The sequence below is a fragment of the Citrobacter sp. S-77 genome, assembly GCF_963864895.1.
GTDB classification, from domain to species: Bacteria; Pseudomonadota; Gammaproteobacteria; order Enterobacterales; family Enterobacteriaceae; genus Citrobacter; species Citrobacter murliniae.
Genome location: NZ_CAWLWU010000002.1, coordinates 4132215 through 4245423 on the forward strand (window position 1 = coordinate 4132215; position 113209 = coordinate 4245423).

Annotated in this window: 119 protein-coding genes, 1 tRNA gene, 1 other RNA gene and 1 riboswitch (1 of these 122 running past the window's edge); of the genes, 60 read left to right on the top strand and 61 right to left on the bottom strand. The window is 50.6% G+C overall.

Annotated features, from left to right (window positions below; all coding sequences use genetic code 11):
• Positions 1–41: 41 nt before the first annotated feature.
• A complete protein-coding gene (gene ribB, locus AACS05_RS20190) occupies positions 42–695 on the bottom strand; it encodes a 3,4-dihydroxy-2-butanone-4-phosphate synthase (RefSeq protein WP_003828424.1) in 654 nt (217 codons plus the stop codon).
• A gap of 106 nt (positions 696–801) precedes the next feature.
• A riboswitch (FMN riboswitch) is annotated at positions 802–951 on the bottom strand.
• 132 nt (positions 952–1083) lie between these two features.
• On the opposite strand from ribB, the gene ubiK reads away from it, so the two are divergent.
• Positions 1084–1380, top strand: a complete 297-nt coding sequence (ubiK, locus tag AACS05_RS20195; protein WP_045447655.1) for a ubiquinone biosynthesis accessory factor UbiK — start codon at positions 1084–1086, stop codon at positions 1378–1380.
• Between the two features lie 33 nt (positions 1381–1413).
• Here ubiK and glgS read toward each other — a convergent pair whose 3' ends face one another.
• The gene (gene glgS / locus AACS05_RS20200; protein WP_136345237.1) at positions 1414–1620 is read right to left on the bottom strand and encodes a cell surface composition regulator GlgS; all 207 of its coding nucleotides are present in this window, start codon (positions 1618–1620) and stop codon (positions 1414–1416) included.
• 319 nt (positions 1621–1939) lie between these two features.
• Between glgS and AACS05_RS25035 the strand changes: the two genes are divergently transcribed.
• On the top strand, positions 1940–1999 hold the full coding sequence (locus AACS05_RS25035) for a type I toxin-antitoxin system Ibs family toxin (protein WP_404842383.1): 60 nt from the start codon (positions 1940–1942) through the stop codon (positions 1997–1999).
• 122 nt (positions 2000–2121) lie between these two features.
• Here the strand turns inward: AACS05_RS25035 and hldE are convergent, their stop codons facing one another.
• The 3 genes from hldE to AACS05_RS20215 all read right to left on the bottom strand — a co-directional run bounded on the left by hldE (position 2122) and on the right by AACS05_RS20215 (position 7883).
• On the bottom strand, positions 2122–3555 hold the full coding sequence (gene hldE / locus AACS05_RS20205; RefSeq protein ID WP_045447661.1) for a bifunctional D-glycero-beta-D-manno-heptose-7-phosphate kinase/D-glycero-beta-D-manno-heptose 1-phosphate adenylyltransferase HldE: 1434 nt from the start codon (positions 3553–3555) through the stop codon (positions 2122–2124).
• Between the two features lie 59 nt (positions 3556–3614).
• Positions 3615–6455, bottom strand: a complete 2841-nt coding sequence (glnE, locus tag AACS05_RS20210; RefSeq protein ID WP_045447664.1) for a bifunctional [glutamate--ammonia ligase]-adenylyl-L-tyrosine phosphorylase/[glutamate--ammonia-ligase] adenylyltransferase — start codon at positions 6453–6455, stop codon at positions 3615–3617.
• A 126-nt stretch (positions 6456–6581) separates the two neighbouring features.
• Positions 6582–7883: a CYTH domain-containing protein gene (locus tag AACS05_RS20215; protein ID WP_045447667.1), complete on the bottom strand. Its 1302-nt coding sequence runs from the start codon at positions 7881–7883 to the stop codon at positions 6582–6584.
• A gap of 241 nt (positions 7884–8124) precedes the next feature.
• Between AACS05_RS20215 and AACS05_RS20220 the strand changes: the two genes are divergently transcribed.
• Entirely contained in the window at positions 8125–8745 is a 621-nt protein-coding gene (locus tag AACS05_RS20220; RefSeq protein WP_045447669.1) for a TIGR04211 family SH3 domain-containing protein, read from the top strand.
• Positions 8746–8807: 62 nt separating this feature from the next.
• Entirely contained in the window at positions 8808–10043 is a 1236-nt protein-coding gene (locus AACS05_RS20225; RefSeq protein WP_045447671.1) for a multifunctional CCA addition/repair protein, read from the top strand.
• Between the two features lie 83 nt (positions 10044–10126).
• Here the strand turns inward: AACS05_RS20225 and bacA are convergent, their stop codons facing one another.
• Positions 10127–10945 carry an undecaprenyl-diphosphate phosphatase gene (gene bacA / locus AACS05_RS20230; RefSeq protein ID WP_045447674.1) on the bottom strand — a complete coding sequence of 273 codons (819 nt, stop codon included), beginning with the start codon at positions 10943–10945 and terminating at the stop codon, positions 10127–10129.
• A 90-nt stretch (positions 10946–11035) separates the two neighbouring features.
• A complete protein-coding gene (gene folB / locus AACS05_RS20235) occupies positions 11036–11404 on the bottom strand; it encodes a bifunctional dihydroneopterin aldolase/7,8-dihydroneopterin epimerase (protein WP_045447677.1) in 369 nt (122 codons plus the stop codon).
• Between the two features lie 106 nt (positions 11405–11510).
• Between folB and plsY the strand changes: the two genes are divergently transcribed.
• Complete coding sequence (gene plsY, locus AACS05_RS20240; protein ID WP_045449781.1) at positions 11511–12128, top strand: glycerol-3-phosphate 1-O-acyltransferase PlsY; 618 nt, start codon at positions 11511–11513, stop codon at positions 12126–12128.
• Between the two features lie 38 nt (positions 12129–12166).
• Here the strand turns inward: plsY and ttdR are convergent, their stop codons facing one another.
• The gene (ttdR, locus tag AACS05_RS20245) at positions 12167–13099 is read right to left on the bottom strand and encodes an L-tartrate utilization transcriptional activator TtdR (RefSeq protein WP_045447680.1); all 933 of its coding nucleotides are present in this window, start codon (positions 13097–13099) and stop codon (positions 12167–12169) included.
• A gap of 211 nt (positions 13100–13310) precedes the next feature.
• Here ttdR and ttdA point away from each other — a divergent pair, with 211 nt between their 5' ends.
• From ttdA to ureG, 10 genes are all read left to right on the top strand, one after another.
• Positions 13311–14222, top strand: coding sequence for a L(+)-tartrate dehydratase subunit alpha (gene ttdA / locus AACS05_RS20250; protein ID WP_370637214.1), 912 nt, complete (start codon positions 13311–13313; stop codon positions 14220–14222).
• Positions 14219–14824, top strand: coding sequence for a L(+)-tartrate dehydratase subunit beta (gene ttdB, locus AACS05_RS20255; protein WP_045447683.1), 606 nt, complete (start codon positions 14219–14221; stop codon positions 14822–14824). Before ttdA ends, ttdB begins: the two co-directional genes overlap by 4 nt.
• 49 nt (positions 14825–14873) lie before the next feature.
• Complete coding sequence (locus tag AACS05_RS20260; protein ID WP_045447686.1) at positions 14874–16337, top strand: anion permease; 1464 nt, start codon at positions 14874–14876, stop codon at positions 16335–16337.
• A gap of 83 nt (positions 16338–16420) precedes the next feature.
• Complete coding sequence (locus AACS05_RS20265) at positions 16421–17284, top strand: urease accessory protein UreD (RefSeq protein ID WP_223307014.1); 864 nt, start codon at positions 16421–16423, stop codon at positions 17282–17284.
• 10 nt (positions 17285–17294) lie between these two features.
• Positions 17295–17597 (top strand): urease subunit gamma, encoded by a 303-nt coding sequence (locus AACS05_RS20270; RefSeq protein WP_045447688.1) that lies wholly within the window; start codon positions 17295–17297, stop codon positions 17595–17597.
• Between the two features lie 9 nt (positions 17598–17606).
• Positions 17607–17927: an urease subunit beta gene (locus AACS05_RS20275; RefSeq protein ID WP_045447692.1), complete on the top strand. Its 321-nt coding sequence runs from the start codon at positions 17607–17609 to the stop codon at positions 17925–17927.
• Positions 17920–19623: an urease subunit alpha gene (gene ureC / locus AACS05_RS20280; protein ID WP_045447695.1), complete on the top strand. Its 1704-nt coding sequence runs from the start codon at positions 17920–17922 to the stop codon at positions 19621–19623. Before AACS05_RS20275 ends, ureC begins: the two co-directional genes overlap by 8 nt.
• Positions 19624–19632: 9 nt before the next feature.
• The gene (gene ureE, locus AACS05_RS20285) at positions 19633–20091 is read left to right on the top strand and encodes an urease accessory protein UreE (protein WP_045447708.1); all 459 of its coding nucleotides are present in this window, start codon (positions 19633–19635) and stop codon (positions 20089–20091) included.
• A complete protein-coding gene (locus AACS05_RS20290) occupies positions 20091–20762 on the top strand; it encodes an urease accessory protein UreF (protein ID WP_045447711.1) in 672 nt (223 codons plus the stop codon). The genes ureE and AACS05_RS20290 overlap by 1 nt, the downstream gene beginning before the upstream one ends.
• Before the next feature lie 9 nt (positions 20763–20771).
• Positions 20772–21389: an urease accessory protein UreG gene (gene ureG, locus AACS05_RS20295; RefSeq protein WP_045447714.1), complete on the top strand. Its 618-nt coding sequence runs from the start codon at positions 20772–20774 to the stop codon at positions 21387–21389.
• A gap of 78 nt (positions 21390–21467) precedes the next feature.
• Here the strand turns inward: ureG and tsaD are convergent, their stop codons facing one another.
• Positions 21468–22481, bottom strand: coding sequence for a tRNA (adenosine(37)-N6)-threonylcarbamoyltransferase complex transferase subunit TsaD (gene tsaD / locus AACS05_RS20300; protein ID WP_045447717.1), 1014 nt, complete (start codon positions 22479–22481; stop codon positions 21468–21470).
• Between the two features lie 236 nt (positions 22482–22717).
• Between tsaD and rpsU the strand changes: the two genes are divergently transcribed.
• The 3 genes from rpsU to rpoD all read left to right on the top strand — a co-directional run bounded on the left by rpsU (position 22718) and on the right by rpoD (position 26909).
• Positions 22718–22933, top strand: coding sequence for a 30S ribosomal protein S21 (rpsU, locus tag AACS05_RS20305; protein ID WP_001144069.1), 216 nt, complete (start codon positions 22718–22720; stop codon positions 22931–22933).
• Positions 22934–23046: 113 nt separating this feature from the next.
• Positions 23047–24792 (top strand): DNA primase, encoded by a 1746-nt coding sequence (gene dnaG, locus AACS05_RS20310; RefSeq protein ID WP_045447725.1) that lies wholly within the window; start codon positions 23047–23049, stop codon positions 24790–24792.
• A gap of 272 nt (positions 24793–25064) precedes the next feature.
• Complete coding sequence (gene rpoD, locus AACS05_RS20315) at positions 25065–26909, top strand: RNA polymerase sigma factor RpoD (RefSeq protein WP_045447727.1); 1845 nt, start codon at positions 25065–25067, stop codon at positions 26907–26909.
• Positions 26910–26954: 45 nt separating this feature from the next.
• Here rpoD and mug read toward each other — a convergent pair whose 3' ends face one another.
• Entirely contained in the window at positions 26955–27461 is a 507-nt protein-coding gene (gene mug / locus AACS05_RS20320; protein ID WP_045447729.1) for a G/U mismatch-specific DNA glycosylase, read from the bottom strand.
• Between the two features lie 124 nt (positions 27462–27585).
• Here mug and AACS05_RS20325 point away from each other — a divergent pair.
• Both AACS05_RS20325 and AACS05_RS20330 read left to right on the top strand, forming a co-directional pair.
• A tRNA-Ile gene (locus AACS05_RS20325) sits at positions 27586–27661 on the top strand.
• 352 nt (positions 27662–28013) lie between these two features.
• Positions 28014–28262, top strand: a complete 249-nt coding sequence (locus AACS05_RS20330; RefSeq protein WP_045447731.1) for a hypothetical protein — start codon at positions 28014–28016, stop codon at positions 28260–28262.
• Positions 28263–28398: 136 nt separating this feature from the next.
• Here AACS05_RS20330 and AACS05_RS20335 read toward each other — a convergent pair whose 3' ends face one another.
• From AACS05_RS20335 to AACS05_RS20420, 18 genes are all read right to left on the bottom strand, one after another.
• The gene (locus tag AACS05_RS20335) at positions 28399–28659 is read right to left on the bottom strand and encodes a hypothetical protein (protein WP_045447734.1); all 261 of its coding nucleotides are present in this window, start codon (positions 28657–28659) and stop codon (positions 28399–28401) included.
• 15 nt (positions 28660–28674) lie between these two features.
• Positions 28675–29136, bottom strand: a complete 462-nt coding sequence (locus AACS05_RS20340; RefSeq protein ID WP_045447737.1) for a hypothetical protein — start codon at positions 29134–29136, stop codon at positions 28675–28677.
• A 355-nt stretch (positions 29137–29491) separates the two neighbouring features.
• The gene (locus tag AACS05_RS20345; protein WP_045447740.1) at positions 29492–30016 is read right to left on the bottom strand and encodes a hypothetical protein; all 525 of its coding nucleotides are present in this window, start codon (positions 30014–30016) and stop codon (positions 29492–29494) included.
• A gap of 9 nt (positions 30017–30025) precedes the next feature.
• The gene (locus tag AACS05_RS20350; RefSeq protein ID WP_045447743.1) at positions 30026–31063 is read right to left on the bottom strand and encodes a hypothetical protein; all 1038 of its coding nucleotides are present in this window, start codon (positions 31061–31063) and stop codon (positions 30026–30028) included.
• Positions 31063–31329, bottom strand: a complete 267-nt coding sequence (locus AACS05_RS20355; protein ID WP_045447746.1) for a hypothetical protein — start codon at positions 31327–31329, stop codon at positions 31063–31065. Before AACS05_RS20355 ends, AACS05_RS20350 begins: the two co-directional genes overlap by 1 nt.
• A gap of 72 nt (positions 31330–31401) precedes the next feature.
• Positions 31402–32076: a cell envelope integrity/translocation protein TolA gene (locus AACS05_RS20360; RefSeq protein ID WP_045447749.1), complete on the bottom strand. Its 675-nt coding sequence runs from the start codon at positions 32074–32076 to the stop codon at positions 31402–31404.
• A 64-nt stretch (positions 32077–32140) separates the two neighbouring features.
• The gene (locus AACS05_RS20365; RefSeq protein WP_045447752.1) at positions 32141–32725 is read right to left on the bottom strand and encodes a hypothetical protein; all 585 of its coding nucleotides are present in this window, start codon (positions 32723–32725) and stop codon (positions 32141–32143) included.
• A 39-nt stretch (positions 32726–32764) separates the two neighbouring features.
• Positions 32765–32938, bottom strand: coding sequence for a hypothetical protein (locus tag AACS05_RS20370; RefSeq protein ID WP_045447754.1), 174 nt, complete (start codon positions 32936–32938; stop codon positions 32765–32767).
• 203 nt (positions 32939–33141) lie between these two features.
• Positions 33142–33429 (bottom strand): PerC family transcriptional regulator, encoded by a 288-nt coding sequence (locus AACS05_RS20375; RefSeq protein WP_045447756.1) that lies wholly within the window; start codon positions 33427–33429, stop codon positions 33142–33144.
• On the bottom strand, positions 33426–33953 hold the full coding sequence (locus AACS05_RS20380; protein ID WP_045447759.1) for a ProQ/FINO family protein: 528 nt from the start codon (positions 33951–33953) through the stop codon (positions 33426–33428). Before AACS05_RS20380 ends, AACS05_RS20375 begins: the two co-directional genes overlap by 4 nt.
• 101 nt (positions 33954–34054) lie before the next feature.
• Positions 34055–34378: a hypothetical protein gene (locus AACS05_RS20385; protein ID WP_045447762.1), complete on the bottom strand. Its 324-nt coding sequence runs from the start codon at positions 34376–34378 to the stop codon at positions 34055–34057.
• Positions 34379–34429: 51 nt separating this feature from the next.
• On the bottom strand, positions 34430–34852 hold the full coding sequence (locus AACS05_RS20390) for a single-stranded DNA-binding protein (protein WP_045447765.1): 423 nt from the start codon (positions 34850–34852) through the stop codon (positions 34430–34432).
• The gene (locus AACS05_RS20395; RefSeq protein ID WP_045447769.1) at positions 34849–35166 is read right to left on the bottom strand and encodes a hypothetical protein; all 318 of its coding nucleotides are present in this window, start codon (positions 35164–35166) and stop codon (positions 34849–34851) included. The genes AACS05_RS20390 and AACS05_RS20395 overlap by 4 nt, the downstream gene beginning before the upstream one ends.
• A 484-nt stretch (positions 35167–35650) precedes the next feature.
• Positions 35651–37399 (bottom strand): DNA primase family protein, encoded by a 1749-nt coding sequence (locus tag AACS05_RS20400; protein ID WP_045447772.1) that lies wholly within the window; start codon positions 37397–37399, stop codon positions 35651–35653.
• On the bottom strand, positions 37396–37710 hold the full coding sequence (locus AACS05_RS20405) for a DUF4222 domain-containing protein (RefSeq protein WP_045447775.1): 315 nt from the start codon (positions 37708–37710) through the stop codon (positions 37396–37398). Before AACS05_RS20405 ends, AACS05_RS20400 begins: the two co-directional genes overlap by 4 nt.
• A 5-nt stretch (positions 37711–37715) precedes the next feature.
• On the bottom strand, positions 37716–37916 hold the full coding sequence (locus tag AACS05_RS20410; RefSeq protein ID WP_045447778.1) for a hypothetical protein: 201 nt from the start codon (positions 37914–37916) through the stop codon (positions 37716–37718).
• On the bottom strand, positions 37909–38136 hold the full coding sequence (locus tag AACS05_RS20415) for a hypothetical protein (protein ID WP_045447781.1): 228 nt from the start codon (positions 38134–38136) through the stop codon (positions 37909–37911). The genes AACS05_RS20410 and AACS05_RS20415 overlap by 8 nt, the downstream gene beginning before the upstream one ends.
• Entirely contained in the window at positions 38129–38485 is a 357-nt protein-coding gene (locus tag AACS05_RS20420; protein WP_307137223.1) for a host cell division inhibitor Icd-like protein, read from the bottom strand. Before AACS05_RS20420 ends, AACS05_RS20415 begins: the two co-directional genes overlap by 8 nt.
• Between AACS05_RS20420 and AACS05_RS20425 the strand changes: the two genes are divergently transcribed.
• The 3 genes from AACS05_RS20425 to AACS05_RS20435 are packed head-to-tail and all read left to right on the top strand — an operon-like array spanning position 38475 to position 39026.
• Complete coding sequence (locus tag AACS05_RS20425) at positions 38475–38666, top strand: toxin-antitoxin system HicB family antitoxin (protein ID WP_071829038.1); 192 nt, start codon at positions 38475–38477, stop codon at positions 38664–38666. The genes AACS05_RS20420 and AACS05_RS20425 overlap by 11 nt on opposite strands.
• Positions 38667–38669: 3 nt before the next feature.
• A complete protein-coding gene (locus tag AACS05_RS20430) occupies positions 38670–38798 on the top strand; it encodes a hypothetical protein (protein ID WP_255351277.1) in 129 nt (42 codons plus the stop codon).
• A 60-nt stretch (positions 38799–38858) separates the two neighbouring features.
• Positions 38859–39026, top strand: a complete 168-nt coding sequence (locus AACS05_RS20435) for a hypothetical protein (protein ID WP_223307015.1) — start codon at positions 38859–38861, stop codon at positions 39024–39026.
• A gap of 275 nt (positions 39027–39301) precedes the next feature.
• Here the strand turns inward: AACS05_RS20435 and AACS05_RS20440 are convergent, their stop codons facing one another.
• The 8 genes from AACS05_RS20440 to AACS05_RS20475 form a co-directional block, all read right to left on the bottom strand.
• Complete coding sequence (locus AACS05_RS20440) at positions 39302–39511, bottom strand: helix-turn-helix domain-containing protein (protein ID WP_071829040.1); 210 nt, start codon at positions 39509–39511, stop codon at positions 39302–39304.
• Between the two features lie 141 nt (positions 39512–39652).
• Positions 39653–40423, bottom strand: a complete 771-nt coding sequence (locus AACS05_RS20445; protein WP_223307016.1) for a hypothetical protein — start codon at positions 40421–40423, stop codon at positions 39653–39655.
• Positions 40416–41837, bottom strand: coding sequence for a tyrosine-type recombinase/integrase (locus AACS05_RS20450; protein WP_045447784.1), 1422 nt, complete (start codon positions 41835–41837; stop codon positions 40416–40418). The genes AACS05_RS20445 and AACS05_RS20450 overlap by 8 nt, the downstream gene beginning before the upstream one ends.
• 498 nt (positions 41838–42335) lie before the next feature.
• Positions 42336–42635 carry a DUF1889 family protein gene (locus AACS05_RS20455; protein WP_045449790.1) on the bottom strand — a complete coding sequence of 100 codons (300 nt, stop codon included), beginning with the start codon at positions 42633–42635 and terminating at the stop codon, positions 42336–42338.
• A gap of 140 nt (positions 42636–42775) precedes the next feature.
• Positions 42776–44584 (bottom strand): diol dehydratase reactivase subunit alpha, encoded by a 1809-nt coding sequence (locus AACS05_RS20460; protein ID WP_045447787.1) that lies wholly within the window; start codon positions 44582–44584, stop codon positions 42776–42778.
• A 10-nt stretch (positions 44585–44594) separates the two neighbouring features.
• A complete protein-coding gene (locus tag AACS05_RS20465) occupies positions 44595–45023 on the bottom strand; it encodes a glycerol dehydratase small subunit DhaB3 (RefSeq protein WP_045447790.1) in 429 nt (142 codons plus the stop codon).
• Between the two features lie 2 nt (positions 45024–45025).
• Complete coding sequence (locus tag AACS05_RS20470; RefSeq protein ID WP_045447793.1) at positions 45026–45619, bottom strand: propanediol/glycerol family dehydratase medium subunit; 594 nt, start codon at positions 45617–45619, stop codon at positions 45026–45028.
• 12 nt (positions 45620–45631) lie between these two features.
• Positions 45632–47299, bottom strand: coding sequence for a propanediol/glycerol family dehydratase large subunit (locus AACS05_RS20475; protein WP_045447796.1), 1668 nt, complete (start codon positions 47297–47299; stop codon positions 45632–45634).
• 392 nt (positions 47300–47691) lie between these two features.
• On the opposite strand from AACS05_RS20475, the gene AACS05_RS20480 reads away from it, so the two are divergent.
• From AACS05_RS20480 to AACS05_RS20495, 4 genes are read left to right on the top strand one after another with little or no spacing between them, the layout of a single operon-like run.
• Positions 47692–48120, top strand: a complete 429-nt coding sequence (locus tag AACS05_RS20480) for a GlcG/HbpS family heme-binding protein (RefSeq protein WP_045447799.1) — start codon at positions 47692–47694, stop codon at positions 48118–48120.
• Between the two features lie 22 nt (positions 48121–48142).
• Complete coding sequence (gene dhaT / locus AACS05_RS20485; RefSeq protein ID WP_045447806.1) at positions 48143–49306, top strand: 1,3-propanediol dehydrogenase; 1164 nt, start codon at positions 48143–48145, stop codon at positions 49304–49306.
• Between the two features lie 19 nt (positions 49307–49325).
• On the top strand, positions 49326–49679 hold the full coding sequence (locus tag AACS05_RS20490) for a glycerol dehydratase reactivase beta/small subunit family protein (protein WP_045447809.1): 354 nt from the start codon (positions 49326–49328) through the stop codon (positions 49677–49679).
• Positions 49680–50210 carry a cob(I)yrinic acid a,c-diamide adenosyltransferase gene (locus tag AACS05_RS20495; protein WP_045447812.1) on the top strand — a complete coding sequence of 177 codons (531 nt, stop codon included), beginning with the start codon at positions 49680–49682 and terminating at the stop codon, positions 50208–50210.
• Here the strand turns inward: AACS05_RS20495 and dhaR are convergent.
• The 3 genes from dhaR to AACS05_RS20510 all read right to left on the bottom strand — a co-directional run bounded on the left by dhaR (position 50188) and on the right by AACS05_RS20510 (position 53587).
• A complete protein-coding gene (gene dhaR / locus AACS05_RS20500) occupies positions 50188–52113 on the bottom strand; it encodes a dihydroxyacetone kinase operon transcriptional regulator DhaR (protein ID WP_045449791.1) in 1926 nt (641 codons plus the stop codon). The genes AACS05_RS20495 and dhaR overlap by 23 nt on opposite strands.
• A gap of 92 nt (positions 52114–52205) precedes the next feature.
• Entirely contained in the window at positions 52206–53303 is a 1098-nt protein-coding gene (locus AACS05_RS20505) for a glycerol dehydrogenase (protein ID WP_045447815.1), read from the bottom strand.
• Between the two features lie 50 nt (positions 53304–53353).
• The gene (locus tag AACS05_RS20510; protein WP_045449793.1) at positions 53354–53587 is read right to left on the bottom strand and encodes a hypothetical protein; all 234 of its coding nucleotides are present in this window, start codon (positions 53585–53587) and stop codon (positions 53354–53356) included.
• 277 nt (positions 53588–53864) lie between these two features.
• On the opposite strand from AACS05_RS20510, the gene AACS05_RS20515 reads away from it, so the two are divergent.
• Positions 53865–55523 carry a glycerone kinase gene (locus AACS05_RS20515; protein ID WP_045447818.1) on the top strand — a complete coding sequence of 553 codons (1659 nt, stop codon included), beginning with the start codon at positions 53865–53867 and terminating at the stop codon, positions 55521–55523.
• 201 nt (positions 55524–55724) lie between these two features.
• Here the strand turns inward: AACS05_RS20515 and cfa are convergent, their stop codons facing one another.
• A complete protein-coding gene (gene cfa, locus AACS05_RS20520; RefSeq protein ID WP_045447821.1) occupies positions 55725–56879 on the bottom strand; it encodes a cyclopropane fatty acyl phospholipid synthase in 1155 nt (384 codons plus the stop codon).
• 67 nt (positions 56880–56946) lie between these two features.
• Between cfa and AACS05_RS20525 the strand changes: the two genes are divergently transcribed.
• A complete protein-coding gene (locus AACS05_RS20525) occupies positions 56947–57795 on the top strand; it encodes a helix-turn-helix domain-containing protein (RefSeq protein ID WP_045447824.1) in 849 nt (282 codons plus the stop codon).
• Here the strand turns inward: AACS05_RS20525 and AACS05_RS20530 are convergent.
• The gene (locus tag AACS05_RS20530; protein WP_045447828.1) at positions 57789–58574 is read right to left on the bottom strand and encodes a siderophore-interacting protein; all 786 of its coding nucleotides are present in this window, start codon (positions 58572–58574) and stop codon (positions 57789–57791) included. The two genes, AACS05_RS20525 and AACS05_RS20530, sit on opposite strands and share 7 nt — an antisense overlap.
• Positions 58575–58811: 237 nt before the next feature.
• Here AACS05_RS20530 and AACS05_RS20535 point away from each other — a divergent pair, with 237 nt between their 5' ends.
• Complete coding sequence (locus AACS05_RS20535; protein WP_190284570.1) at positions 58812–59492, top strand: PadR family transcriptional regulator; 681 nt, start codon at positions 58812–58814, stop codon at positions 59490–59492.
• A 50-nt stretch (positions 59493–59542) separates the two neighbouring features.
• On the opposite strand, the gene AACS05_RS20540 is transcribed toward AACS05_RS20535, so the two are convergent.
• Positions 59543–61063, bottom strand: a complete 1521-nt coding sequence (locus AACS05_RS20540; RefSeq protein ID WP_045447835.1) for a methyl-accepting chemotaxis protein — start codon at positions 61061–61063, stop codon at positions 59543–59545.
• 430 nt (positions 61064–61493) lie between these two features.
• On the opposite strand from AACS05_RS20540, the gene ygjG reads away from it, so the two are divergent.
• Complete coding sequence (gene ygjG / locus AACS05_RS20545) at positions 61494–62873, top strand: putrescine aminotransferase (RefSeq protein ID WP_167493934.1); 1380 nt, start codon at positions 61494–61496, stop codon at positions 62871–62873.
• A gap of 225 nt (positions 62874–63098) precedes the next feature.
• Positions 63099–65117 (top strand): oxidoreductase, encoded by a 2019-nt coding sequence (locus AACS05_RS20550; protein WP_045447838.1) that lies wholly within the window; start codon positions 63099–63101, stop codon positions 65115–65117.
• Positions 65118–65166: 49 nt separating this feature from the next.
• Here AACS05_RS20550 and rlmG read toward each other — a convergent pair whose 3' ends face one another.
• Positions 65167–66303, bottom strand: a complete 1137-nt coding sequence (rlmG, locus tag AACS05_RS20555; protein WP_045447841.1) for a 23S rRNA (guanine(1835)-N(2))-methyltransferase RlmG — start codon at positions 66301–66303, stop codon at positions 65167–65169.
• Between the two features lie 82 nt (positions 66304–66385).
• On the opposite strand from rlmG, the gene AACS05_RS20560 reads away from it, so the two are divergent.
• From AACS05_RS20560 to sstT, 4 genes are all read left to right on the top strand, one after another.
• A complete protein-coding gene (locus AACS05_RS20560; RefSeq protein ID WP_045447843.1) occupies positions 66386–66886 on the top strand; it encodes a M48 metallopeptidase family protein in 501 nt (166 codons plus the stop codon).
• A 72-nt stretch (positions 66887–66958) separates the two neighbouring features.
• On the top strand, positions 66959–67957 hold the full coding sequence (locus AACS05_RS20565) for a Gfo/Idh/MocA family protein (protein WP_045447846.1): 999 nt from the start codon (positions 66959–66961) through the stop codon (positions 67955–67957).
• Between the two features lie 270 nt (positions 67958–68227).
• Positions 68228–69196, top strand: a complete 969-nt coding sequence (locus AACS05_RS20570) for a TerC family protein (RefSeq protein ID WP_045447852.1) — start codon at positions 68228–68230, stop codon at positions 69194–69196.
• A 243-nt stretch (positions 69197–69439) separates the two neighbouring features.
• Positions 69440–70684 carry a serine/threonine transporter SstT gene (gene sstT / locus AACS05_RS20575; RefSeq protein ID WP_045447855.1) on the top strand — a complete coding sequence of 415 codons (1245 nt, stop codon included), beginning with the start codon at positions 69440–69442 and terminating at the stop codon, positions 70682–70684.
• Positions 70685–70700: 16 nt separating this feature from the next.
• Here sstT and AACS05_RS20580 read toward each other — a convergent pair whose 3' ends face one another.
• From AACS05_RS20580 to uxaC, 3 genes are all read right to left on the bottom strand, one after another.
• Positions 70701–71255, bottom strand: a complete 555-nt coding sequence (locus AACS05_RS20580) for a YgjV family protein (protein ID WP_045447858.1) — start codon at positions 71253–71255, stop codon at positions 70701–70703.
• Positions 71256–71461: 206 nt separating this feature from the next.
• Positions 71462–72949, bottom strand: coding sequence for a UxaA family hydrolase (locus AACS05_RS20585; protein WP_045447862.1), 1488 nt, complete (start codon positions 72947–72949; stop codon positions 71462–71464).
• Positions 72950–72963: 14 nt separating this feature from the next.
• Positions 72964–74376 carry a glucuronate isomerase gene (gene uxaC, locus AACS05_RS20590; protein WP_045447866.1) on the bottom strand — a complete coding sequence of 471 codons (1413 nt, stop codon included), beginning with the start codon at positions 74374–74376 and terminating at the stop codon, positions 72964–72966.
• Positions 74377–74849: 473 nt separating this feature from the next.
• Between uxaC and AACS05_RS20595 the strand changes: the two genes are divergently transcribed.
• The 11 genes from AACS05_RS20595 to AACS05_RS20645 all read left to right on the top strand — a co-directional run bounded on the left by AACS05_RS20595 (position 74850) and on the right by AACS05_RS20645 (position 82280).
• Entirely contained in the window at positions 74850–76151 is a 1302-nt protein-coding gene (locus AACS05_RS20595; RefSeq protein WP_045449797.1) for an MFS transporter, read from the top strand.
• Positions 76152–76285: 134 nt separating this feature from the next.
• Positions 76286–77062 (top strand): transcriptional regulator ExuR, encoded by a 777-nt coding sequence (gene exuR / locus AACS05_RS20600; RefSeq protein ID WP_045447868.1) that lies wholly within the window; start codon positions 76286–76288, stop codon positions 77060–77062.
• A gap of 350 nt (positions 77063–77412) precedes the next feature.
• Positions 77413–78075, top strand: coding sequence for a DedA family general envelope maintenance protein YqjA (gene yqjA, locus AACS05_RS20605; RefSeq protein WP_045447871.1), 663 nt, complete (start codon positions 77413–77415; stop codon positions 78073–78075).
• A 3-nt stretch (positions 78076–78078) separates the two neighbouring features.
• Positions 78079–78462, top strand: a complete 384-nt coding sequence (mzrA, locus tag AACS05_RS20610) for an EnvZ/OmpR regulon moderator MzrA (RefSeq protein WP_045447874.1) — start codon at positions 78079–78081, stop codon at positions 78460–78462.
• A gap of 147 nt (positions 78463–78609) precedes the next feature.
• Positions 78610–78978, top strand: a complete 369-nt coding sequence (locus AACS05_RS20615) for a DUF1090 domain-containing protein (RefSeq protein ID WP_045447878.1) — start codon at positions 78610–78612, stop codon at positions 78976–78978.
• A 33-nt stretch (positions 78979–79011) separates the two neighbouring features.
• Positions 79012–79317: a DUF883 family protein gene (locus tag AACS05_RS20620; RefSeq protein ID WP_045447881.1), complete on the top strand. Its 306-nt coding sequence runs from the start codon at positions 79012–79014 to the stop codon at positions 79315–79317.
• Between the two features lie 2 nt (positions 79318–79319).
• Positions 79320–79715: a phage holin family protein gene (locus AACS05_RS20625; protein ID WP_045447884.1), complete on the top strand. Its 396-nt coding sequence runs from the start codon at positions 79320–79322 to the stop codon at positions 79713–79715.
• Complete coding sequence (locus AACS05_RS20630) at positions 79715–80014, top strand: YqjK-like family protein (protein WP_045447887.1); 300 nt, start codon at positions 79715–79717, stop codon at positions 80012–80014. The genes AACS05_RS20625 and AACS05_RS20630 overlap by 1 nt, the downstream gene beginning before the upstream one ends.
• A 216-nt stretch (positions 80015–80230) precedes the next feature.
• Entirely contained in the window at positions 80231–80623 is a 393-nt protein-coding gene (locus AACS05_RS20635; protein ID WP_045447890.1) for a DoxX family protein, read from the top strand.
• Positions 80624–80801: 178 nt separating this feature from the next.
• The gene (yqjG, locus tag AACS05_RS20640) at positions 80802–81788 is read left to right on the top strand and encodes a glutathionyl-hydroquinone reductase YqjG (RefSeq protein WP_045447893.1); all 987 of its coding nucleotides are present in this window, start codon (positions 80802–80804) and stop codon (positions 81786–81788) included.
• Positions 81789–81914: 126 nt separating this feature from the next.
• Complete coding sequence (locus AACS05_RS20645) at positions 81915–82280, top strand: DUF805 domain-containing protein (protein ID WP_045449799.1); 366 nt, start codon at positions 81915–81917, stop codon at positions 82278–82280.
• A gap of 83 nt (positions 82281–82363) precedes the next feature.
• Here the strand turns inward: AACS05_RS20645 and yhaJ are convergent, their stop codons facing one another.
• Positions 82364–83260 (bottom strand): DNA-binding transcriptional regulator YhaJ, encoded by an 897-nt coding sequence (gene yhaJ / locus AACS05_RS20650; RefSeq protein WP_045447896.1) that lies wholly within the window; start codon positions 83258–83260, stop codon positions 82364–82366.
• A 104-nt stretch (positions 83261–83364) separates the two neighbouring features.
• Between yhaJ and AACS05_RS20655 the strand changes: the two genes are divergently transcribed.
• The gene (locus AACS05_RS20655) at positions 83365–84066 is read left to right on the top strand and encodes a pirin family protein (RefSeq protein WP_045447899.1); all 702 of its coding nucleotides are present in this window, start codon (positions 83365–83367) and stop codon (positions 84064–84066) included.
• Between the two features lie 25 nt (positions 84067–84091).
• Entirely contained in the window at positions 84092–84241 is a 150-nt protein-coding gene (locus AACS05_RS20660) for a hypothetical protein (RefSeq protein ID WP_136345234.1), read from the top strand.
• A 69-nt stretch (positions 84242–84310) separates the two neighbouring features.
• Here the strand turns inward: AACS05_RS20660 and AACS05_RS20665 are convergent, their stop codons facing one another.
• From AACS05_RS20665 to garP, 14 genes are all read right to left on the bottom strand, one after another.
• Positions 84311–85621 carry an L-cysteine desulfidase family protein gene (locus tag AACS05_RS20665; protein ID WP_045447902.1) on the bottom strand — a complete coding sequence of 437 codons (1311 nt, stop codon included), beginning with the start codon at positions 85619–85621 and terminating at the stop codon, positions 84311–84313.
• Between the two features lie 24 nt (positions 85622–85645).
• A complete protein-coding gene (locus AACS05_RS20670) occupies positions 85646–86977 on the bottom strand; it encodes an amino acid permease (RefSeq protein ID WP_045447905.1) in 1332 nt (443 codons plus the stop codon).
• A gap of 381 nt (positions 86978–87358) precedes the next feature.
• On the bottom strand, positions 87359–88723 hold the full coding sequence (tdcG, locus tag AACS05_RS20675) for an L-serine ammonia-lyase (RefSeq protein WP_045447908.1): 1365 nt from the start codon (positions 88721–88723) through the stop codon (positions 87359–87361).
• A gap of 91 nt (positions 88724–88814) precedes the next feature.
• On the bottom strand, positions 88815–89210 hold the full coding sequence (locus AACS05_RS20680; protein ID WP_045447911.1) for an enamine/imine deaminase: 396 nt from the start codon (positions 89208–89210) through the stop codon (positions 88815–88817).
• Between the two features lie 13 nt (positions 89211–89223).
• Positions 89224–91518 carry a formate C-acetyltransferase gene (gene pflB / locus AACS05_RS20685; protein WP_045447914.1) on the bottom strand — a complete coding sequence of 765 codons (2295 nt, stop codon included), beginning with the start codon at positions 91516–91518 and terminating at the stop codon, positions 89224–89226.
• 28 nt (positions 91519–91546) lie between these two features.
• Entirely contained in the window at positions 91547–92755 is a 1209-nt protein-coding gene (tdcD, locus tag AACS05_RS20690; protein ID WP_045447917.1) for a propionate kinase, read from the bottom strand.
• Between the two features lie 31 nt (positions 92756–92786).
• Positions 92787–94118: a threonine/serine transporter TdcC gene (gene tdcC, locus AACS05_RS20695; RefSeq protein WP_045447919.1), complete on the bottom strand. Its 1332-nt coding sequence runs from the start codon at positions 94116–94118 to the stop codon at positions 92787–92789.
• A 21-nt stretch (positions 94119–94139) separates the two neighbouring features.
• Positions 94140–95129 (bottom strand): bifunctional threonine ammonia-lyase/L-serine ammonia-lyase TdcB, encoded by a 990-nt coding sequence (tdcB, locus tag AACS05_RS20700; RefSeq protein ID WP_045447921.1) that lies wholly within the window; start codon positions 95127–95129, stop codon positions 94140–94142.
• 97 nt (positions 95130–95226) lie between these two features.
• Complete coding sequence (gene tdcA / locus AACS05_RS20705) at positions 95227–96165, bottom strand: transcriptional regulator TdcA (protein ID WP_045447923.1); 939 nt, start codon at positions 96163–96165, stop codon at positions 95227–95229.
• 784 nt (positions 96166–96949) lie between these two features.
• Positions 96950–97326: RNase P RNA component class A (gene rnpB / locus AACS05_RS20710), an RNA gene on the bottom strand.
• Between the two features lie 32 nt (positions 97327–97358).
• Positions 97359–98504, bottom strand: a complete 1146-nt coding sequence (gene garK / locus AACS05_RS20715) for a glycerate 2-kinase (RefSeq protein WP_045447926.1) — start codon at positions 98502–98504, stop codon at positions 97359–97361.
• Between the two features lie 65 nt (positions 98505–98569).
• The gene (gene garR / locus AACS05_RS20720) at positions 98570–99460 is read right to left on the bottom strand and encodes a 2-hydroxy-3-oxopropionate reductase (RefSeq protein WP_045447929.1); all 891 of its coding nucleotides are present in this window, start codon (positions 99458–99460) and stop codon (positions 98570–98572) included.
• Positions 99461–99490: 30 nt separating this feature from the next.
• A complete protein-coding gene (garL, locus tag AACS05_RS20725; protein ID WP_045447932.1) occupies positions 99491–100261 on the bottom strand; it encodes a 2-dehydro-3-deoxyglucarate aldolase in 771 nt (256 codons plus the stop codon).
• A 15-nt stretch (positions 100262–100276) separates the two neighbouring features.
• Positions 100277–101611, bottom strand: coding sequence for a galactarate/glucarate/glycerate transporter GarP (garP, locus tag AACS05_RS20730; RefSeq protein ID WP_045447935.1), 1335 nt, complete (start codon positions 101609–101611; stop codon positions 100277–100279).
• A gap of 402 nt (positions 101612–102013) precedes the next feature.
• On the opposite strand from garP, the gene garD reads away from it, so the two are divergent.
• The 11 genes from garD to AACS05_RS20785 all read left to right on the top strand — a co-directional run.
• Complete coding sequence (gene garD, locus AACS05_RS20735) at positions 102014–103585, top strand: galactarate dehydratase (RefSeq protein WP_045447938.1); 1572 nt, start codon at positions 102014–102016, stop codon at positions 103583–103585.
• Positions 103586–103761: 176 nt separating this feature from the next.
• Positions 103762–104616, top strand: coding sequence for a tagatose bisphosphate family class II aldolase (locus AACS05_RS20740; RefSeq protein ID WP_045447941.1), 855 nt, complete (start codon positions 103762–103764; stop codon positions 104614–104616).
• A 133-nt stretch (positions 104617–104749) separates the two neighbouring features.
• Positions 104750–106021 (top strand): tagatose-bisphosphate aldolase subunit GatZ, encoded by a 1272-nt coding sequence (gene gatZ / locus AACS05_RS20745; protein WP_045447944.1) that lies wholly within the window; start codon positions 104750–104752, stop codon positions 106019–106021.
• Positions 106022–106035: 14 nt separating this feature from the next.
• The gene (gene gatA / locus AACS05_RS20750; RefSeq protein ID WP_045447947.1) at positions 106036–106500 is read left to right on the top strand and encodes a PTS galactitol transporter subunit IIA; all 465 of its coding nucleotides are present in this window, start codon (positions 106036–106038) and stop codon (positions 106498–106500) included.
• 29 nt (positions 106501–106529) lie between these two features.
• Positions 106530–106814, top strand: a complete 285-nt coding sequence (gene gatB, locus AACS05_RS20755; RefSeq protein ID WP_003828616.1) for a PTS galactitol transporter subunit IIB — start codon at positions 106530–106532, stop codon at positions 106812–106814.
• A gap of 4 nt (positions 106815–106818) precedes the next feature.
• On the top strand, positions 106819–108192 hold the full coding sequence (locus AACS05_RS20760; RefSeq protein ID WP_045447951.1) for a galactitol-specific PTS transporter subunit IIC: 1374 nt from the start codon (positions 106819–106821) through the stop codon (positions 108190–108192).
• A gap of 44 nt (positions 108193–108236) precedes the next feature.
• Positions 108237–109280, top strand: coding sequence for a galactitol-1-phosphate 5-dehydrogenase (gene gatD, locus AACS05_RS20765; RefSeq protein WP_045447954.1), 1044 nt, complete (start codon positions 108237–108239; stop codon positions 109278–109280).
• A 111-nt stretch (positions 109281–109391) separates the two neighbouring features.
• Positions 109392–110165: a DeoR/GlpR family DNA-binding transcription regulator gene (locus AACS05_RS20770; RefSeq protein ID WP_045447957.1), complete on the top strand. Its 774-nt coding sequence runs from the start codon at positions 109392–109394 to the stop codon at positions 110163–110165.
• 456 nt (positions 110166–110621) lie between these two features.
• The gene (locus tag AACS05_RS20775) at positions 110622–111194 is read left to right on the top strand and encodes a fimbrial protein (protein ID WP_045447960.1); all 573 of its coding nucleotides are present in this window, start codon (positions 110622–110624) and stop codon (positions 111192–111194) included.
• 76 nt (positions 111195–111270) lie between these two features.
• Positions 111271–111969 carry a fimbrial biogenesis chaperone gene (locus tag AACS05_RS20780; RefSeq protein WP_045447962.1) on the top strand — a complete coding sequence of 233 codons (699 nt, stop codon included), beginning with the start codon at positions 111271–111273 and terminating at the stop codon, positions 111967–111969.
• Positions 111970–112004: 35 nt separating this feature from the next.
• Positions 112005–113209 carry the beginning of a fimbria/pilus outer membrane usher protein gene (locus tag AACS05_RS20785; RefSeq protein WP_045447965.1) on the top strand. It continues 1315 nt past the right edge of the window, so 1205 of the gene's 2520 nt are visible here — the first part of the coding sequence; it begins with the start codon at positions 112005–112007; its stop codon lies beyond the right edge, outside the window.

Sequence of the window (113209 nt, forward strand, 5' to 3'; positions counted from 1 at the left end):
GTGTTTTTTTATGCATCGCCACGACAGGCATGGCCAAAAACTCAGCTGGCTTTACGCTCGTGCGCCTGACGGTAAGCCACTAAATCTTCGATAGTGACAACTGCCATATTGTGCTTGCCTGCAAATTCGATGCACTCTGGCGCACGCGCCATGGTGCCATCATCATTGGTCAATTCACACAACACACCAGCCGGTTTAAAACCTGCCAGCGTCATCAGATCAATGGTGGCTTCAGTATGACCACCACGCGTTAACACACCGCCTGCCTGAGCGCGCAGCGGGAAAACGTGTCCCGGACGGTTCAGATCAGAAGGTTTCGCACCATCCTTAATCGCAGCGCGAACCGTGGTGACACGGTCAGCAGCGGAAACACCGGTAGTTACGCCTTCTGCAGCTTCGATAGTCACAGTAAAACCAGTACCGTAAGCACTGGTGTTATTTTCCACCATCATAGGCAGATCGAGCTGTTTACGGCGGTCTTCAGTGATGCACAGGCAGACAATACCACTGCCGTGACGGATGGTCAGCGCCATCTGTTCAACGGTCATGGTTTCTGCCGGGAAAATCATATCGCCTTCGTTTTCACGGTCTTCATCGTCAAGCACCATTACACCGCGTCCTTCACGCAGCGCAGACAGCGCATGTTCAACACGTTCGAAAGGCGTACCAAAAGAGGAAAGTAGCGTCTGATTCATGGTAAAAAAACCTCACTAAAATTATGGTTACCAGAATCAGGGCAGTCTTAGGAGTACCGTTTAAGCGGCAAAAAAATAACGTGAGCGGGTCCATGCCCGGCTGGATCGTTACTCTCTCCCATCCGGACTCTAACCGTCGGCCCCGGAATTACACCGGATCTGCTGACCTTTGAGTTTGCACTCAAAGCGCTCGCGGGCTTTCAACATCAGTTGATTTACCGCCGGTGGGGAATTTCGCCCCGCCCTGAGAATAAGCGGGTTAACTATAACGCTATTGATTACTGTCATCAACGCCTTTACTCGACTTAGCTTCACACAATTCTGGTTTATGCCTGTGCCATATCGCACTACAATAGGCAGCAACACGTACCAGTTCAGGGAAACCACCATGATTGACCCGAAAAAAATTGAGCAGATTGCTCGTCAGGTTCACGAGTCGATGCCGAAAGGGATCCGCGAGTTTGGGGAAGACGTCGAGAAGAAAATCCGCCAAACACTGCAGTCACAGCTGACGCGTCTGGATCTGGTTAGCCGCGAAGAATTTGACGTACAAACCCAGGTTTTATTACGCACCCGTGAAAAGCTGGCGCTGCTTGAGCAACGTCTTACTGAGCTGGAAGCACGTGAAAAACCGGCCGAAGTTAAGCCTGCTCCGGCGATCCCGCCAGTCGATCCACAAGAGTAAAAATGGCAACGGGCCGCAAGGCCCGTTGATCTGTTAGTGTTCCAGCTCTAATTTCTTCGCCTCTCTGGCCTGCTGGCAATAAAGTGCGTAGCGTTTGCAAAACCAGCTGCGATGTTCCTCATCCATGTTTCCAGTCACAGCCTGGATATCAACAGCGTGGCCCTCAGCCTGCATCCTGGCAAAACTCCGGGCCAGGAAATCAAAATTGTTCAGTGAATACATATTGCTGTTCATGAGCATACCCTCCAGTTATTGAATATCTGTTAAGGCTATATGCTTTTTCTGATCTCAGTATTTACCTATATGCGAAGCTGTTCTGTGCATTAAGTGCGCACATTAAAGGCCTTGCTTCACACTTTTCTACAAAATCTGTGAGGGGATAATCGTTGAGCCAATGAAGTCCAACGACGGTATTAAGATCACGAACAGTTCTCCAGGAAAATCTCTGTTTTGCGTAACCGATCCAGCAATAGAAAAGTGAGACGAGGAAGCCCTTGCGCCGCATAGACGCACACCAACAATCGCCTTGTCAGCAAGGGGCTTTAATAGGGAAAGGGTTATGATGAAGCGAGCCATCATACTGGTTGTGCTGTTACTGATAAGTTTCCAGGCTCATTAACAGTCAATCAGAGGGGGAAAAATCCCCTCTCACCCTTATTCCTGCACTCAGGTTGAAAAAACAGCAGCGTCAACAGGAGGAAGCGCACCGCAACGAAAAGTTCGGCGCATTTCCGGCATTCATCACTTATCGCTGTCTTTCTGGATCTTTTTGATAATATTTGTTGTTGAGCAACCGTCTTCGAAGTTCAGCACCAGAACTTCACCACCGTTAGCCCACACCTCTTCACTGCCCGCAATCTCGTCTGGCTTATAATCACCGCCTTTCACCAGCAGATCCGGCAGAATGCCAGCAATCAGGCGTTGCGGAGTATCTTCTTCAAAAGAGACCACCCAGTCGACGGATTCCAGCGCACCCAGCACGATCATTCGCTGTTCGAGCGGGTTGACCGGACGGGTTTCGCCTTTCAGACGTTTGGTGGAAGCATCGCTGTTCACCGCAACGATCAGACGATCGCCAAGCTTACGCGCATTCGCCAGATAAGAGACATGGCCTGCGTGCAGGATGTCAAACACACCGTTGGTCATCACCACTTTCTCACCACGCTTACGGGCGCTGGCTACGGCTTGTTTCAATTCTGTTTCACTCATCACGCCAAAACCGGTCTCCGCCCGACCACGCACGGCGTTTTCCAGCTCAATCGGTGAAACGGTTGATGTCCCAAGCTTACCAACGACAACACCCGCTGCGGCATTAGCAAAATAGCATGCTTCCTCCAGCGTGTTACCTGCTGCAAGCGTTGCCGCCAGCACGCCGATAACCGTATCCCCCGCACCGGTAACGTCATACACTTCCTGTGCCTGGGTTGGCATATGCAGCGGTGCTTTACCCGGCTGCAACAAGGTCATGCCCTGCTCAGAGCGCGTTATCAGCAGTGCGGAAAGGTCGAAATCAGCAATCACCTTCATACCACGTTCAACGAGGTCGTCTTCGCTTTTGCACTTACCGGCAACAGCTTCAAACTCAGACAGGTTCGGCGTCAGCAGCGTCGCACCACGATAGCGCTCAAAATCAGTGCCTTTCGGATCAATAAGCACCGGAACGCCAGCATTACGCGCCAGTGCAATCATCTGCTGTACGCTGGCCAGAGCGCCTTTGGCGTAATCAGAAAGTACCAGAGCACCAATTGAACCCAGAGCCTGGTTAATACGTTCATGCAGCGGCTGCGGATCCACACCTTCAAAGCCTTCCTCAAAGTCCAGGCGAATCAGCTGTTGGTTGCGGGAAAGTACGCGTAGTTTAGTGATTGTCGGATGCGTCGGCACGGAAACAAAGTCACATTTCACGTTCACATCAGCCAGCGTTTTACTCAGCGCACGAGCCGCATCATCAATACCGGTCAGCCCAACCAGACGAGAATTCGCTCCCAGAGAGGCAATGTTCATCGCCACGTTTGCCGCGCCGCCTGGACGTTCTTCAATGGTATCCACTTTGACCACCGGCACCGGCGCTTCTGGCGAAATACGGCTGGTAGGCCCGTACCAGTAGCGATCCAGCATCACATCACCGACAACCATGACTCCTGCACGTTCAAACTCTGGCAGCGTTACTTTCATTCCTGTCTCCTGAGAGATTCTCTGAGGGTCTTAAAATTTGCGCGCGATAATAGCACACTTCACTCAGCAACCAGCCACTTCTGCCAGCTACTCCGAACCAGTGAGCGCTCTGCACTAAAGCACTCCAGCGCGACATGTCCCGGAAGCTCCTGCAGAGCAAGGTGGTGAAGCTCATCACGCAACGTCGTGTAGGCGCGGGTAAGCGCCAGTGCTTCCTGCTCATCCATAATGTCGTTCTGCGCCAGTAATTCCAGAATGCGCACATTATCCGACCAGCGCGTCAACTTCGGTTTTTCATGGGCATAGCGCAACACCAGATATTGCGTAATAAACTCAATATCGGTGATCCCACCTTCATCGGCTTTGATATCAAAACGATCGCGATGTTTATTGCCCAAATGTGCACGCATTTTCTCACGCATTTCGCGCACGTCAGTCTGTAAAGTTTTCCCGTCGCGAGCGAGTGTCATGATATCGCGGCGCACCGCGTCAAACTGAGAGGTCAATTGCGGGTCGCCATAAACCACACGAGCGCGTACCAGTGCCTGATGCTCCCACGTCCAGGCTTCGTTGCGCTGATAATCGGCGAAGGCTTCGGTGGATGTTACCAGCATTCCTGCAGCACCGGATGGGCGCAGCCGAGCATCCACTTCATACAAAATGCCGGAAGAAGTACGGGTGCTGAAAAGATGCATAATGCGCTGCGACAAACGCAGATAAAACTGCCGACCGTCAATCTCACGTTCACCGTCAGTCATCACATCCATCGGGCAATCATGCAGGAAGATCAAATCCAGATCGGAGCTGTAACCCAGCTCCCAGCCACCCAGCTTGCCATAACCGACAACGGCAAAACCACGACCATCGCGATCGCCAAGATGGGTTGGTTGCCCATAACGGGCGACCATTTGCATCCAGGCCTGCTGCACCACGGCATCAATAATGGCTTCCGCCAGCCAGGTCAGATGGTCACTCACTTTCATCACCGGTAGCGTACCAGCGATATCAGCCGCTGCGATACGCAGCAGTTGCGTTTGCTTAAACTGACGCAGCGCTTCCAGTTGCTGTTCTTCATCATCTTCCGGCACACGCAGTAAATACTGGCGTAACTCGTCACGATAAGCGTCGGTTGCGGTTGGTTGGTACAAGGTATTAGGGTCAAGCAGCTCGTCAAGCAGCAACGGATACCGCGCCAGCTGGCTGGCCACCATCGGCGAGGCGGCACATAACGAAATCAAATGCTTCAGCGCGCCAGGGAATTCACTCAGCAGCTCCAGATAGGTGGTGCGGGTGACAATGCCCACCAGTAGCGGGGTAATACGCGACAACGGTACGGAAGCATCATCGCGGGAACAGACATCGCTCAGCAGGTGCGGCATCAAATGATCCAACACCTGTCGCCCCCGTGGGCCAATCGTACGTTTATCCAGCTCTTTGCGAAAATCCGCAATAAGAGCCAGCACGCGGCGACGATCGTCATCCGCCAGATGCGTCAGCACTGGTGTGGTGTCATCTTCCTGCAACGCGTCCTGCCAAAGTTCACGCCACTGTTCCGACAGCGACTCTTCCTGTGTATCAGTTTCATCATCGCCAATTAATTCGTTAAATACCCGACGCACGTTGCCCATATGTATTGCCAACGTATCGGTTAACTGCTGCCAGTCATCCGCCCCCATACCCCATGCCAGGCGGGCCCTATTTAGCTCATCACCCGGCAGCGTCTGGGTCTGTTCGTCATTGATGCTCTGCAGCAGATTTTCCAGACGACGTAAAAAGAGATAGGCGGTTCGCAGGTGTTCCGCATCATTATTAGACAGCAGATGCAGTGCATTGATCGCACTAAGCGTAGGGAGTAACGAGCGGGATTGCAGCGAGGGTTCGCGCCCGCCGCGAATGAGCTGGAATACCTGAACGATAAATTCGATTTCACGAATGCCGCCCGCCCCCAGCTTTATGTTGTCCTTCAGGCCGCGCCGGCGGACTTCACGGGCAATCATCCCTTTCATGTTACGCAGAGATTGAATCACGCTGAAATCGATGTAGCGACGGAAAACAAAAGGCCGCAGCATAGCGCGAAGCTCGCTGACGTAGGTGCCGTCAGCATCCCCCATAATACGCGCTTTAACCATCGCGTAACGTTCCCAGTCACGCCCCTGCTCCTGGTAGTAATCTTCCAGCGCAGAGAAACTCAGTACCAGCGGACCACTGTCGCCAAACGGACGTAAACGCATGTCCACCCGATAGACAAAACCATCCATCGTTGGTTGATCCAACACTTTGATGAGGCGCTGTCCCATACGGGTGAAAAACTGCGCGTTATCCAGTTCACGCCGCCCGCCCTGCGTAGATCCATGTTCCGGCCAGGCAAAAATCAGGTCGATATCAGAGGAAAAATTCAGCTCGCCCCCGCCCAGTTTCCCCATGCCTAAAATCAACAGCGGTTGCGCAACGCCGTCCGAATTACAGGGTGTTCCCCACTCTCGACAGCAGGCGTCATACAGCCAGTCACGCGCTGCGATAATCAACGTCTCCGCCAGATGACTTAACTGTTGCAAAATACTCTCTTCAGCCACCAGCGACAGCGTCTGTGCCCAGGCAATACGCACCATGATGCGACGACGGAACAGTCGAAGCTCGCGCATTAACGCCGTTTCATCGTGTACGTCTGACAGCGCGCGCTGTAACCAGGCGGCATAGTGCTGCCATTCATCAGCCTGGACTGGCGCGCTTTCCAGCTCCTTTAGCCACTCAGGATGAGCAATAATGCTATCGCGGACAAAATCGCTGAATGTAAGTACTGACTTCGCCTGAATACTCAGCGATGCCTCAGGAAGTGCTGTTGGCAAACGCTCAACAACGGTCGGCCAGTACTGCTGTAATGGTGAAGAGAGCTGCTTCATTTAAGGCTTATCCTTTCAATGATGCCGGATGGCTATGTTTCGCCTTATCCGGACTACATGATACATGCACCTATCGCGTAGGCCGAATAAGTAGAGCGCCACCAGGCATCCCTGCTTCGGCTCTGATTAACGTTTTCCGCTATGCAGCCAGAACGGTTCCTGAGAGATCGCTTCATTGCGGAAGTGTTCAATTTCAATATGTTGACGGGTTTTGATGGCATGAAGTAAACCCTGCCAGTTGGCAATCCATTCCGACGCGACATGTTCGTCGTAGTATCCCGCCAGCATCAGAACGCTATCAATGTTGCGGCTCAGACGCGGGATCTGATCGGTATATTGATCGCCCAACGGCTGACCAAAAACAGTTTTCAACTCAGCCGCATGACGTGAAAGATGGGTATCGGAAAAACGCTTGAAGGAATCGGTAATTTTGCCCTGCGCCTTAGCATCCAGAAACGGTTGCCACGCTTTGGTCACTAACCATTCGGTAAGCGCCAGTTTTGCCATCGCCGTTTGCGTACTATACACCGCTGAAACAGCAGAAACTTCCGAGGCAATGGTCGCTTCCGACTGGGTCAGTAAATCACGTAAGTGAGCGCTCGCTTTACGCGGAACATTACCGCCAAACAGCATCAGGATGTGACGAACCAACCCCATAGCCGCCAGCACCTCGGCTTTCGCCCCTTTGACACCGCGAACCCACAACTCTTCATGGTACTGCCATTGTGACAGCGCCAGCTCCAGCGCAGCTTCCAACCCTTGTTCAATGCTCGCCTTCGCAGGCACTTTCAGAATGCTCGTGGGTTTGAGTTCGCGTGGCGCATTTCCTTGAGCCAAATGATAACCGCGTGCCGCCTTACTCAGGCTGCCCTGGCGTAAACCCGTTTGCGAAACCAGTTGGTTCGCCAGCTTCAGCACTGCACGGGTATCGCCGCTTAAGAGCTCAAGTTCCAGCTCACAGATAGGCTCAGCGAACTCTCCCGCCTTCACGTCCCCAAGGTCAAGGGCGATTTCAATCTGGCTACCGTCAACATCAAGGCGCCATTTCTCACGGTAAAAATCGGTGCTAAACAGCGGTTGTACCTGGGAAGCGAGATCGGCTGGCAGCTCGCCATTGGGCCAGACTTCCACAGGAAACTGTGCGAGATCCAGCACTGGCTCACTCAGCGCAATGTTATATTCCGGTCGCTGATGCAGGCCGCCCGTCACTCTTCCGGCAATTTTCATGGTCATTTCATAACAACCATTCTCACCGCGAATACGCAGCCCCATATCGTGAGCACGCAGCCACGCATCCGGTGTTTCGTAATAAATATTCAGTAACTGGCTGGGCGCATGGTGCTCTCCCCCCAGCGTATTCAGATGTTCACGTAGCGCATCTACGGCATCACTATTGACGATAAACTTTAATTCGATTTCCTGGGCCATGATCTTGTACTTATGGGTTATGTCACAGTTGAGAAGACAGACTGCGAACTAAGTGCTTTCTTAATTGTCAGTAGATAGTATTTTGCGCCAAATTGCCATGCAACGGACAATTTGACGGGCGTAAAAGTTTCGAGTGGTGGCAAAAAGGACACAGATGATTCCGATTGATGTCTAATGCTTTGCGTAGAGACACTGTTGCCACTACTATCGTTCCACTTTCTATGACAACAACGACAGCCTGATGCCAAAATTACGCCTGATTGGATTAACTTTACTCGCACTTAGCGCCACTGCCGTCTCCCATGCCGAAGAAAAGCGCTATGTTTCTGACGAACTGAACACCTGGGTCCGCAGTGGTCCAGGAGATAACTATCGCCTCGTGGGTACGGTTAACGCCGGCGAGGAAGTTACGCTATTACAGACCGACGCCAGCACCAACTACGCGCAGGTCAAAGACAGTACCGGGCGTACCGCCTGGATCCCACTGAAAGAGCTGAACAGTACGCCAAGCCTGCGCACCCGCGTCCCGGACTTAGAAAATCAGGTTAAAGTTCTGACCGATAAGCTCACTAATATCGATACCACCTGGAATCAGCGCACCGCCGATATGCAACAAAAAGTGGCGCAAAGCGACAGCGTGATCGATGGATTGAAAGCAGAAAACCAGAAGCTGAAGAACGAGCTTATTGTGGCACAAAAGAAAGTCAGCGCAGCCAACCTTCAGCTTGATGACAAGCAGCGTACCATCATCATGCAGTGGTTTATGTATGGCGGCGGCGTGCTAGGACTCGGTCTGCTGCTCGGTCTGGTGCTGCCACATATGATCCCAACACGTAAACGCAAAGATCGCTGGATGAACTGAATCGCCTTCTCTGCCACACTGACATATTATTAAGGGATTAACTTTTTCAAAAGGAAAGTGGCGTGAAGATTTATCTGGTCGGTGGTGCTGTTCGGGATGCGTTATTAGGGCTACCGATTAAAGATAAAGACTGGGTTGTTGTCGGTACCACGCCACAAGAGATGCTTGACGCGGGCTACCAGCAGGTAGGCCGCGATTTTCCTGTTTTTCTCCATCCGAAAACTCGTGAAGAGTATGCGCTGGCGCGTACCGAAAGAAAATCAGGCTCAGGCTATACCGGGTTTACCTGTTATGCCGCTTCAGACGTGACGCTGGAAGCTGATCTCCAACGACGAGACCTGACGATAAACGCCCTGGCTCGCGACGATGACGGGGAAATTATCGACCCGTATAACGGACGTAGCGATCTCGAAAACCGCCTGTTGCGCCATGTTTCTCCAGCCTTTAGCGAAGATCCGCTGCGTGTGCTGCGTGTGGCGCGCTTTGCTGCCCGCTATGCGCATCTTAGTTTTCGTATCGCCGACGAAACGATGGCGCTGATGCGGGAGATGACCCACGCAGGGGAACTGGAGCACCTTACGCCAGAACGTGTGTGGAAAGAAACTGAGAGTGCCTTAACCACCCGCAATCCGCAGGTCTTTTTCCAGGTGCTTCGCGATTGCGGTGCCTTACGCGTACTGTTTCCTGAAATAGACGCTCTGTTTGGCGTACCGGCACCGGCAAAATGGCATCCAGAAATCGATACCGGAATACACACCCTAATGACACTGTCGATGGCCGCCATGCTGAGCCAGGAAGTTGACGTGCGTTTCGCCACACTTTGTCATGATCTTGGTAAATCACTCACACCGCCCTCACTCTGGCCTCGCCATCACGGCCATGGCCCGGCAGGTGTTAAGCTGGTAGAGCAATTGTGCCAGCGTTTGCGCGTACCAAATGACATTCGTGATTTAGCCAAACTGGTGGCCGAGTTTCACGATCTTATTCATACCTTCCCGATACTGCAGCCGAAAACCATCGTTAAGCTATTCGATTCCATCGATGCCTGGCGTAAACCACATCGTGTGGAACAAATCGCTCTGACCAGTGAGGCCGATGTGCGTGGTCGAACCGGTTTCGAAGCGGTAGATTACCCGCAAGGCCGCTGGCTGCGCGAAGCCTGGCTGACAGCGCAGGCAGTTCCTACAAAAGATGTCGTCGAAGCAGGATTTAAAGGACCGGCAATTCGCGAGGAGTTGACCCGACGTCGCATTGCCGCAGTAGCGGCCTGGAAAGAGCAACGTTGCCCGAAAACGTAATAACTGACGCAGCGTTCAGCGCTTACCCAGCAGGCGTGGCCGGATAAGACGCGTAAGCGTCACCATCCGGCACCATGGCAAACTCAGAAGAACACAACGTAAACAGCGGCAGCCACAATAAAGCGGTAAATCGCAAACGGAATGAACGAAATACGTTTAATCAATTGCAGGAAGGTTTTGATCGCCACCAGCGCCACGACAAAAGCCGTCACGAAACCCACAGCAAACATAGGAATATCAGCTGTCGTCAGGAACGACCAGCTTTTGTAGAGATCCAGCGCCGTTGCGCCCATCATCATCGGTACTGCCAGCAGGAACGAAAATTCAGATGCGGCATAACGACTCACCCCCATCAGCATCCCACCAGAGATAGTCGCACCAGAACGCGAAAAGCCCGGCCACAGAGCCAGACACTGGAAACAACCGATCATAAATGCCTGACGATAAGTCATATCATCCAACCCCGGTGCTCGCGGTTCCTTGGGTTTCAGGCATTCTGCAGCAATCAACAACAAACCGCCGACCACCAGTGCGTACATAACGTTAATTGGGTTAAACAGCGACTTAATCATGTCGTGGAACACTAATCCCAACACGACTGCCGGAATCATCCCCAGCAAAATATGTCCCAACGTCAGACGTCCTTTGCCAGTGCCTTCATGCGGGGTTTTGCCGAAATGGATGCCAATCAGGCCAAACAAACGCCGCCAGAACATCACCACAACTGCCAGAATAGATCCCAGTTGGATCACCACCTCAAATGTTTTTGCGGTATCACCTTCAAACCCCAGCAGATGACCAACAATAATCATATGGCCTGTACTGGAGACAGGTAAAAACTCCGTCAGCCCCTCAACCACACCCAAAATGGCCGCCACCAGCAGCGAGTGCATATCGCTCATCAATAAACCCCTAAATAAAAAAAAACGGACAATAAAAAAAGAGCCTGCTTTAAGACCCTTTTATACACGTTTGGTTTATATATTATTAAGTTAATTATTTTCTTTCAGAGTATTGCCACGCTCAATGATCACCCCAACGTTTGCCGCGCGTGCCACCGCCCCAGGTTTACTGAGTTTGATACGCACCCATGGAGAATTAAAACGACTCAATAGCAACTCCGCCACTTCTTCTGCCACACGTTCGACCAGCGCAAATCGCCCGCCTTCCACGTGGCTGACAACGGTTTGAGCTATATCAGCATAGCTTAGACAATCAGCAACATCGTCGCTTTTGGCCGATTTGCGGTTATCCCACGCCATTTCGATATCGAACACCAGTTTTTGTTCGATGGTTTGTTCCCAGTCGTAAACACCGATAGTGGTGATTACCGAAAGTTGCTCTATAAATACAATATCCATCACGACCTGCCTGCTTTTTGGCTAACCCGGATACCACTTCCGGCGAAATATGCGTATTATCCACAGAAGTAGCGTTTTACACGACATTTTCAAAACGGAACAGCTTATGAGTGCAATCGCGCCTGGAATGATCATCTTCGCGTACCTCTGCGGCTCAATTTCCAGTGCCATTCTGGTCTGCCGCCTCGCGGGTTTACCCGACCCACGCGACAGCGGCTCCGGTAACCCCGGCGCAACAAACGTGTTGCGTATAGGTGGCAAGGGAGCAGCCGTAGCCGTGCTGATTTTCGACGTCCTGAAGGGTATGTTACCCGTGTGGGGCGCATATGCGCTAGGCGTCAGTCCCTTCTGGTTGGGATTGATCGCTATCGCCGCCTGTCTGGGCCACATTTGGCCGGTATTCTTTGGCTTTAAAGGCGGTAAAGGCGTAGCCACTGCGTTTGGTGCGATAGCGCCAATAGGCTGGGACCTTACTGGCGTAATGGCGGGAACGTGGCTGCTAACCGTATTATTGAGCGGCTATTCTTCGTTAGGGGCTATCGTCAGCGCCCTGATTGCCCCGTTTTATGTCTGGTGGTTCAAACCCCAGTTCACTTTCCCGGTCTCTATGTTGTCGTGCTTAATTCTGCTGCGCCATCATGACAATATCCAGCGTCTGTGGCGTCGTCAGGAACCGAAAATCTGGACCAAGTTAAAGAAAAAACGCGAAAAAGATCCCGAGTAATTGCTGCCGGATGGCGAGGCTAGCGCGTCTTATCCGGCCTAAGGAACCTGATATCCTTCACCAGGTTTACCCAATCGGTGCTGACACCATGTCGCCAGAAACTCCACACACACTCTTAGCTTGGTGCTACGGTATAACGGCTCCCGATATACCGCCCAAATATTGGCGCTTTGCGCATAATCCGGTAGCACACGTACCAGCTCGCCGCTTTTCAGGAATGGCAGAACATCCCACTCGGAGCGCAACATAATTCCCTTTCCTTGCAGCGCCCACTGCAACACAATCTCACCGCTGTTAGAAGACAGATGCCCTGCGACCTTAACCGATTTTTTCTCCTGCCCATTATTAAGTTCCCATATCCCATGCGTCATATCGCGTTCTTTAGTCACCAGGCAATCATGGTGGCTTAATTCCTGTAGCGTCATCGGCTGACCGTATTTATGTAAATACATCGGTGCTGCACACAATATTCTTTTATTTTTCGTTAACAAATGCGCAATATAATAGTCTGGGATTTCATCATTAATACGAATATCCAGATCGATATTATCCTGAGCTAAATCAATTTGCCGATCGTAAAGCTCAAAATGTACCTGTAATTCGGGATAACTGTGCATTAATTCGGTAATAGCCGGGGCGATATAACTACGCCCAAACCCAAAACTACAGCCGATACGGATCATCCCTTCCGGGCGTGTTTTGATTCGTGTGACGTCATCCACCAGGTGCTGATAACGGGCGAGGATCTCCAGCGCATGTTCATAACATCGCTGCCCACTTTCCGTTAGTGCCACACCCCGAGCAGAGCGGCTCAGCAGTGTAGTCCCCAACGTTTGCTCAAGGATCTGAATGCGTTTCGTCACAAACGCAGGTGTTTGCCCCAGCGTCGCGGCGGCAGCGCTAAAGCTTCCAGTATGAACAATGTCCACCAGTACCTGCAGGTCTTTGGCTAAGGGATAAGTGTTCAGCATGTTCTGAATATCCGTGGATAGTGTTAGTCGCAGTGTAATTCCCCGCAACAAATTAAACCCTGCCCTTGCGCAATTTTCAGCGCCTTATTTTGACATCATTCACGAACTGTTAATTAGATATTCACAGCAGCAAAAAATATAAAACCACATTTTTAGTGGTAGTTTGTGGCGGAGAATTTATTTCCAGATAAATAAAAGAACTGGAGTTGACATGATGAGCAATCAAAATAACCAAAATGCGATAAAGACGTTGACTAACATTGTCGCTGATTTTACCGCCATGATTTCTACCCGGATGCCCGATGACGTTGTGGATAAATTAAAACAGCTACGGGAAGGCGAAACCTCGCCCATGGGCAAAATTATCTATCACACCATGTTCGATAACATGCAAAAAGCTATCGACCTGAATCGCCCGGCGTGTCAGGACACCGGTGAGATCATGTTCTTTGTGAAGGTCGGTTCACGTTTTCCTCTCCTGGGTGAACTGCAAAGCATTCTTAAGCAGGCCGTTGAAGATGCCACGGTAAAAGCACCGCTGCGCCATAACGCAGTAGAGATTTTTGACGAAGTAAATACCGGGAAAAATACCGGTACCGGCGTGCCGTGGGTGACCTGGGACATCATCCCTGACGGTGATGATGCTGAAATCGAAGTCTATATGGCAGGTGGAGGCTGTACGTTACCAGGACGTTCCAAAGTGTTAATGCCCTCCGAAGGTTATGAAGGCGTGGTGAAATTTGTCTTCGAAAACATTTCAACACTGGCGGTAAACGCCTGCCCGCCAGTGCTGGTAGGCGTTGGTATCGCCACTTCCGTGGAAACCGCTGCCGTGCTCTCACGTAAGGCCGTTCTGCGTCCTATTGGAACACGCCACCCAAATCCAAAAGCCGCTGAGCTGGAACTGCGTCTGGAAGAGGGACTTAACCGTCTGGGGATTGGTCCACAGGGGCTAACCGGCAATAGTTCCGTCATGGGTGTACATATTGAATCCGCTGCACGTCATCCATCGACGATTGGTGTCGCCGTTTCTACCGGCTGCTGGGCGCATCGTCGCGGCACGCTGCTGGTTCATGCCGATCTCTCCTTCGAAAATCTGTCTCACACCCGGAGCGCGTTATGAAAAAGATCCTGACAACCCCGATCAAAGCCGAAGACCTGGAAGATATTCGCGTTGGCGATGTGATTTACCTTACCGGTACGCTGGTCACCTGCCGTGACGTATGTCATCGCCGCCTGATCGAGCTTAAACGTCCTATTCCTTTCGACCTCAACGGTAAAGCGATCTTCCACGCCGGGCCTATCGTGCGTAAGAACGGGGAAAAATGGGAGATGGTCTCCGTCGGTCCAACCACCAGCATGCGTATGGAGGCCTTTGAGAAAGAGTTCATTGAGCAAACTGGCGTGAAACTGGTCGTCGGTAAAGGTGGCATGGGGCCGTTGACTGAAGAAGGATGTAAGCAGTTTAAAGCGCTGCATGTGATCTTCCCCGCAGGGTGTGCGGTAGTTGCCGCAACGCAGGTTGAAGAGATCGAAGAAGTGCACTGGACAGAGCTTGGGATGCCGGAATCGCTATGGGTTTGTCGGGTAAAAGAATTCGGTCCGCTGATTGTCTCCATCGATACCCACGGTAACAACCTGATCGCTGAAAACAAAAAGCTGTTCGCTGAACGTCGCGACCCTATCGTGGACGAGATCTGCGAGCACGTGCACTACATCAAATAACCCTCCCGGAGAGGCGTGATGCCTCTCCTCTTTTCGCAGGGATACAACAATGGCACCTTTAGCTGGTTGGTGGCGATACCTGGCTCCGCTGGTGGTCATCGCCATTATTGCTGTTCTGCCCGTTCCCACTGGTCTTGAGAGTCATACCTGGCTCTATTTTGCCGTCTTTACCGGTGTGATTGTGGGACTCATTCTGGAACCTGTACCAGGCGCTGTGGTGGCAATGATCGGGATCTCGATCATCGCTGTACTTTCGCCATGGCTGTTATTTAGCCCTGAACAACTTGCCCAGGACGGTTTTAAATTTACCGCCAAATCATTGTCGTGGGCAGTTTCTGGTTTTTCAAACTCGGTTATCTGGCTGATTTTCGCCGCATTTATGTTCGGTACCGGTTATGAGAAAACTGGTCTGGGTCGGCGTATTGCGCTATGGCTGGTGAAAAGGATGGGACATCGCACGCTGTTTCTCGGCTATGCGGTGATGTTTTCTGAGCTGATCCTCGCCCCCGTCACCCCTTCCAACTCTGCGCGTGGTGCAGGAATTATCTATCCGATTATTCGTAACCTGCCGCCGCTGTATAATTCACAGCCGAATGATTCTAGTTCTCGCTCTATTGGCTCCTATATTATGTGGATGGGAATCGTCGCTGACTGCGTCACCAGCGCCATTTTCTTAACGGCAATGGCGCCAAACCTGCTGCTGATTGGCCTGATGAAAGGCGCTTCTCATACCGCACTAAGCTGGGGCGACTGGTTCTTAGGTATGCTGCCGCTGAGCATTTTACTGGTGTTGTTAGTGCCATGGCTGGCGTATGTGCTGTACCCACCGGTGCTAAAATCAGGCAATCAGGTTCCTCTCTGGGCAGAGTCGGAACTTAACGCGATGGGCCCCCTCTGCTCGCGAGAAAAGAAAATGCTGGTACTGATGGTCGGGGCACTGGTGCTGTGGATCTTTGGCGGCGATTATATCGATGCCGCAATGGTCGGTTACAGCGTCGTCGCACTGATGCTGGTGCTACGTATCATATCCTGGGATGACATTGTCAGTAATAAAGCAGCATGGAACGTCTTTTTCTGGCTGGCCTCACTGATTACCCTGGCGACCGGGCTAAATAACACCGGCTTTATTACCTGGTTTGGTAAATTACTGGCGAACGGACTAAGCGGTTACTCGCCCATCATGGTAATGGTGGCACTGATCGTGGTGTTTTACCTGCTGCGCTACTTCTTTGCCAGTGCCACAGCTTATACCTCCGCACTGGCTCCAATGATGATTGCTGCCGCACTGGCAATGCCGGCAATCCCGCTGCCGGTATTCTGCCTGATGGTAGGGGCTGCAATTGGTCTGGGCAGTATTCTTACACCATACGCAACAGGTCCAAGCCCGATCTATTACGGCAGCGGCTATTTACCAACGGTTGATTACTGGCGGCTGGGCGCAATTTTCGGCCTGATCTTCCTGGTTCTGTTGGTGATAACCGGTCTGGTCTGGATGCCTCTCGTTTTGCTGTAAACCTCGTTGGGGCGACATGATGCCGCCCCTTTTTTCCATAAGCTTCTTGTATGACCGTTTACCTGTGCGCTGAGGCATACTTTTTGGTATGCACACATCCTCACGTTGATAAGGGAAACGCTCTGGACACCGCGGCGCACGAGACACTCACACGGGGCTGGCAGGCTGAACTGGACCTGCGGTTCACCCGTTCCGCGCACAAAACAGTGCTCGCTTCAGCTCGCCATGTTGGTCCACTAACGGTACAACGCCCGTTCTACCCGGAAGAAGACGTGTGCCACCTCTATTTACTTCATCCGCCCGGCGGGATTGTCGGAGGCGATGAGTTACATATCTCCGTCGCTCTGGATAACAAAAGCCACGCGTTAATCACCATGCCCGGTGCAGGGAAGTTTTATCGCAGTTCGGGTCCACTGGCTGTACTGCGCCAGGATTTTACACTCGCTCCGCAAAGCACGCTGGAATGGCTCCCGCAGGATACGATCCTCTTTCCCGGCGCACACGCGAACCTTCAGTCCGCGTTTCATCTTGCCAGTAACAGCCGTCTGCTGGCCTGGGATCTCTACTGTCTGGGGCGACCGGTGATGCAGGAAGCCTTCAACCACGGCTCGCTACACAGCCGTCTGGAGGTGTGGCGAGAGGGTTTGCCGTTGCTGATAGAACGGCTACATATTCAAAACGGTGAACTGAATGCCCTTGCCTGTCAGCCCTGGGTTGGCACGCTGCTGTGCTATCCGGCCACAGAAAACATGTTGGATGGCATTCGCGAACGGCTTGCGCCTCTCGGTGATTATACCGGGGCAACGGTGGTCGACTCATTGTTGACGGTACGCGTTCTCGCCAATGACAACCTGGTCGTTCAGCGCGTAATGCGCAACCTCTGGCAGTTTCTGCGCCCGCTGCTGACTCAAAAACCCCCTGTACTACCCCGAATCTGGCAAACATAAGAGAACCACTATGGAACTGACTCCCAGAGAAAAAGACAAGTTGTTGCTCTTTACTGCTGCGCTGGTGGCGGAGCGCCGCCTGGCCCGCGGACTGAAGCTCAATTACCCGGAATCGGTAGCGTTGATTAGCGCCTTCATCATGGAAGGTGCGCGTGACGGCAAAACCGTTGCATCACTGATGGAAGACGGTCGCCACGTTCTGACCCGCGATCAGGTGATGGAGGGGGTGCCGGAAATGATCCCGGACATTCAGGTTGAAGCCACCTTCCCGGACGGTTCGAAGCTGGTCACCGTTCACAACCCGATCATATAAGGAGCGGTCATGATCCCTGGTGAATATAAAATTCTGGCGGGAAATATCGTCATCAACGCAGGAAGAGAAACCCGCACGATCGTGGTGGAGAACCATGGCGATCGCCCCGTTCAGGTCGGATCGCATTATCACTTTTATGAGGTCAATCCGGCGCTGCGTTTTGATCGTCCAAAAGCATTAGGTTTTCGTCTGAATATTCCTGCAGGTACAGCAGTACGTTTCGAGCCTGGTCAAAAGCGGGAAGTCGAACTGGTTCGCGTGGCGGGTGCACAGCGGATCTTTGGTTTTCGCGGCGACGTGATGGGCGCGCTGGAGGCAGGCAATGAGTGATCTATCCCGGCAGGCCTACGCCGACATGTTTGGCCCCACCACTGGTGACAAAGTCCGTCTGGCAGATACCGAACTGTGGATCGAAGTAGAAAACGATCTCACCACTTACGGTGAGGAGGTCAAATTCGGCGGTGGAAAGGTGATCCGCGATGGTATGGGCCAGGGGCAAATGAACGCTCAGGCGTGCGTGGACCTGGTGATCACTAACGCGTTGATCATCGATCACTGGGGGATCGTCAAAGCAGATATCGGCATAAAAGAGGGCAGGATCGTCGCTATAGGCAAAGCGGGCAACCCGGATATACAGCCCGATGTCACGATCCCGATCGGTGTAGGGACGGAAGCGATAGCCGGTGAAGGAAAGATCGTCACCGCAGGCGGCGTGGATACCCATATTCACTGGATCTGCCCACAACAGGCAGAAGAGGCGCTGGTCTCCGGCGTGACAACAATGATCGGTGGCGGCACAGGTCCTGCTGCCGGGACCCATGCGACAACCTGCACGCCAGGTCCGTGGTATATCGCCCGAATGTTACAGGCGGCAGACACGCTACCGGTCAATATTGGTCTTCTGGGCAAAGGCAACGGCTCGAGTCCTGATGCTCTACGCGAACAGGTAATGGCAGGTGCGATCGGTCTGAAGATCCATGAGGACTGGGGTGCAACACCTGCAGCGATCGACTGTGCGTTAAGCGTGGCCGAAGAGATGGACATTCAGGTCGCGCTACACAGCGATACGTTGAATGAGTCCGGCTTCGTCGAAGATACACTGGCAGCGATCGGCGATCGCACTATTCATACCTTCCACACTGAAGGTGCTGGCGGCGGGCATGCACCGGATATCATCACTGCTTGCGCATATGCCAATATTTTACCCTCTTCCACCAACCCGACGCTGCCTTATACCGTCAATACGATCGATGAACATCTGGACATGTTGATGGTCTGCCATCACCTCGACCCGGATATTGCCGAAGACGTGGCGTTTGCCGAGTCACGCATTCGCCGGGAAACGATCGCTGCCGAAGACGTCCTGCATGACATTGGCGCGTTTTCTCTGACGTCATCAGATTCCCAGGCGATGGGACGTGTCGGGGAAGTGATCCTGCGAACCTGGCAGGTAGCCCACCGGATGAAGATCCAGCGCGGCGCGCTGGCGGAAGAGACCAGCAACAACGATAACCAGCGTGTTAAACGTTATATCGCCAAATACACCATCAACCCGGCGCTGACACACGGCATCGCCCATGAGGTTGGCTCGATAGCGGTCGGAAAACTGGCGGATCTGGTGCTCTGGTCACCCGCATTTTTTGGCGTGAAGCCCGCCACGATCATTAAGGGGGGCATGATTGCCTGCGCGCCGATGGGCGATATCAACGCCTCGATTCCCACTCCACAGCCGGTGCATTACCGCATGATGTTCGGGGCACTCGGCGCAGCACGCCATCACAGCCGCCTGACGTTTATTTCGCAAGCTGCTGCTACACATAACATCCCACAGCAGCTCAATTTGCAAAGCGCTATCGCGGTGGCAAAAGGCTGCCGGACGGTAAAAAAAGCCGACATGATCCACAACTGTCTGCAACCCAATATTACCGTCGATGCCCAGACCTATGAGGTACGCATCGACGGTGAATTAATTACCAGCGAACCGGCAGACGTGCTGCCGATGGCGCAACGTTACTTTTTATTTTAAGGAGTCGAGATGCTGTTTCTGACGCAACGTATTGAAACCTCTGCCGCTGTAACCGCCACGCTGACGCTGCCCATCGATGTTCGCGTCAAAAGCCGCGCGAAAGTGCGGCTGAACGACGGGCGTGAGGCGGGTTTACTGCTGCCACGTGGTCTGTTGTTACGCGGGGGTGATCGTCTGAGCACGGCAGAAGGTACAGAAGTGGTAGAAATTATCGCAGCAAACGAAGCAGTCTCCGTCGTGCACTGCGCCAATCCGTTCCTGCTCGCTAAAGCCTGTTATCACCTGGGAAACCGTCACGTACCGCTGCAAATTCTGCCCGATGAACTGCGCTATCACCACGATCATGTGCTGGATGACATGCTGCGCCAGTTCGATCTACAGGTCACGTTTGCCCACCTGCCCTTTGAGCCGGAAGCGGGCGCGTATGCCAGCGAGTCCCACGGGCACCATCACAGTCATGCACACTGATGCGTGAAACCCAACAGCTGCGCCTGATGCAGCTCGCCAGCAGTAGCTTACCGGTGGGATCGTTTACCTGGTCCCAGGGTCTGGAGTGGGCGGTGGAAATCGGCTGGGTAACAGATACCGAAACCTTCGCGCAGTGGCAAATCCAACAGATGGAACAGAACTTTTTTTCCGTCGATTTACCACTGCTGGCCCGCCTTTACCATGCCTGTGAGCTGGATGATATCAGTACTGCCCGCCGCTGGACGGCATATCTGCAGGCCTGTCGGGAAACCCGAGAACTGCGTGAGGAAGAACGCAGCAGAGGTGCAGCCTTCGCACGCCTGGTGGTCGACTGGGAACCGGATTGCGCCCAGGAATGGCGCGCGATCTTCGCCGACAGCCAGCTTTGCGGTTTGGCCTGGCTGGGCGTGCGCTGGAAAATCCCTCTGATCAGTCTCGCTCTGAGTTTCGGCTACAGCTGGATCGAGAGCGCCGTCATGGCCGGGGTCAAACTGGTTCCCTTTGGGCAACAGGCGGCGCAGCGATTGATTCTTTTGCTTTGCGATCGATATGCGCAGGGCCTGGATCAGGCACTGACATGTCCTGATGACGGACTGGGATCCGCAACACCGCTGGCCGCTATCGCCTCTGCCCGACATGAAAACCAATATTGCCGATTATTCCGCTCCTGAGGAGAAAAAATGAGTGAATACAAACATCCCCTGCGCGTTGGCGTGGGTGGTCCGGTCGGTTCCGGTAAAACGGCGTTGCTGGAGGCATTATGCAAAGCCATGCGCAACACATACCAACTGGCTGTGGTGACCAACGATATTTACACCAAAGAAGATCAGCGCATTCTCACCGAAGCGGGGGCGCTGGAGCCGGAAAGAATTGTGGGAGTGGAAACCGGCGGCTGTCCACATACGGCGATCCGTGAAGATGCTTCGATGAATCTGGCTGCGGTGGAAGCGCTGAGCAAAAAGTTTGGCAATCTGGAGCTGATCTTTGTGGAAAGCGGCGGCGACAACCTGAGCGCAACCTTCAGCCCGGAATTAGCGGATCTGACGATCTACGTGATCGACGTCGCCGAAGGCGAAAAGATCCCACGTAAAGGCGGGCCAGGGATCACTAAATCTGATTTTCTGGTGATCAACAAAACCGATCTCGCCCCTTACGTCGGAGCCTCACTGGCAGTTATGGAGCGCGACACTATGCGCATGCGCGGCGAGCGTCCGTGGACGTTTACTAATTTAAAAACGGGCGCGGGTCTGGAAAAAATAATCACATTTCTGGAAGAAAAAGGGATGCTGCGGGAGTAGTTTTCTTGCCCGGTAACCTGTGCTTACCGGGCCTACGGAATCTGTAGGCCGGATACTGCTATCCGGCACTATATCAACTTATGCTGCCGGTAATTCCGCCAGCGGCCAGCGTGGGCGCACCGTTACGCCAAGGTCTGCCGTAGCACCGGCTTTAAAACGCACCATGCCGGCATAGGCGATCATCGCCCCGTTATCAGTACAAAATTCCGGGCGCGCATAGAACACTTCACCACGGCGTTTTTGCATCATCTCCGCCAGTTTCGCACGCAGAGTACGGTTCGCACTCACTCCACCCGCCATCACCAGACGTTTAAAACCGGTTTGATCCAACGCGCGTTTGCACTTGATCATCAGCGTATCGACTACTGCATCTTCAAAGGCACGAGCGATATCCGCGCGAGTCTGATCGTCATTTTCGTTATTACGGATGGTGTTCGCGGCAAAGGTCTTCAGACCGGAGAAGCTGAAATCCAGTCCCGGACGATCGGTCATCGGGCGCGGGAAGACAAAGCGCTTTTCCACGCCTTGCGATGCCAGCTTAGAGAGCATCGGGCCGCCAGGATAATCCAGCCCCAACAGCTTGGCCGTTTTATCGAACGCTTCGCCTGCGGCATCATCAATCGATTCGCCCAGCAGTTCATACTGGCCAATACCAGTAACGCTAATCAGTTGTGTGTGTCCACCGGAAACCAGCAGTGCTACAAAAGGGAATTCCGGCGGATTATCTTCCAGCATCGGTGCCAGCAGATGGCCTTCCATATGGTGAACAGGAATTGCAGGCACGTTCCATGCGAACGCCAGCGAGCGCCCAACCGTTGCCCCAACCAGCAGCGCGCCAACCAGACCTGGGCCTGCAGTATAGGCCACCGCATCAATATCTTTTGCCGTCAGGTTCGCTTCTTTTAACGCAGCCTGAATCAGCGGCACAGTTTTACGCACGTGATCGCGCGAGGCCAGTTCAGGCACAACACCACCGTAGTCAGCGTGCAATTTCACCTGACTATACAATTGGTTGGCTAAAAGACCTTTTTCATCGTCGTAAATGGCGATGCCGGTTTCATCACAGGATGTTTCAATTCCCAGTACACGCATGTCTTGTTTTACCTCGCTCTAATACCGCGCAGTGTAGGTCGAATGCGGGTTGATGTAAAACTTTGTTCGCCCCAGGAAGAAGCGTCGTGTATACTCCTCACCCTTATAAAAGTCCCTTTCAATATCGTGTCGGTGCTTTACAAAGCAGCAGCAATTGCAGTAAAATTCCGCACCATTTTGAAATAAGCTGGCGTTGATGCCAGCGGCAAACCGAATTTATTAAAGGTGAGAGTTACATGCCGGTAATTAAAGTACGTGAAAACGAGCCGTTCGACGTAGCACTGCGTCGCTTCAAGCGTTCCTGCGAGAAAGCAGGTGTTCTGGCGGAAGTTCGTCGTCGTGAGTTCTATGAAAAACCGACTACCGAACGTAAGCGCGCTAAAGCTTCTGCTGTGAAACGTCACGCGAAGAAACTGGCTCGCGAAAACGCACGCCGCACTCGTCTGTACTAAGTCTTCTGAGAGCTAAGTCTCTCAATTCAGACCGAGTTGTAGTTGTAAGGCCGTGCTTCCGAAAGGAATGCGCGGCTTATTTTCGTTTATAGTCATCAGAAATAACGGGGCTTATGGCTGGACGAATTCCACGTGTTTTTATTAATGATCTGCTAGCAAGAACCGACATTGTCGATCTGATCGATGCGCGGGTGAAGCTGAAAAAGCAGGGCAAAAATTATCATGCGTGCTGTCCGTTCCATAACGAAAAAACCCCCTCTTTCACCGTAAACGGTGAAAAACAGTTTTATCACTGCTTTGGATGTGGCGCGCATGGCAACGCCGTCGATTTTCTCATGAACTACGACAAGCTCGAGTTTGTGGAAACCGTCGAAGAACTTGCCGCAATGCACAACCTCGAAGTGCCTTATGAAGCAGGCAGTGGCCCCAGTCAGATAGAGCGCCATCAACGGCAAAGTCTTTATCAATTGATGGATGGCCTGAACACGTTTTATCAACAGTCTCTGATGCAACCCGCCGCTACACCTGCGCGCCAGTATCTGGAAAAGCGAGGACTCAGTAGCGACGTGATCACCCGTTTTGCTATTGGTTTTGCGCCCCCCGGCTGGGACAACGTCCTGAAACGGTTTGGCGGTAATCCTGAAAATCGCAAATCGCTGATCGACGCGGGTATGTTGGTCACCAACGATCAGGGACGCAGTTACGATCGTTTCCGTGAACGGGTTATGTTCCCCATCCGCGACAAACGTGGTCGGGTGATTGGTTTTGGTGGACGCGTGCTGGGCGATGCCCTGCCGAAGTACCTGAACTCCCCGGAAACCGATATTTTCCATAAAGGTCGCCAGTTGTATGGCCTTTATGAAGCCCAACAGGATAACGCCGATCCACAGCGCCTGTTAGTGGTTGAAGGCTATATGGATGTGGTCGCGCTGGCACAATTCGGCATTAACTACGCCGTGGCATCCCTTGGGACGTCAACCACCGCCGATCACATTCAACTGCTGTTCCGTGCGACGAACAACGTCATTTGCTGTTACGACGGAGACCGTGCCGGACGCGATGCTGCCTGGCGCGCGCTGGAAACCGCACTGCCTTATATGACAGACGGACGTCAGCTGCGCTTTATGTTTTTACCTGATGGCGAAGATCCCGATACGCTGGTGCGTAAAGAAGGGAAAGAGGCATTTGAAACCCGGATGGAGCAGGCCTTACCGCTCTCCGCGTTTTTATTTAACAGCCTGCTGCCCCAGGTGGATTTGAGTACTCCGGATGGACGTGCACAGCTAAGCACTTTAGCACTGCCGCTGATCACTCAGGTTCCAGGCGAAACGCTGCGTATTTATCTGCGGCAGGAGTTAGGGAACAAGCTCGGCATTCTGGATGACAGCCAGCTTGAACGTTTAATGCCAAAACTGGCAGAAAATGGGGCTTCCCGCCCTGTTCCACAGCTAAAACGCACTACCATGCGTATACTGATAGGGTTACTGGTGCAAAACCCGGACTTAGCACCGCTGGTTCCGCCGTTAGGCGCCCTGGACCAAAATAAGCTACCCGGACTTGGCTTATTTAGAGAACTGGTCAACACTTGTCTGTCTCAGCCAGGTCTGACCACCGGACAACTTTTAGAGCACTATCGCGGCACAAATGATGCTGCAACCCTTGAAAAACTGTCGATGTGGGACGATATAGCAGATAAAGATATCGCAGAAAAAACCTTCACCGACTCACTCAACCATATGTTTGATTCGATGCTTGAACTGCGCCAGGAAGAGTTGATAGCTCGTGAGCGCACACACGGTTTAAGCAGCGAAGAACGCCGGGAACTCTGGACACTGAACCAGGAGCTGGCTAAAAAATAAGCGAAAGACAAAATCATTCGCGTTGTATCAAGGCAGTAAGTGAACGAACTCCAGGGAGTGTACATCAGTACATGACCAGGATGAGTGAACGCAGCTAACGCAGAGACAACGTGAAGGATGAAGTATTTAACGGCTTAACTGCCGAATATCGTTCGGGAAGACCCCGACAGCCGCACGGAGAGGCAGCGGCAAATATAAGTATGCCCTCGTTTTGCCGTTGGCGGTTTTACCGCCCAACACCAATCAAACGAATTAAGTGTGGATACCGTCTTATGGAGCAAAACCCGCAGTCACAGCTGAAGCTTCTTGTCCAACGTGGTAAGGAGCAAGGCTATCTGACCTATGCCGAGGTCAATGACCATCTGCCGGAAGATATCGTCGATTCAGATCAAATCGAAGACATCATCCAAATGATCAATGACATGGGTATTCAGGTGATGGAAGAAGCACCGGATGCCGATGATCTGCTGCTTGCCGAAACCTCCAACAGCACCGATGAAGACGCGGAAGAAGCGGCTGCCCAGGTTCTGTCCAGCGTTGAGTCCGAAATCGGCCGTACAACTGACCCGGTACGCATGTATATGCGTGAAATGGGTACCGTTGAACTGTTAACCCGTGAAGGCGAAATCGACATCGCTAAACGTATTGAAGACGGGATTAACCAGGTTCAATGCTCCGTTGCCGAATACCCGGAAGCCATCACCTACCTGCTTGAACAATACGATCGCGTTGAAGCTGAAGAAGCGCGTCTTTCCGATCTGATCACCGGCTTTGTTGATCCGAACGCGGAAGAAGACCTGGCACCAACAGCGACGCACGTTGGCTCTGAACTCTCTCAGGAAGAGATGGATGACGACGAAGACGAAGATGAAGAAGAAGACGACGACAGCAGCGATGACGACAACAGCATCGATCCTGAATTAGCGCGTGAGAAATTCGGTGAGCTGCGTACTCAGTACGAAATCACCCGTGACACGATCAAAGCGAAAGGCCGCAGCCATGCAGCCGCGCAGGAAGAAATTCAGAAGCTGTCTGAAGTGTTCAAACAGTTCCGCCTGGTGCCGAAGCAGTTCGACTACCTGGTAAACAGCATGCGCGTCATGATGGACCGTGTGCGTACTCAGGAACGTCTGATCATGAAGCTCTGCGTTGAGCAGTGCAAAATGCCGAAGAAAAACTTCATTACTCTGTTCACCGGCAACGAAACCAGCGAAACCTGGTTCAACGCAGCAATCGCAATGAACAAGCCGTGGTCTGAAAAACTGCACGACGTTGCAGATGATGTTCACCGCGGCCTGCAGAAACTGCAGCAGATCGAAGAAGAAACCGGACTGACCATTGAGCAGGTCAAAGATATCAACCGTCGTATGTCAATCGGTGAAGCGAAAGCCCGCCGTGCGAAAAAAGAGATGGTTGAAGCAAACTTGCGTCTGGTTATCTCTATCGCCAAAAAATACACCAACCGTGGTCTGCAGTTCCTGGATCTGATTCAGGAAGGCAACATCGGTCTGATGAAAGCGGTAGATAAGTTTGAATACCGTCGTGGTTACAAGTTCTCCACCTATGCAACCTGGTGGATCCGTCAGGCGATCACCCGTTCGATCGCGGATCAGGCACGTACCATCCGTATCCCGGTACATATGATTGAGACTATCAACAAGCTCAACCGTATCTCCCGCCAGATGCTGCAAGAGATGGGTCGCGAGCCGACGCCGGAAGAACTGGCTGAACGCATGCTGATGCCGGAAGACAAAATCCGTAAAGTGCTGAAGATCGCCAAAGAGCCTATCTCCATGGAAACGCCAATCGGCGACGACGAAGATTCGCATCTGGGTGATTTCATCGAGGATACCACCCTCGAGCTGCCGCTGGACTCTGCCACTACTGAGAGCCTGCGTGCCGCTACGCACGACGTACTGGCTGGCCTGACCGCACGTGAAGCGAAAGTCCTGCGTATGCGCTTCGGTATTGATATGAACACCGACCACACGCTGGAAGAAGTGGGTAAACAGTTCGACGTTACCCGCGAACGTATCCGTCAGATCGAAGCGAAGGCGCTGCGTAAACTGCGCCACCCGAGCCGTTCTGAAGTGCTGCGTAGCTTCCTCGACGATTAATCTCGCCGTATAAGCACAAACGCCACCGCAAGGTGGCGTTTTTCTTTACAGCCCGCGAACAACCAGGGCGTCATCTAATTCCCGATACGCTTGCACCAGCTTTTCCAGCGAAATCCGGCTCAACCCGCTGGGGTTTGGCAACACCCAGATCTGCGTACCACCAATCGTGAACGTCTGTTTTCCCCACTGCGCCCCACGCTGGCTGAAACCTTGTTCAAACGCCTGTTTACCCAGAATAGCTAACGCCGAAGGCTGATAGTCTTCAATTTTCTCAATGAGTTTACGGCCACCGCTACGCATTTCCTGTAGCTTCACTTCATTGGCCTGTACCGTCGGTCTGTCGACAAATTTGGTAACACCACAGCGGAAATCCAGCAAATGTTCCGCCTCTTCCGGCTTTAGCTGGCGATCGGTAAATCCCGCCTGATGGATGACTTTCCAGAAGCGGTTTGCAGGATGTGCAAATGGAAACCCTGTCCCCGCCGAAGATAGCCCCGGATTGATGCCGCAAAAAATTACTCGCAGCCCCGGCGCCAGTATGTCCTTAACCATAATCACTCCCAGCAATACATCAATGGACAAGTATAACGGACTGAAAATACATTGTTTATAAAAACAGCATCCGTACGCTTATGGCTGGATTGCAGCACAGAGTTACTTTATAATCCACCGCCACGGCCCCTTAGCTCAGTGGTTAGAGCAGGCGACTCATAATCGCTTGGTCGCTGGTTCAAGTCCAGCAGGGGCCACCAAATTTATCAAGGGGTTACGTTAACAGCGTGACCCCTTCGTTTTTTCTAGGATACCTATAGGATACCGTGGCGAAGTATCAGTAAGTATAAAAACAAAAGATCCCCCTACGTTTACCTACCATAAAGGTTTAACTATCCACTCTCATTTGTCGGCGACTAACCTTCCTTCAATCGTAGAGTTAACCTTCAACCCTATGCCAACTAACGCTCACTACCACGCAAATTACAAAACAAAATAACAAATAATTTTTTATTTCGATTTATTATAAAACAACCAACAAGTGACTTTCGTTAACATCCTCAAAGAACAGCATGATGCTGTTTTACACATTGAAGAAACAAGAGGTACTAGATGAAAGCGACAAAAAATGCTGAGCTAAGAAGAGCGATTCTCTCAATCCCCTACAACATTTCTGAGGTTCCGGAATCGATCACAATGCAAGATGTGGTAAAACAGTGGCCTCTTTTATCAGAATCAGGCTGCAGCCCTATTGCCATCCTGACAATGGCTAATAGTAACGATGAATCAGTACTATCTGACTACTGGATGCGAGAATTCATGCGCGTACTCAACTGGAATAACGGATATCATACTTCCTGAACATAATTAACCAGCCTAAACACAAGAAGTGCTAAGGCTGGTTGATGATCACAGATAGTCGATATGGGGATCCCAATATCGGCATCACACCCGCCAGCTACCAGGCTCAATTTTGAGCCGCCTTTTAATCAACGGGTTACTGCCGCAGCCTGTCTGGTTTCTTCCACTCGTAAGGCGCGGCGTTCTCTCTATGCTGGTGGCGTCGACGGGCTGCCAGTATTGCCGCCGACCGGGCGCGAATATGCAACAAATCATCTTCGTTCAGAGCGTGGCCTTCGCGCTGCATTGCCGCAGCCGCCACGCTCGCATAATCGGTAAATCTGGCTTTCTTTGGCGATTCGCTAATTCCAGCCACGCTGCGCACTATATCCAGTAAATCGGCTTCGGTGAGGCTCATGGTTTCAGTCTTCAGTTACCCCACATCACCGTTAAAAAACTCATAATAGGCCCGATACACCTCATTAAAAATAACTCGTATATCCCGCCCATCAACCAGGAAATACAGTTGATCCAGTGAGTCATTGCACCTCATCAGGCCAACAATTGCTCCTCTGACTTTTGTCATAGAGTGTTCTGGATTTTTGTCGGGATCGCATTTGTAGTGCTTTGTGTGGTTACAAAGTGACTTAATAATTAAGTATTCTGGAAGATTCCATAGCCGCTTATCAAAAGCTTCCTCTCGGCTAAGTTCATCATCAGACTTTCCTTTGTAGTTTTTACAGCTACCTTGATAGATCCACTCTCTGAGGTGAAACAAAGGGAAAAGGGTATCTATCAAACTTTCCTCAGAAGGATTCTCATAGAAATATACCCATTTCTTTTTCAGGTGTTCAAACATCGCTTCCGCGCTACCCATGTCGAACAAACCAGGCATGATAATCTCCCGCAATACAACGTGTTTCAGATGTCACGATTCTACATCAGAGCAATTACATCGGAACACCTTAGGAAATCTTAGGGGATGTTGACACTTTCCTGTTCAAAACCTTAATAAATCTGTATATCGCAGGTTGACACACTTGACACTTTTTCGCGAAAAACCTTAACAAAACTTAGCATTCCTAAGCATGGCAACTTGACACTTTTCGAGATTTTTCCGGGTTTCTGGCGTGGTAAATATGGCGCAAGGCTAGCAATGGCGGGGCTTACAGCGAGGTTGACACTTTTTGTGATTCAGTGTGTAAAGTGTCAACCCAGTGGGCGTCCTGACTTGACACTTTTTGCGATCGTTAATGACCTGTTTTTTCCCATTCAGCCAGGGCGTTTAGTCCGGCTTCGCTCCAGTTATCCAGCTCGTCAGGACAAGCGTCAGCCACATAACAGACCTCCCACCTCAACATGCGGATCGCTAGTCTGGCATTTTGCCAGAGGTCATATTGCTGAAAATAATGCTCAACATCGCCGTCATCCATCCAGATTACGCCATCATCCTGGAATTGCACTTCCCAGTTTAATTCCCGGACAGCATCCCGCACACACTGCTGTATGTCGTCGTCCGTCACTGGTGCCGGGACTTTTCCATCTCTGGCCTTAACCGCCTTCCAGAACTCGCCCCACGTCATTTCCAGCGTTCTCTCTGGCCACAGTTCAGACACAGTGTTTTTCTCCTGGGCTGGCGGGCTGTTCCGGCGTTCTGTCGCTTCTACATCGATTTTTTTACCTGACATGACCACTTCGCCTTTCTCAATCCAGTCATAAACTGTCTGACGGCTTACGCCTTTGTGTTTGGCATATTCTGCCTTACTCATCAGCATATTGCCCCCTTATGAAATAACGTGGTGTGCTGTCTGCCCCTGTGACTTCAGCTTGTTTTCTGCATAAGCTTCAATCACAGTCACCCAGGCATCACCATCAGCGGTGAGATACGCGCCGATATGGCGAACGGACTGAACCTGAAATAGTCCAGAGAAAGTGGTCGCATTTTTTGCAATAACGCCTGGTGCCGTTGTATTCGTCATTAGGATCGACGATGCGCCGGAGAACATTCCGGAAGGAAGCTCTACGACATCACTGCACCGTACATCCCCACGTAGAGGGCATTTAAAACTGACGGTAAAAGGCGCTATCCATGTTGGTTGACCTATTAATTCATAAGGTTCGATTTTCTTTATTTTCCCCAGTTCCAGTGATGAATTATCGAAAAGACGAATGCGATCAGGTAACATAATAATGCCTACCCCGCTATACCCTTCCTGGCGAATAACTGCTTTCGATAAACTTCGCACAGCCATAGCCAGCGAACCTATATCACGGTAAACCAGTGGAATATTTTCAGGTAAAACCAGGTTATCACTGACCGAGCATTCAATAATTTTATCTGGATACGCCTGTTTCAAAACACGCGATAACACGTCTCCTAATTTTTCTCCCTGAGATCCAGTTCCGCTAAAGCTCACAGGAGAACCATCTTCTTTTTTTCTTACAGCCGGGTTAACAACCAGATTCAACGTCTGGTTGGTGCCAATCCAGTTAGCATAAGCCATATAGACTTCACCATAGAGAATCTCGCCCTGTTGCAGTGGATTTGCCAAAGGTAGTCCAGGAGCAAAGCCAGCAGTTAAGCTAACAATGCATCCGTTGAGATTTACACTTTGCTGCAACATCTCAATAGGTAAGCCATAAATTGTCAGCATCGCACCGGAACGAACAACATCCAATCCAGTTACCTCAAAGTCAAACTCAATATGCAGACCGCATCCAGGGGTTTCACTTGTATCGAATGGCCCTATAGATCTTGATTTAGAATCAACAGGCGGCTTACCCGTTTTAGGGTTAATAATTTCCAGTCGATAATAACGCATTACAAAACCTCAAACTGATTAGTGCTTTCACGAAAAATGAGCTTTCCCGGCGCAAATGGAAGCGCCAGATTAATATCGTACCCATCAGGGGAAGCAATCAGAGGGGTGTACACAATGATCTCACCAGAACTATTTTTTAGTTCCAGATAATAGCGGTTCGCATACAGATTAAACGGAACACGGGCAAATAATATTTCCCCTCTCATCCTGAATTTACATTCGAAAGGTTTTTTCCCATCAGGTTTAAATGTTATAAAAGTAGTCATACTCCAGACTCCTACGCAATTTTATTCTTGATACTTGACAATGATTGCCACTAAATAATTTAGTGGCATGATTCACTCACTCTGTTTTTCCAGTTGATCCAGTCGCCCGGATATTGCTTCCAGTTTTTCCAGTGCGGGCTTGCATGCCGCATCAATAACTTCCCGGACCATCCCGGCGAGTTGTTCTTCCTCAGTCGGTGTCGTTACTTCCACGCCCGATGGTTTCCCGTCCTTATCCCATACGCCCAACGGTACGAGTGCAACGTGATCGATAAGAAATGGCGTACCCTCAATAAAAAAATTGTCCTCACCCATCACATCCGGAAAATCGGCGCCACCGGATCCACCACAAAACACAACTGACGGGCTGGTGGATACCACCCCTCTGGCTTTCTGGATGTAATCAATGATTTCCTGCCCGTAAATCCGGCACACGCCCCACACCTCGTCACCGCGAATATACGGCAACATGACGGTGCCAATAATGCGCGACCGCTCGCCAACGTCTTCAAGGGTTTTGCCTTCGGGATGATCGATAATTACCGGAACCCCAGAGCAACGTTCCAGGAATTGCGGATTGAGATAGGTTTTCGGGGAGCGCCAGACAAATTCTTTTTCTGCGGCGCGATAGGCCATGCCGGTTCCTGTAATACGCAGGTTAACCAGCCACATGTTGGAAAATTTGTAGGGAGATGGGAGCCGACCATCGCGGATCTGCTTTGCCGCCTCAATTTCTGTTAAAAGCATAATGCCACCCGATTATCAGAAATAAGCCCCGCCAAATCCGGCAGGGCTGAAATCAGCACGTTTTTCATGCCCCCGCGAGGCTTGCAACGTTAATTTTGACCAGGCGACGAGGCTGGATTTTGAAGGCATTCAGCCAGTTATTCGGATCCCCCTGATATTCAGTAATCCGGCGTCCGGCCTCGTCCATTCGTATGGTTTTACGCAAATAGCCCGGCGTGTTCTCCACGGCCCACTTCACACCATCTTTCGCAGCCTGGTAAATCTGATCTTCCAGCACCGCCAGCGTTGCAGAATCTGAAACGGAACGAATATCCACATCGCTGAATTTTTTCGCCAGTTTCTGTGCGCCAATTAATGCGCGTTTGCGGTAATCCATCGACTTTTCGCCAGCGAAAGGTGCCGGGGCGCGGCGGCCCATCCCACTATATGCAGAATCCGCTTTGGCCTGAGCTTCTGCCAGTGCGGATTCATCTTCGACTGACGCGACGATGTTTTGATTAGCGTTATCCTCGTCCGCTTTTGTGAAATCCTGTGCGGGGATCGCATTCAGCGTGTCGAGAATTTCCCGCGGGTTTGTACCCATTGACTCTGACAGTGCATTAACTACGTCCATCAGTTTCAATCGCAAGTCTTCTTTACTTGCAGGCATTGTTACCACCTCTCTTTTTTCACCAAAAAATCACGACCATCAGGCCGGACGTTCTGCAGGATGAAGCGCCCGCTGCATTAAACGCCGGGCAACCTCATGAATGCTCGGAGCAATTCCCAGCGGAGAATTGCGGCGCTCCTCGTCCTGGATGCGCTGTAGTGCTTCAATCTGTTCACGAGCGAGTAAAACGGGTTTTACGCTGGTTTTTCTCATGGTCATCTCTCCTGAACGAAACGATGATTATGATTGCATAAATTGAAATAACGATCTACATCATTGCAATTTATGCAACACAAGGGCATGATAATCACGTTCTTCACCGTCGACTTCCATCACCTGCAAAAACAAAGCCCGCAACATTTCTGTTTGCGGGCTTTTTTGTGCCAGTAAAAATCCGGGAAAAATCCCGGCCTCTGTCACTGACTGCAATTGTTTGATTTTGGGTACTTCCTGAACATCTCACCATGAGGCTTGTGTAGGCCCATTCCGGTATGCGCCCGGCTGATTGCTTCGCGCATTTCCCCGTATGTTTCCAGCCTTGCTGGTGGGCGAGCTGCCTTACGGATGCATTCAGAGCGACGTTTTGCCGCCTGTTCCCGCGCTTTGTCACCATCCACCAGCATAATTACTTCTGCCCACCGTTCCGCCGCTCTCCGGTATAACCCGCGCGCCTCGAGCGCTTCGGCTTTGCTGTCGCGTATCATGCGCTTTTATTCCCCTTCCCGGCCTGACGTTCACGTGCCCTCTTTTTCAGGGCTACCAGCCTGGCTTCTGCCTTGCTCTGTTCATCTGGCGTCACCTCGCCGCATGGCTGGCCTTTCAGGTCGTAACGTGCGCCACCAGCAACCAGCACACGGCAATAGCGCGGAGTCTGCGCATATGACGCCAGCGCCGCACGTAATGCCACCGGTCCGAAATCAATCCCTCTGGCGGCGGCATCCTGCATCAGGTCATCAAATATCCCCGTCTTAATCGGCTTCGGTGCTTCCCGGTTGAATAATTCAGGCCACAGCTCAATAAGGCGGTTAATGCGTCTGCGGTTTTTGCGCTGGCGTTTTGTCATATGCCGCCACGGTATCGCCCCTGCGGGCTTCTGTAGCGTTTTTGGATTGCCGGGCATCACTTTATGCCCTGTGGTGGTTTTATCCTGCTGCTGCGCCGCTTGCGTCGTTTTCTGCGGCTTGCCGTAACTGTTTTCTGGTTTTCTGTTAATGGTCAGCTTTGTCATGCTTTGCTCCCATCAGTGTTACCTGTACTATCGTCGTTCCTCTGGACGGTATATATTTAAAAAATTTTCTTCGTTGCTCATTGTCCATATCCACCAGGTACTTAACTGGCTATAGAGCTAATACTCAGGTATGCCGAAAGGAGGACACCAACAAAGACGGGGTACAGCAGTATACCAAGCAGGAATTTCATATAATTATATTTTCCTGCCACTTCGTTAATTACAGACAATATACTCAATATACAAAGTGCAACCCCCATAGTTGTAATAAAAGCCACAGAAAACAAAATGAAATATGTCACTCCTGTTTGAGAAGATAATTTTGCAATGGCGCCTATCATAACGAGGCTCTGTATAAGCCCAAAAGACAAAGCTCCTGAAGATTTTTCCACAACTTCTCTAAATTTTTTCACAAAATCACTCATATATTAATCCGTTATATAGAACGCTATGCTCGAACTTATTTGTACCAACCCTCAAAACGGTATCCCGTCCCCGTATGGATCATCATTTCCCGCCTGTTCCCGCGCCCGGTTCAGGGCATCCGTTGCCTGTCCCTGCTGGCCCGCTTTGCCGCCCGGTCTTACCGTTCTGGCACTGATTACACTGTCGGCGATAACCTGCCAGCCCTGTTTTGTGCCGCCGTCCTCTCCTGTCCATTGCGTAATCTGCATGTTGCCCGCCACGCTCACCAGTTCACCTTTATGATGCTTTGCCAGTGCATCGGCCTGTCTGCCAAACGCTAGAATAGAAAGCCACATCGTCGCCTGTCCATCCTCTGCCGTACTACATGGCAACGGGACCGCCATACGCGCCAGTGTCATTGTTGTGCCTTTGCTGGTGGTTTTGGTCTGCGGATCAGCCACCAGCCGACCATAAGCCGAAATTTGTGCTGTCATTGTTTCACCTCGTTATCGCTTACCTTGAACCATACAAATGATCCCGGTTCATCAGAAAGAACAAACTTGTCATCAGGAAGGTAAAGACAAGAATAATCACCTTCTTCCGGGTTAGCTGGCTCCATACCCATTTCGCTCGTCAGAAGCGGTAAAACCATCTGATGCGCAGTATGTCCTCCTGCAAATTTCACATCACAAAGCGCCCATGATGCAACAGGGCGGTACCACACATCCCCATCGTCAGTATCGATAAACTTTGCCCACCAGCCAGGTACGGCAGGAGACAGGCTTTTGATTTTCACTTCATCATTCATACAAAAATCTCTGTGCTCAAAATGGCTTATTCATAATTTATTGCGTCGGTTGGTTGTCTCAAAATGCCTATAAGTTGCCTCATTAAAAACAATAAATATTATTAAATAACATATAGATAACTATATTTTAGCCAACTGAGACAACCGAACCGACCTAAACGATGTATTACGTGAAAGTAGGTAGACAAGGTAGCTAGCAGGTAGACAACAAATAAATGGCTCTCTACCCACTCAACCCCATGATAATAAAAATTTTTGTCTATTAGGTAGATAAGGTAGATAGTAAAAGGGATCTTTTTTGAACTCACCATTCTGTAACCTATGTTTTCCTCTTGCTGTGTAAAAAAGTTTTTAAGTGGAATGTTGCCTACCCTATCTACCTATTTCGCTGAAACCCTTGCACCACAAGAGTTTCAGCGGGTAGGTAACGCAAAAATGGTTACCTACCCCGTATCTACCCATCTACCTGTTACGGGTATTACTCTTATAAAAATTCCTCCGTTTTCTCCGTTCGCATGACGTTAGTTTGTTTACGCCCTTTAATTTCTCTAGTCAGGTATTCAGCCCCATATTCTCTTGCAGAAGCCTTCATGGCCTTGCCAAAATCATTAACACTTAATAATTCTTCTTTCCCCATGTACTCCATAAAGGCAAGATATAGTCTGTACAGACTTGTACGCGGATTAAGGTCAATTGATCTCTTACCGCCTCCCATCATCATGCCGTGTGGCTTATCCAGAAATTCCAGCGCTGCACATAACGCAATGACAGGATCAGTTTCCTGTTTTATTTTCAGGGCCTCGGCACCGTCCCGTTGCTCCAGCAATAATTCTCGTGCTTTTTCTGGATCGGAAAAGTTAGCCAGTAATCGACGAATAATGACAGGGATTTCCGCCGCTATCTTTTGCGGTAACTCTTTATCTTTTTCAGCCTCCCTTACAATGTTATCGAACCGAAAAATTACACGTCGACGGGCAACGCCTCCTGCGCGTTCGGTGAATATCATCGGCTCGTTGTTGGTTGCCAACACCACGGCCCTGATAACTGTCGTGAAACGCTTTTCATATTTCGGGTTAATTTCAACTGGATCTCCTCCCGTGATTTTTTTTATGCCTGCTCCTTCGCCAGTGTATTTCGGCTGGTCTGCTAGGACGATAAGGCGACTTCCGACAACTTGCGCACGCCCACCAGCATCATCAAGTGACGTCATTTCTGTTCCGACTGTGTTTTGTTCACCTGTAAGGAGACTGGCAATGTGCGTAAACGTACTCTTTCCACTTCCCCCGTATCCGGTGGCCTCAATGAATAACTGCCAGTCGTACCGGTTCGCCATAATCATGTAGAATGCGGCACAAATGCGCATCATCTTGTGCGGGTCATGGTCTGCTGCATGGTCAAGCCATTTATGAAAGTTTGGTGCGTTGTCGTGAATGTTTTCTCCTGCTACTGGAGGGGTGTACTCAATACCGTTGTGCGTAGTGATCCAGTTATCAGGCGAGTGTGTGAAAAATTCGCCAGTTTTCAGGTCAAGCACACCATTAGAGAACGCCAGAAAATCCCTGGAAGGCTCGCCCATCGGCCTTGCAATAACTTTTAAAGCATCAACAGCGTTATTTATTGCTCTTCGGCTAAACGCAGTTCCATTTTCTTCGTAAATTGCCACCATTTCGCGGCTAAGCTCCAGTGTGCTTACCGGAACCCAAAATCCATCACGCCAGACGTGAACAATCTCACTCTCGGAATTAATCGCCACATCCTGAAATCGTGCAGCTAAAAGCCCTGCCCTTTGACTATCTGCCATTCTGGAAAGAGATATTTTGTGTTTTTTCTCAACACCTCCCAACAGCATTTCCCCGCGCTCTGCCTGTTCGCGGATCCGTTGCAGGTAGTCGCGCCAGTTCTCCGGCTCCCGGTCAGTGATACCTTTGTATAATTTCGCATCCTGTACGCCAGCAAGCGCCAGTTTTTCGGCGATAGCGTTGATCCGGATAGGTTCGATCTCCCCAGCAAGGTAGACACGCGCAAAGCGGCGCCCACCGTCGACAATGCGGATATTCGCCAGCTCTGCCAGTTGCTTTTTCCCCAGGTAAACAGGCGGCACGTTATCGCCGTGTTTCCGTCCTTCGCTTTCAATCCAGTGTTGAGCGTGGGCGTAAGCATCCGTCCCGGCAAAAATGATTACCTCGGTGAATTTATCCTTCGGCAAATGTTTTAAATTAGGTGCGTTTTTCACTTCGATTTCCCCCGCTCCCGGATAATTTCACGTACTGTTCTAATTCTTTCTGCGCCCGTTACGCTCATAATTCTGTTGATGTCGCTAAATTCCGCTGGTGGCACTTTTCTCACCAAGGTGAAATTTCTTTCAAAGCGCTGGCGCGATGCCACACAAACAAACGAATACCCATCACGGTTATATGTAATCCGGTAATCATCTACCGTTTTTACCGTTACCTGACCGCCATATTTATCTTTGAAAATATCGTTTGGGCGGATTTCAGGTTGAGCGTGGCCGCTGGCAGCAAAGCCAGAAATTTTCTTTTTCATGGTTTTTATTCTCCCAGGAACTGACGCGGCTCTATTCCAGCCCTAACAAGCAACTCGCAAAGCGCTTTGGTATCCCCCACAAAATCCTCATCTCTCAGTGGGTATTGAAATTTAATTTCGCCTTTATCCAGATAGACCAGAACGCGCCCACTGAAATTCGACGGAACATACAACATAGCAGGTAAACGTGATTCAGAATTAAGCATGATGCACCTCCCCACCATCACGCATATCAATCTCAGTTACGAATTCTGCGTAGTCCTGGGCGATACTCAATAACGCATGCCCTGTATCTGAGTTTCCGGCAGTATCAATCAAAAATGTTCCCGCTTTTATCAGGTCAGCGATAACCATGATTGCATCACGTGGATCTAACGGCGCACCATCAAAATCATTTTTCAGGGCATTAAAGCGATCATCACGCATGGCGCACCTCCTTACGGATACGTGCTGCGAACACCATCACGCAGCCAGCCGGTGATTGCTGACGGGCTTCCTGTTCGCTGGTGGCCTCGATGGTGATAAGGCGCGGTTTTGCCGCACTCAGGGCAAGAAAGCGCCAGGTGAAGCAATGATCGGAAATTTTATTAGAGCAAATTGTGCATGTTTCGGTATGCTGTATTCCAGCCATAATCGTTACCTCAGTTAACGGTTTGGTTAGACGCCCTGCACTGCTCGCAACAGTGCGGGGCGTTGTTTTATTAGAGCAATACGTGTTAACGTACGTACCTAATGAATCATATGCTAAGAGGTTACGTACGTACATGTCAAGCATCAAACGAGACAAATCACCTAAAGGTGAAGGATGGTCTCCAACCTTCCAAATACGAATAAACCCAGAACTTCGCCAGCAACTCAATAATGCTGCAGAGCGTGAAGGCGTAAGCTTAGGGAACTGGTTTAAGGAACTAGCCCGCGCAGAATTGCGGCGACAGGGCATCGAGCCAAAAGGTTGATGTATGACCGAGAAGCAACCAGATACGAAATCATCGGTACCAGAGAATAAACCAGCCGGATTTTTGCCGGAAAAAGTGCTGCATGAGCTAAAGCGCCGCCAGCGCCGCAAAGCCAAAGAGCAGCCAGAATAATCACCATTCGCGCCAGAGGCTAAGGAACTCCGGCGCCAGACAGTAAGCAGGGGGCGAACCATGCCTAAATTAAAAGATTTTTTAGCCCAACGAATAGCGAAAGAAATCTCACAAGAAATCGAACAGGAAAAAGTTAAAAATTTCCACATCGAGCAGTTTCTGAAAACCAGAGTGCGTACCAAAATGGGCCGGCGCAGCAGGAAATCATCACCACAAGCAGGTGCCTGAAAGCACACGGAATTGATCACCACCTGATAGCCGGAAAAAATCGTATCCATCGCACCACCAACAGAATTTTTTGCTTTCCGGACGCGCTGGCCAACAGCATTTTTCAGCGAAATATTCTGCGTTTCTGGCGTACTGTAGCGACGGTGATCAGCACGTCGGATGCATTGCCCACCAGCAGCAAATGTGGCATTGTTGGTAATGCGTTCAGATAGTTTAGTGTTCACCCATTGGCGACCCATTGCGGTCGCCTTTGTTTTATGTGCCATCCATCCCCCTTACGCTGTCTGCGTTCTGCGTGTGGATGCAAGAAAAGCATCGAGATCAGAGCGCATATACAGCACTTTGCGCCCTATCTTATGGAAGGGGATTTTTACCTTACCTGTGCAGGCCCAATTTGCCAGTGTCTGATTTTTGACACCAAGGTAAGCAGCAGCTTCTGCACGAGTAAGGCGCTCAGTGGTTAAATGAGATGTGTTAAAATTCATATCTATCACCGCATACGTCTAAGTAACTACGGTGATTAGTTTTAATCAATGGGTATTTAATTATTAGCCCAATAACCAGTTATTATGATTCATTTGCCAGATACCGAACACGATAACCAGTTACTGGGATGCAATAGCCAGTTATTGGGGCTGGACAAGTTCAAATGATGAATATTTATCAGGTTTTGGCGGCTGTAAACCTGAATCCTTAATCCATCGACCCAAAGTGTTTTCACATACGTGCTCGTGATAATGGAGAAAAAGCTTTTTGCGTAAGCCAGTAGGACTTGCTTTGGGGTACTTTTCCCAAGTAAGTTCAATTACTTGCATAACTTCATTATAATAATTATTTCTCGGTTTTTTTGCTTTTCTTCTCTGATGCTCAGATATTACATCCTTTGCTAAACGCTCACTGTCATAACAAATAAACCGTTCATCAAAATGATATTTAATTAATGAAAGCACTCCTGCGCACACAAGGCCATTAGCATTATTCTGCAAACCTAATACACGCAGCGCAATAGCAGAATTAAACATCTGATATACATGAATTGGTAAACAGCCAGATTGTTCTTCATCTAATAAACAATATTTATTTTCATCATGCTTTCGTAAACTAGGCAACAAATCACCATCATTCATCCTTAAAAAGGATAAAATTGAATTAAACATTTCATCATCACTATCATATGGTTGATCTACAAAATACAGAAAATCTCCCATAGCCTCCATCGAAGTATAGAAAAAATCGATCACATCATGTAAAAATCTTGACACTTCATTAGTATAATCATCATCAAGAATAGCGTTTTTTAATCCTCTAATGTATATAGAATTATCACCATAAAAAAACAAATGCCGAATAAATGTTTTAATAGAGATTTTCATGTTATTAATATTTATCTCAATCATATTTAACAACCTTCTTTTTAGATAAGGAAAAAATTAATTTTCTTTTTTCTTCTTCGCTTAAGTTGCTTAAAGCTGCTATCAATTGCGCATCAATAGATTTTTTACTCTCCACTAGCCCGGCATGTTCCAGAATTGCCCGTTCTATCCGTGATGCAGGATCCAGCAGTTCATCCGCACCAAAATGCAAATACCCCTGTGTTACGTCAGCGCTACGCATAGTACGGTGATTCATCAGGCGCTTAAGAATGTAATTACCCACGCCCACCAGCTCGGCAACCGTCCCAAACGTCCGGCGTGCATCGTGCCACTTGAACGGAATAGGGGTGAGCATTTCATCGTTATGTTCTGGAACGGTAGCCGCGCTTATCCTGTCGATAATGTGTCGTGTTTCCTGAATCACACCCTTTACGCCAGGAAATACCAACACACCATCAGCAGCTTTTATTTTCAGCCTGCGGCGAAACATTGCCCGCAATGTTTCAGTTATTGGTAGTTCAAGCGGATCTCCGTTTTTTGTGGTATTTATCCAGAAAAAACGACCGCCCATATTCACGCGGTCCCAAGTCAGGCCAAAAACCTCTGATTTCCTCAGCCCGGTAAATAGCGCCATTTCCACGGCATCGCATACCGCCACAGCAATATCGTCCCGTTCCTGCTCCCCTTGATTGCGCACAGCAGCTACAGCAGCAAACCAACGTGGAAAATCGTGCAGACGTATACGTTCCGTTTTTCTGACTGTTCCATGCCACTGACGCTTCGTGCTCAACACCTGCGTAGGCGGGTCAGGTAAAATCGTATTACCTTCATCATCACGGTAATGGTCATGCGCGAAGCGGCATACAGCACGCAACGCACGAGCCCATAAATCGGCCTGTGCTTTACTGCCTGTCCCTACCCCTGCCCGTAATGTAGATCTATCCGCACCAAACCATACAGACCCATCAGTGACCGCTTTATGCCGCTGTTCCACCCTTTCGCGTGAAATACTGGCGAGAGAATGCGCCATCCAGTCACCGGAATAGTTCTGTAAGATGTGTCGGTATTGCTTTTCCGTGGCAGGTTTCAGACGGTGGCCACGATTTTTTATGTAGGCTTCCAGCGCATCGCCCAATGTTATCCGAGCCTTGCTATTCGTGCGCTTTGCAACGTTCGGGTTTAGCCCTGTAACTGCAACCTCTCCCAAAAGCTCCAACGCCTTAGCCCTGGCATTGTCCACGCTCAGGTCAGGAAAGCGCCCCAACGTGGCGCGAATAAATTTACCGTTGCGTTTACGGGATATGCAGAAACTTTTTACCCCGGATTTTCCTACACGAACCCGAAGGCCATTAACCTCCGTATCGCCATATTCGATCTGCCCGCTTTCTGGTGCTGGCAGTTCTGCGATTTTTGCTTTAGTAAATCTGAACAATTCCACTCATATACCCCACCAAACGATCTGGTATCCTGGAAAATCGCTTGTTCTGTTCCAGGATACCCATAGGATACCGCAAAGAAGTATTTCGGGGTATATACAGGTATTTATACAGTAGTTTGAAAAAATGCTAAGGTATTGATAAGTATGAGCAAGCATTTGAAATTAAAGGGTTAACGCCCAACTCATAATCGCTTGGTCGCTGGTTCAAGTCCAGCAGGGGCCACCAAATTTCAAGGACTTGCGAGCAATCGCAGGTCCTTTTTGTTTTGTATGCTCTCTGAATATTTGCGCAAGTCCCCAGAGGAGGCGCTAATCAATAACGAAACTGAAATTTGTATACCTGAACAGGTAATGACTATCGGAAAAAACTGGGGGATGTCGATGGAGTCCTGAGCAGTACAGTGATAATCCGTACTCACCAGCATGTTGATAAGGCTTTTGGACGCCACCACTCTGAAAGTGGAAACGTCCGGTTAGCGTCTAATTCAAACGATCAGCTCACACTAACGCCTGGAGCTGTTCCTGCATGTAGGCTGTAAAAAACTCAGGATTCTTGATGAGGATACGATTACCGGAGGCAATTTTTTCTGCCCATCCGGCCACTTTTTTCGTGAACTCTGGATTCCATCCCTCTTGTTCACCGCGAGCCATAATATCGGCTGCGCTAGCTGGCACACCTAACTCATTCAAATATTTTAAAATTCCCTTGGCCGTACTTTCATCCATTGAATGTGGTACTGACGCCGATGTGTTCATACCACCAATAAAATCCAATGCTTTCTCAATTGCTGTTGGCATGCTCTTATCCTTAAAATTAACCGCGTAATAAACACATTTATAATATGAACCCAAGTCAGCCGGGATATCAAAGAGAACGTTACCTTTATTTGATTCATGCCTCAGCCAAACGCTTGCGGTGGCGATTTTCTGCACTATTGTTACGCTTCGTCGGCTAAAACCAGCCCGGTTGCCACCGCATTGCGCGGCCCTTCTGTGCCTCGAATATTGCCCTGACCGGCAACGACGCCGTAATGCGACAGCGCTTCGGTGATCATTTGTGGGATTTCAAAATCCAGCGATGAGCCCCCCACCAGCACCACAAAGGTAATATCGCGGATAGAGCCGCCGGGTAAGACCTGGCGCAACGCGCGCAGGCAATTAGTCACAAAGACCTTATCCTTTGCCTGACGACGCACCAGGCGGATTTTCTCCAGCGACGTCTGGTTATCAATAGGGATAAGTTCACCATCTTTCAGATATACCACTTTGGCGAAAACAGAGGGACTTAGCGGCTCGCGAAAAAACTCCACTGCACCATTCTCGTGACGAATACTGAACAGACTCTCCACTTTCGCCAGCGGGTATTTCTTAATCTCCTCAGCCAGAAAAGGATCGTTCAGCCCCAGCTCCGTTTTAATCAGTAAACTGACCATGTTTCCTGCTCCTGCCAGATGCACCGCCTTAACGACACCATCACCATTAATAATGGCGGCATCGGTAGATCCTGCGCCTAAATCAAGGATCGCCAGTGGTGCTGCACATCCGGGGGTGGTCAACGCCCCAGCCACTGCCATATTGGCCTCCACACCGCCGACTTCAACGGACGTACCCAGTCGAGTACTCAGTTCGCTGGCGATCGCCTGCATCTGTAACCGATCGGATTTCACCATCGCCGCAATGCCAACGGCATTCTCCATCGAATGTTCCCCGGCGATACCGCCCTGGACTTTACGGGGGATAAAGGTATCTGCCGCCAACAGATCCTGGATATGTACTGTGTTCATATCGTGGCCGCTCAACGAGGCCATCACCTTACGCACGCGCTCAAGCATACCGCCCGCGTGCGTACCAGCCTCACCACGAATATCGCGTACAGGAGCACATCCGTTCATCGCCTGCATAATCGCCTGTGCCCCTTGCGACACATCGGCTTCGCCACTGCGCTTTTCTCCGCTGATAAAGATCTTTCCTGCCGGGATCACTCGCGACTGTACATCCCCCTGTGGCGTTTTCAACACCACGGCGGAACGATTGCCAATCAGCGCCCTGGCGATCGGCACGATCGTCTGGGTCTCCTCAGGCGTCAGGGCAAAGAAGGTGGCGATACCGTAGGGATTCGACAGCACCCGAACAACCTGCCCTGCCGCAGCAACTTCCACCGCAGCCAGCACACCTTCCGGTACCTTTTCCAGCAGCGTCACTTCATCGACTACCGGCAATGTTCGGTGCAGGCGATTGTTAACCAGCACGCCATCATCCTTTTTCAGGATCGCCGCCACGACGTTAACACCACGATCCAGTGCCTCATTCAACAACCAGACCGCCTCGAGAAAATCTATCTTTTCACCAACCAACGGGATCCAGCCCTGCGCAAACTGATCTTTGTTTAACAAAGCCAACTTTTCCAGAGCGATAGTGGTACCCATCCCTACCCCAACGCCACCCGGAGTTTGTGGGTTATGGCCAATCATTGTCGATTCTGTAATGATGGTTTCAGTGATCGTTTCCATCGCGACATCGCCAATCACTGGTGCGGCCTCGTTGATGCAAACTTTCACCACATCGCTAAGTGACCATGGCGTTTTATCCAGCGCCTGCTGCAAAGAGGCTATCACCCCGGCGATGTTGTCCCGCGTGCCTTTCATACCCGTCGTGGCGACAATCCCGCTGGCGACAAACCTGCCACGCTGTGCCAGCGCCACTTCTGTCGTGGCGTTGCCGATATCAATCCCCGCAACTAACGACATACTGCCTCCGTTATTGGCTGCCTTTCCGCAGCTTGTTTCTCTGCTGATACACCTCTGCTGACTCACGGATAAAACCGGCATTCACCGTAGCGTGCCAGGTGTGTTCAAGCTCATCAGCAATAGCCAGTAATTCCGTCATTGAAGAGCGAAACGGGCGTAGCGCGTTGTAAATTTCCAGAATACGAGCATCCGGAATGGCAATCAGTTCCGCCGCACGACGGAAATTGCGCGCAACGGCGTGACGCTGCATTTGCTCAGCTATCTGTGCCTGATACTCCAGCGTTTGCTGAGAAATACGCACATCCTGCGATCCCACACGCCCCGCCAACACATTCTCAAGGGTGATGTCAGTTAACGGTTTACCGGTAGGCGTAAGGATTTTCTCCGGACAACGAGTCGCTAACGGATAATCCTGCGCGGTCATGATGTTTTCGCTCATGGTCATTCCCTTACTAATGCAACGTGCAGCGTGACAGGAGAGGCGTCCTGCACCACATGTTTGGTTTCTTTAATATGAAACAGCGCGGCTTTAGCCATAAATTTCGGCCTCACCATCTGATCATTCACCACCGGAACAGGCGAGGGTGACTCTTTACGCGCATAACGCGCATAACGCGCAGCGTTCTTGCCGATCTGCCGGTAGGTTTCCAGCGTCAGTAGCGGTGCCTGAGAAAAAAGCTCAAGGTTGCTCAGCGGCAGTAAATCGCGCTGATGAATAACCGTTGTTCCTTTTGACTGGATACCAATACCAATGCCGGAACCGCTAAGGTTCGCCGCATCCCAGGCCATAAACGAAACATCCGAGGTACGCAGGATCCTGACCACCCGCGCATGCAGTCCCTCTTCTTCAATCCCGGCAACCAGCTCTTTCAGGATCGCCTTGTGCGGCATATCAATCAGGGTTTTATGCTGGTATTTATCAAAGGCCGGACCAACGCCAATCACCACCTCATCTGCGCGTTCGTCTGCCTTTGCCGCCTCTCCTTCACTGACCTGCAATGTGAAAACTGGCTTACGTTCAGTTGTGCATTCCACAGGAGTACCGCCTTATTCAATGGAGTTGGGCTGAACCACGCCCGCAATGTTTTTAATTTCCGCCCAGCGTTCAGCGGAAATGCGATAGCCGGTGCCAGGCCCCTGATAATCATTGATATCGTTGACGGCGCTAACCACATCGAACTGACGGTCAAGAATGGCAGATGTTTGCAGGTAATCGCCGGTGACACGCTGTCTCAACATATTGAGAATATTGCTGGCGATATCTTCAAAGCCACTGGCGCTTAATGCACCAACAATATCCAGCCCGGTAATATTGCGCTTCATCATCTCTTCCACCGCTGCCAGATCTTCCACGACATTGCGCGCAGGCATATCTTTGCTGCCGTGGGCATAGGTCGCGGCTTCAACTTCCTCATCACTAATCAGCGGCAGGCCCAGCTCGCGGAATACCGCCTGAATGGCGCGGGCGGCTTTATTACGGATAGCGATGGTTTCCTCTTCAGTGACCGGACGCAGACCACCGTCAACCATCAGATCGCGCTGCAGAATGTTGTAATCATCGAAGTCTTCGGCGTCAAAGTTCGACCCGGCAAACATATTGTCGTAGTTCGGTACTGCGCTGTAGCCGGAGAAGATAAAGTCGGTGCCGGGCAACATCTGCATCAAGGTGCGCGCGGTGCGACGAATATCGGAGTGCGAGAAGGTCTGGTCATTCGCTGATGCCACTTCAAGGTCGAGCATCGAGGCAATCAGGTTTTCCGCCAGCACCGCGCGGATCCCCGACGGCACCGCGCCGGTCATCCCGATACAACTAACCGCACCGTTTTGCAGCCCCTGAACGCCCGCTCCCTTGGTGATAAAAATGCAGCGCGACTCGAGATAGAGCATTGATTTACTTTCTGAATAACCCATCAGCGCTTCAGATCCGGTACCGGAGGTATAGCGCATTTTCAGTCCGCGAGAAGCATAAGCCGAGGCGAGAAAGGCTTTTGACCATGGGGTATCATCGCCATCGGTAAACACCGACTCAGTCCCGTATACCGATACCGTTTCGGCGTAACTGGTGAATCCACGCATCCCCAGTTCCAACTCCGTGGCTTCTTCAACAGAACATTGCGTAAGCACGCCAGGGCGACCACACTGTGAGCCAACCAGTAGCGCCAGTGCGTTAAACGGCGCATAGCGAGCGATACCCACTGTCGTTTCCTGTTCGGAAAAGCCACGGATCCCCGCCTCGGCAGCGTCGGCGGCAATCTGGACCGGATTATCTTTCAGGTTGGTGACGTGGCACTGGTTTGAGGGAGTCCGTCTGGCACGCATTTTTTGCAGCGCCATCATCATCTCCACCACGTTCATTTGCGCCATCACTTCCACCGCCTTCGCCGGGGTGATTGCGGTGGTAATCGCAATAATCTCTTCCCGACTGACGTGGATATCCACCAGCATTCTGGCTATGTCCAGCGCATCGAGCTGCATCGCTTGCTCTGTCCGGGAGACATTAATGGCATAGTCGGCAATAAAACGGTCAATCATGTCGAACTGCGCGCGGCTCTTGCCGTCCAGCTCAACAATACGACCATTTTCCACCTTCACCGACGACGCCGGGTCGTAGGGGCTTTCCATGGCGATTAGCCCTTCTTCCGGCCATTCGCCAATAAGCCCATCCTGGTTTACAGGCCGCCGGGCAAGGGCTTCGAATCGTTTTGATCTTCTCATAATTTATAGACTCAAAAGATAAAGAATAGAGACGCTGGGCCAGATCGCCGGAGGATTAAATCCCCGGCAATCGCCTTTCATCAGCAATATCCGAACTTTAAATGAGCAGACCAATAAAAAAATTAAATTAATTTCGTTCCAATTTGGTACGTAATTAAACTTCTTCGTTCCACATTGAAACGGCTATCTGAAATATTCACAGCGAATTGTGACAGGGTTAAATGATCATTATCAACAAATGCCAAAAGCAGTAAATAAACTTAATTTTTTAGAAAACCTCACCCTATTGACTTAATAACACGCAGCGCGAGAATAAAGAAAATCCACTAAAAAAATAGCTGACGCACAATATTTTTCGCGACCTCAGCCCTACAATCTTGTCAGGAGATAATGTGAATAAGACCCAACCCATCGCCACCATCACACTGGCGGCAGCAAAGAAAATGGCAGCCACAGTCGAGGCGAAAGCGCATGAAATCAACGTTCCGGTAGTCTTTTCTGTTGTTGATCACGGCGGAAATGCGCTGCTGATGCAACGTATGGACGAGGCATTTATCACCAGTTGTGACATTTCTCTCAATAAAGCGTATACCGCCTGCTGCCTGCGACAAGGTACTCACGAAATTACTGATGTGGTACAACCTGGTACTTCTCTATATGGTTTACAGCTAACCAACCAACAGCGAATAGTTATTTTTGGCGGCGGCTTGCCTGTCATATCAAACGGAAAAACAATCGGTGCTGTCGGCGTCAGTGGCGGCACTGTTGAACAGGATATGTTATTAGCCCAAAGCGCACTGAATTGCTTCTCTGAATTATAAATTAAACTTAAGAAGGTATATTATGAGCTATCGTATGTTTGATTACCTGGTGCCAAATGTGAACTTTTTTGGCCCTAATGCTATTTCCGTCGTCGGCGAACGCTGCAAACTACTGGGTGGGAAAAAAGCACTTCTGGTTACTGATAAAGGCCTGCGGGCAATTAAAGACGGTGCGGTAGATAAAACCCTCAGCCATCTGCGTGAAGCCGGTATTGAGGTAGTGGTTTTTGATGGCGTCGAGCCGAATCCTAAAGACACCAACGTACGTGATGGCCTGGCAGTTTTTCGTAAAGAGCAGTGCGATATTATCGTCACCGTCGGTGGCGGTAGCCCGCACGACTGCGGTAAAGGCATTGGCATCGCCGCCACTCATGAAGGCGATCTCTACAGCTATGCCGGAATTGAAACACTGACCAACCCGCTGCCTCCAATCGTTGCGGTCAATACCACCGCCGGTACCGCCAGCGAAGTGACCCGCCACTGCGTGCTGACTAACACCAAAACAAAAGTGAAATTCGTTATTGTCAGCTGGCGCAACCTGCCGTCTGTCTCTATTAATGATCCACTGCTGATGCTCGGAAAGCCTGCACCACTCACCGCCGCCACCGGGATGGATGCATTGACTCACGCCGTTGAGGCGTATATTTCAAAAGATGCCAACCCGGTCACCGATGCCGCTGCTATCCAGGCGATTCGCCTGATCGCCCGTAATTTACGTCAGGCCGTCGCGCTGGGCAGCAACCTGAAAGCCCGCGAAAATATGGCCTATGCCTCTCTGCTGGCGGGTATGGCCTTTAACAACGCCAACCTCGGCTACGTGCATGCCATGGCACACCAGCTAGGTGGCCTGTATGACATGCCGCACGGCGTGGCAAATGCTGTTCTGCTGCCACACGTGGCGCGTTATAACCTGATTGCCAACCCGGAAAAATTCGCTGATATCGCCGGTTTTATGGGCGAGAACACAGATGGCCTGTCCACCATGGACGCCGCTGAACTGGCGATTCATGCGATTGCCCGCCTCTCTGCCGATATCGGGATTCCGCAGCATCTGCGCGAGCTTGGCGTAAAAGAAGAAGATTTCCCGTATATGGCGGAAATGGCGCTGAAAGACGGCAACGCGTTCTCGAACCCGCGTAAAGGGAATGAGAAAGAGGTTGCCGAAATCTTCCGCCAGGCGTTCTGACTGAAAAAGGGGGGACGCAATGTCACTTTCATCTCCAGGTGTGCATCTTTTTTATCACTCGCGCTGGCAGGATACTCGCGTGCTTGATGAGCTGTGCTGGGGACTGGAAGAGCAAGGCGTCCCCTGCAAGGCCATCAGTTACGACGAGAATGAGAGCGCGTTGGCGCTCAGCAAACGGGCAGCAAAAAGCTCGGCGCTGCGCGTTGGTCTCGGCCTCAGCGTGACGGGGGATATTGCCTTAACCCATGCCCAGTTACCCGAGGATCGTGCGCTGGTCTGTGGGCATATCGCTGCCGGAATCGAACAGGTTCGCACCCTTGGCGCCAACGCCGGTCAACTGGTCAAAGTTCTTCCCTTCAGTGAGATAACATAAATGTATCGCATCTATACCCGAACCGGCGATAAGGGCACTACCGCGTTGTTTGGCGGCAGTCGTATCGACAAAGATGATATCCGCGTTAATGCCTACGGCACCGTAGATGAGCTGATTTCCCAGCTTGGCGTCTGCTACGCTACGACCCGGCAAACAGAGCTACAGCAGGATCTACACGCCATCCAGAAAACACTGTTTGTGCTGGGCGCCGAGCTAGCCAGTGATGAAAAAGGTCTTTCCCGTTTAAAACAGACCATTGGCGAAGGGGATATTCAGACACTGGAGCAACTGATTGACCGCAATATGGCGCAAAGTGGCCCGCTTAAAGAGTTTGTGACTCCAGGGAAAAATCTGGCATCTGCGCAATTGCACGTTGCACGAACGCTGACACGACGGCTGGAGCGTATTCTCACAGCAATGGACAGAACAATTGCCGTACGCGGAGAGCTTAAGCGTTACATCAATCGCTTATCGGATGCGCTGTTCTCAATGGCCAGAATTGAAGAAACTACTCCAGATGTTTGCGTTTAAACTGGCTGGCATCAATGTCGTACTGTTTCATCTTGCGCCACAGCGTGGTACGCCCAATGTTCAGCAGTTGCGACATCTCCTGCACACGCCCACTGGTAACACGAGCAGCGTGGATGATCGCCTCTTTTTCGATGGCGGTAAACGTCAGGCTGGCAGGAAGCAGCGACGATGCGGCCTCCAGACCTGGACGTTCGGCAAACAGATAATCCGGCAGATTGCTCAGGCGAATATGGCCGTTATCGCTGCTGATGGCGATATTCTCGATAATGCTGTTTAGCTCGAAGTCATTGCCCGGCCACGAATAAGCTACCAGTTGTGCCAGCGCGTCGTCGTCCAGTTTCAGGCTGGATGAAAAGCGTTTCTTCAGGCTGTTAAGGCGCGTATGAATCAGTGCCGGAATACTGTTACGCCGCGCCCGCAGCGGTGGAATAACAATCTCAAAGGAGTGTAGTGCGTAATACAGCTGGCGGCTAAAGCGGTTTTGCTCCACCAGATTCGCAAGATCTACCGTGGTAGTGGCGATCACTTTCACATCAACCGGGATCAACCGACGGGCATCGAGGCGAGTCAACACCCCCTGCTTGATCACCTGTAACAGAGCAGATTGTAGCTCCGGCGCCAGATACTCAATTTTTTCCAGAAACAGCGTGCCACCGTTCGCCAGTTCGAGGCGACTCAGTCGACCATTTTCATCATCGGTTGGTGCACTGCCCGTAAAGTCCTGCCCCAGTACGCTGTTGGCATACAACTGGCAGTTCACGGCAATATAAGGGCCGCTGGCACGTTCGCTTTCATTGTGAATGGCCTGACTGAGAAGCTCTTTACCCACCCCCTCTTCACCGCACAACAGGATCGGGAAACTTCCCCTGGCCGCCTGGCGACCAAAATGAATCAAACGCCGGGTTTCCGGATCATCCGTCGACATCTGTTCAAAAGTATGGCTAACCTTGCCCAGTTGACTGGTCATCAACTGACGCATTTGCTCAACCGGATGCAATAGCAAAATAAAGCTGTTGCCCTGTTCTTCTACAATCGGCTTCAGAGTAATGACCGCATCAACAAACTGATGCTGACTCTCAAAGGTGACTTCGACGTGATTCAGGCCGCGGGCATGTTTAATCGCACGACGCAGCAGGGTGGGTAAATTGACCAGGTCATTAATGTTTTTCCCCTGGCTGGCTTGGGCATCCAGATGCAACAGCATGGCGGCGCGTGCATTGAGAAACTGCAGTACGCCCTGCTCGTTCCAGGCCATCACGCCATCATCCATACTCTCCAGCAATCCGTACATCTGATTGAGATGTCGGTTAGATTCGGCTAACAGGCTGTCGGTCAGCAAAGAATTACCGACTTCCCTGGCAATCGCCAGCGTCAGCGATAAATCAGAAATGGATTCATGCTCTACCAGGCAGCAAAGCGAAATCGAGCCAAACAGTCGCCCGTGGTTATCAAACACCGGCGTTGAGCAAAATGACCACGGATGTAGCGCCTGTTTAAAGTGCTGATCCCCGCTGGTTTTTGTCGGTTGTCCTGGCATTGTCGCCAGCGACAATGCACAGCTGCCAATGATGCTCTCAGCACAGTAGCTACCATCCAGAAACCCAAGTTCCGCCAGTTGTTCTACCGTCTGTGGATCGCCGCAACGGCTGAGAATACAGGCAGACTCATCCAGAATAAGCAGCGCGCAGGGACGTCCGTCCATAAACTCCCAGGCATCTTCCAGCGCAGCCTGACCTATCGTCAGCAGCGCAGTCTTACGTCGACAAATCGACTCAAAAGTCAGTCCCTGCGCCTGATGCGGCGCCTGCCACGTTTCACGCTGCATAAACTTGCTGCAACGATGCCATGACTGGGCGATGACCGAAGAGACTTCCTTCCCGATGTCCTGAGTGTGCGCCGTCATATCCATTTCCGCTGTTTTACCATAGACAACCCCTCCGGCAGAGACTGTCAGAGGGGAGAAAAGATGCCGGAAAGAGGCTTACCGACGCCTGATTAACGTGCCAGCCACTGCTGCCCCAGCAGGTCCGCCGTCAGAATAGCGGCATGAACACTTTCTGGTGTCACCGGGAACGGCATATTGTGAATGGTTTCACCTTCCGCACAGGTCGCTTTGGCAACGGCATGAATCTTGTCGTCGATGCCTTCTTTTACGCCCATTTGCGCCAGCGTGACCGGCAGGCCAACTTTCTGGCAGAAATCCAGCACGGTTTCTATCTCTTCCATTGGGCTATTTTGCAGGACCAGTTGTGCCAGCGTACCAAACGCAACTTTTTCACCATGGTACAAATGGTGGCACTCTTCCAGAATCGTGAAGCCGTTATGGATCGCATGTGCGCCCGCGAGACCGCTGCTTTCAAAGCCGATGCCGCTGAGATAAGTATTCGCTTCCACGATACGCTCCAGTGCATCCGTCACCACGCCAGCCTGCGCTGCACAGCGTGCCTTTTCGCCTTCTGCCAGCAACGTATCATAGCACAGGCGTGCCAGGCTCAGTGCCGCCGCCGTGGACTGCCCGCCCGCCATGCTGGTCGCTCTGGCATCGTAACAGGCTTTCGCTTCAAACCAGGTTGAAAGCGCATCGCCCATTCCGGCAACCAGCAGACGCACCGGCGCCCTGGCGATAATCGCCGTATCCATCACCACCATATCCGGGTTTTTCGGGTAGATCAGATACTCTTCAAACTCACCGGCTTCAGTATAGATAACGGACAGCGCACTGGTTGGTGCATCAGTAGAGGCAATAGTCGGAATCACCACCACCGGCAGCTTCTGGTAATAGCCAATCGCTTTGGCTGTATCCAGCGTTTTCCCGCCGCCAATCCCCACAACGCCACGGCAGCCATGTTGTTTCAAAATGGCAATCAGACGATTAATTTCCACATGGCTGCATTCACCATTAAAGCGTTCCGCATGACAGCTAATGTCGTGGCTGTGCAGGCCGTTGAGCACTTTCTCCCCCGCCAGCTTCATCACGAAGTCATCTGCAATCACGAAAAAGCTGTCCGCCAGATTTTTAGCGTATTGACCAAATAAGATAGAAGCGTCAGGACCCTGGAGATATTTGGCTGGAGATTGAATAACTTTTAGCATTCCTTTCATCCTCAAATAAGTACATGTTTTTACATGATGAGCCCTGGCGTTCACCTGTTTAGCCTGATGTAGATAGCAAAACGAAGGGGTACCGGAGCGATGCAATAACTGTATGGCGAGGCGTGAACAAAAAAATCTTTCGTCTTTTTGTTCTGATATGAAACAGATAAAAATGACTGACGTTCCATATTGGAACGATTAACCCTGAAATTAATAAGGTTTGCGATCCCGATCCGCTCATTTAGCGCCAATGCCGCGCGGGTAACTAAAATCAGGTTTTGCATTTCCTCTCCACCACCGTCGTAACCATCCGAAAATAGCATCCTGCGACGTATTACCCTCTCTAATACAAAGAGAAAAAAGTTGTTCGGGTTCGCATTGTGTAATTTTTTCGTACAGTTACGTTCCATTTTGGAACAAAAAAGAACATTCATGTTCCGTAATGAAACTCATTTTGCATGTGTTTTTTTCCGCACTGACTCAGCCAAAATCTCTCCATCGCCTCCGCACCATGTCAATGCATCCGGGGGTTTGTTTTACTCTTAATCTCCAGGAGCCGTTATGTCTCAATTCTTTTTTAATCAGCGCAACCATCTCGTAAACGACGTTATCGACGGTACGATCATCTCCAGCCCGTGGAACAACCTGGCACGTCTGGAGAGCGATCCAGCCATTCGTATCGTGGTACGTCGCGACCTCAATAAAAATAACGTGGCAGTGATCTCCGGCGGTGGCTCAGGGCACGAACCCGCTCATGTCGGGTTTATCGGCAAGGGCATGTTAACCGCAGCTGTCTGTGGCGACGTATTTGCTTCGCCAAGCGTGGATGCGGTACTGACAGCCATTCAGGCGGTAACCGGTGACGCAGGTTGCCTGTTGATCGTTAAGAATTACACTGGCGACCGTCTTAACTTTGGTCTTGCGGCAGAGAAAGCCCGTCGGCTTGGCTATAACGTCGAGATGCTGATCGTCGGTGATGACATTTCGCTGCCGGATAACAAACATCCTCGCGGTATCGCCGGGACTATTCTGGTACATAAAATTGCCGGCTATTTTGCCGAGCGCGGCTATAACCTCGCCACCGTCCTGCGTGAAGCGCAATATGCGGCAAACAACACCTTCAGCCTTGGTGTTGCGCTCTCCAGTTGTCATCTGCCGCAGGAAACCGAGACTGCACCACGTCATCATTCGGGGCATGCAGAACTGGGAATGGGTATTCACGGTGAGCCGGGCGCATCCGTGATCTCCACCCAAAACAGTGCGCAGATTGTCAATCTGATGGTAGATAAGCTGATTGCCGTGCTGCCTGAAACCGGTCGCCTGGCAGTGATGATTAATAACCTCGGCGGCGTGTCGATTGCGGAAATGGCTATTCTGACCCACGAACTGGCAACCAGCCCACTGCACTCGCGCATCGACTGGCTGATTGGCCCTGCCTCGCTGGTCACAGCTCTGGATATGAAAGGCTTTTCGCTGACGGCCATCGTGCTGGAAGAGAGCATCGAAAAAGCGCTGTTAACCGAGGTGGAAACCACCAGTTGGCCAACCCCCGTACCACCACGTGAAATCACTACCGTGCCATCATCTCAGCGCAGTGCACGCGTGGAATTCCAGCCTTCAGAGAACGCGCTGGTAGCCGGAATCATTGAACAGGTCACCGGGACGCTTTCCGGCCTGGAAGCACATCTCAACGCGCTGGATGCCAAAGTGGGTGATGGTGATACCGGTTCAACCTTTGCGGCAGGCGCACGTGAAATTGCCGACCAGCTACAGCGTAAGCAACTACCGCTTGCTGATCTGGCCACGCTGTTCGCGTTGATTGGGGAGCGTCTGACTGTGGTTATGGGAGGTTCCAGCGGCGTGCTGATGTCCATCTTCTTTACCGCAGCCGGGCAGAAACTGGAACAAGGTGCTGAGGTTGCCGAAGCGCTGAATACGGGTCTGGCTCAGATGAAGTTTTACGGTGGCGCGGATGAAGGCGATCGCACGATGATTGATGCGTTGCAGCCCGCACTAACCTCTCTGTTGGCACAACCGCAAAACCTGCAAGCTGCTTTTGAGGCCGCACAAGCTGGCGCAGAACGCACTTGTCTGTCGAGCAAAGCCAACGCGGGTCGCGCGTCTTACCTCAATAGCGAAAGCCTGCTCGGTAATATGGACCCCGGCGCACATGCTGTCGCGATGGTGTTTAAAGCGCTGGCAGAGAATGCTCTCAAATAGTCCTTCAAAAAACTCAGGTGGTGAGGTGTGGCGGGTCCGGTTGAAAATTGCCGACGCGTTTCCGTAAGGCCAGGGGAGCCAGCATGAATGCTGGCTCAGGGCGCGCTTTACGGTGAGCGGAACTCGATTCAGGAATCAAATGTTCTCGATAAATGCGACAGGCGTTGGCACGAGTTCGCATGAATCTCTCTACTAACCCTATTAGCGATAAACGCGAATACCGCCCTCGACGCCACGGCTAAACAGTACCTGCCAAAGCTCAATGTCTCGGGCGCGGAAAGCTCCGGCGCATGCGCATAAATAGTAATTGAACATTCTTCTAAAAGTGGCGGAGTAATGTGAAGACAACTCTGGCCATGCCTGATTAAAACGCTGGTGCCAGGCCATCAGCGTTTTATCATAATCACTACCGAAGTTATGCCAGTCCTCCATCACAAACCGCGACTCACTGGCCTCGGCAATATGCGATATCGCCGGTAAACATCCGTTCGGGAAAATATATTTATTGATCCACGGATCTACACTCATCCCTTTTTTATTGCTGCCAATGGTGTGAAGCAGAAAGAGGCCATCAGGTTTTAAACAGCGGTCAGCGATACTGAAATAGGTATCGTAGTTTTTCGGCCCCACATGTTCGAACATCCCCACGGAGACAATACGATCGTAGTGCTTATCAAGGTCACGATAGTCCTGAAGCAGAATGGTGACATCCAGCCCGTCACAGCGCTGCTGCGCCATTTTCTGTTGCTCTTTCGAGATGGTGACACCCTCTACCGCCACGCCATAATGGCGCGCTGCATATTCTGCCAGGCCACCCCATCCGCAACCGATATCCAGTAAACGCATCCCCGGCTTCAGTTGCAACTTCTCGCAGATCATTTTTAATTTGGCATTTTGCGCATCCTCTAATGAGGTCGCATCTTTCCAGTAGCCACAGGAATATTGCATGTACGGATCAAGCATCAGGGCGAAGAGATCATTACCAATATCATAATGCTCTTTGCCGACAATCCAGGCCCGGCTGCGCGACTGCAAATTAAAAAGGCGTGCACTGGCAATGCGTAAAATATCTTTCAGATTGCCCGGCATTTTTTGATCGAGTTTTGCTTTGAGGATCTTGCAGAACAGAATATCGAGCCGTTCGCAGTCCCACCAGCCTTCCATATAGCTTTCGCCAAGCCCTAAAGAACCTTGTTGCAGTACCCGTTTAAAGAAACCGGCATGATGAAGTTGAATATCCCAGGCACGCGAACCATTGATCTGGATATCAGCCTGCTGGAGCAGCTCTTTCCCCATCCGCGTCCAATTATCATTTGTTTCATTTACGATTACAGCATCTGAACAAAGCGTGTCCATGGTCTTTACCAAAAGTGGGCTAATAATTCTTAGGCAAGATTATTATGGAAAACAGAGTGTATGTATTATGATTTGCGGACAAGATCTATCGAGTAGAGGCCACATAACCGGGAGCATTACGTATTTCTTTATGGAAACCATCAAGCAGAAACAGTGGAATTCCTTCCCGGATGACTCAATGGCAGAACTGCCGCAGGATGTTTACTTTCGCTCATATGTCCTTGAAGCGAATAACCATGTACCGCAGCACTCACACTCTTTTACCCAGTTTCATTTTGCCCGCAAGGGAAGCATGCGTATTGATGTCGCCGGCAAATGCTGGATAATCCCCGCGCATTATGGAATCTGGATCCCTCATAATATTGAACATGCGGTGTGGGCGCTGGATGATGTTCATTTAGAGAATCTGGATATTAAACCGGACTTTCTGGAGAAACGTATTGATGAGTGTAAAGTGGTCGCCATCAGTGATTTCGCCCGAGAGTTTATTCATTACGCGACCAACTTAATTTCGGGCCATTACGATCGTCAGTCAAAAGAAGGGAAGCTGGTCAGCGTATTGGTCGATATTATTTTGCAGTTACCGGAAGTTGCCTTTGTATTACCCTGGCCACAGGATCGCGAATTAACAAAAATCTGCCGGACAATACAGGAATCCCCCGCGCTGGAGCATTCGTTAGAGTACTGGGCGCAGCATCTCGGCATGTCGCCTCGCACATTTTCGCGCCATTTCAAAAAAGAAACGGGATTACCTTTCAGCGTCTGGAAGCAAAAAATGCGGATTCTGGAATCCGTATTAATGCTTAAGAAAAATAAAAGCGTGACCGCCGCCGCACTCGACGTGGGTTATTCGAGCACCGCGGCATTTAGCTACGCGTTTCGCCAGGCCTTTGGCGTTCCTCCGTCTAATTATTGATCAGCGGCTTTGCGTTGGTGCCAGTAAGCAGCTGCACGTACCAGTTGCTGATCGAACGCCTCGGTTTCAAAGCGGGCACTCAGGTTTTTCACCACTTTTCCTTCGCCTGTTATCCAGATGAAATAATCTTCTGCAGGTACATTTAGTTGCGCCAGCACGTCGTTCACCGCCTGCTCGTTATGACCGACAAACCACTGGATAGCAAACCCGTCGAGGTGGGAAAGATAATCCTGGCAGGCTGCATCCTGCACGCTCACCAGTGCAGTCACCTCTGGACGCACCGCTAAACGACTCAGCGCTTCCAGGCGGCGGCGCAGAGCTGGCATTCCCGACTCATCACACACGTAAACCTGATACGCATAGTCTTCTGGTACCACCAGAGAACCGCGTGGTCCACCGATTGTCAGCTTGTCACCTTCACGGGCGTTCATCGCCCAGGTACTCGCCACGCCGCCGTCATGAATGAAGAAATCCAGCGCCAGCTCATGACGCGCTTCATCATACAGCGGCGTGTAATCCCGGGATGCAGGACGGACTCCCTCTGCCCAGACAATGCCCTCATCCGTCACCACTGGCGGCACAAAATGCGTACCCGGTTCAGGAAAAAAGACTTTGGAGTGATCATCAAAACCGCGTGAGCTAAAGCCATCCAGTGCGTCACCGCCAAGAACGATACGCTGAAAACCCGCGCTTATGCGTTCAACGCGCAGAACTGAGAGTTCGCGAAAGCGCAGTTCATTACGAACGCGCTGTGGGTAGCGTGGGGTATTTTTTGTCATTTTTCCGCCTTCGTGAAAATAATACGATATATCTAATTAAATTTTTAAATGATAATGATTGCTAGTTACAAATATTGCAAGCACTTTTTTTGATATAGTCTCGCTCTGCTTATCAGAACGACAACACCGAATTAAAAATAATAAAAATCAATATATTATAATCAATAAAAATAACATCCTTGCAAAACACCAGATTTTAGATATAAATTAGATATATCTAAATAACATCAGGAGAAGATGATGCAAAACCAACATGAAGGTTGCTGCAAAAAAGCAGAACACCAACACGAAGGATGCTGCAAAGGTGAAAGGCATCACCACGAAGGCCATGACACCGAGCATCACCATCAGGGTTGCTGCAAAAGTGAAGAACATCGCCACGAAGGTTGTAACAAAGAGCACCACCACGAGCACGGCTGCGGACATCGCCATGGCCGGGGCGGCGGCGGCCGTCGTCAGCGCTTTTTCGGCCACGGCGAATTGCGCCTGGTGATTCTGGATATTTTGACCCGCGATGCCAGCCACGGCTATGAACTGATCAAAGCCATCGAAACACTGACCCAGGGTAATTACACACCAAGCCCCGGCGTGATTTATCCGACGCTGGATTTTTTGCAGGACCAGGAACTGATTGTCATCAACGATGAAGAAAGCGGACGTAAACAGATAACGATCACCACGCAAGGTCAGCAGTGGCTTGATGAAAACCGTGAGCATCTGGAACATATCCACGAACGCATTAAAGCGCGTTGTGTGGGTTTTGAATTACGTAAAAATCCGCAAATGAAACGGGCGCTGGATAACTTCAAGGCCGTACTGGATCTGCGGGTTAATCATGGTGATACCAGCGATGCGCAGATCAAAAAAATCATCGGTATTATCGATCGTGCCTCACTGGACATCACCCAGTTAGATTAAAACAAACCGGTCAAAAGGCGGAACCCGTTGTTCCGCCTTCACACCTGAGGTTAATGCAGGACCGTTACGGCATCTTCCAGACGCCCGGCACGATGTTTCACCATCGCTGAAATGTGGGCACTCTCTTCGACAAGTTCTGCATTTTTCTGCGTAATGCTGCTCAATTCATTCACCGCGCGAGTCAGGCTGGAAAGCCCATCCGCCTGTTCCAGCGTGGAGTGGCTGATTTGGGCAATCAGTTGGGTAACGTTTTGTACCTGCGCCACAATGTCGTCCATTGTGCGCCCGGCAGCGTGAACCTGATCGGAACCAGACTGCACTTTGTCAGCGCTGGCATCGATCAATTTGCGGATGTCATTCGCCGCACTGGCGCTACGGCTGGCAAGATGGCGTACCTCTCCCGCCACCACGGCGAACCCTTTCCCCTGCTCGCCCGCTCGCGCGGCTTCAACCGCTGCGTTCAACGCCAGAATGTTAGTCTGGAAGGCAATATCGTTAATCAGAGTAGTGATAGTGCCGATCCGCTGGGTGCTATTAGCAATATCGTCCATCGTTTTAATGACGGTGTCCATCGCCTCACCACCCTGCGTTGCCGCACTGCTGGCTGCAATGGAGAGCTTGTCGGCAGCGGATGCTGTCGCGGAGTTTTGCTTCACCGACGCCGCCATCTGGTTCATCGTCGTCACCGTTTCCTGCACATTTTCTACCGTCTGTTGCGTGTGCCGGTTCAAATCATCACTGCCTTTTGCCAGCGTTTCGCTGTCGTTACGCACACAGGAAACCTGGCTTGAAACATCATGGATAAGCCAGCGACACATTAATCCCAGTTGCCCCACTGACCGTAACATCAGCCCCAATTCATCGCTGCGGTTAAGGTGCGACACGCTATTGCGCTCTCCGGTCGCGACTTTCAGCGCCTGACGGGCAACATTCTCGATTGGGCGTACAATTTGCCATTCGAAGATCGCCGTTCCAGCCAGCATCACCAGCGCACTCATCAGCAGTAGCGGCCATTCAGTCCCCATCTGCTGCAACGCAACGGCCAGCACGGCAAACATCAATGCCATCACACTACGTACCCGCCAGCGCACCGGGAGCGACGGGAGTTTACCCAGCCAGCCTTTACGCACCACCAGCCCTTTATGAATACGCCTGTTACAACGCCCTTCATTCAGCGCCTTATATAAAGGCTCTACCGCCGCGATCTCTTCCTCCGTCGCCCGGGTCCGGATGGACATATACCCGGTAACATGTCCATCCCGCACCATCGGCACCGCGTTGGCTCTCACCCAATAGTGATCGCCATTTTTACGTCGGTTTTTCACAATCCCACTCCACGGCTCGCCCTGCTGCAGCGTGTACCACATATCCGCAAACGCCGCTTTTGGCATATCCGGATGACGAACCAGGTTATGCGGCTTACCGAGCAATTCATTCAGCTGATAGCCGCTGACCTGAACAAAGGTATCGTTCGCATGGGTAATATAGCTTTGTAAATCGGTGGTCGACATGAGGGTGATATCATCATCCAGCGGTGTATTTTGCTGACTAACGTAGGGATGAGAAGACATGGTTGCGTCCTGTGCAGGTTATCTGGTTGTTAACTCTTTCGGCTTATGTTATTTCGGCGCTAATCTTTTTAACTTTAGTTGTTAAATTTGATTTAGATCGCAATTTGCGATTAAACCTCAAAATCTGTATGTTTTCTAATTCATTGATTTAAAATACTTTCGTAACGAAACTATTCAACAACACTTCACTCCACGCACTGCAATAGTACAATTTTTGCCCACTTTTAGCGCAGTAGGCCACTTTTCCCGTCTGTTTTCTGGCTGTAAACCTGGGCAAAATACCAGCAAATGTTAATGTTTGAGATTAAATGTTGCACAAGCGAGTTATTTCCTGGCGTTTATCCCGATTTTCGTTAAGCGCGCCGGGATGGCGCAATCCCTGCAATACTTAATTCAGTATCATGTGATACGCGAGCTCCGGGAGCATATTTTGAACAGGTTACCTTCCAGCGCATCGGCTCTGGCCTGCAGCGCACACGCACTGAATCTCATTGAGAAGCGAACGCTTGATCATGAGGAGATGAAAGCACTTAACCGAGAGGTGATTGATTACTTCAAAGAGCATGTTAATCCAGGGTTTTTAGAGTATCGAAAATCTGTAACTGCCGGCGGGGATTACGGAGCCGTAGAGTGGCAAGCGGGAAGCCTGAATACGCTTGTCGACACCCAGGGACAGGAGTTTGTCGATTGCCTGGGGGGTTTTGGAATTTTCAACGTGGGGCACCGTAATCCAGTAGTGGTCTCCGCCGTACAGAATCAACTCGCGAAACAACCTCTGCACAGCCAGGAATTGCTTGATCCATTACGAGCCATGCTGGCAAAAACGCTTGCCGCGCTGGCACCCGGAAAGCTGAAATACAGTTTCTTCAGCAACAGTGGGACCGAGTCAGTCGAAGCGGCACTGAAGCTGGCGAAAGCGTACCAGTCACCGCGCGGCAAATTTACGTTTGTTGCCACCAGTGGCGCTTTCCACGGAAAATCGCTGGGCTCGCTGTCCGCCACGGCTAAATCCACCTTCCGTAAACCATTTATGCCGCTGCTGCCGGGCTTCCGTCATGTTCCTTTTGGCGATACTGACGCGATGCGCACCGTACTCAGCGAGTGTAAAAAAACAGGTGACGATGTGGCTGCCGTTATTCTGGAGCCGATTCAGGGTGAAGGCGGAGTGATCCTACCGCCGCAGGGGTATTTGACCGCCGTACGTAAACTCTGCGATGAGTTTGGCGCGCTGATGATCCTCGACGAAGTACAAACAGGCATGGGGCGTACCGGTAAGATGTTCGCCTGCGAACACGAAAACGTGCAGCCCGACATCATGTGTCTGGCAAAAGCGCTGGGCGGCGGTGTAATGCCCATTGGGGCGACAATCGCGACTGAAGAGGTGTTCTCCGTTTTGTTTGATAACCCCTTCCTGCACACCACCACCTTTGGCGGCAACCCGCTTTCCTGTGCAGCGGCGCTGGCAACTATCAATGTTCTGCTGGAGCAAAATTTACCAGCCCAGGCAGAACAGAAAGGCGATATGTTGCTGGATGGCTTCCGACAGCTGGCGCGGGAATACCCGGACCTTGTGCATGACGTACGTGGGAAAGGCATGCTAATGGCGATTGAATTTGTCGATAATGAGATAGGTTACAACTTTGCCAGTGAGATGTTCCGCCAGCGGGTACTGGTGGCCGGAACACTGAATAACGCAAAGACGATCCGTATCGAACCGCCGTTAACATTAACAATCGAGCAATGCGAACTGGTAATACGATCAACGCGCAAAGCCCTGGCTGCATTACGGGTGAGCGTGGAGCAAGTGTGACAGATGCCGGATGGCGGCTACGCCTTCTCCAGCCTACAGCAGCACCATACCGTAGGTCGGAGTAGATGCGTTAGTACTGCCATCCGGCAATTTCTTCGCAGGCATACGCATCTTTTTTGAATCCCATCACAATCACGCCATTCCCCTTTTCCCTTTTACGCAGCGCCAGCTAAATTAGTAACTCATCCGACCACATAACAATAATTTTACATACTGGACACCTTTATGAGCTATCCGTCGCTGTTCGCCCCGCTCGATCTGGGATTCACCACGCTTAAAAACCGTGTGCTGATGGGTTCGATGCATACCGGGCTGGAAGAGTATCCCGATGGTGCAGAACGGCTGGCCGCGTTCTACGCCGAACGCGCCCGCCACGGTGTAGCCCTGATTGTGACCGGGGGTATTGCTCCTGCATTATCTGGCGTCGGTATGGAGGGTGGCGCGACGCTGAACGATACCAGCCAGTTGCCGCACCATCGCATCATTACTGATGCCGTTCACGACGAAGGTGGCAAAATTGCGCTACAAATCCTGCATACCGGGCGCTACAGCTATCAGCCACATCTGGTCGCGCCTTCAGCCATTCAGGCCCCGATCAACCGCTTTACACCGCATGAACTGACCCATGATGAAGTTCTACAACTGATTGAGGATTTTGCTCACTGCGCGCAACTGGCGCGGGAAGCAGGTTATGACGGCGTAGAAGTGATGGGTTCGGAAGGGTATCTAATCAACGAATTCCTGACATTGCGCACCAACCAGCGTAATGACGAATGGGGAGGCGATTATACCAATCGCATGCGTTTTGCTGTGGAGGTTGTTCGGGCGGTACGCCAACGTGCCGGTAATGACTTTATTATTATCTTTCGGCTGTCGATGCTCGACCTGGTGGAAAATGGTGGAACCTTTGACGAAACGGTCCAGCTGGCGCAGGCAATAGAAGAGGCAGGTGCCACCATAATTAATACTGGTATTGGCTGGCATGAAGCACGTATACCTACCATCGCCACGCCGGTTCCACGCGGTGCTTTTAGCTGGGTGACACGTAAGCTGAAAGGCCATGTGACGATCCCATTGGTCACCACGAACCGTATCAACGATCCAACCGTGGCCGACGACATTCTGGCTCGCGGCGATGCCGATATGGTGTCGATGGCGCGTCCGTTCCTTGCCGATGCCGAACTTCTTTCAAAAGCACAAACCGGACGAGCGGATGAGATCAATACCTGTATCGGCTGCAACCAGGCCTGCCTGGATCAGATCTTCGTTGGCAAAGTCACTTCCTGCCTGGTGAACCCACGCGCTTGCCATGAAACCAAAATGCCGATCCTTCCGGCCACTCAACTGAAAAACCTGGCGGTTGTCGGTGCTGGCCCTGCGGGGCTCGCCTTTGCCATTAACGCTGCTGCACGTGGGCATCACGTGACGCTGTTCGATGCGCATGGTGAGATCGGCGGACAGTTTAATATCGCCAAACAGATCCCCGGCAAAGAAGAGTTTTATGAAACGCTGCGCTACTACCGCCGAATGATCGACGTGACCGGCGTGACGCTGAAACTGAATCATTTTGTCACCGCACACGATCTGCACGCATTTGATGAAGTGATCCTCGCCAGTGGGATCGAGCCACGCATGCCGCCGATCGACGGTATTGATCACCCAAAAGTGTTGACCTATCTTGACGTCCTGCGCGATAAAGCGCCGGTGGGCAAACGCGTCGCGATTATTGGCTGCGGTGGGATCGGTTTTGATACCGCCATGTATCTGAGCCAACCGGGCTCCCCTACCAGTCAAAATATTGCTGAATTCTGTGTGGAATGGGGGATCGACACCAGTCTGCAACAGGCAGGCGGTTTACGCCTGGAAGGGCCGCATTTATCCCGCAGCCCACGTCAGATAGTCATGTTGCAACGCAAGGCCAGTAAACCAGGACAAGGCTTAGGTAAAACAACGGGCTGGATCCATCGCGCCACCCTGCTTTCACGCGGCGTAAAAATGATCCCATCAGTGAGCTATCAAAAGATCGACGATGGCGGACTGCACGTACTGATCAACGGTGAACCGCTGATCTTCGACGTGGATCATGTGGTGATCTGCGCCGGTCAGGAACCCAAACGCGAACTGGTCGATCCGCTGAATGCGGCAGGTAAAACGGTGCATCTGATTGGCGGGTGCGATGTGGCGATGGAACTGGATGCCCGACGCGCTATTGCGCAAGGCACCAGGTTAGCGCTGGAGATTTAAGCTTTTGTCGGCCGGATACGGCATTTACGCCGCCATCCGGCACTCGAATTTAGCGGCGGCGGCCCGTTTTAACCGCTTTCAACACCACAAACTTGTTGTTAGTGGCGATGGTGACGCAGTTGCCAAAAATCTTCTTCAGCTTGTGGAAGTAATCCAGGTGGCGGTTGGCCACGATATACAGCTCACCGTTGATCTTCAGGCAGCGGCGGGCATGGTGAAACATCTCCCAGGCGATGTTATCGGTCAGCGCATGTTTCTGGTGGAACGGCGGGTTACACAGTACGGCGTTAAAACGGAAAGGTTCCACGCCAGAGAGCGCGTTGTTGATCATAAACTCACAGCGATCCAGCGCTTCAGGCATGTTGGTTTCAACGTTCAGACGGCTTGATGCCACTGCCATTGGCGATTCATCAACAAACACTACGCTCGCTTGCGGGTTTTTCTCCAGCAATGTCAGGCCAATCACGCCGTTACCACAGCCGAGATCGACAATTTCGCCTTCCAGATTTTCCGGCAGATGCTCAATAAAGAAACGCGCGCCAATATCCAGTCCGGTGCGTGAAAACACGTTAGCGTGGTTGTGGATAGTCCAGTCGGTGCCTTCCAGCTTCCAGCTTAACGTTTGTGAGGCTTCAGCCAGCTCAGGATTGCTAAAGGTACAGTTGATCAGACGGGCTTTTTTCCATGCCAGCGTCGTGGTGGTTGGGCCTAATACCTTTTCAAACAGCTCCAGCGTCGAGGTGTGGATATCACGCGCTTTCGCACCAGCGATGATCCGCGTTTGCGGCGTAACAACCTCACGCAGTGCACGCAGTTGCTGTTCCAGCAGAGCCATTGTTTTTGGCAGCTTAATCAGCACCACGCCCGGTGCTTGCGGGTATTCAGCGGTACTATCAAGAAACTTGACGCTGGATTCCGCGATATCGTTGTGACGCAGGTTTTCACGCGTCGCCAGCTCGCTTAAATAGGAGTCGCCAATGCTGTAAGGTGTATGTTCCGCCAGCGCACAGCCCAGCGCGCCGAAAGTATCATTCAGGATAATCACCGGGCCGCTAATCTCGGTATCATCCAGCTGTTGCAGCAGATATTCATCTGCAGCTTCCCACGCCAGCAGCGGGTTAACGTCATCCGTTTCCGGGAAACGTTTAAGTGACAGCGAACGGAAACCGTTGTCTATGTGGCTCATCGGCCCTCCTGAATGGTAAAATTTCGGCGTATCCCTGAAAAGGGTGCGTGAGTATACACTTTTATGATTTGCGTGGACATGAATGAACCAACTAACTTATCTCCAGGGCTACCCGGAACACCTGCTGGCCCAGGTTCGCACGTTAATTAGCGAGCAGCGGCTGGGCGCAGTGCTGGAAAAACGCTATCCGGGCACACATGATTTCGCGACCGACAAAGCGCTCTGGCAATATACTCAGGATCTGAAAAGTCAGTTTCTGCGTAATGCCCCACCGCTCAATAAAGTGATGTATGACAGTAAGATCCACGTGCTAAAGAATGCGCTTGGGTTGCATACTGCAGTGTCGCGCGTACAGGGCGGCAAGCTAAAAGCCAAAGCAGAGATCCGCGTCGCAACCGTGTTTCGCACCGCCCCGGAGCCATTTCTGCGCATGATCGTCGTCCATGAACTGGCACACCTGAAAGAAAAAGAGCACGACAAAGCGTTTTACCAACTGTGCTGCCATATGGAACCTCAGTATCATCAACTGGAGTTCGATACCCGTTTGTGGTTAACGCAACAATCACTCAAGCAAACTGCGTAGTAGCGCACTGGCATTGACCGCAAGGCATGCTAAATTGGCGAAAGGATCCCTTTTCTCAGCCTGAAGGCCTTTATGATACGTTTCGCAGTGATTGGCACAAACTGGATCACCCGCCAGTTTGTGGATGCCGCCCATGAAACCGGCAAATATAAGTTAACCGCTGTTTATTCCCGTAGCCTTGAACAGGCACAAACCTTCGCCAACGATTATCTCGTCGAGCATCTGTTTACCTCACTGGAAGCGATGGCGCAAAGCGACGCGATCGACGCTGTATATATTGCCAGCCCAAATTCTCTACACTTTCCGCAGACAGAGCTGTTTCTGACGCACAAAAAGCATGTGATTTGCGAAAAACCGCTGGCATCAAATCTGACTGAAGTCGATGCCGCAATCGCCTGCGCGCGCGAAAATCAGGTCGTGCTGTTTGAAGCGTTCAAGACCGCCAGCCTGCCCAATTTCCTGCAGTTGCAGCAATCCCTGCCAAAGGTGGGAAAAATCAGGAAGGCGTTTATCAATTACTGCCAGTACTCGTCGCGCTACCAGCGTTACCTGGACGGTGAAAATCCGAACACGTTTAATCCGGCGTTCTCTAATGGCTCGATTATGGATATCGGTTTTTACTGTCTGGCCTCAGCGATTGCGCTTTGGGGTGAGCCACAAAGTGTGCAGGCCAGCGCCAGTCTGCTGGATAGCGGCGTCGATGCCCACGGCGTTGTGGTAATGAACTACGGTGATTTTAGCGTCACCTTGCAGCATTCCAAAGTGAGCGACTCTGTGCTGGACAGTGAAATTCAGGGCGAATCGGGATCTCTGGTTATTGAGAAAATCTCTGAGTGCCAGAAGGTGTGCTTTGTTCCACGTGGCGGTAAAACGCAGGATCTTACTGTGCCTCAACACATCAATACTATGCTTTATGAGGCAGAGGTTTTTGCTCATCTGGTAGAAACTGGCGAAGTGGATCACCCGGCACTGGCCGTCAGCCGTATTACCGCTAAACTGCAAACGGAAATTCGTCGTCAGACTGGCGTCATCTTCCCTGCAGACCATGCGGATACATCGCTGACTGCGTAAAATTATGTAAAACAGATGTTACAGGCCATTGACTGAATACGTGGCCTGTAATACTTTGTTACCCGCAAAGGGGAGTAACTTCGTTGTCGGTTGATCGTCATTACGATGTGTGAAAAACCACATCCGGTCACCGGGCGATAACAAAGGAATACGCTACCGTATTCCTTTGTTGTTGTAAGTGAGACCTTGCCGAATGGCAAGGTCTATGCATAAAAAGCAGCGGCTAACGTCATTCGGCGTTGGCCGTTTTTTTATGCATGGGGAAATATAATGAATACTGTCGGCACACCGTTGTTATGGGGTGGCTTCGCTGTTGTGGTGGTGATTATGCTGGCCATCGACCTGCTGCTGCAGGGCCGTCGTGGCGCGCATACGATGTCAATGAAGCAGGCGGCTGTCTGGTCAATCGTCTGGGTAACACTGTCGTTACTGTTTAACGCCGCATTCTGGTGGTATCTGGCTGAAACCCAGGGCCGTGCCGTCGCCGATCCACAGGCTCTGGCGTTCCTTACCGGCTATTTGATCGAGAAATCGCTGGCGGTTGATAACGTCTTTGTCTGGCTGATGCTGTTCAGTTACTTCTCCGTACCGCCGGCGCTACAACGTCGGGTACTGGTCTATGGTGTACTGGGCGCGATTGTCCTGCGTACGATTATGATCTTCGCCGGCAGCTGGCTTATCGCCCAATTCGAATGGCTACTGTATGTGTTCGGTGCGTTCCTGCTGTTTACCGGTGTGAAAATGGCGCTGGCAAAAGAGGATGCTTCCGGCATTGGCGACAGGCCGTTAGTTCGCTGGCTGCGCGGTCATTTACGCATGACCGATACCATCGAGAACGAGCATTTCTTCGTACGTAAAAACGGCCTGCTGTTCGTAACGCCGCTGATGCTGGTACTGATTCTGGTTGAGCTGAGCGATGTGATTTTTGCCGTCGACAGTATTCCAGCCATCTTTGCCGTCACCACGGACCCGTTCATCGTGCTGACCTCTAACCTGTTTGCGATCCTTGGTCTGCGCGCAATGTACTTCCTACTGGCTGGTGTGGCGGAGCGTTTCTCCATGCTGAAATACGGTCTGTCTGTCATTCTGGTATTTATCGGTATCAAGATGCTGATCGTTGATTTCTACCATATCCCTATCGCTATCTCGTTAGGCGTGGTGTTCGGTATTCTGTTTGTGACGCTGATTGTAAATGCGTGGGTCAACCACCAGCACGATAAAAAACAGCAAATGCAGTAACGTTCATCCAGCTATCTGACAAGGCCCGACGCGCACTGTACGCGTCGGGCTTTTTGTTTAACATGTCATCAAAATGTTAATTCAAAGTTATAAAATATGATCTCGCCGCGAAATCAAGGATAATTCTCTTCCGCAACCTCTTTCTTTCCTTATACTCAGCTATGCAAACATTTGCCTCATTCTGAAAGATGCGTCGACTGAACGCACAAAGACCGGGCAACAACACAATGAAAGGATTATGAAATGACTACGCAACGTTCATCGGGGCTGATCTCGCGTTTGGCGCAAGGGAGCCTGGTTAAACAAATTTTGGTGGGTTTAATACTGGGGATTTTGCTGGCGCTGATCTCAAAACCATCGGCAGAAGCCGCTGGTTTATTAGGAACTCTGTTCGTCGGCGCATTAAAAGCCGTCGCCCCAATCCTGGTTCTGATGCTGGTAATGGCCTCTATCGCTAACCACCAGCATGGACAAAAAACCAATATCCGTCCCATTCTGTTTCTCTACCTGCTCGGTACATTTTCTGCGGCATTAGCCGCCGTCGTGTTCAGCTTCGCTTTCCCGTCCACACTGCATCTTTCCAGTAGTGCGAACGATATTGTGCCGCCATCAGGTATTGTCGAAGTCATGCGTGGTCTGTTGATGAGCATGGTTTCTAACCCGATTGATGCTCTGCTCAACGCGAACTATATCGGTATTCTGGTATGGGCTGTCGGGCTGGGTTTTGCACTGCGCCACGGTAACGACACGACCAAAAATCTCGTCAACGATATGTCCAATGCCGTTACTTTTATGGTGAAACTGGTGATTCGTTTCGCGCCGATCGGGATTTTTGGTCTGGTTTCTTCCACTCTGGCAACCACCGGTTTTGCAACGCTTTGGGGCTACGCACAACTGCTGGCCGTGCTGGTCGGGTGTATGTTGTTGGTGGCGCTGGTAATTAACCCGCTGCTGGTGTTCTGGAAAATTCGCCGTAACCCATACCCGCTGGTACTGGCTTGTCTGCGTGAAAGCGGTATTTATGCATTCTTCACCCGCAGTTCAGCCGCCAATATTCCGGTGAATATGGCGCTGTGCGAGAAGCTGAATCTGGACCGGGATACCTACTCTGTTTCTATCCCACTCGGGGCAACCATCAATATGGCGGGGGCAGCAATTACCATCACCGTCCTGACGCTGGCGGCGGTCAATACGCTGGGGATCCCTGTTGATTTACCGACAGCATTGTTACTTAGCGTGGTGGCTTCACTCTGTGCCTGTGGCGCATCAGGCGTGGCGGGTGGTTCTCTGCTGCTGATCCCACTGGCGTGCAATATGTTTGGTATCCCAAATGATATCGCCATGCAGGTGGTTGCCGTCGGCTTTATCATCGGTGTATTGCAGGACTCCTGTGAAACCGCACTGAACTCATCAACAGATGTATTGTTTACCGCCGCAGCTTGCCAGGCTGAAGACGAGCGTCTGGCAAACAACGCCCTGCGTGGCTAACCTCTCCTCCCCTCCGTCATCGTGCGGAGGGGTTTTCTTGCTGTACGCTTTTTTCAATTTTGAAGGGATCGATTCCGCGTTTTTGCATGCGTCTGAAACGAATAATGTTCAGGCCGTTCATCACCAGAAAACTTCCTTCAATCATCGTGCCGCCAATTGATCCCAGCCAGAAATTGTGAATAACCCAGCAGGCTGTTGCGCACCACATGACACAGCGGACGGTTAAACCTTTACAGCGAAACAGCGCCCAGGTGCTGGCCAGCGTACCGACAATAGGGAGAAGCTCCATTGCGTGCTGTAATTTCGCCAGCCCCAGAACCAGCGTAAAGATAATGAAAAGGGTCATCACCCACAGTTTACGGGTGCGCATCGAGACAAGCGTTCGAATGGTGTTAAGCTCTGCGCTCATCCCCGCCGGATACGCTCCCATCAGGAAGAAATGCACGCCGATAGTGGCACTATAGACAGCAAGCTGCAGCCTGAATCGGCGCTCATCGCGGTTGAAGAAAGTGGTAATGCCGATCAGAAAGGCGATGACACCTACGCCCTGGGCCAGCCAATACGCGGTCATGGAAGATCCTTGTCAGGAAACACAAAAACAAACGGCGCTCCATATTATGAAACGCCGTTTTTTTAATCCAGTCGAGATTAATTACCCAAAAGATTTCGTCCTACCTCAAGGTGGCAAGTTCAGGTATCCCCCGGAGCTTACTGAAGTAAGTGACCGGGGTGAGTGAACACAGCCAACACCATCGTGGTGCGAAAGATGAAGGATAATTACAGCGTTACGCCACTCTTAAAAATAGCCAGCTCACGGAAGTCATTACGCTCGTTACAGGTCTGTTTGCCGTTAGCAAACTCAACTATCGTGTCGACAAACTCGTTCAGCAACTGAGGCATGGCCTTACCGTGGATAAGTTGTCCGGCGTCAAAATCAATCCAGTGCTTTTTCTTCGCAGCCAGCTCACTGTTAGTGGCGATTTTTACCGTTGGCACAAAACCACCGTAAGGCGTACCGCGACCAGTGCTGAACAACACCATATGACAGCCTGCGCCCGCCAGTGCGCTGGTCGCAACGGCATCATTGCCCGGAGCACTTAACAGATTCAGGCCGTGTGTTTTAAGACGTTCGCCGTAACGCAGTACATCCACGACTTTACTGGAACCCGCTTTCTGGGTGCAGCCCAGCGATTTATCTTCCAGCGTGGTAATCCCACCCGCCTTGTTACCCGGCGATGGGTTCTCATAGATCGGCTGGTTGTGGGCAATGAAGTACTGTTTGAAGTCATTGACCATCATCACCAGCTTCTCGAAGGTCGCCTCGTCGCGGCAATGATCCATCAGCAGTTGCTCAGCACCGAACATTTCCGGCACTTCGGTCAGTACAGTCGTACCGCCGTTAGCAATGACGTAGTCGGAAAAACGCCCCAGCATCGGGTTAGCGGTAATGCCAGACAAGCCGTCCGACCCGCCGCACTCCAGACCAAACTTCAGCTCGCCCAGTTTACCCGGCTCGCGCTTATCATTACGCATCACGTTGTACAACTGATGAAGATGTTCGATCCCGGCTTCCACTTCATCTTCCTGATGTTGGCAGACCATGAAATGGACGCGCTCTGGATCGAACTCGCCCAGCGTTTCACGGAAGGCATCAACCTGGTTGTTTTCACAACCAAGGCCAACCACCAGTACCGCGCCCGCGTTCGGATGACGCACCATATTTTGCAGCATAGTTCGGGTGTTAATATGATCATCGCCCAGTTGCGAACAGCCGTAGGTATGACTAAAGAGATGAACCCCGTCAATACCTTCAGCATCGTTAGTCTCTTTCAGGAAACGAGTTTGCATCTGACGCGCCATGGCGTTGACACAGCCAACAGTCGGCAGGATCCACAGTTCGTTACGCACCCCGACATCGCCATTGGCCCGGCGGTAGATCTGCACATCGCGATCCGCCGGTTGTACTTCTGGCTCCTGAAAGTCGGGTTGATAGCTGTATTCATCCAGATCGCTCAGATTGGTACGCGTATTGTGAGCATGAATATGCTCACCCGCTGCGATATCCGCCAGAGCATGGCCGATCGGCAAGCCGTATTTAATGACGTTCTCACCCTGCGCAATATCGCTCAGTGCAAATTTATGTCCACGTACAACATCCTGTCGTAGCGTTACGGTATGGTTATCGACACTTACCTGCGTACCTTGCGCCAGGTCTGCCAGCGCGACCGCAACGTTATCCAGCGTATGGATCTTGATGTATTGCATATCAACCCCGGATCTTAGTTCAGTTCAATGGCGAAGTAGTCGCGCGCATTGTTGAAGCAGATATTTCTGACCATTTCACCCAGCAACTGGATATCTGCCGGTGCTTCACCAGCGGCAACCCAACGCCCAATCATCTGGCACAGGATGCGACGGAAATACTCATGGCGTGTGTATGACAGGAAGCTACGGCTGTCAGTCAGCATGCCGACAAAGCGGCTCAGCAGGCCGAGCTGGGCCAGTTGCGTCATCTGGCGCTCCATCCCGTCTTTCTGATCGTTAAACCACCATCCGGAACCGAACTGCATTTTGCCCGGCATACCTTCACCCTGGAAGTTACCAATCATAGTGCCGAGCACTTCGTTATCGCGCGGGTTCAGGCAGTACAGGATCGTTTTGGGCAGCAGGTTTTCTTCGTTCTGCTTGCTCAGCAGTTTGGAGAGTTCTTCTGCAACAGGACGATCATTGATGGAGTCAAAGCCTACATCCGGCCCCAGCAGTTTGAACTGACGCAAGTTGTTATTACGCAGCGCGCCAATGTGGTACTGCTGTACCCAACCGCGGCGTGCATACTCAGCGCCAAGGAACACCAGTACAGCCGTTTTAAACTGAGCCACTTCATGTTCGCTCAGGGTTTCACCCGCCAGGCGACGGGCCAGAATGCTATCCAGTTCGGATTCGTTAGATTCCGCAAACAGCACCACGTCGAGGGCGTGGTCGGACACTTTACAGCCGTGAGCAGCAAAGTGATCCAGACGTTTAGTCAACGCGGTCTGCAGAGCGGTAAAGCGGCGAATGTCAGTGTCAGACACTTCACCCAGCTTCGCCATATAGTCGTTAAAGGTCGCCTGTTCAATATTGAAGGCTTTATCCGGACGCCAGCTCGGCAGCACTTTGATAGCAAAGGTGCTGTCTTTTGCGACTGAGGCGTGATGCTCCAGTGAGTCAATCGGATCGTCGGTGGTACCCACCATTTTCACGTTCATCTGCTGCATGATACCGCGCGCGGAAAATTTATCCTGCGCCAGCAATTCATTGCATTGATTCCAGATTTCATCCGCCGTAGCAGGTGAGAGAAGCTTACCTGTAATACCAAATGGACGACGCAGTTCAAGATGCGTCCAGTGGTAGAGCGGGTTACCAATAGTGTGCGGCACCGTTGCGGCCCAGGCATCAAACTTTTCACGATCGGACGCATCGCCGGTACACAGGCGTTCAGCGACGCCGTTGGTACGCATAGCACGCCATTTATAGTGGTCGCCCTTCAGCCAGATGTCATACAGGTTGTTGAAACGGTAGTTTTCCGCGATTTGTTGCGGCGGCAAATGGCAGTGGTAATCGAAGATTGGCTGGTCTTTAGCGTAATCATGATAGAGACGGCGGGCAAATTCGGTATCCAGCAGAAAATCTTCAGTCATAAACGGGGTCATTATCGTCTTCCTCTCAGCGAGTGCGTCAGATTGCTTATGTTTTGATGTTGTCAAAGTTATCACACCAATTTCCATATACTGAAGATATTTTCGTGAGTTAGATCAACTAATGATGACAAAAAAATTACTCTCAAAGAGGTAAATCGTGCGCCAGACCGCTCCAGCACTGGCTTTGCTGAATCGAAATAATGACCACACGAAGATTCACACTTTTGTGATGGCACTCACCTTTTAAAGCTGTATGACAAGTTATCTTTTTGCCGTCGCAATACATAAGCCGACGGAATGCAAATTACCGATGGTCCACCATCGGATTGACCGGTACGGAAACCGAATTAGCAAGATTATTTACATGGCAAAGTTCGGGGAGTACCGGTTTTTATCGGTTACGCCCTTCGTAAAAGAACATCCTCCGCCCTACACAGGAAGATGACCGCGCTTCTTGCGGAAATAACAAAACGATGAGGTTTTACATGCGTAAAATTAAAGGGTTACGTTGGTACATGATAGCACTGGTGACGCTTGGCACCGTGCTGGGTTATCTGACGCGTAACACTGTGGCGGCAGCTGCGCCAACTCTGATGGAAGAGTTACACATCTCCACTCAACAGTACTCCTATATCATCGCAGCGTATTCTGCTGCTTACACCGTTATGCAACCCGTCGCTGGCTATGTTCTGGATGTACTCGGGACAAAAGTGGGCTACGCGATGTTCGCCGTTCTGTGGGCCGTCTTCTGTGGTGCAACTGCACTGGCCGGAAGCTGGGGTGGTCTGGCACTCGCGCGAGGCGCTGTCGGTGCCGCTGAAGCCGCGATGATCCCTGCGGGTCTGAAAGCCAGCTCTGAATGGTTCCCTGCAAAAGAGCGTTCTATTGCAGTTGGTTACTTTAACGTCGGATCTTCTATTGGTGCGATGATCGCTCCGCCGCTGGTAGTCTGGGCGATTGTCATGCACAGCTGGCAGATGGCGTTCATTATCTCTGGTGTTCTGAGCTTCATCTGGGCCATGTCCTGGCTTGTCTTCTATAAACATCCTCGCGATCAGAAAAAACTGTCTGATGAAGAGCGCGATTACATCCTCAACGGTCAGGAATCACAGCATAAAAACAGCACCGCGAAGAAAATGTCGCTCGGCCAGATCCTACGTAACCGTCAGTTCTGGGGTATTGCGCTGCCGCGTTTTCTGGCAGAACCAGCCTGGGGTACCTTTAACGCCTGGATCCCACTGTTCATGTTTAAAGTCTACGGCTTTAACCTGAAAGAGATTGCGATGTTCGCCTGGATGCCAATGCTGTTTGCCGATCTGGGTTGTATCGTCGGGGGATATTTGCCGCCGCTGTTCCAGCGCTGGTTCGGTGTGAACCTGATCGTTTCACGTAAAATGGTCGTCACCATGGGGGCATTCCTCATGATTGGCCCAGGGATGATTGGTCTGTTCACCAGCCCGTACGTTGCTATCGCCCTGCTGTGCGTCGGCGGTTTTGCTCACCAGGCACTGTCCGGTGCGCTGATTACCCTCTCTTCTGACGTGTTTGGCCGTAATGAAGTGGCAACCGCGAATGGTCTGACCGGTATGTCTGCCTGGCTTGCAAGTACCCTGTTTGCGCTGGTCGTTGGCGCCCTGGCTGACACCATTGGCTTTAGCCCACTGTTTGCCGTGCTGGCAGTATTTGACCTGCTCGGTGCGCTGGTTATCTGGACGGTGTTGCAAAACAAACCGGCCAGCGAGATAGACTCGGGGCCACAAACTAACAACCCCGCGACGCAAAGTTAACCTGACGCTTTTTAGCAAGGTTATAAATTGCAAAGCCGCCAGCTAACTGGCGGCTTTTTTATCGTCGCGAGTAGAGCCATAGTCGCAAAAGTGGTATAACAAATATAGTCTGCCGTATCATGCCTGGAGCGCATATGGAAATCACCGAACCACGACGTTTGTATCAACAACTTGCTGCTGATCTTAAAGAACGCATTGAGCAGGGCGTCTATCTGGTGGGCGATAAACTTCCCGCCGAACGCTTTATCGCCGATGAAAAAAATGTCAGCCGCACCGTGGTCCGTGAAGCCATCATCATGCTCGAGGTTGAAGGCTACGTTGAAGTGCGTAAAGGGTCGGGGATCCACGTCATCTCTAACCAGCCAAAACACTATGTCGCGCCGGATGAAAGCCTGGAGTTTGCCAGCTATGGTCCCTTTGAGCTTCTCCAGGCTCGCCAGCTCATTGAGAGCAACATTGCTGAGTTTGCCGCGACCCAGGTGACCAAGCAGGACATCATGAAACTGGTGGAAATCCAGGAGAAGTCGCGTAACGAGAAAAGCTTCCGTGACTCTGAGTGGGATCTCCAGTTCCATGTGCAGGTCGCGCTGGCAACGCAGAACACCGCTCTGGCCGCCATTGTTGAAAAGATGTGGACTCAGCGCGTACACAACCCCTACTGGAAGAAATTGCACGATCACATCGATCTCCGCACGGTAGATAACTGGTGTGATGACCATGACCAGATCCTGCGGGCATTAATCCGTAAAGATCCTCATGCGGCCAAACTGGCGATGTGGCAACACCTTGAGAACACGAAGCAGATGCTGTTCAACGAAACCAGCGATGATTTTGAATTCAACGCTGACCGTTATCTTTTCACGGAAAATCCGGTCGTTCATCTGGATACCGCCGCGAACGCAGCAAAATAAACGCTCTTATATTCACAGGCGCATCAGGGCGGTGCCTGTGAATAACGCTCGGTAAGCATTAGGTATAAAGTGTCAGCCTGTGTAAATCCTCTCGCCACCCTCCTTTGCGATAAGCAAAATCAGAGTTCAACGACCGTAATTTCTATAACGGACTACGTTGACCTTTGTTACAATTAAAAGCGTTTTGAATTTTTGTGTGTTAGTGCTTGCTTACTTCACAACTTAACAGGGAACAGTTCAGGCCGTGAATTTGTGTCAGACCGCGCCCCATGTAAAAACATTAATAAAATTGCGGCATTACAAACTCCAGACAACCGGCGTGACGACAACCGATTCTCCAGGAATACTGAATGGAACTACTGACTCAATTACTGAATGCCTTGTGGGCTCAGGATTTTGAAACTCTGGCCAATCCCTCTATGATTGGTATGCTGTATTTTGTCCTGTTTACAATTTTGTTTCTGGAAAACGGGCTGCTTCCTGCGGCCTTTTTACCTGGTGACAGTTTACTGGTACTGGTCGGCGTGCTTATTGCCAAAGGAGCAATGGGCTTTCCGCAAACTGTACTGTTACTTACTACCGCGGCCAGCCTCGGCTGTTGGGTTAGCTATATACAGGGACGGTGGTTGGGTAACACCCGTATCGTACAGAACTGGCTTTCTCATCTTCCCGCCCATTACCATCAACGTGCGCATCACCTTTTCCACAAACATGGCCTGTCTGCGCTGTTGGTGGGCCGCTTTATTGCCTTTGTCAGAACGTTACTGCCGACCATTGCAGGATTGTCGGGCCTGAATAATGCACGTTTTCAGTTCTTCAACTGGATGAGCGGGCTGTTGTGGGTGCTCATCCTGACATCGCTGGGTTATCTGCTGGGCAAAACACCGGTTTTCCTCAAGTACGAAGATCAGCTCATGTCATGCCTGATGCTGCTTCCGGTCGTTTTACTGGTGTTTGGTCTGGCAGGTTCACTGGTTGTGCTATGGAAGAAGAAATACGGGAACCGAGGGTAAATTATGCTGAAACCACGCATAACACTTCGACGCCTGGCCTGGACAACCACCTTTATCTTGTTTGTAGGCGGGCTGATCCTGACCTGGTCAGCCATTCGTCATCAGGAATCGACACTCGCCATTCGCGCCGTTAACCAGGGCGCCAGCATCCCTGACGGTTTCTCCATCTGGCATCATCTTGATGCTAACGGAATTCGTTTTAAAAGTATCACTCCACAGAAAGACGCGCTGCTGATCACCTTTGATTCCAGCGCGCAAAGTGCAGCAGCTAAGGTCGTGCTGGACAGAACATTACCGCATGGCTTCGTCATCGCTCAGCAGGATGATGGCAATCAGGCAGTGCAGTGGTTGTCGCGCTTACGTGATAATCCGCATCGTTTTGGTTAACTTCCAGGAATCTGAATTATATCACTCACTTTGGTGATTTCGCCGTTTAGTGCCTATGATTAATAAACTGGGTTTATGGCCCATGCTTTATTACCTGGAGCAACGACCCCAAAGTAACAGGGTCGAATCACAATGGAAGGTTCAAGAATGAAATACCGCATCGCTTTGGCTATTACCCTTTTCACACTCAGTGCCGGCAGCTACGCCAACACCCTTTGTCAGGAAAAAGAGCAAGATATTCAGCGGGAGATTAGCTATGCCGAAAAGCACAATAATCAGAACCGCATCAATGGCCTGAACAAGGCACTTAGCGAAGTCCGGGCAAACTGTACTGACAGTAAACTGCGCGCCGACCATCAGAAAAAAATCTCAGAACAGAAAGATGAGATAGCTGAGCGTCAGCGTGATTTAGCCGAGGCGAAGCAAAAAGGCGATGCGGATAAAATCGCAAAGCGCGAACATAAGCTCGCGGAAGCTCAGAAAGAGCTGAAAGAACTTGAATCTCGCGATTACTAAGTACGGTAACTACCCACTCACCTGGAGAGAACTATGTCAAAAGATAATGCTACGGAACACCTGCGCGCTGAGCTGAAATCCCTTGCGGATACGCTTGAAGAGGTACTGAGCTCCTCTGGCGATAAGTCGAAAGAAGAGTTGAGTAAAATTCGCAGCAAGGCTGAACGAGCACTGAAAGAGAGCCGTAATCGTCTGGGAGAAACCAGCGACGTGATTGCCAAGCAAACCCGTGAAGCCGCTGCCCGTGCCGATAACTATGTGCGCGAAAACCCATGGACAGGCGTCGGTATTGGCGCTGCGGTCGGTGTGGTACTTGGCGTACTGCTGTCGCGCCGTTAACAATGGCGGATTCTCATCACGCACAAGGTCCAGGCAAGAGCGTACTGGGTATCGGACAACGGATCATCACGATCCTCGTTGAAATAGTCGAAACCCGCCTGCGGCTGGCCGTCGTTGAACTGGAAGAGGAAAAAGCCAACCTCTTTCAGCTTCTGCTGATGCTGGGGCTGACCATGCTGTTCGCTGCTTTTGGTCTGATGAGCCTGATGGTACTTATCATCTGGGCCATTGACCCTCAGTACCGCCTCAACGCGATGATTGCCACCACCGTGGTGCTGTTGCTTTTGGCCCTCATTGGCGGCTTATGGACATTACGTAAGGCCCGCAAGTCAACACTGTTACGCCATACCCGCAATGAACTCGCTAACGACAGGCGGGCCCTGGAGGATGATGCATAATGAGCAGTAAAGTCGAGCGTCAAAAACGTAAGGCACTGCTGCTTAGTCAGATCCAGCAGCAACGGCTGGATCTGACAGCCACCCGACGCGACTGGCTCGAGGCAACTGGTGCGTACGATCGCGGCTGGAATACACTACTGAACCTGCGCTCCTGGGTGTTGGTCGGCAGCAGCATCATGGCGATTCGCACGATCCGTAATCCTAACCTGCTCGTACGCTGGGCCAAACGTGGTTTTAGCGTCTGGAGCGCATGGCGGCTGGTGAAGGCAACAATCAGACAGCAGCAGCTGCGCGGTTAATCTCCTCACTCCCATGCCTGATGGCGCATCGCTTTCAGGCAGCACATTTCTCGCTTCTCATCACTCAAATTTTTTGAAAATTACTGACAGTTTTCCTTGCTAACAATTGTCATTATCCACGTTTATTATTCTCTCCATCGACAGCAATGACGCGCTATACAGCGTTGATGCACAAAAAACAAAATATACCGCCTGAGTGGTTTCCTGGAGAGTACGATGAAAAAATTAGAAGATGTTGGTGTACTGGTAGCGCGCATTCTGATGCCAATCCTGTTTATTTCTGCAGGTTGGGGAAAAATCACCGGATATGCGGGTACCCAACAGTACATGGAAGCCATGGGCGTCCCTGGTTTTATGTTGCCACTGGTAATCCTGCTTGAGTTCGGCGGCGGTCTGGCCATTCTGTTTGGCTTCCTGACTCGTACTACCGCGCTGTTCACTGCAGGCTTCACATTGCTGACCGCGTTCATCTTCCATAGCAACTTTGCGGAAGGCATGAACTCGCTGATGTTCATGAAAAACCTGACCATTGCAGGCGGTTTCCTGCTGCTGGCTATCACCGGTCCGGGCGCATTCAGCATCGACCGCTTACTGAATAAAAAGTGGTAAGCAAGCTATAAATTGCCGGTGTGTTGGCTACACTCAGAAACCCCAATCACATAGTTATTAATGTTCCTGGGGATTTCTTCCCTTGCCGCCTTCCTGCAACTCGAATTATTTAGGGTATATACTCAAAGAAAAAAGACGAGGGGATTAGCTCCTCGTTTTGCTATCCGGGAGAGAGATAATGGGACAACTGATTGATGGCGTCTGGCATGACACCTGGTATGACACCAAATCTACCGGAGGAAAATTTCAACGTTCTGCATCGGCCTTCCGTAACTGGCTCACCGCTGATGGCTCGCCGGGTCCAACTGGCGAAGGTGGGTTTGCCGCCGAAAAAGACAGATATCACCTGTACGTTTCTCTTGCCTGCCCGTGGGCGCACCGCACGCTAATTCTACGCAAGCTCAAAGGGCTGGAGCCGTTTATTTCCGTTTCTGTTGTAAATCCGCTGATGCTGGAAAACGGCTGGACGTTTGATGACGATTTCCCGGCAGCGACAGGCGATACGCTTTACCAGCACGAGTTTCTCTATCAGCTGTATTTACACGCCGATCCGCATTACAGCGGCAGGGTTACCGTTCCGGTACTGTGGGATAAAAAAAATCACACCATTGTCAGTAATGAATCGGCAGAAATTATCCGTATGTTTAACACCGCCTTTGATGCGCTGGGCGCAAAAGCCGGTGATTACTACCCACCAGCCCTGCAAAGTAAAATTGACGAGCTGAATAGCTGGATCTATGACAGCGTTAATAACGGTGTCTATAAAGCCGGTTTTGCCACCAGCCAGCAGGCGTATGACGACGCAGTGGAAAAAGTGTTTGAATCCCTGGCACGGCTGGAGCAAATTCTCGGTCAGCATCGCTACCTGATCGGTGACCAGTTAACAGAAGCTGATATTCGCCTGTGGACCACGCTGGTGCGCTTTGATCCGGTCTATGTCACCCACTTTAAGTGCGACAAACACCGTATTAGTGACTATCTGAATCTTTACGGTTTCCTGCGCGATATCTACCAGATGCCGGGCATTGCGGACACCGTTAACTTTGACCATATCCGTAATCACTATTTCCGTAGCCACAAAACCATCAACCCGACCGGTATTATTTCCATTGGGCCATGGCAGGACCTCAACGAGCCACACGGACGTGATAGCCGTTTCGCATAATTTACACAGGCACCCTTCAGGGTGCCTTATTAATTAACATCGTAAATATTTACCCACGAACCAATCACAGCTATTCTTATTTTGATTGCTTTAAAAACAAGTAATTGAATGCAGAACGAGGCAAAAATGGATTGGTATTTAAACGTATTAAAGAACTACTTTGGCTTTAGCGGCCGTGCACGCCGCAAAGAGTACTGGATGTTTGTTCTGGTCAACATCATCTTTACGTTCGTACTGGGCATTCTGGACAGAATGTTTGGTTGGCAACGCGCCGGGGGAGAAGGCATATTAACGACAATTTATGGGGTTCTGGTATTTATACCGTGGTGGGCAGTGCAGTTCCGCCGTCTGCATGATACCGATCGCTCAGCATGGTGGCTGTTAGTGCTGCTGATCCCTATCATTGGCTGGTTGATAATCGTCATTTTCAACTGTCAAAACGGTACGCCGGGTAGTAACCGCTTCGGGTCGGACCCAAAAAACCAGTCCTGACGCGGTATATGTGGATGCCTGATAGCGTAACGCTTATCAGGCCTACAAATGGCTATATTTGCAGGCCTGTAACGGTGCTTGCGCTACTTTCCGGCAAACAGCTTCGGAATTTCCCGTAAACACCAGGATTTCGCCTCACCCATACTGTCCCGTCGCCACGCCATGATGATATCAATTTCATTCGTGGATTCCGGGCTAACAACCCGCAGTCTGCCTGCCGCGATATCCTCTTCCACCAGCGGATACGGCATGGTCGCCACCCCCAGCCCGGCCAACAACGCCTGGCGCTTATCTTCTATCGAACTCACCGTCAGGCGGGGTTGTTTATCCAGAAGCTGAACGGTTAACACCGGGCGCTCTCGGGCGGTATCTGCGACCGCAATACCACGGTATTTCACACGAGTGACCTCTGACAACGGCTCTGGCTCCTGATGGATAGGATGATCCGGTGCAGCTACATAGACGTTCATCAGCGAGTACAGTTTGCGGGAATTAATTTCTGACGATGAGCGAAAATGCATATCCGGGGCAATCACAATATCTGCTCGCCCTTGTTCCAGACGCTCCCATGCCCCTGCCAATACTTCGGTAATAACGGAAAGCTGAGTATTCGCCTTCACAGCGAGCCGGTCGATGAGTGGGAAAAATGCGGCCGTTGGCACCAGCGCTTCGGTGACAATCGTCAGATGCGTTTCCCAGCCGCGAGCCAGCGCTTCAGCATCGGTGGTGAGCTTATCTGCCGCTTCCAGCAGCACGCGCCCACGCTCAAGCAACATCCGCCCCACATTGGTGAATTTTGTACGATGACCTGAACGGTCAAACAATACGACGTCCAGCTCTTCTTCCAGTTTTTGCATCGTGTAGCTGAGTGCGGAAGGTACACGCCCCAGTTCGTCTGCCGCAGCGGCAAAGCTGCCACGTCTGTCAATTGCATCCATAACGCGTAGCGCTTCAAGCGTTAAAGCCCTTTCTTTGGCCATTTCGTTCTCATTCAGGAAATTTGAACATACCGGGCAGAATATCTGGCTAACAATGCAGCGTCTAGCCATTTAACATAAAAGGAAGTAAAGAGAGGTCAAGAACTATGATTACTACCCGAACAGCCAAACAGTGCGGACAAGCAGACTACGGCTGGCTGCAGGCCCGTTATACCTTCTCCTTTGGACACTATTTTGATCCTAAACTGCTGGGTTATGCCTCACTGCGTGTTCTGAACCAGGAAGTTCTGGCACCGGGAGCCTCTTTCCAGCCACGTACCTATCCGAAAGTTGATATCGTAAACCTGATCCTCGAAGGGGAAGCTGAATATCGCGACAGCGAAGGCAACCATATTCAGGCTAAAGCCGGTGAAGTCTTACTGCTCGCCACGCAGCCAGGAATAAGCTACAGCGAGCACAATCTCAGCAAAGATAAGCCATTAACCAGAATGCAGCTGTGGCTGGATGCCTGCCCACAGCGGGAAAATGCTTGTGTACAGAAAACTACGCTGAGCGCAGGTAAACATCAGTTAATTGCATCCCCGGACGGTGAGCAAGGCAGCCTGCATCTTCGCCAGCAGGTATGGGTACACCATGTTGAACTGCAAAAAGGTGAATCACTAAGTTTTCAGTTACATGGACCACGGGCCTATTTGCAGTCAATCCACGGTACTTTCCATGCGTTAACGTCTGGAGCGGAGAAAGAAGCACTGACCTGTGGCGATGGCGCATTTATTCGTGACGAAGCTAACATAACGTTGGTTGCCGATACGCCATTACGCGCTTTGCTGATAGATTTGCCCGTATAGTCAGGGAAAACAAGGGAGTGCGGCTATGAGCAAAAAATCGTCAAAAAAACGGCAAACGAAAGTAGAGCCCAAACCACAGGAAACGGTCACTTTCGGCTACGAAGAAATGCTGACTGAACTGGAAGCGATTGTTGCCGATGCCGAGATCCGGCTGGAAGAGGAAGATGCCGCCTGATAAGGCGGCATCTGATACAGGATCACCTTGCCGGATACCGACGCTAGGGCACCTTATCCGGCCGGGTAGTTAATGCGCTTTACTGGCCATAATCTCTATGATCTGCTTGTCGGTTTCCTGCATCGAACGACATGCCAGCGCACACAGATTCGAAATAGATTGCTCCACGTTATGCGCCACAATCCCTTCGTTACCGGTCACGGCTGTATCATCCAGGGCCATGAGTACCGCCTTCCACGCCGCAGACGCACTGGTAGAGACCTTCATCGCGCAGCTGTTTGAAGCGCCATCGCAAATCATCCCGCTTACATCGCCAATCATGCTACTGATAGCCATCGCGATAGTGTTGTAACGACCGTCTACCAGCCATGCCATACCTGCCGCCGCGCCCATCGCCGCAGTGGTCGCCGCGCACAAAGCCGACAAGCGTGGAAGCTGATGATGAATGTAAATCGCGCTCAGGTGTGACAGCATCAACGCCCGCGCCAGTTTTTCATCATCGGCACCAAAGTGTTCAGCAACCACCATTACCGGTACCGTGGCGGTAATGCCCTGATTACCGGATCCTGAATTGCTCATCGCAGGCAGTGTCGCCCCCCCCATACGCGCATCCGATGCCGCACTGGTACGGATCAGAATGGCGGTTGAAAGGTCGTTTGCCAGCAAACCACGAGCACACTGCTTCTCAAGTGTGGCACCGATATGCAATCCCCAGGTTCCGCGTAATCCTTCCTGGGACAGTGCACCGTTCAATTTTGCCGCATCCAGAATAAAGCGAATCGACTCAAACGGTACCGCATTCACAAACGCTAAAATCTCTTCCAGCGAAGTATGGGATAACACTGCCAGCGGTGATATCTGCTCGTCGTCCTGCGCCAACTCTTCTTTGGTAAACACCACGCCGTTGTTAGTCTCAATGTGCACAATGTTAGTGTGACCGCCTACAATGGTGACGCACGCCCACCCTTCACTGCTATAAACCTTAGCGCGCGAAAAGAGAATATCCTCGCAAGGTTGCTGCAGCATCACCGCAACCTTCCCGGCCTCCAGCATGGCTTTTGCATCCGTAATGGCTTCAGCGGATGCATCTTTCAGCACTTCTAAACCTGCGCGAGCATTTCCCCCCAGCGCACCCAGTGCAGCCGCGACGGGCAGACCTACCATTCCGGTACCCGGCACGGTGACGCCCATACCGTTTTTCATCAGGTTCGGTGATACCCAGGCATCAATGCGTTCAACCGCGCCGCTCAGTTCAGAGGATGCCACCGCTGCGGCCAGAGCCAGAGAGATAGGTTCGGTGCAACCCAGTGCAGGTTTAACCTCTTCCTGCACCGCGCGGATAAAACTATCCCATATTGGATTCAATGTAGTCTCAAACATAACAACGACCTTTGCTCAGATAACTCAAGAAAATGCCAGGAACGGAGAAACGCACAACAGCAGACCTGTGATAATAATCAGATACAGAGATGCGCCTTTATATTTGTGTAGTGCAGGAACCTTGTAGACCAGCCAGGCCGGAATCAAACAACCCACCATGCCGAAGATTGGGCTACAAATAGAAGTGAAGCTCAGTACCGGCGCATTGAGCACAATCGCACTCCAGGCCAGTAAGATGGCGAATACCATGATGCCGCGCTGAACGAGTGTTTCATTGATCTTTTCGGCCGGCATTTTGCGGCGCAGTACGTTCATCACGATCCCCTGGGTCGCTTCACGGAAGCCTAAGTAAACCCCAAAGAAAGCGGTCATAACGGCGAAGATATTCAGAATTACGCTGACGATTTTCACCCAACCAGCGCCATCCCCGCTGATAAACTGCGCGGCAATCGCCAGAGCGGAAATATTCTGCTCATACGCTTTAACTGCTTCGTCGTGACCCATTGCTAAAGTGAAAGAAACTGCGTAGAAAAAGACGGTGACAAACAAAATACCGAACGCGATATTCATAGCGCGAAGGGCTTTATGACGTGCGACCTCAATGGATTTTTCACGAGAACGGTACGAAATAACCATCGGGCTTAAGGTTTGAATAAACAGAATTGAGGTCAAGGTGAATGGCAGTGTGATAATCGCGTTTTTAATCAACAGCGCCATCGGCGGCAGCGCGCCAATGTTGTGAAGATGCCACATCCCGACCATCGAAACGCCCAACGCCGCCACCACCAGCAGTTTGGTTAACACCATACCGGTGGAGATTTTAAACAACATTTTTTCGCCGCGTGACGAGATGGCAACAAGAATGCAAATCAGCACCAGACCATAGAACGGGCTGTCAGACAGCAGACCTTCTGTAACGCCAAACGTGTGCAGATATGAGGCGCTATCGTTAGTAATGGCGGTGGAATAAACGAACATCCAGATAACCAGCATCACAAAATACAGAGCACCTAACAGGATGCCCCAGTTTTTGCCTAAATAGCCGCTAATGACGCTCGGGTAATCTTTACACTCAGGAGACTCAGCCAGCGTATTGATAAACAAACGCTGGAACAAATACATGGCGGGGTAGCCGATAACAGAGGATAACAGGAAAACCCATAACCCCATCAGGCCCACCTGAACGGGAAGAAAAACAATCCCCGCACCAATCGCCATTCCAATACTCATAATGACCCAGCCAGTATCCGTACTGTCGAACTTAATGGCTTCCCGCCATTCGCTTTCGGTCATGCCAGCCCGACGCGCCGGAGCGGGTGCATCGAGTATTACGCTGTCATTCGTTGCCGTTTCCATAATTCCTCGCTCAATGTGTAGGTAGAGGTTTTTTATTTTTGTCGTACTTCCTCAAGGCGATACGCAATACATAAGGTGCAGGCGAGCTATTAGAATGAAGAAATCATACGCGCAGGGTCAGAGAAAAACTTCACAAACAAGCCCCTGTAATTTCTAAAAGTTAAGAAATATTTTCTCTTTTATAGAAGAATTAAGAATTTAGCTTCTATTTTTGAAGCAGATCACAACAAAAAAGGTGCACCTAAGTGCACCTTTTTTATCATGCCATTTTGATTAATTCACCGTCGGATGGCGGCGCTTGCGCCTTATCTGATCGACAAAAGTCACAAGCGCGCGTAAACCGCAGGCCTGATGAACGTAGCATCAGGCACAGCTATCACCTCAGGTACAAACCACTTTGATCGCCAGACCGCCACGAGAAGTTTCACGGTATTTATCGTTCATGTCTTTACCGGTTTCGTACATCGTCTCGATAACTTTATCGAGTGATACACGTGGCTCAGACGTGCGACGCAGCGCCATACGCGCGGCGTTTACGGCTTTTACAGCGTTGATCGCGTTACGTTCAATACATGGAATTTGTACCTGCCCCGCCACCGGATCACAGGTGAGCCCGAGGTTATGTTCCATCGCGATTTCAGCGGCAATACAGACCTGTGATGGGCTGCCGCCAAGCAATTCAGTCAGCCCGGCTGCTGCCATTGAACACGCCACACCAATCTCTCCCTGGCAGCCCACTTCAGCACCAGAAATAGACGCATTCATCTTATAAAGCGCACCTATCGCCCCTGCGGCCAGTAAATAACGAGCAATTGAATTCGCATTCACCGGGCGACGGAACTTGTCGTAATAGGCCAGCACCGCGGGGATAATCCCACATGCGCCGTTCGTCGGTGCGGTAACGACCCGACACCCGGCCGCATTTTCTTCGCTCACCGCCAGAGCGAACATGTTGATCCAGTCGATGACGTTCATCGGATCGCTGGACAGGTTATCGCTGGAAACCAGCAAACGGCGTAACGCCACAGCGCGACGTGGAACGTTAAGAGGACCAGGCAGGACGCCTTCAGTGTTCATGCCACGCTCTATACCGGCATGCATGACGTCCCAGATTTGAGCGAAGCCCGCATCAATCTCTTCTTTACTGCGCATCGCCAGTTCGTTTTGCATCATCAGGCCGGAAACAGAAAGCCCGTTTCTCTCGCACAGCTTCAGCAATTCGCTGGCGGAATGGAAGTTGTACGGCACATGCGCCTCGGTATCGTGCGCCAGGCCAAAATGTTCCTCTTCAACAATAAAACCACCGCCAACGGAGTAATAGGTTTTACTTAACAACTTCTCTTCGCCATTCCATGCAATGATCCGCATTCCATTTTCATGACGTGGTAGCGTTTCTGTATGGAAAAGAATGTTGCTCTCTGGAGGGAAATCGACCACATGTGTACCCCCGGCAACCGGCAAACGTCCGGAGCGGGTCACTTCCTGAATAAAACCAGCAATTGCGTCAATATTCACGCTCTGCGGGCTGTTACCTGCCAGCCCCATCATGATGGCGACATCGGTCGCATGGCCTTTTCCGGTCAGGGAAAGCGAACCATAAAGATCGACGACAATGCGCGTGGTCTGAGGTAATTCTCCGGTACTGACCAGTTGGTCGATAAAACGTTTACCTGCATTCATTGGTCCCACGGTATGGGAGCTGGAAGGTCCAATGCCAATCTTAAAAATATCGAATGCGCTAATCATATCCACACCCTCGGATTGCCGTTCAGTGAAGACCAGGTTTCACACTCATTACAGGATTGGGGCGATCCTGACGATCGCCCCGCGGGGGGGATTACAACGTGTCGCCACGTACGGCGATGGCTTCAATCTCCAGCTTCACATCCTTCGGCAAGCGAGCAACCTGCACGCAACTGCGCGTTGGGTAAATTGCTTTATGCTCATCAAAGAACTGCTGATACACCTGGTTAATCGTGGCGAAGTCATTCAGATCAGCAACAAATACGGTGGTCTTCACGATATCGCCCACTTTCAAACCCGCAGACTCCACGATCGCTTTAACGTTTTCCAGGCTCTGACGCGCCTGATCGGCCACGTTTTCTGCCACTTCACCCGTTTGTGGACACACCGGGATCTGACCTGAGGTCAGCACCATGCTGCCCAGATCCACACCCTGCACGTAAGGCCCAATGGCCCCTGGCGCACATTCAGTTGCAATAATTTTTCTCATAGCCCCTCCGGCGTTAAAGCGCCTGGGTGAAAGTACGTGAAATAACATCCTGCTGCTGCTCACGGGTAAGCGCATTAAAGCGCACCGCATAGCCAGACACGCGGATCGTCAGGTTCGGATAGTTTTCCGGGTGCTCAATCGCATCCATCAGCATTTCGCGGTTCATGACGTTAACGTTCAGGTGCTGCCCGCCTTCGACATGCGCTTCATGATGGAAGTAACCGTCCAACAGACCGACCAGGTTGGTTTTACGTACGCTATCCTCTTTGCCCAGCGCCGCCGGCACAATGGAGAAGGTGTACGAGATACCATCTTTGGCATAGGTAAATGGCAGTTTGGCAACTGAGGTTAACGACGCAACGGCACCTTTGCGATCGCGACCGTGCATCGGGTTTGCCCCTGGTGCAAACGGAGTACCTGCGCGACGTCCGTCCGGCGTGTTGCCGGTTTTCTGTCCGTACACCACGTTGGAGGTGATGGTCAGAATAGACTGCGTCGGTACCGCGTTACGATAGGTCGGTAACACTTTAATTTTCTTCATAAAGCGTTCAACCAAATCGCAGGCAATACTGTCTACGCGCTCATCATTGTTACCGTACTGCGGATAGTCGCCTTCAATTTCGAAATCGACTGCCAGACCGCTCTCATCACGGATCGGTTTCACTCGCGCATATTTGATAGCCGACAGGGAGTCCGCCGCGACGGAAAGACCCGCCATGCCACATGCCATCGTGCGATAGACATCACGATCGTGCAGCGCCATCAGTGAGGCTTCGTAGCTGTACTTGTCGTGCATATAGTGAATGATGTTCAGCGCACTGATGTACTGCACTGCCAGCCAGTCCATAAAGTGGTCCAGGCTCTCCATCACCGTGTCGTAATCCAGCACATCATCCATCAGCGGAGCCGTTTTCGGACCCACCTGGATTTTCAGCTTCTCATCCACACCGCCGTTGATTGCGTACAGCAGCGTTTTGGCGAGGTTGGCACGTGCACCAAAGAACTGCATTTGCTTGCCGATAACCATCGGGCTGACACAGCAGGCGATGGCATAGTCATCGCTGTCAAAGTCAGCACGCATCAGATCGTCGTTTTCATACTGTAAAGATGAAGTGACGATAGAGACCTGTGCAGCATATTTTTTGAACGCAATCGGCAGAGCTTCAGACCACAGTACCGTCAGGTTCGGCTCAGGTGCTGGCCCCATAGTGTGCAGTGTATGCAGGTAGCGGAAGGAGTTTTTCGTGACCAGCGTACGACCATCCAGCCCCATACCACCAATGACTTCCGTTGCCCAGATAGGATCGCCCGAGAACAGGGTGTCGAATTCCGGTGTACGCAGGAAACGCACCATGCGGATCTTCATAATGAAGTGGTCGATCAGTTCCTGAGCCTGCTGCTCGGTTAAGATCCCGGCTTTGAAGTCGCGCTCAATATAAATATCGAGGAACGATGCGGTACGGCCCAAAGACATTGCGCCGCCGTTCTGAGATTTCACCGCTGCCAGATAAGCAAAGTAGACCCACTGCACAGCTTCCTGAGCATTACGCGCCGGACGGGAAATATCGCAACCGTATTTCGCCGCCATTTCCTGCATTTGCAGCAGTGCACGACGATGTTCAGACAGCTCTTCACGCAGGCGAATCGTAGCTTCCAGATTCTGCCCCCACTCCAGATTCGACTGGAGATCGGCAAATTGCAATTCACGTTCACGCACCAGATAGCGGATCCCGTACAGTGCGACGCGACGATAGTCACCGATGATGCGGCCACGACCATAACCGTCCGGCAGACCGGTTAATACACCAGACTTACGGCAGCGCAGCATATCCGGGGAGTAAGCGTCGAATACACCCTGGTTATGGGTTTTTCGCAGCTCAGTAAACTGGTATTCAAAATCCGCGTCCATCTCACGACCATAGGCATCAAAAGAGCTTTTGATCATGTTAATGCCGCCAAACGGATGCAGGGCACGCTTGAGCGGCTTATCCGTTTGCAGACCAACGATCTTTTCCAGTTCTTGTTCGATATAACCCGCATCGTGTGCGGTAATCGTTGTTGCAATGTTGGTATCGAAATCAACCGGCGCATGCGTCGAGTTTTCAATACGGATGCCCGCCATCACTTTTTCCCACAATGCTGTGGTCGCTGGCGTCGCTTCGGCGAGGAAAGATTCATCCCCTTCATAAGGCGTATAGTTATGCTGAATAAAATCACGGACATTAATTTCTTCTTTCCAGTCCGTACCTTTAAAGCCAAGCCATGCTTCGGCATACAGCATATCGCTGGTATCGATATTTACCTTCATGAAAAATAATCTCTCTACTGAAAATTAATTATGCAAATTCCACTGGTGCGTTAACTTTGCCTAAATTAATGGCATCGAGTGCAATCATTTTCTCTTCATTCGTTGGAATAACAGCGCAAATAGCTCGGGCATCTTTACCTGAAATAATTCGCTCACCGTGGGAATTAGGCAGGCTATTCATATCGCTGTCGATATTCACTCCGAATACGGCCAGATGTTCAATTACCATACGGCGAATTAAGACCGAGTTTTCACCAATTCCACCGGTGAAAATAATCCCATCAAGACGATGAAGCGATGCGGCATGCCCGGCGATATGACGTGCAATACGATGTACAAACGTCTTAATTGCCAACTGCGCACGCTCGTGTCCTTCGTGCCAGGCTTTCTCCAGCGTACGTAAGTCAGAAGACAAACCGGAAATACCCAGTAAGCCAGACTCTTTATTGACCACGCGCTCAAGGTCGCTCAGTGTCTGGTTGGTTTCACTCGCAATCCATGCCATCGCACCAAAATCCACATCACCGCTGCGCGTCCCCATCATCAGACCTTCCAGCGGCGTCATACCCATTGAGGTATCAACGCTTTGCCCATTCCGGACCGCACAGATGGAAGCGCCATTACCCAGGTGAGCGATCACTAAACCAGAATCATCATTCTGGAGGCCGAGAAGCTCATGTGCGCGCTGAGAAACATAGCGGTGCGAGGTGCCATGAAAACCATAACGACGAACCCCCAACTCCTCAAAGTATTTCCACGGTAAACCGTACAGATAGGCTTCAGGTGCCATCGTCTGGTGGAAGCTGGTATCAAATACAGCAACCTGCTGCACTCCCGGGAAAAGATGTTGCGCGGATTCAATCCCGCTCAGGTTCGCATAATTATGTAACGGTGCTAAAGGTGATACCTGGCGAATATTATCGATAACTTCATCAGTAATTATTGCTGACTGCGTAAAGATACTTCCGCCGTGGGCAATGCGGTGGCCAATTAAGGCCACGCTGTCCATTAAATTACGTTTCTCCAGTTCAACTGCAATTGCTTTTAATGCATCTTCGTAGCTGTGGTGAGCCAGCTTAGCTGGCTCTCCTCCATTAATTGCTATGAACGCATTTTCAGAATTAATACCGTCCGCAATTCCCGCCATTAAAACATCACAGTTAGCTGCATCCAGCACTGAGAATTTTATTGAAGATGAACCGCAGTTAATAACCAGTACTACCGGAAACTCATTCATTTCACTACTCCGCTCATCCTGAGCTTAAGGATTAAAACAGTTTGTAGACAATGTTCAGGATGGTCAGCAAACCAATCACGGTAACAAACACGTTATCCAGACGGCCACGGTATTTTGCCAGTGACGGCGCTTTACGGATGGCGTACATCGGCAGCAGGCAGAGCAGTGAGGCGATAATTGGCGCGCCCATCGCTTCAATCAGGTCCAGGATATTCGGGTTGGCATAAGCCACGACCCAGGTGGAACCCATGATGAAGATCATGCTGATGGTGTTGAGCTTGCCCATTGAAACTTTGGTTTTATCGCCTTTGTAACCAAACTTCAGTACCAGACCGTTCAGACCTTCCAACGTGCCCAGATAGTGGCCGAAGAAAGATTTGAAGATGGCAACCAGTGCGATAATAGAAGCACCGTATTCCAGAATGGTTGCGAAAGTCGATTTCGTACCGGATAGTGAAGCAAAGTGGTTCGCCAGGTAAGAAAGTACCGGAATGTTCTGCGCTTTCGCTTCAGCCATATTAGCCGGAGAGAGGGTAAACAGGCAGCTGAAGGCGAAGAACATCACCACCGCAACCATCAACATACTGGCGCGGGAGATGATTTTTGAACATTTCTGCTCGGTAAATTCACGACCAAAATCTTTCTCATACTCTTCACGTTTAGAAACTACGAAGGAAGAGACAATCGGCGAGAAGTTGAAGGAGAACACCATGATGGAAATACCCAGCCATACAGTGACCAGAATACCGTCATGCCCGGTCAGCGCTATATTACTGAGATCCACCTGATCGATAACCGCTGAGTTCCAGTAAGGGATCAGGGACAGAGAGATAAGCACCAGGCTGGCAATAAATGGCCATACCAGGAAGCTCATCACTTTAACCATCAAATCTTTACCAAAATAGATGACGAATGCCATCAACAGCAGCAGGAACAGTGCCACGAAGCCACGGTTAAGCGCTGGCATCTGCAACTGGTTTTCCCAGAAGGTCATAAAGGTGTTGGTAATGGTGACGCCATAAATCCACAACAGTGGGCAAATCGCAAAGAAGTAGAGGAACGTGATAACCACGCCACCTGTTTTACCAAAGTGCTCTTCAACCGTTTCTGTGATGTTACCGGAAGGATTAGAGCCGGAAAGACACAGGCGTGCCAGTGCACGGTGGCAATAGAACGCGATGGGGTACGCTAACACCAGCATTAACAGAATGGGTATCAGCCCGCCAAAACCTGCGCGGATAGGGAAGAACAGCACCCCGGCGCCGATGGCTGTACCAAATAAACCCAGTGTCCAGGTGGTGTCCGATTTGCGCCAGGACGATTGTTTTGTCTGGCTGGATACAATGCTATCAGTAGTACTCATATCCTATCCTCAACGAAAATATTAAGCGTCAACTAAACCAGTAATTTGGGATACACGAGAAAGATCGATATTACCACCAGAAATAATGCTGACTGTTTTTCTATTCTGGATATAGCTATCTAATTTCCCGCTTAATAATGCTGCACATGCCAGAGCACCGGCACCTTCAGTCACAACTTTATTTCGCTGAATTAATGCCACCATACTGTTGCGAATTTCATCTTCGCTGACGAGGACAATGTCATCTACCAATTCACGAACGATTTCATAAGTCAAATTACCCGGGCGGGAAACGTCACAACCATCCGCCAGGGTGCCGGTCGTTCGATGCGTGGTTATTTCTCCAGCGTGGAAAGATGCCGCCATGCCGTGAACGTTTTCAGACTGTACGCCAATAATTTTAATTGTCGGGTTGATGGATTTAATTGCTACAGCAATACCAGCAATCAGACCACCGCCGCCAATTGGTACAATCACGTTATCGACATCGTACAGATCTTCCAGAATTTCCAGGCCAATGGTGCCCTGACCGGCAATCACTTTCGGATCATCATAAGGAGGAATAAAGATACGGCCTTCAGTCTCTACAATCTCGCTTACCTTCGCGATAGTGTCGTTGAAGTTGTCGCCGTGCAGCACAACTTCTGCTGAGTAATCGCAGGTTGCAGCCACTTTAGACTTCGGCGCACCTTTTGGCATCACTACTTTGCCATCGATACCGAGCATTGCGCAGGAGAGAGACACCCCTTGCGCATGGTTACCTGCGGAGCAAGCCACCACACCTTTCAGTCTTTCCGCCTCTGTTAATGAACTGAGCTTATTAAAAGCACCACGGATTTTAAATGAGCCAGTACGCTGCATATTTTCAAACTTGAGGAAAATTTCCCCTTTGCAACGTTCACTAAAATAGTTAGAGCGAGGCATTCCCGTTTTATAAATTTTCCCCGCCAGTCTTTTTTTCGCTTCGAGGATATCTTCAATTGCAACTGGGAGATCGTATGTAATGTGCATTAGAACCTCTTACCTGGGTATTAAAGTAAATAGATAGCCGTTACCAACGTCTGATATAGACAGATGGCGTTAATTCCGTATTAAACAAATTCAATCATTAATCAATTTCAATTAACTGCTTTCGTCTATGAGAATTGTAAGATGAATATTCTTTGGCTAATTCAACCAAAATTGATGCTGCTTTTTTTATTCGATAATTTTTAGACCAAACGGCGGCATAACGCGCAACCGGTAAGGATTCTTCTACCGGAATAGTAATAAACTGGTTTGAACCAAATGGAGTGGTCATATCGCAGGGAATTACTGTTAAGAAATCAGCATTGAGAACAAGATTATAAATCGTGACGACGGAGTCTGTTTTAACGATGTTTTCACTGCTGATGCCATTTTTTTGTAACGTGGTAAGAAGTTCGCTGTAGTACCCCATATTCGTTTGTGGCAACACCCACTGTTCGTTTTTCAACGCTTTCAGCGTGGTGATGCCGGTGCATGTTCGGGAGTTACTGGCTACCAGAACGAACTCTGACTCAAAGAGCGGCTCCACATGTAGATCGTGTAGTTTCATCTCATCACTCAGTGTACCAATAGCGAAATCCAGTCGCCCGTCACGAACCGCCGGTAAGAATGAGGATAGCTGAGCCTCATACATGGAAACCTGCGCTTTCGGGAACACCTCTTTAAACTTCTTAATCATGCCGGACATGATGGTAAAGGCAATCAGTGAAGGAAAGCCAAACGACACATCAACAACTGCATTGCCCGTCATGCTGTTCATCTCATCCACCATGTTTTTCATTTCACGGGTAATGGATTCAGACCACGAGAGCATCACCTGACCAGCCTGAGTCAACGTAACGCCTGTATTTTTACGAACCACTAACTCAATACCAAAATAAGCCTCAACATCATTAATGATTTTACTGACAGCAGGTTGAGTTAATCCTAATTCTTTTGCAGCTGAGCCGATAGAACCACTTCTAATGACTTCCTGAAAGACCACTAAGTGCTGTGTTTTAGGGAGAGTAATAGTATTCATATCGACCTGCGTTAATTACTTTGTTGACGGCAGGGAGTGTACCAAATTAAGTGAACAAGGATATGTGCGACCACTCACAAATCCCCTTCACTTACATTTTGTAAGATTATTATAAATCTATTAATCACTTATTAATCAATGCAATACAAAAACGCGATCTCACTTTAACCTGATTTTAATCAAAAAAAGATGGGGGGATAACAAAAATTTATGGCAATAACACACCAGGTTTCTTAGATATTTCAAAAGATCGTGAAAGGCTATATTTCAAGCAATTACAGAGTATTTATCGGGCTGAATTACGCTTAAATTTAATGAGTAACTTATCAAATATAATTATATTTATATCATAATTGTGGTTAAATAATGTTATGGGTCACATTTTTTTGCCCCATATGTTTGTAAAGAAACATTGCATTTATTGATATTTAAACTTATTCATACAATCAATTATTATGCGCAACAATATATTAACACGGTTTTTGCGCAGTTTATCAGCAACTAATTTTGTGATAGCGATCGATTGCGTTCGTTTTCTCTATCAAAAATTACCAAAGGTAGCGTTTTGTGTTAGCCATCACAAAATCAGAAATCTCCCTCGATACATCTCTCTCTAATAGAGGAATCCCGATACGGAAATAAGCAGAAATAAAAAATAGATTCGCAAAGAATTAATGTAGTGCGTTTGCAACGCCTGCCCGTAAATCGACCTGCAGGATAATGGCGTAAACGGCTTGTCCATGCTGCAAAAGCAAAAACCCCGCCGAGGCGGGGTTTTCTTAAAAGTTGAAGCTGACCGATAAGCCGGGTTCTGTCGTGGACAGTCATTCATCTAGGCCAGCAATCGCTCACTGGCTCAAGCAGCCTACCCGGGTTCAGTACGGGCCGTACCTTATGAACCCCTATTTGGCCTTGCTCCGGGTGGAGTTTACCGTGCCACGGACTGTTACCAGCCGCGCGGTGCGCTCTTACCGCACCCTTTCACCCTTACCTGATCCCACTTGCGTGGGCCATCGGCGGTTTGCTCTCTGTTGCACTGGTCGTGGGTTTCCCCCCCAGGCGTTACCTGGCACCCTGCCCTATGGAGCCCGGACTTTCCTCCCCTCCGCCCGTCTCCCCCGAAGAGGACGACGACGAAGCGGCGACTGTCTGGTCAGCTTCGGCGCGCAGTATAGAGGGTTTGCGGGCCAATGTCACCCCGCACTACGCATTCCTATCGCCAGCGTAGCAGCGATGTTTCGTGACGCCCGATAAATATTGTCAAATGCTCCGCGAAACGCCTCTTCCAGCGTACCTATGCTGGTCAATACACTAAATACCGCATCGATACCATATTGATGTACGACGCCTACATCCCGCGTCAGGCTGCCCGCAATACCAATTACTGGTTTGTGGTACTTCTTCGCCACACTGGCCACACCAACCGGTACCTTTCCATGAACACTCTGGCTGTCGATACGGCCTTCTCCTGTGACCACCAGAGTACAGTCGTGAATATGTTCTTCCAGATTGAGGGCCTGGGTAACAATCTCAATACCGCTGCGCAGCTCTGCACCTAAAAATGCCGTTAATGCCGCCCCCATCCCCCCCGCAGCCCCTGAACCAGGAACGTTCTTCACATCCACTCGCAGCGATTTTTTAATGATATCGGCATAGTGAGAAAGATTACGGTCCAGCTCAATAATACGTTCCTCGGTTGCCCCTTTTTGAGGGCCAAAAATACGGGAAGCGCCCTTGTCACCGGTCAGAGGGTTAGTCACATCACAGGCAACACGGATAGAACAGTTTTTTAATCGCGGATCCAATCCTGAAATATCAATGCTGTTCAGGCTATTCAGGCAACCGCCGCCGTAGCCAATTTCAGTCCCATTGGCATCGCACAGTTTTGCCCCCAGAGCCTGCGCCATGCCCGCTCCACCGTCATTGGTTGCACTGCCGCCAATGCCAATAATGATGCTTTTCGCGCCGCTTTCCAGCGCTTGCAGAATCAATTCTCCAGTGCCACGCGATGTAGTCACTAATGGATTGCGTTTTTCAGGAGGAACCAGAGCCAGCCCACTGGCTGCCGCCATTTCGATAAAAGCAGTTTTACCATCCCCGGACATGCCCCAGCAGGCATTCACTTTTTCGCCCAGCGGGCCAGTCACCAGGGCTGAATGTTTAGTCCCATGGGTGGCGGCAATCATGGCTTCAACCGTCCCTTCACCACCATCGGCAACGGGAACTGAAACATATTGCGCATCGGGAAAGATTTCCCGAAATCCTTTTTCTATCGCCTGAGCGACCTCAATGGCGGAGAGGCTTTCTTTATAAGAGTCTGGGGCAATTACGATTTTCATAGTTATGTAGCCTGACAGTGCCGCGCAAGGCAAGAATTACAGGGCGCGAGAAGGCGCCCTTCTTGTTAGCGAGTGACTTCCACTTTCGCCAGTTTTTCGTAATAGCATGCAAGAGCACTATGATCAGCAGTGCCCAGCCCATCTGCACGTAGCGCCTGCATCATCTCCATGACTGCAGCAGTTAGCGGCAGTTGGGCGCCCACACCATGGGAGGTGTCCAGTGCATTCGCCAGATCTTTTATATGCAGATCAATACGGAAGCCTGGTTTAAAGTTTCTGTCCATTACCATCGGTGCTTTAGCATCCAGCACGGTACTCCCGGCAAGACCGCCACGGATGGCCTGGTATACCAGATCCGGGTTAACGCCTGCTTTGGTCGCCAGCGTCAGTGCTTCAGACATAGCGGCGATGTTCAGCGCGACAATGACCTGGTTTGCCAGCTTGGTTACGTTACCCGCACCGATGTCACCGGTATGCACCACAGAACCTGCCATCGCTTTCAGCAGATCGTAATATTTATCAAAAATCGCTTTATCACCGCCGACCATCACTGACAGCGTGCCATCAATCGCCTTCGGTTCACCACCGCTGACCGGCGCATCCAGCATATCTACGCCTTTCGCTTTCAGCGCTTCGCTGATTTCACGGCTTGCTAACGGTGCGATGGAGCTCATGTCGATCAGCACAGTCCCCGGCTTAGCACCTTCAATAATGCCGCCTTCACCCAACGCTACCTCTTTCACGTGCGGCGAGTTTGGCAGCATGGTGATGATCACATCGCACTGTTCAGCAATGGCTTTCGCCGTGGTAGCGGTTTCTGCGCCTGCGGCAATGACTTCCGCAATCGCTTCAGGGTTACGGTCAGCAACCACCAACGAGTAACCTGCCTTGAGGAGGTTTTTACTCATTGGTTTACCCATAATACCGAGGCCAATAAAACCAACTTTCATTGTCATATATTTATCTCTCTATACTGTCGATGGTGGTTATTTCTTAAAGGAATCAGCCAGTTTCTGCGTGGCAGAACGGAACACGCCGAGATCGCTGCCCACGGCAACAAACGTTGCGCCCCAGTCCAGATAACGACGGGCATCCGCTTCTACCGGTGCCAGAATACCGCTTGGCTTACCGTGCGCTTTAGCGCGGGAAAAAATGTGCTGGATAGCCTTCTGCACATCGGGGTGGGACGCATTGCCCAGATGCCCTAACGCAGCAGCCAGATCGCTTGGGCCAACAAAAATACCGTCAACACCTTCAGTTGCAGCGATAGCATCAACGTTATCAACACCCTGCTGACTTTCGATCTGTACGATAATGGTGATGTTCTTATTTGACTGCACAAAGTAGTCCGGTACGGTGCCGAACATATTGGCACGGTGAGAAACGGATACACCGCGAATACCTTCTGGCGGATAGCGGGTAGACGCCACCGCGCTGACGGCTTCTTCTTCCGTCTCCACAAACGGGATCAGGAAGTTATAGAACCCGATATCCAGCAGACGTTTAATGATCACCGGCTCGTTGGTCGGTACGCGCACTACCGGCGCGCTGGAACTGCCTTTCAGCGCCATCAGTTGCGGAATAAACGTCGAAACATCGTTTGGCGCATGTTCACCGTCCAGTACCAGCCAGTCAAAACCAGCCAGACCTAATACTTCGGTGCTGATGGGACTGGCCAGCGCGGACCAGCAGCCAATCTGAATTTGTTGCGCCGCCAGGGCCGCTTTAAACTTGTTCGGGAAGATTGTGTTATTCATCGCCTATACCTTTGTTTATTTCTGCAATTCCATACGTTTAATGTCACCGACAATAAACAGGTAGCAAACCATCGCCATCAGCGCCGAACACCCTACAAACATCAGCGCAGCATTGAATGAGTGCAACTCGCTCACCAGATAACCAATTACCAGAGGGGTTACGATAGAAGCGACATTACCAAATACGTTAAAGACTCCACCGCACAGGCCAACAATCTCTTTTGGTGCAGTATCGGAAATCACCGGCCACCCCAGAGCGCCAAAGCCTTTACCAAAGAACGCCAGCGCCATCAATGCAACGACCAGGACGGTATTATCAGTGTAATTACACAGAATAATGGTCGAAGCCAGCAGCATTCCGAGCACAATCGGCAGCTTACGTGCCAGAGTGATACTGAAACCACGTTTAATAAGATAATCAGAGAACACTCCGCCCAGTACACCGCCAGCAAACCCGCAAAGCGCCGGAATTGAGGCAACCAGACCGACTTTCAGAATCGACATGCCTTTTTCCTGCACCAGGTAAATCGGGAACCAGGTCAGGAAGAACCAGGTGATGGTGTTGATAAAGTACTGTCCGAAGAACACCCCCAGCATCATGCGATTGGTCAGCAGTTGCTTGATATAGTGCAATTTCGGGCCACTCGCAGCCGCAGTGCCAGGCTTCTTGTGGTCCATATCCACTACCGCGCCGTTATCAGAGATAAACTTCAGCTCTTCTTGCGACATACGCGGATGATCAGTTGGATTATGGATAAGCTTGACCCACAGCCCGGTCAGGACAAAACCAATCACACCCATCACGGTAAAAACATGTTCCCAGCCCCAGGCGAAGGTCAACCAACCTAACAATGGCGAGAATAGCGCTAGAGAGAAATACTGCGCCGAGTTAAAAATCGCCGATGCCGTGCCACGTTCTTTAGTCGGGAACCAGGCCGCAACAATACGGGCGTTAGCCGGGAAAGAAGGCGCTTCAGAAAAACCAAGCATGAAACGCATGATAAACATTGATATCCCTGCCCAGGCCAGTGGGAACATGTCCACAAAGCCCTGCAGGAAGGTAAACAACGACCAGAAGAACAGACTGTAGGTGTAGACTTTCTTCGAACCAAACTTATCAAGCAGCCAGCCGCCGGGGATTTGCATCAACAAATAGGCCCAGCCGAAGGCGGAGAAAATATAACCCATGGATATGGCGCTTAACTGCAACTCTTTTGCCACTTCGGTACCAGCAATAGATAGCGTCGCACGATCCGCATAGTTAACGGCTGTAACAATAAATATTATCAGCAATATTAAATATCTGGTATGCGTACCTTTCTTTTCCTCTACTACCGTATCCAACATCATTCTATTTACCTCGGGTACATAAAAACATTTTATTATTATTTGGTGGGTATTCGTGGTGATGAATTACCGATAAAAAGATATACGATAATTTATCAGACGCTATAAAACCGTGATTCAGTATAATCAGCTGCGCGCTGTTAATCATTGTGCAAAAGCTCATTTAAGACATACTGTTAAAAGATTATTTTGGTCATATGCACATAATCATGGGCGCTAATGCACACATTTACGTATTGCTATCCCCGATGGCAAGGCTTTCCTGATGTTAAGTGATCCTGGTCACATTCTTCAAATTAAACTCCTGACATTCTTATTTAACGACAAAGAGTCTTTATTACTTATAATTAGATTCAATATACATATTCGCACTATTATCACCACCTGGCTGGAGAATACTGGACAATGGCCGACATCGAAATTAGGCAAGAATCGCCTACGGCGTTTTATATTAAAGTACACGACACGGATAATGTGGCGATTATTGTCAATGACAATGGTCTGAAAGCCGGGACGCGTTTCCCGGACGGACTGACGCTGATTGAACATATTCCCCAGGGTCATAAAGTGGCGCTCACGGATATTGCTGTTCACGGTGAAATTGTGCGCTATGGCGAAGTGATCGGCTATGCCGTTCGCGACATCGCACGCGGTAGCTGGATTGATGAGTCGATGGTTGAGCTGCCCAAAGCCCCGCCACTGGAGACACTGCCGCTGGCAACCAAAGTACCAGAGCCACTTCCACCTCTTGAAGGTTACACCTTCGAAGGCTACCGCAATGCAGACGGTAGCGTCGGCACCAAGAACCTGCTCGGCATCTCCACCAGCGTGCACTGTGTGGCAGGCGTTGTGGATTATGTGGTGAAAATTATTGAGCGCGATCTGCTGCCAAAATACCCGAACGTAGACGGTGTTGTGGGTCTGAACCATTTATATGGTTGCGGTGTAGCGATCAACGCGCCAGCAGCCATTGTGCCCATTAGAACTATTCACAACATCGCCCTGAACCCGAACTTCGGCGGCGAAGTGATGGTTATCGGCCTGGGCTGCGAAAAGCTCCAGCCGGAGCGACTGCTGGAAGGTACTCATGATGTAAAAAGTATTCCGGTGGACAGCGCCAGTATCGTCAGCCTACAGGATGAAAAACACGTTGGCTTTAAATCCATGATTGATGACATTTTGCAGGTCGCCGAGCGTCATCTGGCGAAACTCAATCTGCGCCAGCGTGAAACCTGTCCAGCATCTGAACTGGTGGTTGGGATGCAATGCGGAGGCAGCGATGCGTTTTCCGGCGTAACGGCCAACCCAGCGGTAGGCTACGCCTCCGATCTGCTGGTACGCTGCGGCGCAACCGTCATGTTCTCAGAAGTGACCGAAGTGCGTGATGCGATCCACCTCCTGACCCCGCGCGCGATCAACGAAGAAGTGGGCAAACGTCTGCTGGAGGAGATGGCCTGGTACGATAACTATCTTGATATGGGCAAAACTGACCGCAGTGCTAACCCTTCTCCGGGCAATAAAAAAGGAGGTCTGGCGAACGTGGTCGAAAAAGCGCTGGGTTCCATTGCGAAATCAGGCAAAAGCGCAATTGTGGAAGTGTTGTCGCCAGGTCAGCGCCCCACCAAACGCGGCCTGATTTATGCCGCAACGCCTGCCAGCGATTTTGTCTGCGGTACGCAACAGGTGGCTTCCGGGATCACCGTGCAGGTGTTCACCACCGGTCGCGGCACGCCGTACGGCCTGATGGCAGTACCGGTAATTAAAATGGCGACCCGCACCGAACTGGCTAATCGTTGGTTTGACCTGATGGACATCAACGCCGGGACCATCGCCACCGGAGAAGAAACCATCGAAGAGGTGGGCCTGAAGCTGTTCGAATTCATTCTCGACGTCGCCAGCGGGCGCAAGAAAACCTTCTCGGATCAGTGGGGGCTGCATAACCAGCTGGCAGTGTTTAACCCCGCGCCAGTGACCTGATTATCTCATCCTGCTGTTAAAAAGCATGCCTACGGGCATGTTTTTTTTTGCCTGTAGCTTTCATAACCCTCCCATTCCTTTCGAAACTTTCATTTTTCCGATCAAAATCACAAAATAACATTACGAAACCCTATATTTTGTTTCGACAAAAGAAATCGAAAGAAATCGGAGGAAGGATGTTCATTATTTCAAGCAAAACGATGCTCAGGAAGGCCCAGCAAGAAGGCTATGCGGTGCCTGCCTTTAACATCCACAATCTCGAAACCTTACAAGTGGTAGTAGAAACTGCTGCAGAGTTACGTTCGCCATTAATTGTCGCCGGAACACCTGGCACCTTTAGCTACGCAGGAGTTGGCAATATCGTTGCTATCGCCAGCGAACTGGCGAGAAGCTGGAACCATCCCCTCGCTATTCATCTCGATCACCATGAAAAAATTATCGACATTCAAGAGAAGGTCGCTGCAGGTGTCCGCTCGGTCATGATCGATGGTTCGCATTTACCGTTTGCCGACAACATCGCCCTGGTCAGAAACGTGACTGACTACTGCCACCGCTACGACGTCAGCGTAGAGGCTGAACTGGGACGTTTGGGTGGACAGGAAGATGATCTGATCGTCGACGGAAAGGATGCTCTGTATACCCACCCAGAGCAGGCTCACGAGTTCGTTACAAAAACCGGTATTGATTCCCTGGCGGTAGCTATCGGTACAGCACATGGCCTGTATACCGCAGAGCCAAAACTGGATTTTGAACGGCTGGAAGAAATTCGTCAACGCGTTGATATCCCTTTGGTTCTACATGGCGCATCCGGCCTGCCCCCTCAGGATATTAAGCGAGCTATCTCGCTGGGAGTCTGCAAAGTCAATGTCGCTACTGAACTCAAAATCGCCTTTTCTAATGCGCTAAAAAACTATTTGAGCACGCACGCCGATGCAAGTGACCCACGGCACTACATGGTTCCCGCCAAGGCGGCCATGAAGGAAGTAGTAAGCAAAGTCATAGCTGACTGCGGCTGCGAGGGAAAGCTGTAATCCATTAATTCATTTGAATAGCACGGGTTCTGACGAAGGTTTGTTTTTAAAGCTGGATCACGAAAGAGGCTTTTGACCTTTGCCTTCAATCCAAAAATATTATGAAGATAAACAAAAGATATCGGAGATAGAAGTGAAAGAAATAATCTCTCGTCATAAAGCAGGTGAACATTTAGGAATTTGCTCTGTTTGTTCAGCACATCCGCTGGTCATTGAATCCGCATTACGTTTTGATCTCAATACGGACAGTAAAGTCCTGATTGAAGCAACGTCCAATCAGGTCAACCAGTTTGGCGGTTACACCGGAATGAAACCCGCCGATTTTCGTGATTTTGTCTATAACATCGCGCAAAACATTGGTTTCCCACGCGAAAGACTGATTTTAGGGGGCGATCATTTAGGCCCTAACTGCTGGCAAAATGAACCAGCAGCAGAAGCTATGGAAAAATCCGTGGCTCTCATTAAGGCCTATGTCTCTGCAGGTTTCAGCAAAATTCATCTTGATGCCTCAATGTCCTGTGCTGGCGACCCCATGCCGCTGGACCCGGTGACCGTCGCCCAGCGTGCAGCCGTGCTTTGTCAGGCTGCAGAAGAGACAGCCACCGAAGAACAGAAACACCAACTGACTTATGTTATTGGTACGGAAGTTCCTGTGCCGGGCGGAGAAGCCAGTACCATTGGTACCGTTCACGTCACGCGTGAAGAAGATGCCGCCCGTACACTGGAAACACATCAGGTCGCCTTTCGCGCATTAGGGCTCGAAGACGCATTAACCCGCGTGATCGCGATTGTGGTCCAACCCGGCGTAGAGTTCGATCACACTCAAATCATTCATTACCAGCCTCAGGCTGCCAAAGCGCTTTCCGCCTGGATCAAAGAGACACCAATGGTCTACGAGGCACACTCTACTGACTATCAGACCCGTCAGGCCTATCGTGCCCTCGTACGCGATCACTATGCGATTCTGAAAGTCGGTCCGGCGCTGACCTTCGCCCTCCGTGAAGCCATTTTTGCACTGGCACAAATGGAAAATGAACTCATCGCTCCGGAACAACGGAGTCAGGTGCTGGAGGTGATTGATGAAGTCATGTTGAATGAGCCGGATTACTGGAAAAAGTACTATCGCCCTACCTGGAGTCAGGCAATGGTCGATATTCATTTTAGCCTTTCCGACCGCATTCGTTATTACTGGCCTCATCCACGTATTCGTCAAGGCGTGGAAAAGTTAATCAGCAACCTGAATGACGTCGAATTACCGTTAGGGTTAATAAGCCAATTTTTGCCCGTGCAGTTTGAACGCCTGACCGAAGGTACGATTACTGCCTCACCCCATAATCTGATTATCGACAAAATCCAGGACGTCCTGCGCGCCTATCGCTTTGGTTGCGCGCCAGCTATAGCCTGAAATCTGGAGAATATATGAGCCAACTCTTTGTCCGAACCGGTATTAATTTTAGCTCGTGTCAGCATGCGCTGACACACATTGGGGAGGAGATGCTGGCCAAAGGGGTCGTGCATAAAAGCTACCCACAAGCCTTGATTGAGCGTGAAGCAACATTCCCGACAGGGATAGCGCTGGAGCGTCATGCAGTCGCTATTCCGCACTGTGAAGCTATCCATGCAAAATCTCCAGCTATCTATCTGATTCGCCCGGATACACCTGTCAATTTTCAACAAGCAGATGATGACGAAGAGATAGCTGTCTCTTTAATTATCGCCTTAATCGTTGAGAACCCTGCGGCACAGCTGAAACTCCTGCGCCGTCTGTTTAGTGAGCTACAAAACCCGAACACCATTGAAGCATTATTGAATGCTCCAGAAGCTGAACTGGAAATGCTCTTTCGGGAATCAATCCTTGAGTCTGAGCCATGTGCGCAGGCCTGATAAAAAACTGATAATAAAAGGAATACCCTATGAAGCGTAAAGTAATTGTGGCCTGTGGCGGTGCGGTAGCAACTTCAACAATGGCTGCGGAAGAAATTAAAGAACTGTGCGAAGCCAACAATATCCAACTCGACCTGGTGCAGTGCCGGGTAACTGAAATCGAGACCTATATGGATGGCGCAGACCTCATCTGCACTACCGCCCGCGTTGACCGCACTTTTGGTGATATTCCTGTGGTTCACGGCATGCCTTTTGTGTCCGGCGTGGGTATCGAAGCATTACAGCAAAAAATCCTGACCATTCTCGTGGGGTAACGCCATGTTTAGCGAAATTATGCGTTATATCCTTGATTTAGGTCCAACGGTCATGCTGCCGTTAGTGATCATCATCTTCTCAAAACTGTTGGGGATGAAACTCGGGGATTGTTTTAAATCCGGTCTGCATATTGGGATTGGTTTCGTCGGTATCGGACTGGTTATCGGCCTAATGCTCGACTCTATTGGCCCTGCAGCAAAAGCCATGGCGGAACAGTTTCAAATCAACCTGCATGTGATTGATGTGGGCTGGCCGGGGTCATCTCCGATGACGTGGGCATCACAGATCGCGCTGATTGCAATCCCTGTCGCCATCGGAGTCAATATCCTGATGCTGGTCACGCGAATGACCCGCGTGGTGAACGTCGATATCTGGAATATCTGGCATATGACATTTACCGGCGCAATGTTACATCTGGCGACGGGGTCTTACTGGCTAGGTATTCTGGGTGTGATCGTTCATGCCGCCTTCGTCTACAAACTTGGCGACTGGTTCGCGAAAGATACGCGAGACTTTTTCGGTCTTGAAGGGATAGCTATACCGCACGGATCGTCAGCCTATCTGGGGCCAATAGCGGTATTGGTTGATACCATCATTGAAAAAATACCCGGTCTGAATCGCATCCATTTTAGCGCAGACGATGTACAAAAACGCTTCGGTCCTTTTGGCGAGCCGGTTACCGTTGGCTTTGTTATGGGTCTGGTCATCGGTATGCTGGCTGGTTACGACGCGAAAGGGGTTCTGCAACTGGCCGTCAAAACAGCGGCGGTGATGCTGCTGATGCCACGCGTGATCAAACCAATCATGGATGGCTTAACGCCGATTGCGAAGCATGCACGTAAACGCCTGCAGGCCAAATTTGGCGGTCAGGAATTCTTAATCGGTCTGGATCCTGCGTTGCTGCTCGGCCATACATCGGTGGTTTCCGCCAGTCTAATCTTTATTCCGCTGACCATTCTGATTGCCGTCCTGGTACCTGGTAACCAGGTACTGCCATTCGGCGACCTCGCAACCATCGGTTTCTTTGTGGCAATGGCCGTTGCGGTGCATCAGGGTAATCTGTTCCGCACGCTGATCTCCGGCGTCATCATCATGGGCATCACCCTTTGGATTGCCACACAAACCATTGGCTTACATACCCAGCTCGCCGCCAATGCAGGCGCGCTGAAAGCTGGTGGAATGGTGGCATCAATGGACCAGGGGGGTTCCCCAATAACCTGGCTGCTGATTCAGCTCTTTACCTGGCAAAACGTTGTGGGCTTCATTGTTATTGCCGTCATTTATCTGACTGGTGTTCTGCTGACCTGGCGTCGGGCGCGTAACTTCACCGCTGCGGAAAAAGCCGCCTCTATCTCAGAAAGCCAGCCCGCATCTTAATTTCTGGGGGGCATTTGCTCCCCTTCACATTTCTGGAGACTTTTATGAAATCAGTGGTTATTCACGCTGAGGGAGACGTGCGCGTTGAAGAACGTCCCGTACCACAGTTGCAAACTGAAGACGATGTATTGATCAGGGTTGTTAGCTCGGGACTTTGCGGTTCAGATATTCCCCGCATTTTTAATCATGGTGCACACTATTACCCGATAACGCTAGGCCATGAATTCAGCGGCTATGTTGAATCGTACGGTGCAAGTGTTACTGACATGCAGCCCGGCGATGCCGTCGCCTGCGTACCGCTACTCCCCTGTTTTCACTGTCCACAGTGTGAGCGAGGATACTTCTCGCTGTGCAAGCAATATCAGTTTGTCGGTTCACGCAGCGAAGGCGGTAACGCGGAATATGTAGTCGTAAAACGCGCCAATCTGTTCCGCCTGCCTTCAGATATGCCGATCGATGATGGGGCGTTCATCGAACCTATTACCGTCGGACTGCATGCGTTTCACCTGGCTCAGGGTTGCGAAGGTAAAAATGTGATTATTGTGGGTGCCGGTACTATCGGTTTGCTGGCAATGCAATGCGCCCGCGAACTCGGCGCGAAAAGCATCACTGCGATTGATATCAACCCACAGAAGCTGGCATTAGCAAAAGAGCTGGGAGCAACTCATGTTTTTAACAGCCGGGAAATGAGTGCTACAGAGATTCACTCGAGCCTTACCGATATTCAGTTTGACCAGCTCATACTGGAAACCGCAGGAACCCCACAAACTGTAACCTTGTCTGTCGAAATTGCAGGCCCTCGCGCGCAGGTGGCGTTGGTCGGAACACTGCATCACGATCTGACGCTGGCTTCAGGAGTATTTGGTCAAATATTGCGTAAAGAGTTAACCATTCTCGGTAGCTGGATGAACTATTCCAGTCCATGGCCTGGAGAAGAATGGGAAACCGCAGCACGTTTACTGACTGAAAAACGCTTGCAACTGGAACCTTTAATCGCCCACAGCGGTAATGCCGAGAGCTTCGCCAGTGCCGTTAAGTCACTTAATGGCGCGCCGATGCAGGGAAAAATCCTGCTTAAACTATCCTGATCTCACGAGCCAGCAACCTGCGCTGGCTCACATTTACTTTCGAAATTTGGCGTTCACCTTTCGCAATCCTTCGATTAAACTAGTGACAATTAAATTGTCAGGCAAATCAATATGAACTCATTTGAGAGAAGGAACAAAATTGTCGACCTGATTAATACGCAAGGTAGCGTACTGGTAATGGATCTTTCGAATACCTTTGGTATTTCTGAAGTAACCATTCGCGCCGACCTGCGATTATTAGAAGAGAAGGGGCTTGTCACCCGTTTTCACGGTGGTGCGGCAAAACCTGGAAGCCATCTGGCCGAAGGTGACAATCAGGAAGTGATATTAGAAGAACGTTATCAGCTCGCCAGTGATCCCAAAAAAAGGATTGCCCAGGCCGCTACTGCGATGGTTGAAGAAGGGATGACCGTGATTCTGGATAGCGGAAGCACTACCTTACTGATCGCGGAGGCGTTAAACCGGAAAAGCAATATTACCGTGATTACCAATAGCCTGCCTGCCGCATTTACGCTGTCAGAAAACAAAGACATTACGTTGGTTGTCTGTGGGGGAACGGTACGCCACAAAACCCATTCAATGCATGGCACCATCGCGGAACGTTCATTACAAGGGATAAGCGCTGACCTGATGTTTGTTGGCGCCGATGGGATTGATGCCACGAATGGTATTACCACATTCAATGAAGGTTATTCCATTAGCAGCGTAATGGCAGCGGCGGCGCATAAGGTCATTGCCGTACTGGATGCGACTAAGTTCAATCGACGTGGTTTTAATCAGGTATTACCGATGGAGAAGATTGACTGCGTGATTACCGATGACGGCATTAGCAAACAGGATAAATCAGCACTGACAAAAACAGGCGTTGAATTGCTGGTCGTTTAGAGGTGCCAGGTTTCCCGTTTCCCCCCAGAGCGTTGCAGCCTATCTTTTTGCTGCAACGCTTTCTGGTTGATGCCTACAATAAATTACATATTGAAGTATCACACTTACGTAATACGACAAATATTCCTTCATATATTATATAATATACCCTCAAACATACAATCTTCAAAAAAATACAACCTTCGATAATGTCATGACGAGCTAGTATAATTATACGCACAACGTTACCATTAAAAAAATCAACATCACCTATAAACGTCAGTAAATCATGCGCTAAATAATGATTCCAAAATCGTTATCAACGTAATAAAAAACATAAAATGAATATAAATTTATTCCCAAAAATACATGCCTTCGTTCTAATTTACAAACATAAATCATACAATAAAAAGCTTACAAACTTATCGCTAAAATAATATTCATTCATGAAATAAATATCACAAGGATTAGGTTATTATGACGTTAATAAACAAAATGCTGATTGTGGGCGCGCTAGCTTTAGCCGCAGGCAATGCTGCCGCAACCGATGGGCAAATAATCTTTAATGGCGAGATCATCGAATCTACCTGCGAAATCAACACTCCTAACCGTGAAGTTAATGTCGAACTGGGAAGCTACAATAGGTACCAGTTCAGGGCCGCTGGCGACCGCAGCCCAAAAATTCCGTTCACTCTTCCATTAATCAACTGCCCAATGACCGCATGGGAGCACATTGATGGAACCAAGGATGCGTCATTCCAGTTATGGCTGGAAACACGCTCAGGCGGCACGGTCGTTAACCACCCAGACCTGGCGAAAGTCAGCAGTATGACCACCGCCGCTGACGGGGTCGGTATCCAGATTGAGGATGCAAAAACCCAAACGATCATACCGTTGAACAGGCTGGCCACGCCGAAAATATCCTACAAGATTACGGGGGCCACGATGAACGTCGACCTGTTCGCCTACTACGTTTCAACAGAAGCTCCCGCTGACATTACCGCCGGTGAAGCCGACGCTGCCGTTGATGTCACACTCGATTACCGTTAATCGTCACTGCGGTGCAGCCTGCGCATTTACACGGGCTGTACCCATTCCCCCTGTTTTTGCAGCATCAGGTAGAAAAATGACCATCTTGATACGGATCATCACGGTAGTAATAACCTTGTTGTGTAACACCCTTGTCAGCCAGGCGCAGGCCGGAGGCGTAGTATTACAGAGAACGCGGGTTATCTATAACGCCGATCGTAAAGAGGCGGCGCTACCGCTGCTCAACCACAGCGATAAAATGCCTTATCTGCTGCAATCCTGGGTTGATAATCTCCAGGACGGCGAGCGCGGCCCATTTATTATTACGCCACCGCTATTTCGTCTTGATGCCGGTGATAGTTCGTCATTGCGTATTATAAAAACGGATGCTTCATTACCTGACGATAAAGAATCAATGTTTTATATCAATGTGCGAGCCATTCCTGCGCAAAATAAATCAACCGCCGACAAGAACATGCTGACGCTGGTTTTTAAGACCCGTATCAAGCTTTTTTACCGTCCTGCGCAGCTTAAAGGACGGGCTGTCGATGCCTGGAAAACGGTGGTATTTAAACGTAGCGGTAATTCACTCAATATTTATAACCCGTCTGAATATTATGTTGTTTTCGCAGGAATGAATGTTGGAAAAACCGAATTAACGCAGAGTATTGATTATCTGGCTCCCGGCGAAAATAAAACATTGCCGCTGCCTGCGAATACTGGAAATACCGTGAAATGGGCGGCAATAAATGATTACGGTGGCAGTACTGAACCGGAAACCCGTCAATTGCAATAAGAACATAACAGCAAACAAAATTACGGATTCCAGTAATGAAAATAATCATAGCTCCCAAGAGCAGGCTGATTTTTAACCATTTGACGGTTTTCGTCAAACACAGTTTACCGCTGGTCTTTTCCGCCAGTGGGCTGGTCTGTAGCACAGCCTATACCGCAGAATATTATTTTGATTCGTCCATGCTGGAAACTCAAAAAAGTGGCATGCAACCTACCGATCTGTCGCTATTTTCACAGGAAAAATCGCAGCTTCCGGGCGATTACCGCGTAGATATTTATCTCAATAAAAATAAAATCGGGCAAAAGACGCTAACTTTTACCGCCAACGCCAGCCAGCAGCTGGAACCGCAGTTCACCATAGCTCAGCTACGTGAACTGGGGGTAAAGGTGGATGATATTCCGGCGTTAGCCGAGAAAAGCGACGACGCGATAATCAGCGCATTGCCGTCGCTTATCCCCAGTACGACCATAGACTTCGACTTCAACCACAGCCGGCTGAATATGAGTATTCCGCTGATTGCGCTCTATCGTGATGCCCGAGGCTACGTTGCCCCCTCCCGTTGGGATAGCGGCGTCCCAGCCCTATTCACCAATTACAGCTTTTCCGGCTCTGATACACGCTACCAGCGAGGCGACCAGAGCGAGCGCCAATATCTTAATTTGCAAAATGGTGCCAACGTCGGCCCATGGCGGCTGCGCAACTACAGCACCTGGAACCGCGACGATCGGTCGTCCAGTTGGAATACCATTAACAGTTATCTCCAGCGCGATATTAAGACGCTGAAATCTCAGCTATTGATAGGTGAAAGTGCCACCACTGGCAGCCTGTTTTCCAGCTATCAGTTCACCGGGATGCAGCTCGCCTCTGACGACAACATGCTGCCCAACAGCCAGCGCGGTTTTGCGCCGACCATTCGCGGCATCGCCAATACCAGCGCCATCATCACGGTACGGCAAAACGACTACATCATTTATCAAAGTAATGTACCCGCCGGGGCATTTGAAATTAACGACCTTTACCCCAGCGCCTCCAGCGGCGACCTGGATATCACCATTGAAGAGAGCGACGGCTCCCTTCGCCACTTTGTCCAGCCTTACTCCTCGCTACCGTTGATGCAGCGCCCAGGGCGTTTGAAGTACAGCGTCACCGCCGGGAAATTTCGCGCCACTAACAGCAACGATAGCGACGAACCCGAGTTTGCCGAAGGGACGGCGATATATGGCCTGAATAACACACTCAC

Bases quoted from the DNA above. Each gene is read 5' to 3' on its own strand.
- yhaJ (WP_045447896.1), bottom strand. From the start codon at position 83,260: ATGGCCAAAGAAAGGGCTTTAACGCTTGAAGCGCTACGCGTTATGGAT.
- AACS05_RS20290 (WP_045447711.1), top strand. From the start codon at position 20,091: ATGCGTGAAACCCAACAGCTGCGCCTGATGCAGCTCGCCAGCAGTAGC.
- AACS05_RS20490 (WP_045447809.1), top strand. From the start codon at position 49,326: ATGTCACTTTCATCTCCAGGTGTGCATCTTTTTTATCACTCGCGCTGG.
- hldE (WP_045447661.1), bottom strand. From the start codon at position 3,555: ATGAAAGTAACGCTGCCAGAGTTTGAACGTGCAGGAGTCATGGTTGTC.
- garD (WP_045447938.1), top strand. From the start codon at position 102,014: ATGGCCGACATCGAAATTAGGCAAGAATCGCCTACGGCGTTTTATATT.
- rpoD (WP_045447727.1), top strand. From the start codon at position 25,065: ATGGAGCAAAACCCGCAGTCACAGCTGAAGCTTCTTGTCCAACGTGGT.
- AACS05_RS20760 (WP_045447951.1), top strand. From the start codon at position 106,819: ATGTTTAGCGAAATTATGCGTTATATCCTTGATTTAGGTCCAACGGTC.
- AACS05_RS20615 (WP_045447878.1), top strand. From the start codon at position 78,610: ATGAAATACCGCATCGCTTTGGCTATTACCCTTTTCACACTCAGTGCC.
- garL (WP_045447932.1), bottom strand. From the start codon at position 100,261: ATGAATAACACAATCTTCCCGAACAAGTTTAAAGCGGCCCTGGCGGCG.
- AACS05_RS20420 (WP_307137223.1), bottom strand. From the start codon at position 38,485: ATGCTTGACATGTACGTACGTAACCTCTTAGCATATGATTCATTAGGT.
- glnE (WP_045447664.1), bottom strand. From the start codon at position 6,455: ATGAAGCAGCTCTCTTCACCATTACAGCAGTACTGGCCGACCGTTGTT.
- AACS05_RS20635 (WP_045447890.1), top strand. From the start codon at position 80,231: ATGAAAAAATTAGAAGATGTTGGTGTACTGGTAGCGCGCATTCTGATG.
- ureG (WP_045447714.1), top strand. From the start codon at position 20,772: ATGAGTGAATACAAACATCCCCTGCGCGTTGGCGTGGGTGGTCCGGTC.
- AACS05_RS20515 (WP_045447818.1), top strand. From the start codon at position 53,865: ATGTCTCAATTCTTTTTTAATCAGCGCAACCATCTCGTAAACGACGTT.
- AACS05_RS20435 (WP_223307015.1), top strand. From the start codon at position 38,859: ATGCCTAAATTAAAAGATTTTTTAGCCCAACGAATAGCGAAAGAAATC.
- folB (WP_045447677.1), bottom strand. From the start codon at position 11,404: ATGGATATTGTATTTATAGAGCAACTTTCGGTAATCACCACTATCGGT.
- exuR (WP_045447868.1), top strand. From the start codon at position 76,286: ATGGAAATCACCGAACCACGACGTTTGTATCAACAACTTGCTGCTGAT.
- AACS05_RS20380 (WP_045447759.1), bottom strand. From the start codon at position 33,953: ATGACAAAGCTGACCATTAACAGAAAACCAGAAAACAGTTACGGCAAG.
- AACS05_RS20330 (WP_045447731.1), top strand. From the start codon at position 28,014: ATGAAAGCGACAAAAAATGCTGAGCTAAGAAGAGCGATTCTCTCAATC.
- pflB (WP_045447914.1), bottom strand. From the start codon at position 91,518: ATGAAGGTAAATATCGATACCAGCGATATGCTGTATGCCGAAGCATGG.
- AACS05_RS20370 (WP_045447754.1), bottom strand. From the start codon at position 32,938: ATGAGAAAAACCAGCGTAAAACCCGTTTTACTCGCTCGTGAACAGATT.
- ureC (WP_045447695.1), top strand. From the start codon at position 17,920: ATGAGTGATCTATCCCGGCAGGCCTACGCCGACATGTTTGGCCCCACC.
- tdcD (WP_045447917.1), bottom strand. From the start codon at position 92,755: ATGAATGAGTTTCCGGTAGTACTGGTTATTAACTGCGGTTCATCTTCA.
- AACS05_RS20625 (WP_045447884.1), top strand. From the start codon at position 79,320: ATGGCGGATTCTCATCACGCACAAGGTCCAGGCAAGAGCGTACTGGGT.
- AACS05_RS20530 (WP_045447828.1), bottom strand. From the start codon at position 58,574: ATGACAAAAAATACCCCACGCTACCCACAGCGCGTTCGTAATGAACTG.
- uxaC (WP_045447866.1), bottom strand. From the start codon at position 74,376: ATGACCCCGTTTATGACTGAAGATTTTCTGCTGGATACCGAATTTGCC.
- AACS05_RS20680 (WP_045447911.1), bottom strand. From the start codon at position 89,210: ATGAGAAAAATTATTGCAACTGAATGTGCGCCAGGGGCCATTGGGCCT.
- AACS05_RS20375 (WP_045447756.1), bottom strand. From the start codon at position 33,429: ATGATACGCGACAGCAAAGCCGAAGCGCTCGAGGCGCGCGGGTTATAC.
- mug (WP_045447729.1), bottom strand. From the start codon at position 27,461: ATGGTTAAGGACATACTGGCGCCGGGGCTGCGAGTAATTTTTTGCGGC.
- AACS05_RS20740 (WP_045447941.1), top strand. From the start codon at position 103,762: ATGTTCATTATTTCAAGCAAAACGATGCTCAGGAAGGCCCAGCAAGAA.
- ubiK (WP_045447655.1), top strand. From the start codon at position 1,084: ATGATTGACCCGAAAAAAATTGAGCAGATTGCTCGTCAGGTTCACGAG.
- AACS05_RS20340 (WP_045447737.1), bottom strand. From the start codon at position 29,136: ATGCCTGGTTTGTTCGACATGGGTAGCGCGGAAGCGATGTTTGAACAC.
- AACS05_RS20660 (WP_136345234.1), top strand. From the start codon at position 84,092: ATGAGCAAAAAATCGTCAAAAAAACGGCAAACGAAAGTAGAGCCCAAA.
- tdcA (WP_045447923.1), bottom strand. From the start codon at position 96,165: ATGAATACTATTACTCTCCCTAAAACACAGCACTTAGTGGTCTTTCAG.
- yqjG (WP_045447893.1), top strand. From the start codon at position 80,802: ATGGGACAACTGATTGATGGCGTCTGGCATGACACCTGGTATGACACC.
- AACS05_RS20510 (WP_045449793.1), bottom strand. From the start codon at position 53,587: ATGCAAAACCTGATTTTAGTTACCCGCGCGGCATTGGCGCTAAATGAG.
- AACS05_RS20495 (WP_045447812.1), top strand. From the start codon at position 49,680: ATGTATCGCATCTATACCCGAACCGGCGATAAGGGCACTACCGCGTTG.
- AACS05_RS20540 (WP_045447835.1), bottom strand. From the start codon at position 61,063: ATGTCTTCTCATCCCTACGTTAGTCAGCAAAATACACCGCTGGATGAT.
- AACS05_RS20455 (WP_045449790.1), bottom strand. From the start codon at position 42,635: ATGCCAACAGCAATTGAGAAAGCATTGGATTTTATTGGTGGTATGAAC.
- AACS05_RS20345 (WP_045447740.1), bottom strand. From the start codon at position 30,016: ATGCTGATGAGTAAGGCAGAATATGCCAAACACAAAGGCGTAAGCCGT.
- tdcB (WP_045447921.1), bottom strand. From the start codon at position 95,129: ATGCACATTACATACGATCTCCCAGTTGCAATTGAAGATATCCTCGAA.
- garP (WP_045447935.1), bottom strand. From the start codon at position 101,611: ATGATGTTGGATACGGTAGTAGAGGAAAAGAAAGGTACGCATACCAGA.
- sstT (WP_045447855.1), top strand. From the start codon at position 69,440: ATGACTACGCAACGTTCATCGGGGCTGATCTCGCGTTTGGCGCAAGGG.
- AACS05_RS20465 (WP_045447790.1), bottom strand. From the start codon at position 45,023: ATGAGCGAAAACATCATGACCGCGCAGGATTATCCGTTAGCGACTCGT.
- AACS05_RS20505 (WP_045447815.1), bottom strand. From the start codon at position 53,303: ATGCTAAAAGTTATTCAATCTCCAGCCAAATATCTCCAGGGTCCTGAC.
- mzrA (WP_045447874.1), top strand. From the start codon at position 78,079: ATGCTGAAACCACGCATAACACTTCGACGCCTGGCCTGGACAACCACC.
- dhaT (WP_045447806.1), top strand. From the start codon at position 48,143: ATGAGCTATCGTATGTTTGATTACCTGGTGCCAAATGTGAACTTTTTT.
- AACS05_RS20645 (WP_045449799.1), top strand. From the start codon at position 81,915: ATGGATTGGTATTTAAACGTATTAAAGAACTACTTTGGCTTTAGCGGC.
- AACS05_RS20665 (WP_045447902.1), bottom strand. From the start codon at position 85,621: ATGTTTGAGACTACATTGAATCCAATATGGGATAGTTTTATCCGCGCG.
- tsaD (WP_045447717.1), bottom strand. From the start codon at position 22,481: ATGCGTGTACTGGGAATTGAAACATCCTGTGATGAAACCGGCATCGCC.
- dnaG (WP_045447725.1), top strand. From the start codon at position 23,047: ATGGCTGGACGAATTCCACGTGTTTTTATTAATGATCTGCTAGCAAGA.
- bacA (WP_045447674.1), bottom strand. From the start codon at position 10,945: ATGAGCGATATGCACTCGCTGCTGGTGGCGGCCATTTTGGGTGTGGTT.
- AACS05_RS20620 (WP_045447881.1), top strand. From the start codon at position 79,012: ATGTCAAAAGATAATGCTACGGAACACCTGCGCGCTGAGCTGAAATCC.
- AACS05_RS20385 (WP_045447762.1), bottom strand. From the start codon at position 34,378: ATGAGTGATTTTGTGAAAAAATTTAGAGAAGTTGTGGAAAAATCTTCA.
- tdcC (WP_045447919.1), bottom strand. From the start codon at position 94,118: ATGAGTACTACTGATAGCATTGTATCCAGCCAGACAAAACAATCGTCC.
- AACS05_RS20425 (WP_071829038.1), top strand. From the start codon at position 38,475: ATGTCAAGCATCAAACGAGACAAATCACCTAAAGGTGAAGGATGGTCT.
- ribB (WP_003828424.1), bottom strand. From the start codon at position 695: ATGAATCAGACGCTACTTTCCTCTTTTGGTACGCCTTTCGAACGTGTT.
- AACS05_RS20430 (WP_255351277.1), top strand. From the start codon at position 38,670: ATGACCGAGAAGCAACCAGATACGAAATCATCGGTACCAGAGAATAAA.
- AACS05_RS20410 (WP_045447778.1), bottom strand. From the start codon at position 37,916: ATGCTTAATTCTGAATCACGTTTACCTGCTATGTTGTATGTTCCGTCG.
- AACS05_RS20365 (WP_045447752.1), bottom strand. From the start codon at position 32,725: ATGCCTGCAAGTAAAGAAGACTTGCGATTGAAACTGATGGACGTAGTT.
- AACS05_RS20630 (WP_045447887.1), top strand. From the start codon at position 79,715: ATGAGCAGTAAAGTCGAGCGTCAAAAACGTAAGGCACTGCTGCTTAGT.
- gatB (WP_003828616.1), top strand. From the start codon at position 106,530: ATGAAGCGTAAAGTAATTGTGGCCTGTGGCGGTGCGGTAGCAACTTCA.
- AACS05_RS20395 (WP_045447769.1), bottom strand. From the start codon at position 35,166: ATGAATGATGAAGTGAAAATCAAAAGCCTGTCTCCTGCCGTACCTGGC.
- AACS05_RS20475 (WP_045447796.1), bottom strand. From the start codon at position 47,299: ATGAGAAGATCAAAACGATTCGAAGCCCTTGCCCGGCGGCCTGTAAAC.
- AACS05_RS20270 (WP_045447688.1), top strand. From the start codon at position 17,295: ATGGAACTGACTCCCAGAGAAAAAGACAAGTTGTTGCTCTTTACTGCT.
- AACS05_RS20535 (WP_190284570.1), top strand. From the start codon at position 58,812: ATGATGCAAAACCAACATGAAGGTTGCTGCAAAAAAGCAGAACACCAA.
- AACS05_RS20275 (WP_045447692.1), top strand. From the start codon at position 17,607: ATGATCCCTGGTGAATATAAAATTCTGGCGGGAAATATCGTCATCAAC.
- AACS05_RS20580 (WP_045447858.1), bottom strand. From the start codon at position 71,255: ATGACCGCGTATTGGCTGGCCCAGGGCGTAGGTGTCATCGCCTTTCTG.
- yqjA (WP_045447871.1), top strand. From the start codon at position 77,413: ATGGAACTACTGACTCAATTACTGAATGCCTTGTGGGCTCAGGATTTT.
- AACS05_RS20595 (WP_045449797.1), top strand. From the start codon at position 74,850: ATGCGTAAAATTAAAGGGTTACGTTGGTACATGATAGCACTGGTGACG.
- AACS05_RS20570 (WP_045447852.1), top strand. From the start codon at position 68,228: ATGAATACTGTCGGCACACCGTTGTTATGGGGTGGCTTCGCTGTTGTG.
- AACS05_RS20360 (WP_045447749.1), bottom strand. From the start codon at position 32,076: ATGCTTTTAACAGAAATTGAGGCGGCAAAGCAGATCCGCGATGGTCGG.
- plsY (WP_045449781.1), top strand. From the start codon at position 11,511: ATGAGTGCAATCGCGCCTGGAATGATCATCTTCGCGTACCTCTGCGGC.
- AACS05_RS20655 (WP_045447899.1), top strand. From the start codon at position 83,365: ATGATTACTACCCGAACAGCCAAACAGTGCGGACAAGCAGACTACGGC.
- AACS05_RS20355 (WP_045447746.1), bottom strand. From the start codon at position 31,329: ATGACTACTTTTATAACATTTAAACCTGATGGGAAAAAACCTTTCGAA.
- gatA (WP_045447947.1), top strand. From the start codon at position 106,036: ATGAGCCAACTCTTTGTCCGAACCGGTATTAATTTTAGCTCGTGTCAG.
- AACS05_RS20525 (WP_045447824.1), top strand. From the start codon at position 56,947: ATGATTTGCGGACAAGATCTATCGAGTAGAGGCCACATAACCGGGAGC.
- AACS05_RS20770 (WP_045447957.1), top strand. From the start codon at position 109,392: ATGAACTCATTTGAGAGAAGGAACAAAATTGTCGACCTGATTAATACG.
- gatD (WP_045447954.1), top strand. From the start codon at position 108,237: ATGAAATCAGTGGTTATTCACGCTGAGGGAGACGTGCGCGTTGAAGAA.
- AACS05_RS20215 (WP_045447667.1), bottom strand. From the start codon at position 7,883: ATGGCCCAGGAAATCGAATTAAAGTTTATCGTCAATAGTGATGCCGTA.
- AACS05_RS20220 (WP_045447669.1), top strand. From the start codon at position 8,125: ATGCCAAAATTACGCCTGATTGGATTAACTTTACTCGCACTTAGCGCC.
- AACS05_RS20440 (WP_071829040.1), bottom strand. From the start codon at position 39,511: ATGAATTTTAACACATCTCATTTAACCACTGAGCGCCTTACTCGTGCA.
- cfa (WP_045447821.1), bottom strand. From the start codon at position 56,879: ATGGACACGCTTTGTTCAGATGCTGTAATCGTAAATGAAACAAATGAT.
- AACS05_RS20550 (WP_045447838.1), top strand. From the start codon at position 63,099: ATGAGCTATCCGTCGCTGTTCGCCCCGCTCGATCTGGGATTCACCACG.
- ttdR (WP_045447680.1), bottom strand. From the start codon at position 13,099: ATGCTGAACACTTATCCCTTAGCCAAAGACCTGCAGGTACTGGTGGAC.
- AACS05_RS20405 (WP_045447775.1), bottom strand. From the start codon at position 37,710: ATGAAAAAGAAAATTTCTGGCTTTGCTGCCAGCGGCCACGCTCAACCT.
- AACS05_RS20335 (WP_045447734.1), bottom strand. From the start codon at position 28,659: ATGAGCCTCACCGAAGCCGATTTACTGGATATAGTGCGCAGCGTGGCT.
- AACS05_RS20415 (WP_045447781.1), bottom strand. From the start codon at position 38,136: ATGCGTGATGATCGCTTTAATGCCCTGAAAAATGATTTTGATGGTGCG.
- AACS05_RS20585 (WP_045447862.1), bottom strand. From the start codon at position 72,949: ATGCAATACATCAAGATCCATACGCTGGATAACGTTGCGGTCGCGCTG.
- AACS05_RS20560 (WP_045447843.1), top strand. From the start codon at position 66,386: ATGAACCAACTAACTTATCTCCAGGGCTACCCGGAACACCTGCTGGCC.
- garR (WP_045447929.1), bottom strand. From the start codon at position 99,460: ATGACAATGAAAGTTGGTTTTATTGGCCTCGGTATTATGGGTAAACCA.
- AACS05_RS20670 (WP_045447905.1), bottom strand. From the start codon at position 86,977: ATGGAAACGGCAACGAATGACAGCGTAATACTCGATGCACCCGCTCCG.
- AACS05_RS20565 (WP_045447846.1), top strand. From the start codon at position 66,959: ATGATACGTTTCGCAGTGATTGGCACAAACTGGATCACCCGCCAGTTT.
- AACS05_RS20260 (WP_045447686.1), top strand. From the start codon at position 14,874: ATGGCACCTTTAGCTGGTTGGTGGCGATACCTGGCTCCGCTGGTGGTC.
- AACS05_RS20445 (WP_223307016.1), bottom strand. From the start codon at position 40,423: ATGATTGAGATAAATATTAATAACATGAAAATCTCTATTAAAACATTT.
- rpsU (WP_001144069.1), top strand. From the start codon at position 22,718: ATGCCGGTAATTAAAGTACGTGAAAACGAGCCGTTCGACGTAGCACTG.
- dhaR (WP_045449791.1), bottom strand. From the start codon at position 52,113: ATGACGGCGCACACTCAGGACATCGGGAAGGAAGTCTCTTCGGTCATC.
- garK (WP_045447926.1), bottom strand. From the start codon at position 98,504: ATGAAAATCGTAATTGCCCCAGACTCTTATAAAGAAAGCCTCTCCGCC.
- AACS05_RS20780 (WP_045447962.1), top strand. From the start codon at position 111,271: ATGACCATCTTGATACGGATCATCACGGTAGTAATAACCTTGTTGTGT.
- ttdB (WP_045447683.1), top strand. From the start codon at position 14,219: ATGAAAAAGATCCTGACAACCCCGATCAAAGCCGAAGACCTGGAAGAT.
- AACS05_RS20350 (WP_045447743.1), bottom strand. From the start codon at position 31,063: ATGCGTTATTATCGACTGGAAATTATTAACCCTAAAACGGGTAAGCCG.
- ureE (WP_045447708.1), top strand. From the start codon at position 19,633: ATGCTGTTTCTGACGCAACGTATTGAAACCTCTGCCGCTGTAACCGCC.
- glgS (WP_136345237.1), bottom strand. From the start codon at position 1,620: ATGCTCATGAACAGCAATATGTATTCACTGAACAATTTTGATTTCCTG.
- AACS05_RS20460 (WP_045447787.1), bottom strand. From the start codon at position 44,584: ATGTCGTTAGTTGCGGGGATTGATATCGGCAACGCCACGACAGAAGTG.
- tdcG (WP_045447908.1), bottom strand. From the start codon at position 88,723: ATGATTAGCGCATTCGATATTTTTAAGATTGGCATTGGACCTTCCAGC.
- AACS05_RS20390 (WP_045447765.1), bottom strand. From the start codon at position 34,852: ATGACAGCACAAATTTCGGCTTATGGTCGGCTGGTGGCTGATCCGCAG.
- ttdA (WP_370637214.1), top strand. From the start codon at position 13,311: ATGATGAGCAATCAAAATAACCAAAATGCGATAAAGACGTTGACTAAC.
- rlmG (WP_045447841.1), bottom strand. From the start codon at position 66,303: ATGAGCCACATAGACAACGGTTTCCGTTCGCTGTCACTTAAACGTTTC.
- AACS05_RS20775 (WP_045447960.1), top strand. From the start codon at position 110,622: ATGACGTTAATAAACAAAATGCTGATTGTGGGCGCGCTAGCTTTAGCC.